This window comes from Thermopolyspora flexuosa (genome assembly GCF_006716785.1).
Classification (GTDB): domain Bacteria; phylum Actinomycetota; class Actinomycetes; order Streptosporangiales; family Streptosporangiaceae; genus Thermopolyspora; species Thermopolyspora flexuosa.
In genome coordinates, this window is record NZ_VFPQ01000001.1 from 1202313 (window position 1) to 1317655 (window position 115343).

Annotated in this window: 96 protein-coding genes, 2 tRNA genes and 3 rRNA genes (2 of these 101 cut by a window edge); 71 read left to right on the forward strand and 30 right to left on the reverse strand. The window is 72.0% G+C overall.

Going from position 1 to position 115343, the window contains the following annotated elements:
* Positions 1-595, forward strand: the 3' portion of a protein-coding gene (locus tag FHX40_RS05320) for a LutC/YkgG family protein (RefSeq protein WP_142258578.1). 44 nt of this gene lie to the left of the window's left edge; 595 of the gene's 639 nt are visible here — the last part of the coding sequence; its start codon lies beyond the left edge, outside the window; its stop codon occupies positions 593-595.
* 409 nt (positions 596-1004) lie between these two features.
* Here the strand turns inward: FHX40_RS05320 and FHX40_RS05325 are convergent, their stop codons facing one another.
* Positions 1005-1394: a DUF2795 domain-containing protein gene (locus tag FHX40_RS05325; RefSeq protein WP_142258579.1), complete on the reverse strand. Its 390-nt coding sequence runs from the start codon at positions 1392-1394 to the stop codon at positions 1005-1007.
* Between the two features lie 175 nt (positions 1395-1569).
* On the opposite strand from FHX40_RS05325, the gene FHX40_RS25705 reads away from it, so the two are divergent.
* The 13 genes from FHX40_RS25705 to ettA all read left to right on the forward strand — a co-directional run bounded on the left by FHX40_RS25705 (position 1570) and on the right by ettA (position 17382).
* Positions 1570-2034: a hypothetical protein gene (locus FHX40_RS25705; protein WP_170198721.1), complete on the forward strand. Its 465-nt coding sequence runs from the start codon at positions 1570-1572 to the stop codon at positions 2032-2034.
* A complete protein-coding gene (locus tag FHX40_RS25710; RefSeq protein WP_170198722.1) occupies positions 2031-2375 on the forward strand; it encodes a winged helix-turn-helix domain-containing protein in 345 nt (114 codons plus the stop codon). The genes FHX40_RS25705 and FHX40_RS25710 overlap by 4 nt, the downstream gene beginning before the upstream one ends.
* Complete coding sequence (locus FHX40_RS05335; RefSeq protein ID WP_142258581.1) at positions 2362-3237, forward strand: ABC transporter ATP-binding protein; 876 nt, start codon at positions 2362-2364, stop codon at positions 3235-3237. Before FHX40_RS25710 ends, FHX40_RS05335 begins: the two co-directional genes overlap by 14 nt.
* Positions 3238-3328: 91 nt before the next feature.
* Positions 3329-4513, forward strand: coding sequence for an ABC transporter permease (locus tag FHX40_RS05340; protein WP_142258582.1), 1185 nt, complete (start codon positions 3329-3331; stop codon positions 4511-4513).
* A 95-nt stretch (positions 4514-4608) separates the two neighbouring features.
* Positions 4609-5700: a GNAT family N-acetyltransferase gene (locus FHX40_RS25425; protein ID WP_229789092.1), complete on the forward strand. Its 1092-nt coding sequence runs from the start codon at positions 4609-4611 to the stop codon at positions 5698-5700.
* 96 nt (positions 5701-5796) lie between these two features.
* Positions 5797-6639 (forward strand): sirohydrochlorin chelatase, encoded by an 843-nt coding sequence (locus tag FHX40_RS05355; protein WP_142258583.1) that lies wholly within the window; start codon positions 5797-5799, stop codon positions 6637-6639.
* Positions 6636-7709, forward strand: a complete 1074-nt coding sequence (cobT, locus tag FHX40_RS05360) for a nicotinate-nucleotide--dimethylbenzimidazole phosphoribosyltransferase (RefSeq protein ID WP_142258584.1) — start codon at positions 6636-6638, stop codon at positions 7707-7709. The genes FHX40_RS05355 and cobT overlap by 4 nt, the downstream gene beginning before the upstream one ends.
* Before the next feature lie 259 nt (positions 7710-7968).
* On the forward strand, positions 7969-9201 hold the full coding sequence (gene cobA, locus FHX40_RS05365; RefSeq protein ID WP_142258585.1) for a uroporphyrinogen-III C-methyltransferase: 1233 nt from the start codon (positions 7969-7971) through the stop codon (positions 9199-9201).
* On the forward strand, positions 9198-11564 hold the full coding sequence (locus tag FHX40_RS05370) for a dynamin family protein (RefSeq protein ID WP_244941582.1): 2367 nt from the start codon (positions 9198-9200) through the stop codon (positions 11562-11564). The genes cobA and FHX40_RS05370 overlap by 4 nt, the downstream gene beginning before the upstream one ends.
* Positions 11561-13201 (forward strand): GTPase, encoded by a 1641-nt coding sequence (locus FHX40_RS05375; protein WP_142258586.1) that lies wholly within the window; start codon positions 11561-11563, stop codon positions 13199-13201. The genes FHX40_RS05370 and FHX40_RS05375 overlap by 4 nt, the downstream gene beginning before the upstream one ends.
* A 147-nt stretch (positions 13202-13348) precedes the next feature.
* Positions 13349-13966: a single-stranded DNA-binding protein gene (locus FHX40_RS05380; RefSeq protein WP_170198723.1), complete on the forward strand. Its 618-nt coding sequence runs from the start codon at positions 13349-13351 to the stop codon at positions 13964-13966.
* 459 nt (positions 13967-14425) lie between these two features.
* Positions 14426-15643: a GGDEF domain-containing protein gene (locus FHX40_RS05385; RefSeq protein WP_244941583.1), complete on the forward strand. Its 1218-nt coding sequence runs from the start codon at positions 14426-14428 to the stop codon at positions 15641-15643.
* A gap of 74 nt (positions 15644-15717) precedes the next feature.
* Positions 15718-17382 (forward strand): energy-dependent translational throttle protein EttA, encoded by a 1665-nt coding sequence (gene ettA / locus FHX40_RS05390; RefSeq protein ID WP_142258589.1) that lies wholly within the window; start codon positions 15718-15720, stop codon positions 17380-17382.
* A 66-nt stretch (positions 17383-17448) separates the two neighbouring features.
* Here ettA and FHX40_RS05395 read toward each other — a convergent pair whose 3' ends face one another.
* The 4 genes from FHX40_RS05395 to FHX40_RS05410 form a co-directional block, all read right to left on the reverse strand.
* Positions 17449-19002 carry a glycoside hydrolase family 13 protein gene (locus FHX40_RS05395; protein ID WP_142258590.1) on the reverse strand — a complete coding sequence of 518 codons (1554 nt, stop codon included), beginning with the start codon at positions 19000-19002 and terminating at the stop codon, positions 17449-17451.
* A 143-nt stretch (positions 19003-19145) separates the two neighbouring features.
* Positions 19146-19553 carry a globin gene (locus FHX40_RS05400; RefSeq protein ID WP_142258591.1) on the reverse strand — a complete coding sequence of 136 codons (408 nt, stop codon included), beginning with the start codon at positions 19551-19553 and terminating at the stop codon, positions 19146-19148.
* A 302-nt stretch (positions 19554-19855) separates the two neighbouring features.
* The gene (locus tag FHX40_RS05405) at positions 19856-20992 is read right to left on the reverse strand and encodes a mechanosensitive ion channel family protein (RefSeq protein ID WP_229789095.1); all 1137 of its coding nucleotides are present in this window, start codon (positions 20990-20992) and stop codon (positions 19856-19858) included.
* Positions 20993-21507: 515 nt separating this feature from the next.
* On the reverse strand, positions 21508-21780 hold the full coding sequence (locus FHX40_RS05410; protein WP_142258592.1) for a hypothetical protein: 273 nt from the start codon (positions 21778-21780) through the stop codon (positions 21508-21510).
* A gap of 392 nt (positions 21781-22172) precedes the next feature.
* Here FHX40_RS05410 and FHX40_RS05415 point away from each other — a divergent pair, with 392 nt between their 5' ends.
* Both FHX40_RS05415 and FHX40_RS05420 read left to right on the forward strand, forming a co-directional pair.
* Positions 22173-23747: a helix-turn-helix transcriptional regulator gene (locus FHX40_RS05415; protein ID WP_189136273.1), complete on the forward strand. Its 1575-nt coding sequence runs from the start codon at positions 22173-22175 to the stop codon at positions 23745-23747.
* Positions 23744-24256 (forward strand): GNAT family N-acetyltransferase, encoded by a 513-nt coding sequence (locus FHX40_RS05420; RefSeq protein WP_142258593.1) that lies wholly within the window; start codon positions 23744-23746, stop codon positions 24254-24256. The genes FHX40_RS05415 and FHX40_RS05420 overlap by 4 nt, the downstream gene beginning before the upstream one ends.
* A 65-nt stretch (positions 24257-24321) precedes the next feature.
* Here FHX40_RS05420 and FHX40_RS05425 read toward each other — a convergent pair whose 3' ends face one another.
* Entirely contained in the window at positions 24322-26406 is a 2085-nt protein-coding gene (locus FHX40_RS05425) for a prolyl oligopeptidase family serine peptidase (protein ID WP_142258594.1), read from the reverse strand.
* Between the two features lie 380 nt (positions 26407-26786).
* Here FHX40_RS05425 and FHX40_RS05430 point away from each other — a divergent pair, with 380 nt between their 5' ends.
* Positions 26787-27293 (forward strand): HNH endonuclease, encoded by a 507-nt coding sequence (locus FHX40_RS05430; protein ID WP_142258595.1) that lies wholly within the window; start codon positions 26787-26789, stop codon positions 27291-27293.
* A 36-nt stretch (positions 27294-27329) separates the two neighbouring features.
* Complete coding sequence (locus FHX40_RS05435) at positions 27330-27530, forward strand: FmdB family zinc ribbon protein (RefSeq protein WP_142258596.1); 201 nt, start codon at positions 27330-27332, stop codon at positions 27528-27530.
* Between the two features lie 210 nt (positions 27531-27740).
* Here FHX40_RS05435 and FHX40_RS05440 read toward each other — a convergent pair whose 3' ends face one another.
* The 4 genes from FHX40_RS05440 to FHX40_RS05455 form a co-directional block, all read right to left on the reverse strand.
* Positions 27741-28721: a serine hydrolase gene (locus FHX40_RS05440; RefSeq protein WP_142258597.1), complete on the reverse strand. Its 981-nt coding sequence runs from the start codon at positions 28719-28721 to the stop codon at positions 27741-27743.
* Positions 28722-28777: 56 nt separating this feature from the next.
* Complete coding sequence (locus FHX40_RS05445) at positions 28778-29263, reverse strand: helix-turn-helix transcriptional regulator (RefSeq protein ID WP_142258598.1); 486 nt, start codon at positions 29261-29263, stop codon at positions 28778-28780.
* Positions 29264-29392: 129 nt separating this feature from the next.
* Complete coding sequence (gene ilvD, locus FHX40_RS05450) at positions 29393-31243, reverse strand: dihydroxy-acid dehydratase (protein ID WP_142258599.1); 1851 nt, start codon at positions 31241-31243, stop codon at positions 29393-29395.
* A gap of 168 nt (positions 31244-31411) precedes the next feature.
* Complete coding sequence (locus tag FHX40_RS05455) at positions 31412-32185, reverse strand: nuclease-related domain-containing protein (protein WP_229789096.1); 774 nt, start codon at positions 32183-32185, stop codon at positions 31412-31414.
* Positions 32186-32426: 241 nt separating this feature from the next.
* On the opposite strand from FHX40_RS05455, the gene FHX40_RS05460 reads away from it, so the two are divergent.
* Positions 32427-33863, forward strand: a complete 1437-nt coding sequence (locus FHX40_RS05460) for an amidase (RefSeq protein WP_142258601.1) — start codon at positions 32427-32429, stop codon at positions 33861-33863.
* Positions 33864-33878: 15 nt separating this feature from the next.
* On the opposite strand, the gene FHX40_RS05465 is transcribed toward FHX40_RS05460, so the two are convergent.
* Both FHX40_RS05465 and pepN read right to left on the reverse strand, forming a co-directional pair.
* Positions 33879-34889 carry a hypothetical protein gene (locus FHX40_RS05465; RefSeq protein WP_142258602.1) on the reverse strand — a complete coding sequence of 337 codons (1011 nt, stop codon included), beginning with the start codon at positions 34887-34889 and terminating at the stop codon, positions 33879-33881.
* A 140-nt stretch (positions 34890-35029) separates the two neighbouring features.
* Positions 35030-37597: an aminopeptidase N gene (gene pepN, locus FHX40_RS05470; RefSeq protein WP_142258603.1), complete on the reverse strand. Its 2568-nt coding sequence runs from the start codon at positions 37595-37597 to the stop codon at positions 35030-35032.
* Between the two features lie 153 nt (positions 37598-37750).
* Here pepN and FHX40_RS05475 point away from each other — a divergent pair, with 153 nt between their 5' ends.
* Positions 37751-38401, forward strand: a complete 651-nt coding sequence (locus tag FHX40_RS05475; RefSeq protein ID WP_142261555.1) for a mycothiol-dependent nitroreductase Rv2466c family protein — start codon at positions 37751-37753, stop codon at positions 38399-38401.
* A 473-nt stretch (positions 38402-38874) separates the two neighbouring features.
* On the opposite strand, the gene FHX40_RS05480 is transcribed toward FHX40_RS05475, so the two are convergent.
* Entirely contained in the window at positions 38875-39306 is a 432-nt protein-coding gene (locus FHX40_RS05480) for a MarR family winged helix-turn-helix transcriptional regulator (RefSeq protein ID WP_142258604.1), read from the reverse strand.
* A gap of 75 nt (positions 39307-39381) precedes the next feature.
* Between FHX40_RS05480 and FHX40_RS05485 the strand changes: the two genes are divergently transcribed.
* Together FHX40_RS05485 and FHX40_RS05490 are read left to right on the forward strand one after the other, a co-directional pair.
* Positions 39382-40839, forward strand: a complete 1458-nt coding sequence (locus tag FHX40_RS05485) for an MFS transporter (RefSeq protein WP_142258605.1) — start codon at positions 39382-39384, stop codon at positions 40837-40839.
* A 279-nt stretch (positions 40840-41118) separates the two neighbouring features.
* A complete protein-coding gene (locus FHX40_RS05490) occupies positions 41119-42525 on the forward strand; it encodes an aldehyde dehydrogenase family protein (protein ID WP_142258606.1) in 1407 nt (468 codons plus the stop codon).
* A gap of 24 nt (positions 42526-42549) precedes the next feature.
* Here the strand turns inward: FHX40_RS05490 and def are convergent, their stop codons facing one another.
* Positions 42550-43068, reverse strand: a complete 519-nt coding sequence (gene def / locus FHX40_RS05495) for a peptide deformylase (RefSeq protein ID WP_142258607.1) — start codon at positions 43066-43068, stop codon at positions 42550-42552.
* Between the two features lie 152 nt (positions 43069-43220).
* Here def and FHX40_RS05500 point away from each other — a divergent pair, with 152 nt between their 5' ends.
* Entirely contained in the window at positions 43221-43688 is a 468-nt protein-coding gene (locus tag FHX40_RS05500; RefSeq protein ID WP_142258608.1) for a ribose-5-phosphate isomerase, read from the forward strand.
* Positions 43689-44043: 355 nt separating this feature from the next.
* Here FHX40_RS05500 and FHX40_RS24970 read toward each other — a convergent pair whose 3' ends face one another.
* Positions 44044-44205, reverse strand: a complete 162-nt coding sequence (locus FHX40_RS24970) for a hypothetical protein (protein ID WP_170198724.1) — start codon at positions 44203-44205, stop codon at positions 44044-44046.
* Positions 44206-44464: 259 nt separating this feature from the next.
* Entirely contained in the window at positions 44465-45721 is a 1257-nt protein-coding gene (locus FHX40_RS05505) for a GNAT family N-acetyltransferase (RefSeq protein WP_142258609.1), read from the reverse strand.
* A 151-nt stretch (positions 45722-45872) separates the two neighbouring features.
* Here FHX40_RS05505 and FHX40_RS05510 point away from each other — a divergent pair, with 151 nt between their 5' ends.
* The 3 genes from FHX40_RS05510 to FHX40_RS05520 all read left to right on the forward strand — a co-directional run bounded on the left by FHX40_RS05510 (position 45873) and on the right by FHX40_RS05520 (position 49004).
* Entirely contained in the window at positions 45873-46985 is a 1113-nt protein-coding gene (locus FHX40_RS05510) for a PP2C family protein-serine/threonine phosphatase (RefSeq protein ID WP_142258610.1), read from the forward strand.
* Between the two features lie 90 nt (positions 46986-47075).
* Positions 47076-48386, forward strand: a complete 1311-nt coding sequence (locus tag FHX40_RS05515; protein ID WP_142258611.1) for a M50 family metallopeptidase — start codon at positions 47076-47078, stop codon at positions 48384-48386.
* A 3-nt stretch (positions 48387-48389) separates the two neighbouring features.
* On the forward strand, positions 48390-49004 hold the full coding sequence (locus FHX40_RS05520; RefSeq protein ID WP_229789097.1) for a MarR family winged helix-turn-helix transcriptional regulator: 615 nt from the start codon (positions 48390-48392) through the stop codon (positions 49002-49004).
* On the opposite strand, the gene FHX40_RS05525 is transcribed toward FHX40_RS05520, so the two are convergent.
* From FHX40_RS05525 to FHX40_RS05540, 4 genes are all read right to left on the reverse strand, one after another.
* Positions 48991-49974, reverse strand: a complete 984-nt coding sequence (locus FHX40_RS05525; RefSeq protein ID WP_211350173.1) for an acetylxylan esterase — start codon at positions 49972-49974, stop codon at positions 48991-48993. The two genes, FHX40_RS05520 and FHX40_RS05525, sit on opposite strands and share 14 nt — an antisense overlap.
* A 28-nt stretch (positions 49975-50002) precedes the next feature.
* Positions 50003-50992 carry a VldE C-terminal domain-containing protein gene (locus FHX40_RS05530; protein ID WP_142258613.1) on the reverse strand — a complete coding sequence of 330 codons (990 nt, stop codon included), beginning with the start codon at positions 50990-50992 and terminating at the stop codon, positions 50003-50005.
* A 150-nt stretch (positions 50993-51142) separates the two neighbouring features.
* Positions 51143-52330: a galactose-1-phosphate uridylyltransferase gene (gene galT, locus FHX40_RS05535; protein ID WP_229789098.1), complete on the reverse strand. Its 1188-nt coding sequence runs from the start codon at positions 52328-52330 to the stop codon at positions 51143-51145.
* Positions 52327-53127, reverse strand: a complete 801-nt coding sequence (locus FHX40_RS05540) for a DeoR/GlpR family DNA-binding transcription regulator (protein WP_142258614.1) — start codon at positions 53125-53127, stop codon at positions 52327-52329. Before FHX40_RS05540 ends, galT begins: the two co-directional genes overlap by 4 nt.
* Before the next feature lie 210 nt (positions 53128-53337).
* Here FHX40_RS05540 and FHX40_RS26220 point away from each other — a divergent pair, with 210 nt between their 5' ends.
* Positions 53338-53415, forward strand: coding sequence for a 50S ribosomal protein bL37 (locus FHX40_RS26220; protein ID WP_142261558.1), 78 nt, complete (start codon positions 53338-53340; stop codon positions 53413-53415).
* Here the strand turns inward: FHX40_RS26220 and FHX40_RS05550 are convergent.
* The 3 genes from FHX40_RS05550 to FHX40_RS05560 form a co-directional block, all read right to left on the reverse strand.
* Positions 53412-53981 carry a TIGR03086 family metal-binding protein gene (locus FHX40_RS05550; protein ID WP_142258615.1) on the reverse strand — a complete coding sequence of 190 codons (570 nt, stop codon included), beginning with the start codon at positions 53979-53981 and terminating at the stop codon, positions 53412-53414. The genes FHX40_RS26220 and FHX40_RS05550 overlap by 4 nt on opposite strands.
* 112 nt (positions 53982-54093) lie before the next feature.
* Complete coding sequence (locus FHX40_RS05555; RefSeq protein WP_142258616.1) at positions 54094-55860, reverse strand: ATP-binding SpoIIE family protein phosphatase; 1767 nt, start codon at positions 55858-55860, stop codon at positions 54094-54096.
* A 207-nt stretch (positions 55861-56067) separates the two neighbouring features.
* Positions 56068-57426, reverse strand: coding sequence for a TrpB-like pyridoxal phosphate-dependent enzyme (locus tag FHX40_RS05560; protein ID WP_142258617.1), 1359 nt, complete (start codon positions 57424-57426; stop codon positions 56068-56070).
* A gap of 468 nt (positions 57427-57894) precedes the next feature.
* Here FHX40_RS05560 and FHX40_RS24975 point away from each other — a divergent pair, with 468 nt between their 5' ends.
* Positions 57895-58053, forward strand: a complete 159-nt coding sequence (locus tag FHX40_RS24975; protein ID WP_170198725.1) for a hypothetical protein — start codon at positions 57895-57897, stop codon at positions 58051-58053.
* Positions 58054-58099: 46 nt separating this feature from the next.
* Here FHX40_RS24975 and FHX40_RS05565 read toward each other — a convergent pair whose 3' ends face one another.
* Together FHX40_RS05565 and FHX40_RS05570 are read right to left on the reverse strand one after the other, a co-directional pair.
* Entirely contained in the window at positions 58100-58387 is a 288-nt protein-coding gene (locus FHX40_RS05565; protein ID WP_142258618.1) for a hypothetical protein, read from the reverse strand.
* A gap of 239 nt (positions 58388-58626) precedes the next feature.
* Positions 58627-58697, reverse strand: a tRNA-Gly gene (locus FHX40_RS05570).
* 87 nt (positions 58698-58784) lie between these two features.
* On the opposite strand from FHX40_RS05570, the gene FHX40_RS05575 reads away from it, so the two are divergent.
* A tRNA-Pro gene (locus FHX40_RS05575) sits at positions 58785-58861 on the forward strand.
* Positions 58862-58879: 18 nt separating this feature from the next.
* On the opposite strand, the gene FHX40_RS05580 is transcribed toward FHX40_RS05575, so the two are convergent.
* The gene (locus tag FHX40_RS05580; protein ID WP_142258619.1) at positions 58880-59362 is read right to left on the reverse strand and encodes an ATP-binding protein; all 483 of its coding nucleotides are present in this window, start codon (positions 59360-59362) and stop codon (positions 58880-58882) included.
* Between the two features lie 472 nt (positions 59363-59834).
* Here FHX40_RS05580 and FHX40_RS05585 point away from each other — a divergent pair, with 472 nt between their 5' ends.
* The 31 genes from FHX40_RS05585 to FHX40_RS05735 all read left to right on the forward strand — a co-directional run bounded on the left by FHX40_RS05585 (position 59835) and on the right by FHX40_RS05735 (position 101141).
* Entirely contained in the window at positions 59835-60701 is an 867-nt protein-coding gene (locus FHX40_RS05585) for a helix-turn-helix domain-containing protein (RefSeq protein ID WP_142258620.1), read from the forward strand.
* A 309-nt stretch (positions 60702-61010) separates the two neighbouring features.
* Positions 61011-62399: a trigger factor gene (tig, locus tag FHX40_RS05590; RefSeq protein WP_142258621.1), complete on the forward strand. Its 1389-nt coding sequence runs from the start codon at positions 61011-61013 to the stop codon at positions 62397-62399.
* Between the two features lie 385 nt (positions 62400-62784).
* Complete coding sequence (locus FHX40_RS05595) at positions 62785-63429, forward strand: ClpP family protease (RefSeq protein WP_142258622.1); 645 nt, start codon at positions 62785-62787, stop codon at positions 63427-63429.
* A gap of 11 nt (positions 63430-63440) precedes the next feature.
* Entirely contained in the window at positions 63441-64085 is a 645-nt protein-coding gene (locus FHX40_RS05600) for an ATP-dependent Clp protease proteolytic subunit (RefSeq protein WP_142258623.1), read from the forward strand.
* Between the two features lie 183 nt (positions 64086-64268).
* The gene (gene clpX, locus FHX40_RS05605; protein ID WP_142258624.1) at positions 64269-65552 is read left to right on the forward strand and encodes an ATP-dependent Clp protease ATP-binding subunit ClpX; all 1284 of its coding nucleotides are present in this window, start codon (positions 64269-64271) and stop codon (positions 65550-65552) included.
* Positions 65553-65742: 190 nt separating this feature from the next.
* On the forward strand, positions 65743-68343 hold the full coding sequence (locus FHX40_RS05610) for a valine--tRNA ligase (protein WP_142258625.1): 2601 nt from the start codon (positions 65743-65745) through the stop codon (positions 68341-68343).
* A gap of 650 nt (positions 68344-68993) precedes the next feature.
* Positions 68994-70530: ribosomal RNA gene (locus FHX40_RS05615) — 16S ribosomal RNA — on the forward strand.
* Between the two features lie 673 nt (positions 70531-71203).
* Positions 71204-74328, forward strand: a 23S ribosomal RNA gene (locus tag FHX40_RS05620).
* Positions 74329-74437: 109 nt separating this feature from the next.
* Positions 74438-74554 (forward strand): 5S ribosomal RNA (rrf, locus tag FHX40_RS05625).
* The 16S, 23S and 5S rRNA genes sit together here, the layout of an rRNA operon.
* A 250-nt stretch (positions 74555-74804) precedes the next feature.
* A complete protein-coding gene (locus FHX40_RS05630; protein WP_142258626.1) occupies positions 74805-76124 on the forward strand; it encodes a bifunctional folylpolyglutamate synthase/dihydrofolate synthase in 1320 nt (439 codons plus the stop codon).
* Between the two features lie 93 nt (positions 76125-76217).
* On the forward strand, positions 76218-76604 hold the full coding sequence (locus tag FHX40_RS05635) for a DUF4233 domain-containing protein (protein WP_142258627.1): 387 nt from the start codon (positions 76218-76220) through the stop codon (positions 76602-76604).
* Positions 76605-76615: 11 nt separating this feature from the next.
* Positions 76616-78316, forward strand: coding sequence for a hypothetical protein (locus tag FHX40_RS05640; RefSeq protein ID WP_142258628.1), 1701 nt, complete (start codon positions 76616-76618; stop codon positions 78314-78316).
* Between the two features lie 175 nt (positions 78317-78491).
* Positions 78492-78902 carry a nucleoside-diphosphate kinase gene (ndk, locus tag FHX40_RS05645; RefSeq protein WP_142258629.1) on the forward strand — a complete coding sequence of 137 codons (411 nt, stop codon included), beginning with the start codon at positions 78492-78494 and terminating at the stop codon, positions 78900-78902.
* Positions 78903-79157: 255 nt separating this feature from the next.
* Positions 79158-80189, forward strand: a complete 1032-nt coding sequence (locus FHX40_RS05650) for a rod shape-determining protein (protein ID WP_142258630.1) — start codon at positions 79158-79160, stop codon at positions 80187-80189.
* Positions 80189-81202 (forward strand): rod shape-determining protein MreC, encoded by a 1014-nt coding sequence (gene mreC / locus FHX40_RS05655; RefSeq protein ID WP_142258631.1) that lies wholly within the window; start codon positions 80189-80191, stop codon positions 81200-81202. Before FHX40_RS05650 ends, mreC begins: the two co-directional genes overlap by 1 nt.
* Positions 81195-81719, forward strand: a complete 525-nt coding sequence (gene mreD / locus FHX40_RS05660; protein ID WP_229788598.1) for a rod shape-determining protein MreD — start codon at positions 81195-81197, stop codon at positions 81717-81719. Before mreC ends, mreD begins: the two co-directional genes overlap by 8 nt.
* Complete coding sequence (mrdA, locus tag FHX40_RS05665) at positions 81716-83767, forward strand: penicillin-binding protein 2 (protein ID WP_268241034.1); 2052 nt, start codon at positions 81716-81718, stop codon at positions 83765-83767. Before mreD ends, mrdA begins: the two co-directional genes overlap by 4 nt.
* Positions 83764-84930, forward strand: coding sequence for a rod shape-determining protein RodA (gene rodA / locus FHX40_RS05670; protein WP_142258632.1), 1167 nt, complete (start codon positions 83764-83766; stop codon positions 84928-84930). The genes mrdA and rodA overlap by 4 nt, the downstream gene beginning before the upstream one ends.
* A gap of 158 nt (positions 84931-85088) precedes the next feature.
* On the forward strand, positions 85089-85346 hold the full coding sequence (locus FHX40_RS05675; RefSeq protein WP_142258633.1) for a hypothetical protein: 258 nt from the start codon (positions 85089-85091) through the stop codon (positions 85344-85346).
* Between the two features lie 390 nt (positions 85347-85736).
* Positions 85737-87119 (forward strand): NsdA family TPR-like regulatory protein, encoded by a 1383-nt coding sequence (locus FHX40_RS05680; protein WP_170198726.1) that lies wholly within the window; start codon positions 85737-85739, stop codon positions 87117-87119.
* Entirely contained in the window at positions 87119-88015 is an 897-nt protein-coding gene (locus FHX40_RS05685; protein WP_170198727.1) for an aminoglycoside phosphotransferase family protein, read from the forward strand. Before FHX40_RS05680 ends, FHX40_RS05685 begins: the two co-directional genes overlap by 1 nt.
* An 85-nt stretch (positions 88016-88100) precedes the next feature.
* A complete protein-coding gene (locus FHX40_RS05690; RefSeq protein ID WP_142258636.1) occupies positions 88101-88280 on the forward strand; it encodes a hypothetical protein in 180 nt (59 codons plus the stop codon).
* Between the two features lie 101 nt (positions 88281-88381).
* The gene (locus FHX40_RS05695) at positions 88382-90304 is read left to right on the forward strand and encodes a TIGR03960 family B12-binding radical SAM protein (protein ID WP_142258637.1); all 1923 of its coding nucleotides are present in this window, start codon (positions 88382-88384) and stop codon (positions 90302-90304) included.
* 179 nt (positions 90305-90483) lie between these two features.
* A complete protein-coding gene (locus FHX40_RS05700) occupies positions 90484-91254 on the forward strand; it encodes a TIGR03936 family radical SAM-associated protein (protein ID WP_142261561.1) in 771 nt (256 codons plus the stop codon).
* Between the two features lie 104 nt (positions 91255-91358).
* On the forward strand, positions 91359-94250 hold the full coding sequence (locus FHX40_RS05705) for an Rne/Rng family ribonuclease (protein ID WP_142258638.1): 2892 nt from the start codon (positions 91359-91361) through the stop codon (positions 94248-94250).
* 269 nt (positions 94251-94519) lie between these two features.
* Positions 94520-94834: a 50S ribosomal protein L21 gene (gene rplU / locus FHX40_RS05710; RefSeq protein ID WP_142258639.1), complete on the forward strand. Its 315-nt coding sequence runs from the start codon at positions 94520-94522 to the stop codon at positions 94832-94834.
* A gap of 177 nt (positions 94835-95011) precedes the next feature.
* Positions 95012-95275, forward strand: coding sequence for a 50S ribosomal protein L27 (gene rpmA, locus FHX40_RS05715; RefSeq protein ID WP_142258640.1), 264 nt, complete (start codon positions 95012-95014; stop codon positions 95273-95275).
* Positions 95276-95410: 135 nt separating this feature from the next.
* Positions 95411-96766 carry a GTPase ObgE gene (gene obgE / locus FHX40_RS05720; protein WP_142258641.1) on the forward strand — a complete coding sequence of 452 codons (1356 nt, stop codon included), beginning with the start codon at positions 95411-95413 and terminating at the stop codon, positions 96764-96766.
* A gap of 148 nt (positions 96767-96914) precedes the next feature.
* Positions 96915-98054 (forward strand): glutamate 5-kinase, encoded by a 1140-nt coding sequence (gene proB, locus FHX40_RS05725; RefSeq protein WP_229788604.1) that lies wholly within the window; start codon positions 96915-96917, stop codon positions 98052-98054.
* 10 nt (positions 98055-98064) lie between these two features.
* Entirely contained in the window at positions 98065-99390 is a 1326-nt protein-coding gene (locus tag FHX40_RS05730) for a glutamate-5-semialdehyde dehydrogenase (RefSeq protein WP_142258642.1), read from the forward strand.
* 98 nt (positions 99391-99488) lie between these two features.
* Entirely contained in the window at positions 99489-101141 is a 1653-nt protein-coding gene (locus FHX40_RS05735; protein ID WP_142258643.1) for a serine/threonine-protein kinase, read from the forward strand.
* A gap of 75 nt (positions 101142-101216) precedes the next feature.
* On the opposite strand, the gene FHX40_RS05740 is transcribed toward FHX40_RS05735, so the two are convergent.
* Positions 101217-102230, reverse strand: a complete 1014-nt coding sequence (locus FHX40_RS05740) for a M48 family metallopeptidase (RefSeq protein WP_142258644.1) — start codon at positions 102228-102230, stop codon at positions 101217-101219.
* A gap of 229 nt (positions 102231-102459) precedes the next feature.
* Here FHX40_RS05740 and nadD point away from each other — a divergent pair, with 229 nt between their 5' ends.
* The 5 genes from nadD (at position 102460) to selD (ending at position 106972) form a co-directional block, all read left to right on the forward strand.
* On the forward strand, positions 102460-103071 hold the full coding sequence (gene nadD / locus FHX40_RS05745) for a nicotinate-nucleotide adenylyltransferase (protein ID WP_142258645.1): 612 nt from the start codon (positions 102460-102462) through the stop codon (positions 103069-103071).
* Between the two features lie 117 nt (positions 103072-103188).
* Entirely contained in the window at positions 103189-103596 is a 408-nt protein-coding gene (gene rsfS / locus FHX40_RS05750; RefSeq protein WP_142258646.1) for a ribosome silencing factor, read from the forward strand.
* A complete protein-coding gene (locus FHX40_RS05755; RefSeq protein ID WP_142258647.1) occupies positions 103593-104228 on the forward strand; it encodes a histidine phosphatase family protein in 636 nt (211 codons plus the stop codon). The genes rsfS and FHX40_RS05755 overlap by 4 nt, the downstream gene beginning before the upstream one ends.
* 596 nt (positions 104229-104824) lie before the next feature.
* Positions 104825-105928, forward strand: coding sequence for a carboxylate-amine ligase (locus FHX40_RS05760; RefSeq protein ID WP_142258648.1), 1104 nt, complete (start codon positions 104825-104827; stop codon positions 105926-105928).
* A 42-nt stretch (positions 105929-105970) separates the two neighbouring features.
* Positions 105971-106972 (forward strand): selenide, water dikinase SelD, encoded by a 1002-nt coding sequence (gene selD / locus FHX40_RS05765; protein WP_211350176.1) that lies wholly within the window; start codon positions 105971-105973, stop codon positions 106970-106972.
* 170 nt (positions 106973-107142) lie between these two features.
* Here the strand turns inward: selD and recQ are convergent, their stop codons facing one another.
* Positions 107143-109275: a DNA helicase RecQ gene (gene recQ / locus FHX40_RS05770; protein WP_211350178.1), complete on the reverse strand. Its 2133-nt coding sequence runs from the start codon at positions 109273-109275 to the stop codon at positions 107143-107145.
* 196 nt (positions 109276-109471) lie between these two features.
* Between recQ and FHX40_RS05775 the strand changes: the two genes are divergently transcribed.
* From FHX40_RS05775 to FHX40_RS05800, 6 genes are all read left to right on the forward strand, one after another.
* Positions 109472-110731, forward strand: a complete 1260-nt coding sequence (locus FHX40_RS05775; protein WP_142258649.1) for an SGNH/GDSL hydrolase family protein — start codon at positions 109472-109474, stop codon at positions 110729-110731.
* A 62-nt stretch (positions 110732-110793) separates the two neighbouring features.
* Positions 110794-111510, forward strand: a complete 717-nt coding sequence (locus FHX40_RS05780; protein ID WP_142258650.1) for a methyltransferase domain-containing protein — start codon at positions 110794-110796, stop codon at positions 111508-111510.
* 77 nt (positions 111511-111587) lie between these two features.
* Positions 111588-111950, forward strand: a complete 363-nt coding sequence (locus FHX40_RS05785) for a hypothetical protein (protein ID WP_142258651.1) — start codon at positions 111588-111590, stop codon at positions 111948-111950.
* Positions 111951-111952: 2 nt separating this feature from the next.
* Positions 111953-112408: a hypothetical protein gene (locus tag FHX40_RS05790; protein WP_229788729.1), complete on the forward strand. Its 456-nt coding sequence runs from the start codon at positions 111953-111955 to the stop codon at positions 112406-112408.
* A gap of 142 nt (positions 112409-112550) precedes the next feature.
* On the forward strand, positions 112551-113459 hold the full coding sequence (locus tag FHX40_RS05795; RefSeq protein ID WP_142258652.1) for an ABC transporter ATP-binding protein: 909 nt from the start codon (positions 112551-112553) through the stop codon (positions 113457-113459).
* A complete protein-coding gene (locus FHX40_RS05800) occupies positions 113449-114225 on the forward strand; it encodes an ABC transporter permease (protein WP_142258653.1) in 777 nt (258 codons plus the stop codon). Before FHX40_RS05795 ends, FHX40_RS05800 begins: the two co-directional genes overlap by 11 nt.
* A 446-nt stretch (positions 114226-114671) precedes the next feature.
* Here the strand turns inward: FHX40_RS05800 and FHX40_RS05805 are convergent, their stop codons facing one another.
* Positions 114672-115211, reverse strand: a complete 540-nt coding sequence (locus FHX40_RS05805) for a GNAT family N-acetyltransferase (protein ID WP_142258654.1) — start codon at positions 115209-115211, stop codon at positions 114672-114674.
* 13 nt (positions 115212-115224) lie between these two features.
* Positions 115225-115343, reverse strand: the 3' end of a protein-coding gene (locus tag FHX40_RS05810) for a zinc-dependent alcohol dehydrogenase (protein WP_142258655.1). The gene runs 877 nt beyond the window's last position; 119 of the gene's 996 nt are visible here — the last part of the coding sequence; its start codon lies beyond the right edge, outside the window — the gene reads right to left on this strand; it ends in the stop codon at positions 115225-115227.

The following is a 115343-nucleotide window of genomic DNA, read 5'->3' on the forward strand; positions in this document are numbered from 1 at the left end:
CCGCGCCGCGGTGGCGGTCGCGCCCGAGCAGCGGATCCGCCGCGCCTACCGCACCGGCGCGCGCATGCCGCGCGAGACCCTGATCGAGCTGTTCGCCGAGCGGGTCCGGGACTACCGGGCGATCGTGCACACGGTCGCCGCGGACGACGTGCCCGGCACGGTCGCCGACGCGCTCGCCAGGCGCGGGGTGCGGCGGCTCGTCGTGCCCGCCGGGCTGCCCGGCACCTGGCTGGCGCGGGCCGACGCCGAGGTCGAACGGCTCGCCGACGACCCGCCGCTGTCCGCGGCCGAGCTCGACCGGACCGACGGGGTGATCAGCGCGTGCGCGGTCGCGATCGCCGAGACCGGCACGATCGTGCTCGACGCCGGGCCGGGCCAGGGGCGCCGGGCGCTCACCCTCGTGCCCGACTACCACCTGTGCCTGGTGCGCGCCGAGCAGATCGTCCCCCGGGTGCCCGAGGCCGTCGCCCGGCTCGACCCGCGCCGCCCGCTCACCTGGATCAGCGGCCCCTCGGCGACCAGCGACATCGAGCTCAACCGGGTCGAGGGCGTGCACGGGCCGCGCACCCTCGAAGTCGTGATCATCACGGACTGATCCGCTCGGGGACGTCCGCCCCGGTCGGCGTCCCCGCAACCGGCACTGCGGCAGGGCGGGCGTGTGTCACCGGCCTCGCCGCCGTTGGCCGGGTACGGCCCGGCCTCGCCCACGCCGATCTCGTACGGCTTTCGCGCGATTCCTGCCGAGCCGTCGGCCGCCTGCGCCGATCAGAGGCATTCCGTGGCCGGGTTGTCGCCGAGGTGCCGGGCGGCACGTCGGCCGTTCGCGGCATGCCCGGGCCGCTCGACGCGAGCCGCCCGCGTCACGGGTGCGCCCGATCCGGGGCGATGGATTTCTTGTCGCCGTGACCACATCCTCGCCCGGGCGCGCGTCCGGTCGCCGGGCCGGGCGCCGGCCGTACCTCTCCTTATGGAAGGAGCGCGGCGGACGAGCCCTTTCGGTTGCGCTAGCGCTTCTGCTCGGCCGCGCTCAGCGCGAGCGCGGTGGCGACCTCGCCGAGGTTGTGGAACTTCTCGTCGGGCAACGTGCGCACCGCCTGCAGCACCGGCTCCGGCGCGGCCTTGGTCACGGCGTGGGTGAGCAGGGCGCGGCGGTCGGCGGGGAACCGGGCGTCGCTCAGCCACTTGGCGAGGTTGGCGCGCCGTTCCACGTCCGCCGGGGTGATGCGGGGGCGCTGCGGCGCGGCGGGACGCCGGCCGGGAAGGGTGCCGTCGTCGACCGCGTCGGCGGGAGGCGCGGTCATCGGCTCGTCCCGCCGGACATCCTCGGCGGCCTCGGCGGCGTGCCGTGCGGACCGGGTCGTGCGCTCGCCCTGCTTCGGGCTCCCTCGCTCCATGACCTTCTCCTCCCGTTCACCCAAGGTGCGAATCAGGCCATTTGCCTCTCCGTACCCCTGGCGCCATCGGCAAACGTGGGGCCGTCCCGCGGGCGAGCCCGAGGTGGAGCACTTGGAAAGCACTTGAACGTCGGTTGAGTAGTTGATTACCATCAAACCCGACGAAGGGGGACGTATGTGGTCCGGTAACGACCTCAGCGCGGAACAGGCCTTCGGCGAGATCAGGCGCGTCGACCGGCAGGTGCGGCGGTCGTCGCGGCCCACCGCGGTGTGGTGGCTGGCGTGCGGGATCGCCACGGCCGTCTACTGGTCGGTCATGCACTTCGGCCGCGAGCCGTACGACACGCTCGCGGTCGTGGGATGGGTGGTGTTCTCCACCGCGTCCGCCTTCTACGTCTGCCGGCGGGGCGCATACGAACGCAGGCTGTACCGGCTGGCGCGCGTCGTGATGGCCGTGTTCCTGGCGGCCACCCTCTTCAACGTGCTGGTGACCCCGTACGTGCGGGAGAACGACGGGATCTGGCCGGTCGTCGTCGGCGTCGTCGGCATCCTCGTCGCGGCCATCCCGCCGCTGTACGGCGGCTGGCGCGGGCTGAAGGCGCTGCGCGACCTGGACCGGGAGGAGCCGGCGATCCAGTGACCGCGACCACCGGAAGCGGCCATCATCCCCGGCACAAGCTCGACGAGATCATCCACGCCCCGGTACGCCTCTCCATCGTCGCGGCCCTGGCGGCGGCCGAGAAGGCCGAGTTCCGCTTCCTGCGCGACACGATCGAGGTGAGCGACTCGCTGCTGTCGAAGCACATCGCCACTCTCGAGGAGGCCGGCTACGTGCGGGTGCAGAAGGGGTTCGTCGGCAAGCGCGCCCGTACCTGGCTCTCCCTCACCGAGCGAGGGCGCAAGGCGTTCGCCGAGTACGTGTCCGTGTTGCAGGAGATCGTGACAAAACCAACGAAAGGTGCGGTGGATGCTCCGCATTGACGAGCTGAGAAAACGGTACGGCGAGAAGGTCGCGCTCGACGGCGTCTCGCTCACCGTGCGCCCCGGCGAGATGTTCGGCTTCGTCGGCGCGAACGGGGCGGGCAAGACCACGACGATGCGGATCGTCATGGGCGTGCTCCAGGCGGACGGGGGCGAGGTGCGCTGGCAGGACCGCCCGATCGACTTCGCCGTCCGCCGCCGGTTCGGCTACATGCCCGAGGAACGCGGCCTCTACGCCAAGATGCGGGTCCGCGAGCAGCTCGAGTACTTCGGCCGGCTGCACGGCATGGCCCCGGCCCGGGCCCGCCGGTCAGCCGACGACCTGCTGGAACGGCTCGGCCTCACCGAGCGCCGGGACACCGAGGTGGAACGGCTCTCGCTCGGCAACCAGCAGCGGGTGCAGCTCGCCGTCGCCCTCGTGCACGAGCCCGAGATGCTCATCCTCGACGAGCCGTTCTCCGGCCTCGACCCGATCGCGGTCGACGCGCTCGCCGAGGTGCTGCTCGAGCGCACCGCCGCGGGCGTACCGGTGGTGTTCTCCAGCCACCAGCTCGAGCTCGTCGAGCGGCTGTGCGACTCGGTCGGCATCATCGCGAGCGGCCGCATGGTCGCCGTCGGCTCCGTCGCCGAGCTGCGCGGCCGGGAACGGCACAAGCGGCTGCGCGTCGTGCTCTCCGACGCCGAGCCGGGCTGGGCCGACCGGCTGCCCGGCACGATCGTGGCGAAGGACGGCGACGAGGTCATCCTCGAGCCCGCCGACGACCAGGAGGTGCTCCGGGAGGCGATGCGGCTCGGCCGGGTCGAGCAGTTCGGCTGGGTGGAGCCGAAGCTGAGCGAGATCTTCCGCGAGGTGGTCGCGTGAGCGTGACCGGCGGACCGTCCGGCGCCGGAGGAGGCCGCGCCGGAGCACGAGGCATCGCGAGAGGGACGACGCAGCGAGGGAGAGGGGCACCGTGAAGGACCTGGGCCCGGTCTGGCTCACCGCCCGCCGGGAGATCACCGTACGCGGCCGCAGCAAGGCGTTCATCATCGGCCTGGCGGTCACCATCCTGCTCGTGGTCGTGGCCGTGGGCCTGCCGCGGCTGCTCGCCGGCGTACCGGACCGGTACACGGTCGGCCTCGTCGGCGCGCAGAGCGACCGGCTCGCCGCCGTGCTCGGCGCGCAGGCCGAGGCCGCCGAGGACACGCAGCTGACCGTGGTGAACTACGAGGACGAGGCCGCCGCCCGGGCGGGGGTCGAGGCCGGTGACGTCGACCTGGCCGTGGTGGACAACGCCAGGGTGATCCTCGCGGAGACCCCCGACGCCAACCTGCGGACCATGCTCGCCACCGCGCACCAGGTGGTGGCCACCGAGGAGCGGCTGCGCGCCGCCGGGCTCGACCCGAACGCGGTCCAGCAGGCGATGCAGGTCGAGCCGCTCACCGAGGTCTCGCTCACCGGCACGAGCGGGAAGGAGGCGGGCCTGCGCCGCATGCTCGCCATGGCCATCGTCATCCTGCTGTTCGTGCTGATCATTCAGGCCTGCACCATGGTCGCGATGGGCGTGGTCGAGGAGAAGGGCAGCCGGATCGTGGAGATCCTGCTCGCCACGATCCGCCCGGCCCAGCTCCTCGCCGGGAAGGTGGTCGGGCTGGGCGTGCTCGGGCTGCTGCAGGTCGCCGTGATCGCGATCGCCGGCTACACCGCCGCGCAGTTCAGCGGGCTGCTGCCGGAGCTGCCCGAGGACACCGGCGGCGTGCTCGCCCTCACCCTCGCCTGGTTCCTGCTCGGCTACGCCTTCTACGCGGTGCTGTACGCCGCGATCGCCTCCCTCGTCTCCCGCCAGGAGGAGCTGCAGTCCGCGCTCACCCCGGCCACGCTGCTGCTCATGGGCGGCTACTTCGTGGCGATCTACTCGGTGATGGAGCCCGCCGGCCCGGTCACCCGCGTGCTGTCGGTCGTGCCCCCGTTCTCCGCGATGATCATGCCGGTGCGGGCGGCCGGGGACGAGGTGCCCGTCTGGGAGATCGGCCTGGCGTTCGGGCTCATGCTGCTCGCCGTACTGCTCGTGCTCTGGCTCGGCGGCCGGGTGTACGAGCGGGCGGTGCTGCGCACCGGCGCCCGGGTGCGCATCGCCGAGGTGCTGCGCGCCCGGTGACCGGTGGGGCGCCGGGGGCCGTGCCGTACCGGCGGGGGTGGTTGCGATAGTGGTGGGATGAGATCCGTACCGCCCGGCCTCGTCGAGGGGTGACCATGCCAGGTTTCGACGCCCACCTCACGCTCTCGTCGGAACGGCTGGTGCTGCGCCCCTTCGGGCCGAAGGACGCGCCCCAGGTGCGGGCGATCGTCGCCGCCGGGACCGCCTCCTTCCTGCCGCCCGGCGCGCCCGGTCACCTCGCCTACGTCGACCAGTGGCTGAGTCACGGCGTCCACGAGCCGCTCCGCTCCGGCGAGGGCATCCACCTCGCGATGGAGGCCGCGGGCGAGATCGTGGGCGCCATCAGCCTGTTCAAGACCCACTGGGGCGCCGGCACCACCGAGATCGGGTACGGCGTGCTCCCCGGCCACCGGGGGCGCGGGTACGCCACCGAGGCGGTGCGCCTGCTCACCTCGTGGGCGCTCGGCCCGGGCGGCCTGCGCCGGGTCGAGCTGCGGGTCAACCTCGACAACGCCGCCTCGATCCGGGTGGCGGAGAAGGCCGGGTTCACCCGGGAGGGCCTGCTGCGCGGCGGCGGCTTCGAGGACGACGGCCCGCACGACCTGCTGGTGTTCGGCCGGATCGCCGGGGATCCGCCCATGCCGTACACCGGGTTCCACACCGGGCTGCGGCTGGAGAGCGAGCGGCTGCTGCTGCGCCCGTTCACCGCGGCGGACGCCCCCGACGTGCTCGCCGCGGTCGCCGGCGACCCGGAGATCCGGCGCTGGATGCCGTGGGCCGCCGGGTACACGATGGAGAGCGCGCTCCAGTGGTGCACCCGGCTCGCCCACATCGACGTGGCCACCGCCGTGCACTTCGCGCTCGAGCCGCGGGACGGCGGGCGGCTCGCCGGGTCGGCCGGGGTGCACCGGGCCGACTGGGAGCGCGGCGACGCCGAGATCGGCTACTGGATCGCGCCGTGGGCGCGCCGCCGCGGCTACGCCACCGAGGCGACCCGGGCGATCAGCGAGCACCTGTTCGAGCGCGGCTTCCAGCGGGTCCACCTCGTGGTCGCGGACGGGAACGTGGCGAGCCAGGCGGTGGCGAAGAAGGCCGGGTTCACCCGGGAGGGGGTGATGCGCCGGGCGGTGCCGGTGCCCGGCGGCTACGTGGACGGCATATTGTTCAGCCTGCTCAGGGGCGAATGAGCGGTTTCGTGCTGAAAATTCCAAGCTCGGGACGCCGTGGTGCGCTTTGGAGTATCCTCGCGGTCTGCCGCTGCAGGCCGACCAGGGGAGACCGAGATGAAGCCGCCGCTGCTGCTGATCGGGACCGGCACCGACGACAATAGCGGCACCGCCGAATTCGGCAGGTTCGTGCACCGGTTGCGCTGTCGCCTCGAGCACATCGCCGCCGACGTGTGCGGCGGATTCCTCGACCGGTCCGAGCCGCGCCTGCGCGACTCGGTCGCCTCGCTGGTGGCCCGCGGGCACCACCGCATCGTGGTGCTGCCCCTCGTGCTCACCGAGCACGACCAGGTCCTCACCGCGCTGCGCGCGGCCCTCGCCCGGGAGCAGGAGCGCCACCCGACGCTGCGGTACGACCTCGCCCGGCCGCTCGGCCCCGACCTGGGCGTGCTCGGCCTGCTCGCCGAGCGGCTCGCCGACGCCGAGGCGGAGATCCCCCGCCTCGCCGCCGTGCCCGCCGCCACGGCCCAGTCCACCCCGGGCGTGAGCCGGTCGGAGACCGCGATCGTGCTCGTCGGCGGCGGCTCCACCGACCCGGCCGGGAACGCGGACGTGCACCGGACCTCCCGCCTGCTGTGGGAGACCTACGCCTCCGGCTACCTCACCGTGGAGACCGCCTACATGTCGCCGCTCACCCGGCCGGGCGTGGCCGGCGGGTTGGAGCGATGCCGACGACTCGGTGCAAAGCGTGCGATCGTGCTGCCCTACCATGTTTTCGCCGATTCCGACCTGGAACGGGTCTGGGCGCAGGCGATGGCGTACGCGGCGGGCCACGACGGGCTCGACATCCGCTGCGCCGAGGCCATCGGGGACTGCGAGGGCCTCGCCGACGTCGTGATCGAACGCTACGAGGAGGCGCTGACCGTGGAGCTCGCCGACCGGCGGCAGGTGCTGCGATGACGCCCGCGGAGGCCGTGGCCCGGATCGTCGCGGCGATCGATCCGCTCGACGAGGCCGCCGCGCGGGCCGCCCGCGAGCACCAGGACCGGCTCACCAAGCCGCGCGGCGCGCTCGGCTCGCTCGAGGACGTCGCGGTCCGCCTCGCCGGGATCGCCGGGACCTGCCCGGCGCCGATCCCGCACCCCGCGGCCGTCGCCGTGTTCGCCGCCGACCACGGCGTGCACGCCCAGGGCGTCACCCCCTGGCCGCAGGAGGTCACCGCCCAGATGGTGGCGAACTTCCTCGCCGGCGGCGCGGTGGTCAACGCGTTCGCCAACCAGGCCGGGGCCACGGTGACCGTGGTCGACGTCGGCGTCGCCGCCGACCTGCCGCCCACGCCGCGACTGGTCAACCGCAAGATCGCGTACGGCACCGCCGACCTGTCCCAGGGCCCGGCGATGACCCGCGAGCAGGCCGAGCGCGCGATCGCCACCGGCGCCGAGATCGCCGCCGACCTCGTCCGCTACGGCGCCCGCTGCCTGATCGCGGGCGACATGGGCATCGCGAACACCACCGCCTCGGCCGCCCTGGTCTCCGCGTTCACCGGCCGGGACCCCGAGCTCGTCACCGGCCGCGGCGCCGGGATCGACGACGCCACGCTGCGGCACAAGATCGAGGTGGTACGCCGCGGCCTCGAGGCCAACGGCCTGCCGTCCGAGGAGGTGCCCGCGATCGAGGTGGTCGCCCGGGTCGGCGGCCTCGAGCACGCCGCGATCGCCGGGTTCATCCTCGGCGCCGCGGCCGCGCGGGTGCCGGTCATCCTCGACGGCGTGATCGCCGGGGCGGGCGCCCTGGTGGCCGCGGGCATCGCGCCCCGCGCGATCGACTACTGCCTCGCCGGTCACCGCTCGGCCGAGCCCGGGCACGCCGCCACCCTGGAGCACCTCGGGCTGCGGCCGCTCGTCGACCTGGAGCTGCGGCTCGGCGAGGGCACCGGCGCCGTGCTCGCCCACCCGCTCGTGTGCGCCGCGGCCCGCGTCATGCACGAGGTCGCCACCTTCGACTCGGCGGGCGTCTCCGAGAAGGAGTGACGGCCGCGCGGCCCGCGCCGGGTTCGCGGTGGCCGGTTCCGGGCATGCGCGCAGTCCGCCGTGCCGTACCGGTGTCCTCCGGACGTGCCGTTCGGTGTGCCCTCCGCAGGGTCGACAATGGTTCCTGACCGCACCGACCGGCACAATGTGGGAGATCGCGGTCAGGGGCGATAACCTGCCCTTCCTGAAACAATGGCGCTGTAGGTTAACTCACGTACCGCGCCCCGCCGATCTTGCCGCCATGGAGGGAAACCGCGTCATGTCGCCCTACATGCTCGGCCTGCGCCTGGAAGGGCGGCGCGTGCTCGTCGTGGGGGGCGGTCGGGTGGCCCAGCGACGGGTACCGGCGCTGCTCGCCGCCGGAGCCCGCGTCACGATCGTCTCGCCGAGCGTCACCCCCGCGCTCGACGACCTCATCGCGGACGGCCGGGTGCACTGGGAGCGCCGGCGCTACCAGGTCGGCGACTGCGACGGCGCGTGGCTCGTGCAGGCGTGCACCGACGACCGCGCGGTGAACACCGCGGTCGCCGCCGAGGCCGAGGCGAAGCGCATCTGGTGCGTGCGCGCCGACGACCGGGACGCCTCGGCCGCGTGGACCCCGGCGAGCGGGCAGGTGGGCGAGATCGGCGTGGCGGTGACCGCGGGCGGCGACCCGCGCCGGGCCGCCAGCATCCGCGACGCGATCGTCAACGGGCTGCGCGACGGCACCGTCGACGCCCGCCGCAACCGCACCAAGCCGGTCGGCGTCGCGCTCGTCGGCGGGGGACCGGGCGATCCCGGGCTGATCACGGTACGCGGGCGGCAGCTGCTCGCCCAGGCAGACGTCGTGATCGCCGACCGCCTCGCCCCGCGCGCGCTCCTCGACGAGCTGCCGCCGGACGTCGAGCTGATCGACGCGGCGAAGATCCCGTACGGCCGCTACCTGGCGCAGGAGAAGATCAACGAGCTGATCATCGAGCACGCCCGGCAGGGGAAGTTCGTGGTGCGGCTGAAGGGCGGCGACCCCTTCGTGTTCGGCCGGGGCGGCGAGGAGATGATCGCCTGCGCCCGGGCCGGCATACCCGTCACCGTGGTGCCGGGCATCACCAGCGCCATCGCCGCCCCCGCGGCGGCCGGGGTGCCGGTCACCCATCGCGGCGTCACCCAGGAGTTCCACGTGATCTCGGTGCACGTGCCGCCGGGGCACCCGCAGTCCACCGTGGACTGGCCGGCGCTCGCCCGGTCGAACGGCACCCTGGTCCTGCTCATGGCCGTCGAGCGCATCGCGGCGATCGCTGACACACTCCTCGAAAACGGACGTTCTCCAGAAACTCCCGTGATGGTGGTGCAGGACGGTACTCTTCCCACCCAGCGAGCCGTTTCCGCCACGCTCGGCACGGTGGCGGAACGCGTGGCCGCGGCTGGAATCCGCCCGCCGGCGACGGTGGTCGTCGGCGAGGTGGTCAGGGTCGGCCAGGAGATCGAGATGGTGCGAGCGGAGCGGATTCCGTGAACCCGGCTGCGAACGAACCCACCGGGCGGACGCCGATGGGCGACGACACCGAGTCGCCCGGCGAGCAGACGCTGTCGTTCGAGCCCATCCGCGACGAGGAGGGCGCCGACCCCTCGGACGCCGACCCCGCGGACGCGGCCGACGGGCCGACCCGGCCCACGATGCATCCGGCGGCGCGCGCCCGCGCCGCCGCCCCCGCGCGGGACGAGCCGGTGACCGGTCCCGGCGGGACCGCGGTGGCACCGGTCGCCGGCGGCGCGCCGTCCCCGGAGCGGGCCGGGCCGGCGGCGGCCGTACGGCAGGCCGGGCCCGCCGGCCTCGAGTGGCGTCCGTCGCGCGTCGCCGAGGACCCCGAGCGGCCCGATCCGCCGAAGCCGGAACCGGACCGGGAGGCGAACGAGGCGGCCAAGGTCGCCGAGGCGGCGCCTGAGACAGCCGGCGAGACCGCCGGCGAGCCCGCGTCCGCGGCCGGGCGGCCGGAACCGGAGACGGAACCCGCGGCGGAACCGGCGGCCGAGCCGGCCAAGGCGGCCGAGGCGGGCGACGAGGCCACCGGCGAGACCGGGTCCGAACCCGAGCGCGCGGAACCGGCGGCGGAGCAGGAGACCGCGCCGGAGCCCGAGCCCGAGACCGGCCGGGCCGACGAGGACACGCCGCCGCGCACCCGCGAGGTGCCGGTGCCCGAGCCGGTGTCCCGCGCCTTCAGCGCGGCCCTCGCCGAGCTGCGCGAGAGCCTGATCGGGCTGAACTTCGGGCTCGACCTGCCGGGCGCGGTGGAGGCCCGCAAGGTGCAGGCGGAGATCCTCTCCCAGCTCGGCAACTACGTGATCCCGCGGGTGCACATGAGCACCGCCCCGGCGCTCGTCGTGGTGGCGGGCTCGACCGGCGCGGGCAAGTCCACGATCGTCAACTCGCTCGCCGGGACGAAGGTCAGCGCCACCGGGGTGCGGCGGCCGACCACCGGCACGCCCGTGCTCGTCTGCCACCCGAACGACCGCGAGTGGTTCGCCCGGGGCAACGTGCTCAGCGGGCTGACCCGGGTGACCCGGCCCGGCCTCGGGCCGAGCATGTCGAGCTTCGTGCTCACCACCTCGCCCGGGCTGCCGGAGAACATCGCGCTGCTCGACACCCCGGACATCGACTCGGCGGTCGAGGAGCACCACGAGATCGCGCACCGCATGCTCGACGTCGCCGACCTGTGGGTGTTCGTCACCACGGCGGCCCGGTACGCCGACGCGCCCGCCTGGCACCTGCTCAAGCTGGCCAAGGAGCGGGGCGCCCGGTTCGTCATCGTGGTCGCCCGGGTGACGCCCAAGGCCCGCGACGTGGTGCTCAAGCACTTCGGCCGCATGCTCGACGACTACGGCCTCGGCGACGTGGAGCGCTTCGTCATCCACGAGACCACGGTGACCGACGGGCGGCTCCCGGACGAGGAGATCGCCGAGCTGCGCACCTGGCTGGAGGAGCTGTCGGTCGACGACGACCGCCGCGCCCGGGCGATCCGCACCACGCTCGACGGCGCGCTCAACAGCTTCCGGGTCCGCATCCCGGCGCTCGCCCGCCAGCTCGAGGCGCAGGTGGCGTTCCGGGCCGAGCTGCGCACCGACGTGGACGCCGCGTACATGGCCGCGCTCGCCGAGATCGACGAGGCCACCCGCAACGGCTCGCTGCTGCGCGGCGAGGTGCTCGCCCGCTGGCAGGACTTCGTCGGCTCCGGCGACATCCGGCACGCGCTGCAGCACCTGCGCCGCCCCGGCCGCTTCGCGAGCAAGGCGCGGCAGGAGGCCCCGATGCGGCTGCGCGCGCTCAAGCAGGCGGTCGCCTCCGGGCTGGAGTCGATCATCGTCGCCGCCGCGCAGCGGGCGGCCGAGGACGTGGTCACCCGCTGGCGCAACCGGTCGCCGGTCGGCGAGCGGCTCGCCGCCACCCCCGGCCTCGGCAAACCGTCGGACGAGCTGGTACGGCGGGCCGGCGAGGCGGTGAGCGCCTGGCAGGACCACATCGTCGAGCTGGTCCGCACCGAGGGCGTGACCAAGCGGTCGATCGCCCGGGTGCTCTCGGTCGACGTCGACTCGCTCGCGGTCATCTTCACCGTGGGACTGCTCGGCTACGAGTTCGCCGACACCGCCACCACGAGCACCAAGGGCTCGCTGCCGGAACGCCTGCTCCGCGGGCTGCTCGGCGCGGAGTCCCTGCGCAACATCGCCGCCAAGGCGCGCAGCGACCTGCGCGCCCGGATCAGCATGCTCTTCGACGAGGAGACGGTGCGCCACGTCCACGTGCTCGACAGCGCGGGCATCCCGGACGAGTCCGCCGCGGCACGGCTCTACCAGGCCACCTACAACCTTGAGGTCGCCCGATGACTCCAGGCACGACGACCGCCTCAGCACAGTTCGGTCTTGGTGCCCGGCTCGCCGCGCTCGCCCGTATCGTCGAGCTCGGTGCCGGCCGGGTCGATCCCGAGATTCTCGACGAGGCCGGCCGCCTCCTCATGCGGGCCGGTGACCGGCTCCGGCTGTCCAGCGAGCACACCGTGGTGGCGCTCGCGGGCGGCACCGGCAGCGGGAAATCGTCGCTGTTCAACCGGATCTCCGGGCTCGAGCTGTCGCCCACGGGAGTGCGGCGGCCCACCACGGCGCGCACGCACGCCTGCGTGTGGGGGCTGGAGGGGGCCGCGCCCCTGCTCGACTGGCTGCAGATCCAGTGGCGGCACCGCTTCGCCCGGGCGAGCGCGCTCGACCGCGGGGAGAGCCGGCTGCACGGGCTCATCCTGCTCGACCTGCCCGACCACGACTCGATCCGCGCGCTCAACGACTCCGAGGCCGAGCGGCTCATCAAGGCCGCCGACCTGGTCATCTGGGTGCTCGACCCGCAGAAGTACGCCGACGCCTCGATCCACCGGCGGTACCTGTCCCAGCTCGTCGGGCACGAGGCCACCACGGTGTTCGTGCTCAACCAGGTGGACAAACTCTCCCCCGAGGAGCTCGTCGAGTGCGTCGGCGACCTCGCCGACCTGCTCAAGCGCGAGGGGGTGGAACACCCGCGGCTGGTGTCCACCTCGGCGCTCACCGGGCGGGGCATCGACGGGCTCAAGGGCGTGATCGCCGAGGCGGTCTCCCAGCGCCGCGCCGCCGTGCAGCGCATCGAGGCCGACCTCGACCACGTGGTCGCCGAGCTGGTCAGGTCGCTGCCCGCGCACGAGAACCCGGCCACGCCCACGACCGTGGACCCGGCGCGGCGGGAGGCGCTCACCCGGGCGCTGTGCGACGCGGTCGGGCTCACCGCGGTCGGCGAGGCGATGGAGAACGTGCAGATCGCCCGCGCCGAGGAGTGGGTCGGCTGGCCGTACGCGCGGTGGGCGGAGCGGCTGCGCCCCGACCCGCTGCACAACCTGCGGCTGGGCGACCTGCGCGGGGAGATCGGCGACCTGGTGCGCAGCGGGGTGACCGCGCAGCCCGCCGAGGTGGCCACCGCGGTGCAGGGCCTGGTCGACGGGGTCACCGCCGGCCTGCCCGACCCCTGGGCCGACGGCGTGCGGGACGCGGTACGGCAGGCGTCGGCGGCGCTGCCGCAGCGGCTGTCGGAGGAGCTGTCCCGGATGGCGCCGCGACCGGACGAGGTGCCCGGCTGGTGGAAGGCGGTCAAGCTCGGCCAGTACGCCCTGGTCGGGCTGCTCCTCGCCGGGATCCTGTGGACCATGGCGATCCTGGTGTACGGCGTGCTCGACGTGGCCGACGCGCCGGGCGCCCTCCTCGACGATCCCGGCGTGCTGCCGTGGCTCGCGCTGGTCATGGCCTCGGTGCTCGGGCTGGGCGCGTTCGCCGCGTCGGCCTGCCGCAACTTCATCCGGCGCAGCGCGGCCGCCGAGCGCGAGCGGCTCGAGCGGGAGATGCGCAAGCGCGTCGAGGCGATCGCCGAGGAGATGGTGATCGGGCCCGCCGAGCGCGAGCTGCAGCGTTGCAACGAGTTCTTCGGCGCGCTGTCCGTGGTCCGCCGCTGACGCTACCGGCGGGTATCCACAGAACCGGATTCGGGCGCCGTGTGGCGGGCCCGGATGCGGAATCGTTGCCTCCGCCGGAGGGCGCGAGCGCCGCCCTCCGGCCCGGAAGGCGGTCCGCGGGACCGGCTCGAGCGACAGGAGGCAACGATGAACGACGTCTACATCACGCTGACCGGCAACGTCACCCATGATCCCCGGCAGTACCCCCTCGCGGACGGCTCCCGCGTCACCGCGATCCGGGTGGCCACCTCCCGCCGCTACCTCGACCGGCGGACCCAGGAGTGGATGAGCTCCCCGCCCTCCTTCTACGCGGTGCGCTGCTATCGCGGCCTCGCCGACAACGTCGCCCAGTCGATCCGGCGCGGCCATCCGGTCGTGGTGCACGGGCGGCTGCGCATCCGGGAGTTCGAGCGCGACGGCGAGCGCCGGGTGATCGCCGAGGTCGAGGCGAGCTCCGTCGGCCATGACCTGAAGTGGGGCATCGCCACGTTCGAGAAGCCGCCGCGGGCGATGCGCGCCGTGCCCGGCGGCGGGCACGGGTCGGGCGACGCCGGCGACGGCGCGGAGTGGGCCGGCGACGTGCCGGGAGATCCCGAAGGCGCCGGTCATGGCGGTGGTCCCGTCGATTCCGCCGATCCCGCCGACCCCGCGGCCGGCCTTCTCGGCGACGATCCCGCCCCCATGGTCACGGCCGACATGGTCACGGCCGACGCCGCCTGGGGCGACGACGAGCGGCGGCCGGCCGCGGGCGGCATCGCGGCCTAGCCCTGGCGACCCCGTCCGGGGCGGTCATGGCGCCGGGCCGGCGTGGGCACGGCCGTGGCCGCCTCGGCGCCGGGGGACGGGGGAGGGGCGCTCGGCGATGGGGGAGGGGGCATCGGCGGTACCGGGTCGGTCCTCACCGGAGGGCGAAGGCCTACCGGAGCCGGCCGATGGCGCAACACAGGGTGAGAACGCGGATTCAAGTCCAGATGACGCCTTGCGTCATGGCCTGCTCCTTTCCACTCGATCCGCTGCCGGATACGCGGATCCACCCAAGGCAGCCTATCGGTTTCCGTCGCACATCGCACAGTCCGCAACTATTGTGTTACACATCGGAGTCGTCCCTGCGGCGGCTCGTGACGAGGCGATCGATGTGTTTTGGGGGATGCGATGGTGGCCGCCGATCCGGTCTCAGCCAAGCCGCGTGGCGTCATCGCCGCACGAGCCGCCCGATGGCCGCTGTTGGGCGAGCGGCGCGCCCTCGTCGGCTACGTCTGCTGCATCGTGGCGCTCTATCTCGTCACGCTCTCCGGGGCCCTGCTCGCGACCCGGCTGGAGGGACGCGACCTGGCGACGTTCGCCGCCCTGCTCGCCTGCGGCGCCGTGTGCATCGAGGCGCGCCGCCGGCTCGGGGTCCCGGCCGGCGTCTCCCGCGACCTGCTGTCGGCCTGGTGGCTCCCGGCCGCGCTGCTGCTGCCCCCGGCCTACGCGCTGCTGCTCCCGCTTCCCCTGCAGTTCCTCCTCCACCTCCGGGTGCGGGAGACGGTGGTCTACCGCCGGGTGTTCAGCGCGGCCGCGATCGGGCTCGCGGCGGGCGCCGCCTCGATGGCCTTCCACTGGCTCGCCCCGGCGGGCGACGGCCTCGCGCTCGGGGTGAACGCGACGGTGCCCCTCGCGATCGGCTGCGGGGTGGTGTTCACGGTGCTCAACACCGCGCTGATCGCGATCGCCGCGCACACCGCCGAACCGCGCACCCCGTGGCGGCAGCTGCTGTGGGACCGGGAGAGCGCCACCCTCGACCTCGTCGAGCTGTGCCTGGGGGTGCTCGTCACCATCGCGTTCGCGCTGAGCCCGTGGCTGCTGCTGGTCACGCTGCCGCCGATCGTGCTGCTGCAGCGCAGCCTGCTGCACGCCCAGCTCCAGGCGGCGGCGCGCACCGACGGCAAGACCGGCCTGCTCAACGCCGCCGCGTGGCAGCGCGAGGCGGAGACCGAGATCGTCCGGGCCCGGCGCACCGGGCAGACGCTCGCCCTCATCATCCTCGACATCGACCACTTCAAGCAGGTCAACGACAAGCACGGCCATCTCGTCGGGGACCGGGTGCTCGCCGGCGTGGCCGCCACGCTGCGCTCCCAGGTGCGGGAGTATGACGTGGTGGGCCGGTTCGGCGGTGAGGAGTTCGTGGTCCTGCTGCCGAACACCGAGGTCGTCGAGGCGCGCAACGTCGCCGAGCGGCTGCGCATGCACGTCGCCCACATGGCGGTCCCGGTCAACGACGCCGCCATCACCGTCACCGTGTCGGCCGGGGTCGCGGTGATGAACCTCCACGGCGAGGACCTGCTCGACCTGCTCGCCGCAGCCGACCTCGCCCTCTACCGCGCCAAGGAGCTCGGCCGGGACCGGGTCTGCCTGCCCGCCCCCGGCCACACCCCGCCCGAGCACCGCCGCCCGCGGTCGTGAAACGCCCGCGATGCCCGGCATCGGCGGCGACGCACGCCCGTTAGCAGTGCTACACGCCCACTAAGCTGGAGGGCATGCCGGAGTACATCTACACCATGCAGCGCGTGCGCAAGGCGTACGGCGACAAAGTTGTCCTTGACGACGTCACGTTGCACTTCCTGCCCGGGGCGAAGATCGGCGTGCTGGGGCCGAACGGCACCGGGAAGTCGTCGCTGCTGAAGATGATGGCCGGCTTGGAGCAGCCGTCGAACGGCGAGGCGAGGCTCATGCCGGGCTTCACCGTCGGCATTCTCATGCAGGAGCCGCAGCTCGACGAGACCAAGACCGTGCTCGGCAACGTCCAGGAGGGCGTGGCCGAGACGCTCCGGCTGCGGGCCCGGTACGAGGAGATCGCCGAGAAGATGGCGACCGACTACAGCGACGAGCTGCTCGCGGAGATGGGCAAGCTGCAGGACGAGCTCGACGCCCGTAACGGGTGGGAGATCGAGAGCCTGCTGGAGCAGGCGATGGACGCGCTGCGCTGCCCGCCGCCCGACGCCGACGTGACGAAGCTCTCCGGTGGTGAGCGTCGCCGTGTCGCCCTGTGCAAGCTGCTGCTGGAGCAGCCCGACCTGCTGCTGCTCGACGAGCCCACCAACCACCTCGACGCCGAGAGCGTGCAGTGGCTCGAGCAGCACCTGGAGAAGTACCCCGGCACCGTGCTCGCCGTCACCCACGACCGGTACTTCCTCGACAACGTCGCGAACTGGATCCTCGAGCTCGACCGCGGCCGCTGCTACCCGTACGAGGGCAACTACTCCACCTACCTGGAGACCAAGGCCGCCCGGCTCAAGATCGAGGGCCAGAAGGACGCCAAGCGCAAGAAGCGCCTCGAGGCGGAGCTGGAGTGGGTGCGCTCCAACCCCAAGGCGCGGCAGGCCAAGAGCAAGGCGCGTCTGCAGCGCTACGAGGAGATGGCCGCCGAGGCCGCCAAGTACCGCAAGCTCGACTTCGAGGAGATCCAGATCCCGCCCGGCCCGCGCCTCGGCACCACGGTGATCGAGGTGAAGGACCTCACCAAGGGCTACGGCGACCGCGTCCTCATCGAGAACCTGTCCTTCTCCCTGCCGCGCAACGGCATCGTCGGCATCATCGGCCCGAACGGCGTCGGCAAGACCACGCTGTTCCGGCTGATCGTCGGCGACGAGACGCCGGACAGCGGCACGATCACCATCGGCGAGACCGTCAAGCTCTCCTACGTCGACCAGAACCGGGCCGGCATCGACCCGAAGAAGACGGTCTGGGAGGTCGTCTCCGACGGGCTCGACCACATCAAGGTCGGCCAGGTCGAGATGCCGTCGCGCGCCTACATCGCCGCGTTCGGCTTCAAGGGCCCGGACCAGCAGAAGCCCGCGGGCGTGCTGTCCGGCGGCGAGCGCAACCGGCTCAACCTCGCGCTCACCCTCAAGCAGGGCGGCAACGTGCTGCTGCTCGACGAGCCGACGAACGACCTCGACACCGAGACCCTGTCGTCGCTGGAGAACGCGCTGCTCGAGTTCCCCGGCTGCGCCGTGGTCACCTCGCACGACCGCTGGTTCCTCGACCGGATCGCCACCCACATCCTCGCCTGGGAGGGCGGCTCGAACTGGTTCTGGTTCGAGGGCAACTTCGCGGACTACGAGAAGAACAAGATCGAGCGTCTCGGCCCGGAGGCGGCGCGGCCGCACCGCGTCACCTACCGCAAGCTCACCCGCGACTGATCCGCAGAAGCCGCCGCGCACCGGCGCGGCGGCACCGGCGGCACGGGAGGGGCGCCGCGGCCCGGTTCAGCGGGCGGCGAGCCATGCGGCGGTGTCCGGCGGCAGCCCGTCCGCGGTCAGCGGGCCGCTGGCGGCGAGCATCGTGCGGTGCGGCGGCAGGGCCACGTGCCCGCGGCCGCAGTTGAGCACGCAGATCAGGTCGCCGCGGGCGAAGGCGAGCACCTTGTCGGGCGAGTCGAGCCAGCCGATCCGGTCCGGCAGCGCGCCGACGAGGCTCCGCCGGAGCGCGAGCACCTTCCGGTAGAAGGAGAGCATCGACTCCGGGTCGGCGAGCTGGCGCTCCACGGTGAGCTCGGCCCAGTCCGCCGGCTGGGGCAGCCACGGCGCCGCCGACCCGGTGAGCGAGAAGCCGAACGGCGGGCGGGAGCCCGACCAGGGGAGCGGGACGCGGCAGCCGTCGCGTCCCGGCACCTCGCCCCCGGTGCGGAAGAAGGTGGGATCCTGGCGCACCTCGGGCGGAAGGTCCGTCACCTCGGGTAGGCCGAGTTCCTCTCCCTGGTAGAGGTAGACCGAGCCCGGCAGGGCGAGCATCGCGAGCACGGCTGCCCGGGCCCGCGCCGCGCCCACGCCCGGCTCCGGCGCGCCCTCGGCGTACCGGGTGACGTGCCGTACCACGTCGTGGTTGGAGAGCACCCAGGTGGGCGCCGCGCCGAGCGCGGCGAGGGTGTCGTCGATGACCGAGCGGAACGCGGCGGCGTCCCAGGGCGCCTCCAGCCAGGCGAAGTTGAAGCACTGGTGCAGCTCGTCGCCGCGCACGTACCGGGCGAGGTCCTCCACCGAGTCGGTCCACACCTCGCCGACGAGCATGCGGTGACCGTCGAACCGGTCGAGCAGCTTGCGCCACTCCCGGTAGACGTCGTGCACCTCCGGCCGGCCCCAGATCGGGGTGCCGGAGCGCAGGTCCTGCGCCTCCTCCGGGATCGACGGCAGCGCCTCGTCCTTGTACAGGCCCATCGCCACGTCGATACGGAAGCCGTCCACCCCGCGGCCGAGCCAGAACCGCAGGATGTCGAGGAACTCGGCGTGGATCTCGGGGTTGCGCCAGTTGAGGTCCGGCTGCTCGGGCGCGAACAGGTGGAGGTACCACTGCCCGTCCGGCACCTGCGTCCACGCCGGGCCCCCGAACACCGACCGCCAGTTGTTCGGCGGCCCGCCGTCGACGCCGTCCCGGAAGATGTACCGGTCGCGCTCGGGCGAGCCCTTGGGCGCCGCCAGCGCCTCGCGGAACCACGGGTGCGCCGAGGAGGTGTGGTTCGGCACCAGGTCGACGATGACCTTCAGGTCGTGGGCGTGCGCGTCGGCGACCAGCCGGTCGAACGTGGCGAGGTCCCCGAAGAGCGGGTCCACGTCGCGGTGGTCCGCCACGTCGTAGCCCCCGTCGACCATGGGCGACCGGTAGAACGGGGTGAGCCACACGGCGTCCACGCCGAGCGCGGACAGGTACGGCAGGCGCCGCCGTACCCCCTCGAGGTCCCCCACCCCGTCACCGTCGGCGTCGGCGAAGCTGCGCACGTAGATCTGATAGACGACGGCGTCGTGCCACCAGGGGAGTGTCTCCATGGTGACAGGGCTGCCCGCGATGGCCGGGCGCTACGCCTGACGCCCGGCCGGACGGCCGGGGCGGGACACCGCCGGCCCGCTCGCCGCGAGCGGGGACCCTCGGCCCCGGGAGCCGGGCGTCGCCGTCGCCCGCGTGGCCACCGTCAGGTTGGGGTGTTGACGAGGCTGTGCGCGGCGTACACGAGGTAGTCCCACAGCTGCGCCTCCAGCTCCGGCGCCAGCTCCAGCTCCTGCACCGCGTCGTACATGTGCTTGAGCCAGGCGTCGCGCTCGGCCTCGCCGATGGCGAACGGCGCGTGCCGCATGCGCAGCCGCGGGTGGCCGCGCCGCTCGCTGTAGGTCCGCGGGCCGCCCCAGTACTGCATGAGGAACAGCCGCAGCCGCTCCTCGGCGCCGGACAGGTCCTCCTCGGGATAGAGCGGCCGCAGCAGCGGATCCTGGGCGACACCCTCGTAGAAGCGGCGCACGAGCCTGCGGAAGGTCTCCTCGCCGCCTACGGCCTCGTAGAAGGTCTGCTTCGCCTGGTCGGGGGTTGCTGGCTGTTGGGACATTCCTCGGCTCATCTCCGTGAGGACGTGGTACTCGCTGTGCGCGAACCGGGGGGCGTCCGCCGGCGGACGGCGACCGTGCCGGGAGCGCGTCGCCACCGCCGTCTCGGCACGCGGAACGGCACGCTCCCAGGGTACGGCCTCACCCCCGGTGGGCCGGCGGACGGGCCACCGGCCCTCCCGGCGTCCACGCGGCCTGCCGTACGGCGTGCCGGGCGCGGTGCCGAGACCGGCGACACGCGCGGGACCGGGCCGCCGCCGGGACGGACGGGCCGCCCGGACGCCGGGTGGGGCCTGCGCGGCCGTCAGGACGCCGCGGCGAACGGCACGCCCTTCTCGTCGAGCGCGTGCTTGATGCGCACCCGCAGCTCGCGCGCGACCTCGTTCTGCTTGCCGGGCATGGTCTTGGCGGTCACCCGGAAGAGCATCGCCGAGTCGGAGATCTGCTCCAGGGCGTACACCTTGGGCTCCTCGACGATCACCAGGTCGCGCATGCCGGGCTCCTCCCACAGCCCGTTCGCGATGGACTTGAGCAGCTCGCGGACCTCCTCGATGTCGGCGTCGTACGGCACCGGCACGTCGACCAGCGCCCGCGACCAGCCCTGCGACTCGTTGCCCACCCGGCTGATCGTGCCGTTGCGGATGTACCACACGCGGCCGTCGGCGTCCCGCAGCCGGGTGATGCGCAGCGTCACGGCCTCGACGGTGCCGGTGGCCGGACCGGCGTCGATGATGTCGCCGACGCCGTACTGGTCCTCCAGCAGCATGAACATGCCGGAGATGAAGTCCTTCACCAGCTCCTGCGCGCCGAAGCCGATCGCGATGCCGAGGATGCCCACGCTGGTGAGCAGCGGCGCGAGGTTCATGCCGAAGCGGGCGAGCACCATCAGGAACGCGGTGCCCATGATCACGACGGTGGCGACGTGCCGCAGCACCGACCCCATCGTCTCGGCCCGCTGCCGGCGCCGCTCGGTGAGCAGCACCTGGGCGGCGTCCGTCTGCTGGCCGGACCGGGCGCGCAGCTTCTCCGGGAGCACACCCTGCGCGGCCTTGCGGGTGATGCGCTCGATCAGGCGGAGCACCAGCTTCCGCAGGACGAACGCGCCCGCCAGGATGAGGACGATCGTGATCAGCCAGGCGGCGAACGGTGCCCAGCCCTTCGGCAGGATGCCCTCCACCAGCGGGCAGATCACGTCGTTCGATGAGGTGCAGGTGGAGAGCACCGCCTCGGTGAGCGCCTCCGGGTCCGGAAGCACCAGGTCGGTCGGATCCGGCGTGGAGGTGGCCTCCGGGGTCGGCTCCGGCGTGGGCGCCGGGGTGGCCTCCGCCGTCGGCGCGGGAGTGCCTTCCGATGTGGGGGCCGGGGTCGCCGGGGCGTCGGACGGGTCCGCGGACGGGTTCGCCTCCGGCGTCGGGGCAGGTGCGAGCGATCGCAGGAACACTTACGGGATCCTCGGGGATTGGTTCGGTCGGCGGTTGGTCATACCTCGGTCAACCATAGTGATACCGCCGAGCTGCCACCGCCGACCGAACCGGCCGCCGCGACCTCCGCGCCGTCAAGAGGGGGCGCCGGGCCCGACCGCCGGATCAGGCCCGTATCGCCCCACGCGGCGGCCCGGCCGGTAGGCGCACCCGGAAACACCTGCCGGCCGTCCCCTCGCCGGGGTGGGGTCCCGGCGCCGCCCGGCACCGCCGTACCGGCGGCCCGGGCGGAGCTTTACGCCGCGGGTGGAATTTCGAATCCGAATCTGACTCGGGTGAATCCGAGTATGACTCGGATGTCTGACTCGGTACCGTGTTCGATTCCGGCGAATCAGGAATTGACGTATTGTTCCGACTTGACGAGAATTCGCGAAAATGATCCCGGAGCCGGCGCGGCAGGCAACGCCCGGACCCTCCGGCGCGTTCCGCACCGCCGCCGCGCCGACCCCGGGGACGCCGCGGTGGGCGCGTGCCTCTAGTCGCCCACCGCGGCGAGCACTCGGGCCACCTTCGTCGCGGCGCCGGCCGGATCGTCCGCCCGGTGCATGCGCTCGCCCCACGACCACCAGTAGTAATCGGTCGCCGCCTGCGGACGGCAGGTGACGTTCTCGGTGAGACTGGTCGCCTTCGGATTGATCACACGCACGAAGGCGCGGCCCGACGACGTGCGCACCACGCGGGCGAGCAGGCCGCGTGCGTCCAGTTCCGACACCAAGCGCTCCAGGTGACCGAGGTGGTCCTCGCGCACCGTATGTCCTCCTCGTACGGCGGGCCTCTTCGGTCCCGCGCCTGCTTTTCCGGTCGGCTCAAGATGACCGACATCGTCAAATGGCGCAACGGACCTTTGAGGCGGCCGTGGATGGGGGATACCCCAATCAGGGTTATAGAAGCGCTCCGAAGGAGGACGATCCTTAGCCGAATTCCGCAAGACTCGTTCCCCAGCAGACCTCGTCTGGTCCATTATTCTCTGTAGGCGTAGCGCAACCCGCCGGTAACAGTGAGTCAGGGGGCGGTCGACCGGGCGGGGACTCGGCAGGGCGGTCACGTGCCGCCCCAAGGAGAAGGGCTGTCATGGTCGTGCCAGGCATGGTCGGAGATGACGGCCGAACCTCGAACGGCAGGGCGACGGAGAACCGGATCGTGACCGGGAGACACAGGGAGACCGAACTCGCCCGGCGGAGCCGGGCTCGAGGGTTGGCCGCGGGGCGGAGCCTTCCCCAGATCGCGGACGAGATCTTCGAATTATGCGGCCCGCAGTTCGGCACGACGCGGATCAAGGCCCACCGCCTGGCCCACGGCATCGCGCTCGCCGACGTGATCGAGCAGGTACGTGCGCTGTTCGAGCGCGACGGCAAGCCCGTCCCCGGGATCGGCGAGACATTGCTGTCGGCGTACGAGAGCGGCCTCAAGCGGCCGGGCCCGGAGTACCTCCACTACCTGTGCACGGTCTACCGGGTCGAGCCGGCCGCCCTCGGTTACGAGGGGCCGTGCATCTGCGGAAACGGACACCGTGCCCCCGGTGCGGGCCGGAGCGACGCGGCGCAGGAGCCCACCCCCGAGCTGGTGCCCAGGCAGCGTGAGCCGCGGACGTGGCCAACCGGCAGTGATGCCCCCGGCGACGGGGGCGAGGAGGACGAGAACGTGCTACGCAGGACGTTGTTGCAGCTCCTCGCGGTGACGGGAGCCGGCGCGGTGATCGAGCCGGAGACCCACAGCCGGGTCTTCGGCGCCGTCGAGAACATCCGCAGGCGGCTGGACGAGACCCTGGTGTCGGGCACCGTGTCTGCGGCCATGCTCGACCAGTGGGAGGAGGCCACCAAGGGGTTCGGCCGCCAGTACATGAAGACCCCTCCGCTGCAGTTGCTCTGCGACGTTCTGCTGGAGCTCAGCTCGGTGCGCAGGGCGATGGCGCACCGCCAGCCGGTGGACCTGCAGCGGCGGCTGTGCCAGATGACGGCCCAGCTATCCGGCCTGAGCGGGATGATCATGCTCAACCTCGGCGACCACCGGCTCGCGCGCTCGTTCTTCCGCACCGCGCGCACCGCCGCCGACGAGACCGAGGACCGCGCGCTGCGCGCCTGGGTGATCGCCCGCGAGTCCCTGGTCCCGCTCTACTACGGCGACCCGAAGGAGGCGCTCAACCTCGCCAGGCAGAGCCGTGCCCTCGCCGGCCAGACCCCCTGCCCGGCGCAGGCGATGGCGCCGATCGTGGAGGCGCGGGCGATCGCGATGCAGAGCGGCTCGACCGGCCGCAAGGAGGCGGTCGACCAGGCCAAGCGCGCGCTGTCCCGGGCCCGCGCGGCCTTCACCCAGATGAGCAGCGACGACCAGCAGGACCTCGCGTTCGGCTACACCGAGCGCCAGCTCTACTTCCACGAGGGCGACGCGCTGGTACGGCTGGGCGAGACGATCGAGGCCGACTACATCCTCCAGAAGGCCCTCTCCCAGTACGGGCCGTCGGATTGGCTCGACCCCACCCTCATCCGGTTCGACCGGGCCCGCTGCAAGCTGATCGAGGGTGAGATCGAGGAGGCCGCGCGGATGGCCCTGGAGACCTGGAAGGAACTCGAGGACGCCTACCGCACCGACATCGTGGTGCGCCGGGCGAACGACCTCATCCGGCAGGCCGAGAAGGCGGCGAGCGGGAGCCGTATCCCCGTGCTGGAGGAGCTCAAGGACGCCGTCAAGGCCCGGGCGACGAGGGCGGAGGCATGAGCCTGCGCATCCGCCGCTACCGCTGGTCCGATCTGGAGGCCGTCTGCGCGCTCAACCGGATCGGCCTCGCGCAGGTGGGCCTCGCCCCGGGGGACGGCGTCTACTACGACCACGACCTGCCGCGCATCCACGAGATCTACCTCAACGGCCAAGGCGAGTTCCTGGTCGGCCTCGTCGACGGCCGCATCGTCGCGATGGGCGGGCTGCGGCGGGTCACCGAGCACGAGGCCGAGCTGTGCCGCATGCGGGTCCACCCCGAGTACCAGCGGCGCGGGTACGGCACGCGCATCCTGCTCCGGCTCGAGGAGCGTGCGGTCAGGCTCGGCTACCGCCGCCTCATCTGCGACACCACGAGCAACCAGCTCGCCGCGATGGCGCTGTACCGGCGGCACGGCTGGCTGGAGACCGGACGCCGCCGCATCGGCGCGCTCACCGTCGTCTACTTCGAGAAGGAACTCCACCCCGAGGCCGACGAGCACGATTTACCCGCGGTGAGCGAGAACGCCTAGCCGAGACGAACGCCGCCGGGTCCCGTCGCGGCCGCCGGCCACGACGGGACCATGACCACAGGCCGCTACGCCTCCGGCCCGGCGGCCTCCTCGGCGGCGAGGCCGGTGTGCACGGCGAGGAACGCGAGCTGGTCGGCCGCGAGCTCGACGCTGCGGCTCACCGCCCGCGCCCCGTGCCCCACCTCGGTCTCGTTGCGCAGCAGGATCGGCCGGTCGGACGAGGTGGCGTGCTGCAGCGCCGCGCACATCTTGCGCGCGTGCAGCGGATCGACCCGGGTGTCGGAGTCGAACACGGTGAACAGCGTCGCCGGGTACGGCACGCCCTCCCGCACGTGGTGGTAGGGCGAGTAGGCGAGCAGCCAGCGGAACTGCTCGGGATCGTCGGCCGAGCCGTACTCCACGTTCCAGGTCGCGCCGAGGCCGAACCGCTCGTAGCGGATCATGTCGAGCAGCGGGGCCGAGCAGACCACCGCCGCGTACAGCTCCGGGCGCTGGGTGAGCGCGGCGCCGACGAGCAGCCCGCCGTTCGAGCCGCCGGAGATGCCGAGCCGGTCGGGCGTGGTCACCCCGGTGGCGATCAGGTGCTCGGCGGCGGCGTGCAGGTCGTCGAAGACGTTCTGCTTGTTGCCGAGCATGCCCGCCCGGTGCCACTCTTCGCCCTCCTCGCCGCCGCCCCGCAGCTGGGCGATGGCGTAGACGCCGCCCGCCTCGGCCCAGGCGAGGATCGACGCCGAGTACCCGGGCGCCATGGAGATGCCGAAGCCGCCGTAGCCGTACAGGATCGTCGGCCGCGGCCCCTCCCCGGGCCGGGAGATCACCAGCATGCGCACCTGCGTGCCGTCCTTCGACCGGTAGACGACCTGCTCGGTGCGCACGTCCGGCACCTCGACCGTGCCGGGGGCGGCCGCCCACAGCGTGGTCTCGCCGGTGCGGGCGTCGTACCGGTGCACCGCGGGCGGCGTGGTGTTGTCGGTGTAGACGAACCACGCCTCGTGGCCGCCCTCCGGGCGGGAGGCCAGGCCGCCGATCGTGCCGATGCCGGGCACCGTCACCTCGCCGGTGCGGGCGCCGGTGGCCAGGTCGTGCACGGTGATCTCGCCGATCGCGTGCCGGGTCCAGCCGACGAGCAGGGTGCCGGCCTCGTCGAGGATCGCGTACGAGGCGAGCACCGCCTCCGGGTCCTCGGGCACCAGATCCCGCCAGTGCTCGTAGGTGGGCGTGGCCGGGTCGGTCACGCAGATCCGGCCGCGCGGGGCGTCCCGGTCGGTGAACACGTACAGCCGCCCGTCGCGGCCGAAGTGCAGCCCGGTCTGCGCGTCGACCCCCTCCTGCACGGTGACCGGCTCCGGCGCCTCGGCCGGGGAGGCGGTCAGGTCGGCGATCCACAGGTCGTTGCGCGGCGCGGTGCCCTTGGACGCGGAGATCGTGAGCCAGCGGCCGTCCCGGGAGACCGACACCCCGTAGTACTCGGTCTTGTCCCGGCCCTCGCCGAAGACGAGCACGTCCTCGTCGGCCGGGGTGCCGACCCGGTGCAGGTAGACGCGGCGGTGGTACTGCCGCTCGTCCTCGGGCACGCGCTCCGGCGGCAGCCGCCGCACGTAGTAGAACGCCTCGCCGCCGGGCAGCCAGGCGATGGGGGAGTAGCGGCACCGGTCGATGGGGCCGTCCACCCGCTCGCCGGTCGCCACGTCCATGACGTACAGCCGGGACTCCTCGTCGCCGCCGACCGAGAGCTGGTAGGCGAGCAGCCGCCCCTCCTTGTCGGGCTGCCAGGCGTCGAGCGTGGTGAGGCCGCTCGGGTCGATCGCGACCGGGTCGATCAGCGGCCGCTCGGCGCCGTCCTCGACCACGTACAGCACCGCGTGCTCCTGGTCGGGGGTGCGGCGCATGAAGAAGTACCGGTCCCCGCGCCACACCGGCGGCCCGACCGTCCCCGACCGCATGAGCTCGGCCACGCGCTCGCGGAACCTCCGCCGGATCGGCAGGCCGGGTACGGCGGCGGCGAAGAGCTCCTCCTGCGCCTTGAGCCACTCCTTGGTGGCGGGGGAGTCGCGATCCTCCAGCCAGCGGTAGGGATCGGGCACCGGGGTGCCGTGCAGGACGTCCACCACGTCGTCGCGGTGGGCGGTCGGGTACTGCGGTCGTGTCATGCCCGTAACCCTAAGCGCACTCCGCCGATGCGGGGCCGCCCGCGCCGCCCACCGGGGGTACGGCGGTGCCGCCTGCGGGGCCCGGCGGCGGCCGGTCACGCATCGTGTCCACGTCGACGCGCGGGGCAGGCGTAAAGAATCCTCAGAGCGGGGATTATGCGTATCAGACGTCTCTCCCGCCATCCGCGGCCACGAGTTATGGGGTGGCGAGAGGGGACCGGAAAAGGCCACACTGGTTGAGGGCGGTGCCGTGGTGATCCGCTGGACCGTCCGGCGGAGGTCCGTGTGACGGAAGCGTCAGGGCCCGATGTCGGGCCGCAACAGGGGTCGTGCCGGGGCACGACCTCCGACGTGACGCGCTTAACTGGAAAGGCCCAGTGATGCGCCAGGTACTGCTGCTGAACGCTACGTACGAACCGTTAACCACCCTCTCGCTGCACCGGGCGGTCGTCCTGGTGCTGCGGGAGAAGGCGGAGGTCGTCCACCGGGACCGCCGGGGCGCCGTCCTGCGGTCGGCGAGCCGCACGCTGGAGGTCCCCTCGGTGATCCGGCTGCGGCGGTACGTCCGCATCCCGTACCGGTCCCGCATCCCGCTCACCCGGGCGGCCCTGATGCGCCGGGACGACTTCCGCTGCGCCTACTGCGGCCAGCGGGCCGAGACCATCGACCACGTCATCCCCCGATCCCGTGGCGGCACCCACACATGGGAGAACTGCGTCGCCTCCTGCATGTCGTGCAACCACCGTAAGGCCGACAAGCTCGTGGAGGAGCTGGGGTGGACGCTCCGCGTCTCCCCGGTGGTGCCACGCGGCGCTCACTGGCGGCTCATCGGCGCGCAGTACGACGGAGACCCGCAGTGGGCGCCCTACCTGGAATCGGCGGCTTGACCTTACCACAGGCGACGGCGGTCGTACTCTGGTGCCATGCCGCGTTACGACTACCGGTGCCGCGCCTGCGGCGTGACCTTCGAGCTGTCCCGTCCCATGGCCCAGTCGGACGACCCGGCGGTCTGCCCGGAGGGTCACGACGACACGGTGAAGCTCCTCCCCACCGTCGCCGTGACCGGAACGGCGGCCGCCCCCCGTCCGAGCGGGGGTTGCTGCGGCGGCGGCTGCTGCGGCTGAGGCGTGCGGCCGTCCGCCCGAGGTACGGCCGGCCTCCCGCCCGCGCCCGGCCCCGGGACGGCCCGGCAGCCCCGGCCCCGACCGGCGCCGCGCCGAACCGCACCGCCCTTTCCTCGGCGTCCGGTGTCCGGCGGAGCGGGACCTTCGTGATCCGATGACCGGGCCCGACCGGCGTGCCCCGGGCGCGTGGCCGCCGCGCCCGCGCGCGGGTCAGTCCCGGCGTACCTCGTCCATCACCAGTGTGGCGACGCGTTCCACCGTGGCCCGGCCCGTCGCGTGCCGCGGGTGGCGGTCGCTCAGCACCGCGATGAGGGTGTCGCGGCTGGGCGAGACGATCCTGCCCGCGCTCGTGACGGTCCACCGGTCGCGGTGGCGCAGCCTGCCGTTGCGCAGTGCCACCCGGTCCCGGGCCATCGTGGCCGCACCGATGCCGCCGTGCCGCCCCGGGGCGTCGACGGCGAGCAGGGCGGCGGCGAAGGCGCGGTTGCGGTCGTTCAGCGGGCCGCCCGGGGCGGTGAGCAGGTCGAGCACCCGCAGCTGGTCGGCGACGACGCTGCGCGTCTCCTTCCAGCGCAGGCCCGGCCCGGGCAGGGTGCGGTCGAGGCCGAACCGGCGGAGCGTGCGGGCCACGCCCACGCGGCCGCCGAGGGCGGCGTAGAGCCGCTCGGCCGCACGGTCGTCGCCGAGCCTGATCATCTTCGTGGCGAGGTCGCGCTCGGCGGGGGTCAGGCCGCGCGGCCGCCCCTGCGCGCGCAGCAACAGCACGAGCAGGATGTCGAGTTCCGCCACGTCGCCGAGCCGGTACGGCGTACGCTCCCGGTACTGGTAGCGCATGCCGGTGACCCGGTCGTACACCGCGACCGAGGTCCGGCCCGGGCGCCCGCGCAGGTAGCGGTCGAGCCGCGCGGTGAGGCGACGCCGCTGCTCGGCCGCGACGGGGGCGGCCGCGACCGAGAACGGGCCGTCCGCGGCGCCTGCCGGGGCCGAGCCGGTGGGCCGCGGCGCGCCGGACGGAGGACCGCTCGCCGTGCCGTCCGCGCCGCCGCCCGGCGCGGCCGGCGCCGGTGCCGTGGCGTCCGGCAGCGCGGCCGCGCCCCGGGCGTCGCCCCGCGGCTCGGCCGGGTCGCCCGGCGCGCAGGCCGACCCGGCGAGCGCCACGATCAACGCGAGAACTCCCCCCGAAATCCTCATGACCGGATTCTGCCTGGTCATGGGTGGTTTCCCCGGTATTCGGGGGTCGCGGCGTGTCAGGCGGCTTTGCGGCGCTGGAACGGCAGGAAGCGGCGGGCGAGGTGCGGGCGGGCCGGGATGTCGGTCGGCTCGACGGTGAGGATGCGGTCGAACCGGAAGGCGCGGATGGCGCGGCGCAGCCGGCACCAGCCCACCAGGTACCAGTGCTCGCGGTGGACCAGGCAGGTGACCGGCTCCACGTCGCGCACGGTCGGCCGTCCGGCGGCGTCGACGTAGCCGAGGCGGACCACCCGCCGGGTGGTGATCGCGTTGGCGATCACCCGGGCGCGGCCGGCCACGTCGGCGTCGAGCGGGGTGGTGAGGGTGGCGAGCGTGGTGGCGACCACCTCGTCGTCGATGTCGAGGTGCTCGAACACGTGCCGCAGCCCGCGGCGGGCGGTGACGGACTGCGGGCCGGCGCCCAGGTGGGCGAGGGAGAGGGCGAGGGCGGCGATCTCGGCGGCCGTCAGGGGTGCGGAGCCCTGGTTCGCGACGGTTCCCATGATCCGACGTTACCTCCCGCCACCGACATTTTCCCTCCCCTTTTCGATAGAGTGTTCGATCTGATCGGGCCGCGAGAAGGCCCGGGGCCCGGGCGAAGCGGTCGCCCGGGCCCCGGCAGGTCGTGATCGTCAGGCCTCGTGGGTACGGCCGAGCTGGGACAGGTCGCGCGAGGCGCCGGTGGACGCCGAGGTGGTGAGCGCGGCGTACGCCTGCAGCGCGGCGCTCACCGGGCGCTGCCGGTCACGCGGCCGGTACCCGTGCAGCGTGTCGAGCAGCTCCTTGCGCCGCCGGGCGAGCTCCTCCTCGGACACCCGCAGCTCGATCGACCGGTTCGGGATGTCGATGTCGATGACGTCCCCGTCGCGGACGAGCGCGATGATGCCGCCCTCGGCCGCCTCCGGGGAGATGTGGCCGATCGACAGGCCGCTCGTGCCGCCGGAGAACCGGCCGTCGGTGATGAGCGCGCAGACCTTGCCGAGCCCCTTCCCCTTGAGGAAGCTCGTCGGGTAGAGCATCTCCTGCATGCCGGGGCCGCCCTTGGGGCCCTCGTACCGGATCACCACGACGTCGCCGGGCTTCACCCGGTCGCCGAGGATGCCCTCGACCGCCTCCTCCTGGGACTCGAACACCACGGCCGGGCCGGAGAAGCGCCAGATCGACTCGTCGACGCCGGCGGTCTTCACCACCGCGCCGTCGCGGGCGAGATTGCCCCACAGCACCGCCAGGCCGCCGTCCCGGGTGTAGGCGTGCTCGATGTCGCGGATGCAGCCGTTTTCGCGGTCGAGGTCGAGGCTCTCCCAGCGGTTGCTCTGCGCGTACGCCTGCGTGGTGCGCGCCCCGCCGGGGGCGGCGTGCCACAGCTCGATCGCCTCGGGACGCACCTTCGGCGAGCGCGGGTCCCACTCGTCGATGTAGTCGCCGAGCGTGGGCGAGTGGACGGTGCGGGTGTGCCGGTGGATCAGCCCGGCGCGGTCGAGCTCGCCGAGGATCGCCGGGATGCCGCCGGCCCGGTGCACGTCCTCCACGTGGTACTTGGCGGTGGCGGGCGCGACCTTGCACAGGCACGGCACGCGCAGCGACAGCTCGTTGATCTCCTTGAGCCCGAAGTCGACGCGGGCCTCGCGGGCCGCGGCGAGCAGGTGGAGGATCGTGTTGGTCGAGCCGCCCATCGCCACGTCGAGGGCCATCGCGTTCTCGAACGCGTCCCGGGTGGCGATGGACAGCGGCAGCACCGACTCGTCGTCCTCCTCGTAGTACCGCCGGGCGAGCTCCATCACGGTACGGCCGGCCTTGCGGTACAGCTCCTTGCGCGCGGTGTGCGTGGCGAGCGTGGTGCCGTTGCCGGGCAGCGCGAGGCCGATCGCCTCGGTGAGGCAGTTCATCGAGTTGGCGGTGAACATGCCCGAGCACGAGCCGCACGTGGGGCAGGCGCTCTCCTCCATCCGGGCGAGCTCGTCGTCGGAGACCGCGTCGTCGGCGGAGGCGATCATCGGGTCGATGAGGTCGAGCTTGCGGCCCGGCACCTTGCCGGCCTCCATCGGGCCGCCGGAGACGAACACGGTCGGGATGTTGAGCCGCAGGGCGGCGAGCAGCATGCCCGGGGTGATCTTGTCGCAGTTCGAGATGCAGACCAGGGCGTCGGCGCGGTGGGCGTTCACCATGTACTCCACCGCGTCCGCGATGAGCTCGCGGCTGGGCAGGGAGTAGAGCATGCCGCCGTGGCCCATCGCGATGCCGTCGTCGACCGCGATCGTGTTGAACTCCCGGGGCACGCCGCCCGCCTCACGCACCGACTCGGCCACCACCGCCGCGACCTCGCGCAGGTGCACATGGCCGGGTACGAACTGGGTGAAGCTGTTGGCCACCGCGACGATCGGCTTGCCGAAGTCGCTGGCGGCCACACCGGTCGCCCGGAGCAGGGCCCGGGCGCCGGCCATGTTCCTGCCGTGGGTGACCGTACGGGACCTGAGGGCGGGCATGGCGGTTCTCCCATCCGAAGACGTGCGGGTCTTCAAATGGTAGGGCCATCCCGCGCCCGGCGCGGCACGCACCGCCGGGCCGTACGGCCGCGCGCGGTCCCGCGCCGGCAGGCGCGCAGGCCGTACCCGGGCGGCACCAGGGCCGCGGGCGGCGCGGCCCAGGGCGGCTCAGTCCTCCGGGTAGCGCGCGGGCAGCACGCTCGCGCCGATCTCGTAGATCTCCTCGATCTCGGCGTCGGTGAGCGCCCGCTCCCGCCGGGTGATCCACTTGCGCACGCGGCTGCCGTCGAACACGTCCACGCCGCGCACGTTCAGGATCTTCCACGGGATCCGCGGGCCGTAGATCGCGAGCGACGGCACCACGTGAATCTCGCGGCCCAGGGCCTCGCTGATCAGCCTGCTCGCCTCGCTCGCCTCCATCCGGGCCTCGTCGAGACGTTCCTTCATGTTGAACGGCCCGTGGAAGAGCTTGCGATGCGACTGCACCCGGACCGGGAGCCGCTTGTCCCACTTCTCCGAGTCCACCGCGTAGACACCGGTCGGCCCGATCACGAGATGGTCGATCTGGGCGTCGGTGCCGGGGATCGCGCGGGCGTGCAGCGAGCGGTAGCCGTTGCGCTCGAGCTTGCGGAGCTGCGCCTCGGTGTGGCGCTCGGCCACGGACGGGCGGCGCCAGGCGGGCACCGAGGAGACGAGCTGGGCCTGGTAGACGGTGTCGGCGATCGCGGCGATGATCGCGGCGGTGACCCCAAGCCTCCAGTCGATGAGCAGCACGCCCACGCCCACGCCGACGAGCACGGAGATGATCACGCGTCGTCGCAGGTGCCGGTACCGCGGGTCCTGGATGAGATCACGCAGCGAGACCCGCGTGACCGGGGCATACGTCGACTCCGCCTCCCGGGGATGTTCCCGGACACGCTCCCCGGAAGGGCGATCACTCACCCAAATCGGTGACGTACCGTTACCGTTGTCTGGTTCGAGCCCGGAATCCACGTCACTCACGGTAGCCGAGACTCCAGGTCATGGATAGTGTTACCTAGTTCATACTTTTGTTGCCGCGTGCCGCCGCGTGCCCCGCGCGCGGGACGGGTACGTACACATTTCCCCTCGCCCGGTCCACGGTCGTCCCCAGCGCGAGCGCCGCACTGGGCAAAGTCCCGTCATCCGCCTACCGTTCGGAGACGTGACGGAGATACATGATCTTACCGCCCTGCAGCAGGCGGCGGCGGTACGCGACAGGGAACTGTCCCCGGTGGAGATCGTCGACCACTACCTCGCGCGCATCGAACGGCTCGACGCGCAGGTCGGCGCCTACGCCACGGTCACCGCCGAGCTCGCCCGCGAGCAGGCGCGGCAGGCCGAGCAGGCGATCATGTCGGGCACGGCGGCCGGTCCCGACGGCGAGCTGCCCCCGCTGTACGGCGTGCCCATCCCGATCAAGGACCTCAACCTCGTCAAGGGCGTGCCCACGCTCTTCGGCTCGGCCGTCTACGAGGGCTTCGTCGCCCCGGTCGACGACGGCGTGGTGGAGCGGCTGCGCGCGGCCGGCACGATCATGCTCGGCAAGACGAACGCCCCCGAGTTCGGCCTGCCCTGCTACACCGAGACCGACGTCGCCCCGCCCGCCCGCACCCCGTGGGACCCGTCCCGCTCGGCCGGCGGCTCCAGCGGCGGGGCCGCGGCCGCGGTCGCCGCCGGGCTCGCCCCGGCCGCGCACGCCAGCGACGGCGCGGGCTCGATCCGCATCCCCTCCTCGGTGTGCGGCCTGTTCGGCATCAAGCCGTCCCGGGGCCGGATCAGCACCGGCCCGATCGTCCCGGACCTGGCGGGCCTGTCCACCAGCGGGCCGATCGCCCGCGACGTCGCGGACGCCGCGGCCCTGCTCGACGCGATGGCGCACAACGCGCCCGGCGACCTCTCCTACGCGCCGCCGCCCGAGATGCCGTTCGCCGAGTACGCCCGGCGCGACCCGGGCCGGCTGCGGATCGGCCGCACCGCCGAGCCGGTGGTGCCCGGCGTGGAGATCCACCCCGAGGTGATGGCGGCCTACGAGGCGGCCGCCAGACTGCTGGAGTCGCTCGGGCACGAGGTGGTCGACGTGCCCCGGGTCTACGACGGGGGGATCCTCGCCGACTTCGAGACCCTCTACTACGCGTACGCCACCGTGCACCCGGTCGACCCGGCGATGGAGGGCAAGCTGCGCCCGCTCACCGCCTGGCTGCGCGAGCGCGGCCGCGCCGTGTCCGCGCCCGAGCTGCTGCGCGCGATGTCCTCGCTGCAGTTCGCGGCCCGCGCCGGGCTCGCCGCCACGGCGGAGTACGACGCGCTGCTCATGCCGACGCTCAGCATGCCGCCGGTGCCGGTGGGCTGGTTCGAGGAGTGCGACGACCCGGCCGAGACGTTCCGGCGCATGGAGCGCTTCACCCCGTTCGCCGCGCTGTGCAACGTCAGCGGGCAGCCCGCGGTGAACCTCCCGCTGCACTGGACGCCCGGCAACCTGCCGATCGGCGTGATGCTCGCCGGCCGGTACGGCGAGGAGGGCCTGCTGATCTCGCTCTCCGCGCAGATCGAGCGGGCCGTCGGCGGCTTCTGGGGGGAGCGCCGCCCCGCCGTCTGGTGACGGCCCGCGCGGTGGTCACGCGCCGCCCCGGTACGCCGCGCGGCCGTCCCCGTCCCGGGTGGCGGCGAGCAGGCCGACCAGGTGCGCGGCGGTGTCGGCGAGCAGCGTCGACGGCGTGATCGGCGCACCGGCGACCGCCGAGAACAGGCTCGGCAGGCCGGGCAGCGGGTAGCCGTCGTCGTCGAGCGCGCCGCGGGCGATGTCGTGCCGGGCGAGGCGGGCCCGGCTGCGCTCCCACGCCTCGAGCACCTCCGCGCGGGACGGCACCCCGAAGCCGTGCCCGACGGGCGCGGCGTGGCGCAGCCGTACCAGCGGGCTCTCGGCGAAGCCGCGGGCCACCCGGCAGCGGGCGGCGAGGTCCTCGCGCGCCTTCGGGTCGATCCAGTCCATCGCGGTGCACGGGGTACGGCACCGGGCCACGCAGACCGCGAGCGCCCCGGCCACCTGGCTGTGCTGCCGGTCGAGGTACGCCTGCCAGCCGGAGGGCGGCTCCACCGCGACCCGGAGCGTGCGCTCGGCCGCGGACCTGGCCGCCTTGGTGTGCGCGCAGTCGGCGGCGTCGAGCACCCCGAACCGGCTGCCCGGCGCGCGCAGCCCGGCCGGCCAGCGTACCGGGTCGCCGGCGTGGCCGAGCACGGTCTCGAACGCGAGCAGCGGCAGGTACTCGGCGGCGATGTGCAGCGCCGCGGTGACCGGGCTCAGCTCGTGCCGGTCCCAGCGCACCCGGATCACCTCGAGCAGCAGCCCGAACGCCGGGCGCAGCGAGTCGAGCGCCCCGCGCGGCCGCTCCCGCGCGGTCTGCGGCATGTGGCAGGCGTGCGCCCGGCGGCGCAGCTCCGCGGGCACGTACCGTTCGTCGTCGCCGTTGGCGAAGTCCTCGGCGTCGAGGGTGAGCAGCCGCTGGCCGAACTCGCACACCGCCACCACCCGCCGCGCGTCGGCCAGCGCGCGCGGCGCGAGCGCGCCCACGTCGCCGAACGCGTACCGCCGGGCGAGTTCGATGAGCAGGTCGAGGGGGGATCGCACGAGGCTCTCCAGTTGTGCGTGCCGTGCCGGTGCCGTCGTGGATCACCCGGGCGGGCTCCGGCGGATACCGGGCGGGGAGCCGGGGCGGCGGATCCGGCGGGATCCGGGCCGGCCGCCCCGCTCACGTGGTCACCGGGCCGTCAGGCCGCGGCGGCGTCCTTCGCCCGGGCGCGCAGGGCGCGGCGGATGCCGTCGGCGCCCTCCAGCAGCAGCCGGCGCAGCGCGTGCGGCGGCTCGGCCTCGGCGAGGTACCGCTGGGTCTCCTCGATCGTCTCCGCCCGGATCTGGAACACCGGGTAGCAGCCCACCGCGAAGTTCTGCGCCATGTCGGTGGTCCACTCCCGCCAGACGCGGCCGACCTCGGCGAAGAACCGCTCGCCGTACGGCGCGAGCAGCTCGGGGTGGTGCGGGTCGTTGAAGCCGAGGATCGTCGACCGCAGCACCGCGCCGCTCAGCCCGCCGTCGACGATCGTCGCCCAGGCCGCCTCCTTCGCCTCCGGCGTGGGGATCGCCGCCCGGCACATCGCGGCCGACCGCTCGCCGGTCGCGGTCCGGTCCCGCTCCAGCTCGGCGGCGATGTCGGCCTCGCCGAGCACCCCGCCGCTCACCAGCGCGTGGGTGAGCGTCCACCGCAGGTCGGCGTCGACCGCCAGCCCCTCCGGTACGGCGGTGCCGTCGAGGATGCCGCGCAGGAACGCCAGGTCCTGCGCGCGCACCGCGACCCCGGCGAACGCGTTCACATAGGCGAGCTGGAAGTCCGAGCCCGGCTCGGCCTCGGCGATGAGCTCGCGCAGCCGGTCGGCGAGGATCGCCAGCCCCTCGGCCCGCCACGCCGGGTCGGCGTACTGCTGCACCGCCTGCCGCGCCTGCCGCAGCACGGTCTGCAGCACGGTGAGGTCGGTCACCGAGTGGATGCCGCGCACCACGAGCCGCACGTAGTCGCGGGTGGCCATCTCCGCGTCCCGGGTCATGTCCCAGGCCGCCGACCAGCACAGCGCGCGCGGCAGCGACTCGTCGAACCTCGCGATGCCGCCGTCCACGATCGTGCGCAGCGAGCGCTCGTCGAGCCGGATCTTCGCGTAGGTGAGGTCGTCGTCGTTGATCAGCACCAGGTCGGGCCGAGCCTCGCCGACGAGCTCGGGCACGGCGGTGCGGGAGCCGGAGACGTCGAGCTCGACCCGCTTGGTCCGGGTGAGCACGCCGTCCCGCTCGGTGTAGAGGCCGATCGCGATCCGGTGGGTGCGCAGCGTCGGGTAGTCGGCCGGCGCCTCCTGCAGCACCTCGAAGCTCGCGAAGCGGCCGGACTCGTCGAGGGTGAACGACGGCCGCAGCGTGTTCACCCAGGAGGTCTCCAGCCACTCCTTCGACCAGGACGACAGGTCCCGGCCGGAGGTGCGCTCCAGCGCCGACAGCAGGTCCTTCAGCTCGGTGTTGCCCCAGGCGTGCTGGGTGAAGTAGTCGCGCACGCCCGCCAGGAAGTTGTCGAGGCCGACGTAGGCCACGAGCTGCTTGAGCACCGAGGCGCCCTTGGCGTACGTGATGCCGTCGAAGTTGACCTCGACCGCCTGGATGTCCGGGATGTCCGCGGCGATCGGGTGGGTGGAGGGCAGCTGGTCCTGCCGGTACGCCCACGCCTTCTCCACGTTGGCGAACGTGGTCCAGGCGCCCTTGCCCCACCGGGTCGCCTCGGCCTGGCAGAGCACCGACATGTAGGTGGCGAACGACTCGTTCAGCCACAGGTCGTCCCACCAGCGCATGGTGACGAGGTTGCCGAACCACATGTGCGCCATCTCGTGGAGGATGGTCTCGGCCCGGCGCTCCACCATCGCGTCGGTGACCCGGGAGCGGAAGATGTAGTCCTCCAGGAAGGTGACCGCCCCGGCGTTCTCCATCGCGCCCGACTTGAACTCGGGCACGAACAGCTGGTCGTACTTGCCGAACGGGTACCGCAGCCCGAAGACCCGGTGGAAGAAGTCGAAGCCCTGCCGGGTCACCTCGAAGATGTTCTCGGCGTCGAGGTACTCGGCGAGCGAGGCCCGGCAGTAGATGCCGAGCGGGATGCCGTCGTGCTCGGACCGCACCACGTGGTACGGCCCGGCGATCAGCGCCGTGATGTAGGTGGACATCACCGGGGTGGGCGCGAACTTCCACCGCCTGGCCCGCTGCAGCACGCCGTGCCGGTGGCGCTCCTCCGGCAGCTCCTCCACCGACTCGGGCACGGTGTTCGACACCACCTCCCAGTCGGCGGGGGCGATCACGATGAACTCGAACGTCGACTTCAGGTCGGGCTGGTCGAAACAGGCGTACATGCGGTGCGCGTCCGCCGTCTCGAACTGGCTGTGCAGGTAGACCCGCTGGTCCACGGGGTCCATGAAGCGGTGCAGCCCTTCACCGGTGCGCATGTAGGTGCAGTCGGCGTCGACGCGCAACTCGTTCGTCGCCGCAAGGTCCGGCAGGGGGATGCGCCCGGCGACCGGGTCGTACGTGGCCGGGTCGAGTTCGCGCCCGTTCAACGTGATGCTGCGCACGCGGGCGCCGGCGAGGTCGATGAAGGTCTCGGCCCCGGGCTCGGCACAGTCGAACCGGACCGTGGTGACGCTCTCGAAACGGTCCTCGCCCTCGGTGAGATCGAGTTCCACCGTGTAGGACCGGACCGTCAGCAGCCGGGCTCGTTCCCGGGCCTCGTCACGGGTCAGATTGCCTGCCACATCGGCTCCTCATCGCTGTGCCCCGCTGCCGCCTCGCAGGGGGTCTTCCGAATCCTGCCATGCCCGGGAGGGACGTTCCCTTCGGGAATACCCTCGTTCCAACCGTGGGTTGCGCCACAGTGTAAGCATGTGATCGCGACCTGGGAGCTGACGATGACCGATCGGATTCCTGTGGATTTCTGGTTCGACCCGCTGTGCCCGTGGGCCTGGCTCACCTCCCGCTGGGTGCTCGAGGTCGAACGGGTCCGTCCGGTCGAGCCGCGGTGGCACATCATGAGCCTCTACGTCCTCAACGAGGACAAGGACATCCCCCAGCAGTACCGTGAGCTGCTCGCGAACGCGATGGGGCCGGTACGCGTGCTCGCCGCCGCGGCGAACAAGTACGGCGGGGAGACCGAGGGCGGGGAGAGCGCCGTGCTCGGCCGCCTCTACACCGAGATCGGCGTGCGGTTCCACAACCGGGCCGAGCTCGGCGAGGACCGCAGCAAGGAGCGGTTCGCCGAGGTGCTCCGCCGCGCGCTGGCGGCCGCCGGGTACGACGAGCAGCTGGTCGACGCGATGGACTCCACCGAGTACGACGAGGAGATCCGCAGCTCGCACGCCACCGCGATGGAGCTGGTCGGCGAGGAGGTCGGCACCCCGGTGATCAAGGTGGGCGAGACCGCGTTCTTCGGCCCGGTGGTGAGCCCCACGCCGAAGGGCGAGGCGGCCGGCAGGCTGTGGGACGGCGTGCTCCTGGTCGCGGGCACCGACGGCTTCTTCGAGCTCAAGCGCTCCCGCACCCGCGGCCCGATCTTCGACTGACGGGAGCGCGCGTACTTCCACGCGCTGGAAAACCACTCCCTCGCGAAGGAAGGCGGCAGGCCCTCCCGTTCGCGTTCCGCCCCCCGGCCGGGTCACGGACGCGGCACCGACGCCGTGAACCGGCCGCGGTGGCGATCCCCGGCGGCCCGCCCCTGCGTTCCGCCCATCGCCCCGAGCGCTGACGCCGCGGCCGCCGTGCGCGGGCGCCGGGCACCCCGCGGCGCTCCGGCGCGCCGGGCGGGGCCGGTACGGCTCGGCCTCTCGCGCGGCCTCCCCGGTCACGTGAGCGGCCCGCGGGGCCGGTCGCGCCCGGCGGGACGTCCGGCCCGCGTGATCCGCAACGTCGGCGGCCCTGCCGTGGGGAACGGCAGGGCCGTGCTCGGCCCTCGTCCTGGCGGGCGGGTTCGATGGCCGCGGGCGCGGGGCCCGTCCGGCCGCATCCGGTCCGTGGCCGCGCGCCTCAACCGGTCACGTCACCCGCCGGCCCGCGCGGCGTCGCCGCCGGCCCGCAGCGCGGTGGTGGGCGGCGGGAAGCGCACCGCGGGGAAGGCGGCGTCGCGGAGGATGCGGCCGATCGTCGCGGTGGCCGCGGCGTACAGGTCCCGTCCCGCCTCGGTGAGGCGCACCTGGGTTCCCCGCCCGTCGTCCGGCGACGCCGTGCGCTGCAGGACCCCGGCCGCCTCCATCTGCGCCACCAGCCGGGACACCTGGGGCTGGCTGCGCGAGACCCGCTCGGTCAGCTCGACCAGCCTCGTCCAGCCCGTGGCCGGGACCAGCGCGGACATCAGCTCGTAGGCGCTGACGCAGAGCCGGTGCTCGCGCGCGAGCTCGCGTTCGATGCTCTGGGTCAGCCGGTTGCAGGCGCGCATCATCTCGAGCCAGCCGGTCACCAGGTCGTCGCTCACCCTTCACAACCTACCCGAAGGAACTTTCATTCGCATGCATGGACAACTTGCATGCGCATGCATAGAGTTGCCGCCATGGACGACAGCACACGGACCCGCTCCGCCGCCCCGGGCCCGCCGGCGCAGGCGCCGGACCCCTCCGCCTCCTGGAGCGCCATGGCCGTGCTCGGCGCCGCCCAGCTCATGGTCATGCTCGACTCGACGGTCGTGAACGTCGCGCTGCCCTCCATCGGCCGCTCGCTGCCGGCCGGCACCGCGGCCCTGCAGTGGACCGTCGGCTCCTACGTGCTGACGTACGGCAGCCTGCTGCTCCTCGGCGGCCGCATCGCCGACGTGTTCGGGCGCCGCCGCTCGTTCCTCGCCGGGCTGGCGCTCTTCGGCGCGGCCTCCGCGCTGTGCGGCCTGGCTCCGGCCACACCGGCGCTACTGGCCGGACGCTTCGCCCAGGGCGCGGGCGCCGCGGTGCTGTCCGCCGCCGCGCTGTCCGCGGTGCTCGCGGTCTACCGCTCGCCCGGCCGGCGCAGGATCGCCCTGGCCGCGTGGAGCGGCCTCGGCGTGGTGGGCGCGACGATCGGCGTCATCCTCGGCGGCCTGCTCACCACGGCGCTCGGCTGGCGGTGGGCGTTCCTGATCAACGTCCCGGTCGCCGTCCTGACCGGCCTCGCCGCGCTGCGCGCGGTTCCGCCGCTCGCCGCCGTACGGCGCCGCCCGCTGCGGCTGCCGATCGCGCTGCTCACCACCGGTGGGCCGGCCGCGCTGTCGTACGGGCTGATCCGGCTGCAGGACGGCGTCGGCACCCCCGCCGCGTGGGCGGGTATCGCCGTCGCGGTGCTCCTGCTGGCCCTGGTGACCGTACGCCAGGCCGGCGCCGAGGACCCGTTGCTGCCTCTGCACCTGCTGCGGTCGCCCACGTACGCGCTGAGCTGCGCCGGGCTGTCGCTCGCCGCCGCGGTGATGATCGGCGGGACGTACCTGGCCGCCGGGTACTTCCAGCGCGCCCACGGCATGCCGGCGTTCGCCGCCGGTCTCGCCCTGCTGCCCATGGGGCTGTCCTCGCTGCTGGTCGCCGTCGTCGTGCCCAGGCTCGCCGGACGCTTGGGGCCCGCGCGGCTCTACCTCTGCGCCGCGGCCGCGCAGCTCGCCGGCGCCGTGATCCTCGTCGCCGGCGCGGGCGACGCCCTGACCGCCGGAGTGGCGCTGGTGATCATCGGGGCGGGGCTGCCGAGCGGATTCGTCCCGCTCTACGCCATCGGCTCCTCCCGCGTCCGGCCGGCCGAGTCCGGTGTCGCCTCCGGCCTGCTCAACACCTTCAACCAGACCGGCGGCGCGTTCGGCGTGGCGGTCGCGGGCACCGTGGCCGCCGCGGCCGCGGCCTCGTCGCTGCGGACCGGCGCCACCGCCGCCGAGGCCGCCGTCGACGCCACGAGCGCCGGGTTCGCCGCGCTCGCCGGTTGCGCGGTGGCGGCGCTGCTCGTCGCGGCCGCGCTGATCCGCCTCACCCGGCCCACGACCGCGTACCCGGACCGGCCGTGACCAGGCGGACCGCGTCGGCGTGTCCGGACCCCGCTCCGCATCCCTGACCGAGCCGTCCGGCCGGTCCCGAGGGCGAAACCCCTCCGCCGGGTGGAGGAACCTCTCCCCGTGGAAGAACCGGCCGGAACGCGGCGGAACGCGGGGCCGAAAAGCGGAGCGCCGCGGTACGGCGGACCCCTTAGATTCTTAGGGTGACGGTGCGCGTACGGACAGCGACGCCGTGCCGGGGTACCGTCGGTTCGCCGGGCGGCGCGTGCCGGCCGTGCGGAGGGTGAGGGGATGCGTCGGCTCTACATCAACGGGTCCTGGATTCCGTCGAGCGGTGGAGACGGCATCGACGTCGTCAACCCCGCCACCGAGCAGGTGATCGACCGGGTGCCGGTGGGCACCAGGGCGGACGCGGCCGCCGCCGTCGCCGCGGCGCGCGAGGCGTTCCCGCGCTGGGCGGCCACCGCCCCCGCGGCCCGGGCCAAGTTCCTCACGGTCGCGGGCGAGGTGCTCGCCGCCCGGGCCGAGCGGATCGCTAGGGTGATCGCCGCCGACCTGGGCGCGCCGTACGGCCTGGCGCTGCGGCTGCACGTCGGGCTGCCGCTGCGGGTGCTGCGCTCGTACGCCAGGCTCGCCGCCGAGTACCGGTTCGACGCCGGGCGGGCGGGCGACGCGCTGGTGGTGCGCGAGCCCGCGGGGGTGGCCGCCGCGATCACCTCGTGGACGCTGCCGCTGCACCTGCCGGTGTGCAAGGTCGCCGCCGCGCTCGCCGCGGGCTGCACGGTGGTGCTCAAGCCGAGCGAGGTCGCCCCGCTCGCCGCCTACGAGCTCGCCGAGGTGCTGCACGAGGCCGGGCTGCCGCCGGGGGTGTTCAACCTGGTGAGCGGGTCCGGCCCGGTGGTGGGCGAGGCGCTCGCCGGGCACCCGGACGTGGACGTGGTCTCGTTCACCGGCACCACCGCCACCGGCCGCCGGGTCGCGGCGCTCGCCGCGGACTCGGTGAAGCGGGTCGTGCTCGAGCTCGGCGGCAAGTCGGCGAGCGTCATCCTCCCCGACGCCGACCTGGCCGCCGCGGTGCGGGCCACCGTGGAGTCGGCGTTCCTCAACTCCGGCCAGACCTGCGCGGCCTGGAGCCGCATGCTCGTGCACCGGGACCACTACGACGAGGCGGTACGGCTCGCCGTGGCGGCGGCCCGCGAGCACCGGGTCGGCGACCCGTTCGCCGCGGGCACCCGGATCGGGCCGCTGGTGTCGGCGGCGCACCGGGAACGGGTGAGGCGGGCGATCATCCGCGGTGAGGAGGAGGGCGCCCGGCTGGTGTGCGGCGGCGCCGAGCCGCCGCCGGGGCCGGGCTACCACGTGGCGCCCACCGTGTTCGCCGGGGTCGAGCCCGGCATGACGATCGAGCGGGAGGAGATCCTCGGGCCCGTGCTCGCGATGATCCCCTACACCACCGTGGACGACGCCGTCGAGATCGCGAACGGCACGCCGTACGGCCTGTCCGGGGCGGTCTGGGCGGGCGACCGGGAGCGCGCGCTCGCGGTGGCGCGGCGGCTGCGCACCGGGCAGGTGCACGTGAACGGCGGCGCGTTCGGGCACCTCGCGCCGTTCGGCGGCTACCGGTGGTCGGGCGTGGGCCGCGAGCTCGGCGTGGCCGGGCTGGAGGAGTACCTGGAGGTCAAGGCGCTCCACCTGTGACGGCGGCGCCCGCCCCGGGCGCGCTCAGGAGAGCAGGCCGGGCGCCCGGTCCGGGCCGGGGGTCTGCAGCAGGATCCGGCGGCGCTCCTGCTTGGGCAGGCGGTCGACGTAGAGCACGCCGTCGAGGTGGTCGGTCTCGTGCTGGAAGCAGCGCGCCAGGTAGCCGCGCGCCTTGATGCGCAGCGGGCGGCCCAGCCGGTCGACGCCGGTCACGGTCACCCCGGCGGCGCGCGGGGTCGGGGCGTACAGCGGGGTGCCGGTCTCCCGCGAGGGCACCGAGAGGCAGCCCTCGTCCTCCACGACCTCGGTGGGGTCGTCCACGGTGAGCTCGGGGTTGATCACGTGGCCCTTGCGGCCGTTGACGTCGTAGACGAACAGGCGCAGCGACACCCCGATCTGCGGCCCGGCGAGGCCGACTCCGTCCGCCGCGTACATCACCCGCATCATCTCGTCGACGAGCCGGCGCAGCTCGCGGTCGAACTCGGTGACCGGCTCGGCGGGGGAACGCAGGACCGGGTCGCCGATACGGCGGATCTCTCGCATGCGGCCTCCAGGACGCGGGGGACCTCGTCCCCGGGCGGGAACCTCGGTGGCGGTGCCGGGTAAGAGGCGGCGAGGGGTCGTGCCGCTTACCCGGCTCTCACTCTAGTGGAGCCCTGCGACATCTGGGACGGACGGGCTGTCAGAATTGACGGGTGCGCGTCCATATTGCTGCCGACCATGCCGGCTACGAACTGAAGAACCACCTGGTGTCCTGGCTCAAGGACCACGGGCACGAGCCCGTGGACCACGGGCCGGCCGTCTACGACGCCGAGGACGACTACCCGGTGTTCGTGCTGCGCGCCGCCGAGGCGGTCGCCGCCGAGCCGGGCAGCCTCGGCGTGGTGCTCGGCGGGTCCGGCAACGGCGAGCAGATCGCCGCCAACAAGGTCCGCGGCATCCGTGCCGCGCTGGCCTGGAGCGAGGAGACCGCCCGCCTCGCGCGCGAGCACAACGACGCCAACGTCGTCGCCATCGGCGCGCGTATGCACTCCGCGGAGGAGGCCACGCGGCTGGTGGAGGTCTTCCTTGCCACGCCGTACTCGGGGGCGGAACGGCACAGCCGCCGCATCGGCCAGCTCGCCGCCTACGAGAACGGCGAAGGGCTGCCGCCGCTGCCCTGATCCCGGGTGCCCCGGCCGTGCGCCGGGGCCTCGCCGATCGATCCGGCCGAACCGCCGGGGCGGCCCTGCTTCCCGCTCGACCCGGAAGCCGGGGACGCGCTCCTCGCCCCGGCCCGGAGGCCGGAACCGTACTGGTTTGCCCCGGCGCGAGGCTGAGACGGTGTGACCTGCCCCGGCATGGCCGGGGCTGTGTAATTTGCCCCGGTCATGCCGGGACTGTGTGGTTTGCCTCGGCCATGCCGGGACTGTGTGGTTTGCCTCGGCCATGCCGGGACTGTGTGGTTTGCCCCGGCCATGCCGGGGCTTCTTCGCGATCGCTCCCGGCGAGCCGTCACGCCGGCCCGCCGGCCGACCGTCAGGAGTCGTTCCTGCGCCTGGTGTGCGCGGGTGGCCTGCGCGGCATCTCGTCCCGCAGCGGCCGCCGGTCGGCCGCCTCCTGGTGTTCCCGGGTGGGCCGGGAGACGTCCCGCGCCCGCATCGCGATCACCGCGTCGATCTGCAAGCTCTGCAGTGCCATGTCCGCAGACTAACCCGGCGCGTGCCGCCGCGACACCGGGTGGGGCACGCGGGTACGCGGCGGCGTATACCGACCCGCGCACCGCGTCCGGGCACGGACCGGGCGCGGATCGGCACGGAGGTGGCCGGGCCCGGCCGCCGTGCGCGGACTCGCGGACCCGGCCCCGGCCTCTCGTCGGCGCCGTGTCGCCGGCCCATCGGCCTTCCCAGCGAGACCGCCGACCGGCACGCTCGTCGGCGCACAGCGTCAGAGGGTGACGTCAGAAGATGAGGCCGCCCCACGGCCGGGGCTCCCAGGACATCGCCGCCGACAGCGCCGCGAGCGCGCCCGGCCGGAGCTCCCGGGCCGCACCGACGGCCGCGTACGGGGTGAGCGGCTGCCCGCCGAGGTACCCGGAGCCGAGCACGTTCACCGAAAGCTCCACGTCGGCCGGGGCGGTGGTGCGCTCGCAGGTGGCGCCGGCGGTGTCGGCGGCGAGCCGCCACCGGCCCTCGTTCCACGGGCAGACCGGGTCGCGCACCTCGAGCACCACGTCCACCGGCGCCGCGTACCGGCGGGCGGTGAGCGCCGGGCCGACGTCGACGACGCGCACCCACAGGTCGTCCCGCATCCCGGCGTTGAGGTGGCGCGGATCGGCGAGCAGGTGGACGAGCGGGTCGTCCACCGGCCGGTGCGGCGCCACCACCCGGGCGCACAGGTCGCGGTCGAGCACCGCGCGCCACACCGCGGCGTACGCGGCCGGGTCCACCGCGAACAGCTCCTTCAGCCGCACCTCGCCGTCCGGCACGTCCCACTCGGTGAAGCCCGGCTTCACCCGGAACAGCGCGTAACCGCGCGGGCCGCCGTCGTCCTCGGCGAGCACGCAGCGCAGCGGCCCCAGGCCGCCGCGGGCGTGCTCGTCGTCGCGCAGCACCCCGGTCCACCGGCCCGCGCACCGCGCGTACAGGCCGGGCCGCGTGGTGACGACCTCGCCGAACACCTTCTCCAGGGCGGGCCGTACCTCGGCGGGCCGGGCGATGCGCAGCCGCAGGTTCGGGTCGGCCGGGGCGTCGGGCCGGAACGCCGAGCCGTGCGTGGGGATGCGGAAGAACATCGTGTCGGCCGCCCTGCCGTACCCGAACCGGCCGTAGATCGCGGCCTCCGAGGCGTACAGCGCGGCCACCGGCTCGCCGCGCTCGTGCAGGTCGTCGAGCTGGCGCAGCATGAGGGAGCGCAGCACGCCCCGGCGCCGGTGGGAGCCGAGCACGGCCACCCAGGTCACCCCGGCGACCGGGATCGGCCCGCCCGGCACGGTCATGGTGAGGCTGTAGGCGGCGGCCGCCCCCACCAGCAGGTCGCCGTCGAACGCCCCGAGCGTGCGGTCGAACTCGAGCATCTGCTTGACGTGCTCGAGCGCCTCCGGCGGATGGGGCGAGCTGAACGCCTCCTCGTCGAGCTCCACGAGCCGCCGCCACTCGTCCTCGGTGAGCGGGCGGATCGGGTACGGCGGGGCCGGGCGGTGACGTTCCTCGCTCATCGTATGGTCACGTCCTTCTCCGTGTGCTGACTCCCGGTCAACGTTAAAAGCGGCAAACTGTCCAGGCTACTCAATATCGGCGGCGACGTGATCAAGGTATTGGTCAAGTGGGGTGCCGGGGCGGTGGTGAAACGAATACAGTCGGTTCATCATGAGTTCCCGTCCGGCGCCGCTTATCCCTCCACGGCTCCGCGCGATCCTGGTGCGCGTCCCGCTGCTCGTGCCCGCCGTCCGTCTGGTGCGCCGGGTGCTCTCGCACGAGCGCAACCTGATGATCGCGCTGATCGTGGCGACCCTCGGGATCGGCGCCGCGGCGGCGCAGGTGTCGGCGGAGTGGTTCTCGCCGTCCCTGCTCGTCCTCGTCACCCTCACCGGCGGCCTGCAGCTTCGGCCGCGCAGCCTCGCCGTGCTGCTCGGCGCGGTCGCGGTCGCCCTCGTCTACCTCGCCGCGGTGCAGGACGGGCACGTCGGGCCGGGGCTGCTCGCCACGATCGTGGTCACCGGCACGCTCGCCGCGCTCATGGCGCGCATCCGCGGCAAGATCGGCGTGCAGGGGCTGCGCGGCGACGCGATGCTGCTCGAGCTGCGCGACCGGCTCCGGGCGCAGAGCGACCTGCCGCCGCTGCCCAAGGACTGGGGCGGCCGCGTGGTGCTCAAGCAGGCCGGCGGGTCGTCGTTCGGCGGCGACTTCGTGGTGTCGATGCGGGACGGCGACCGGCTCGAGCTCGCCGTGGTCGACGTCTCCGGCAAGGGCGTGGACGCCGGGACCCGGGCGCTGCTGCTGTCCGGCACCTTCGGCGGGCTGCTCGGCTCGGTGCAGGACTTCCTGCCCGCGTGCAACTCCTTCCTGCACCGGCAGCGGCAGGGCGAGGGCTTCGTCACCGCCGTGCACCTCAGCCTCAACCTCGCCACGGGGGAGTACGCCATCACCTCGGCCGGCCACCCGCCGGTGGTGAAGTTCGACGCGGGCACCGGGACCTGGCGCATCTCCTCGGCGAAGGGCGTGGTGCTCGGCGTCGTGCCGGACCTGCACTGCGAGCCCGACAGCGGCGTGCTGCGCAAGGGCGACGCGCTCATGCTGTTCACCGACGGGCTGATCGAGCAGCCCGGCCGGGACATCGACGCCGGGCTCGACCGGCTGCTCGGCGAGGCCGAGCGGGTGTTCCACTCCGGCACCTGGTGGGAGGGCGCCAAGCGGCTCGTCTCCGCGTTGTCCGCGGGCCACAACGACGACTGCGCGCTCGTACTGATCTGGCGGCCGTGAGATCTTACGGATTCCACATATCGGGATTCGGTACCCTCGTCAGGTGCGACTCGACAGCGGCGGGCACGCCCAGGGCAGGGGTGGGCAGAGATGACGACGACGTGGGTCGTGGTGGGTTTCGCCCTATTCATCGTCGGCCTGTTGATCTCGGTGGCGCTCCACGAGATCGGGCACCTCGTCCCCGCGAAGCTCTTCGGCGTGCGCGTGACCCAGTACATGGTGGGCTTCGGCCCCACGCTGTGGTCGAAGCGCCGCGGTGAGACCGAGTACGGCATCAAGTGGATCCCGCTCGGCGGCTACATCCGCATGATCGGCATGCTGCCGCCGCGGCCGAGCGACGACCCGAACAAGCTGCGCGCCACGAACACCGGGCTGTTCCAGGGCCTGATCGACAGCGCCCGGGAGGCCGCGCTGGAGGAGATCCGGCCCGGCGACGAGAACCGGGTCTTCTACCGCAAGCCGTGGTGGCAGAAGGTCATCATCATGACCGGCGGCCCGGCGATGAACTTCGTGCTCGCGTTCGGCCTGTTCGCGGTCGTCATGATGGGCATCGGCGTGCCGGTCCAGACGCTCACCGTCGCCTCGGTGTCCGAGTGCGTCAAGACCCAGCAGGAGGCGAGCCGGAACCCCGAATGCGGGCCGTCCGACCCCAAGAGCCCGGCCGCGCTCGCCGGGCTGCAGGCCGGCGACCGGATCACCTCGATCGCCGGGAAGCAGGTCACCAGCTGGGAGCAGGCGACCCGGGCGATCCGCGCCCACGGCGCCGGTCCGGTCACCATCGGCATCGAGCGCGACGGCCGCCCGATGACGGTGAACGCGAACCTCATCGCCCAGGACCGGCCGTCCCTCGACGACCCGGACAAGATCGAGCGGAACGTGGGCTTCCTCGGGGTGGCGCCGCTCATCGTCCGCGAGCAGCAGGGCCCGGGCTACGTGGTCTCCCAGATGTGGGAGATGACCTCGCGCACCGCGGTGGCGCTCGTCCACTTCCCGGAGAAGCTCGTCGGCGTGTGGAACGCCGCGTTCGGGGGTGCCGAGCGCGACCTCGACAGTCCGGTGAGCATCGTCGGCGCGGGCCGCATCGGCGGTGAGATCGCCGCCTCCAAGGCGCCGGTGGACGACAAGATCACCGGGTTCATCATGCTGCTCGGCGGGTTCAACCTGGCGATCGGCATGTTCAACCTGATCCCGCTGCTGCCGCTCGACGGCGGGCACATCGCGGGCGCCCTGTGGGAGGCGGTCAAGCGCGGCTGGGCCCGCCTGCTGCGCAGGCCGAACCCCGGGTACGTGGACATCGCCAAGGCGCTGCCGCTCACCTACGCGATGGCGGCGGTGCTCCTCGCCGTGGGCGGCCTGCTCATCTTCGCCGACATCGTCAACCCGATCCGCCTCACCGGCTGAGCCATGCGCGCGACCGGGGCCGGGACGGCCGGGGACACCATGGAGAACGCCACGCAGAACACCATCGGGAACGCCGCGGGGGACCCCGCCGTGGACCCGTCCCCGGATGTGAGGTCGAGCCTCATGGAGACGCACGGCGCCGCCATCGACGTCGCGTTGTTCCGGCTGCGCCGCATCTGGGCGCGGCCGTTCCGCACCCGCCGTACCGGGGACCGCCCGATCCAGATCTCGAACGTGATGGTGGTGCACGCGCTCGCCAAGCTGAGCCGCACCGAGTCCGAGGTCACCATCGGCGCGGTCGCCGAGCACATGGACATCGACCCGTCGACCGCGAGCCGGTTCGTCACCGACGCGATCGGCGCGGGCCTGGTGGCCCGCCTCCCGTCCGAGGTGGACGCGAGGCGGGCCCGGCTCATGCTCACCGACAAGGGCCGGCGCGTGCTCGAGGCGGTGACCCGCTACCGGCGCGACTACCTCGAGGGGCTCATCGCGGACTGGAGCGAGCAGGACCGCGCCGCGCTCAGCCGGCTGCTCACCCGGCTCGCCGAGGCGGCCGCCCGGCGGCCGATCGACCTGTCCGGCCTCGACCCGATCGTCGACGAGATCATCCGGCGCTGACCTCGCCACCGAACAGCTTGGCGAGGAAGCGGATCTGGACGGCCCGCTGGAAGCCCGCGCCGCCCTCGTGCCCGTTGTACCGCCACACCTCGATGCTCTTCTCCCCGGCGTAGTGGTTGTACGCGGCGAACACCGTGGACGGCGGGCAGATCGCGTCCATCAGCGCCACCGAGAACAGCGCGGGGGCGGTCGCCCGGGCGGCGAAGTTCACCCCGTCGAAGTACCGCAGCGTGTCGAAGACCCGGTCCACGTGGTCGCGGTGAATCTTGCAGTACTGGGAGATCTCCCCGTACGGCATCTCGTCGGTGATCTCGGTGGCCCGCCGGTAGTGGCACAGGAACGGCACGTCGCACAGCGCGGCCGCGACCTTGCGGTCGAGCGCCGCCGCGGCGAGCGTGATGCCGCCGCCCTGGCTGATGCCCGCGACCACGACCCGGTCCGGGTCGACGCGCGGGTGCTCGCGGGCGGTCTCCACCGCGCGCACCGCGTCGGTGAACACCCGGCGGTAGTAGTAGCGCCGCGGGTCGAGGATGCCCCGGGTCATGAACCCCGGCGTCTGCGGCGAGCCGTCGGAGTCCGGGTCCGGGGTGTCCCCGGACAGCCAGCCGCTGCCCTGGCCGCGGGTGTCCATCACCAGGTGCGCGTACCCGGCGGCGCTCCAGGTGAGCCACTCGTGCGGCAGCCCGCGGCCCCCGTTGTACCCGATGTACTCCACCACGCACGGCAGCCGCCCCTCGATGTGGCGGGGCAGCAGCAGCCATGCCTTGATCGGGTGCCCGCCGAAGCCGGAGAAGGTCACGTCGAAGACCTCCACCGTGGCGAGCCCGGCGTCGTACGGCTCGAAGGAGGGCGGTGTCCGCAGCGCGCGGGCCTCCTCGAGCGTGGCGGTCCAGAACTCGTCGAAGTCGGCGGGCTCGTCCCGCTCGGGGCGGTACTCGCGCAGCCGGTCCAGCGGCAGGTCGAACAGCATCAGGTACTCCTTCGGTCCGCGGGCGGGCTCACAACATCGACACGTGCACGTGGTCGAAGTGGTTGGCGGTGATGCTTCCGCGGTCCGCCATCGGTCGCCAGCCCGGATTGGACATGTGGTAGATACGCTGACGATAGATCACATACTTCACTCCGAGCCTGTTGGCGTTCTCGATCAGGAACTCGGCGATCCGGTGGCCGAGCGCGATCTTGTCCGGCGTGGGCATGGCGCCGCCGGAGCTGAGCATGAAGTCGCAGGCGCGGCCGAGCGGATGCTCGCCGCCGTCGTTCACCGCGCGGAAGCAGCCGGGGGCGAACCCGGTCGGGAACCGCTCGGTGACCAGGTCGCGCATGAGCCGGGTGCGCGGGGTGATGTTGTCCGGGCCGTTCGGCAGCTCGGGGGCGAACCCGCCGCCGGGCAGCCGCCCCGGCGCGAGCGGCACGAGCCGGTCGAGCCGCTGCTTGATCCGGGCGATGAGCCGCTCGGCCCGCTTGCGCTCGGCGTTCACCTCGTCGGCCTGGTCGCGGATGCGCTCGGCGAGCCGGGTGGCCTGCTCGGCGGCCGTGCGTCGCTCCTGCTGCGCCGCCGCGTACCGGCCGAGCGCGGCGGTGCGCTGCGCGGCGAGGTGCTCGAGCACGGCGGCGTTCCCCAGGCCCGGGCCGAACAGCGCGTTCGGCAGGTCGAGCCCGCTGGTCTGATAGCGCAGGTTCGCCAGCTCGGCCACCTGCCGCGCGGCGGCCCGGTAGGCCTCCTCGGCGTCGCGCAGCCGCTCCCGCGCCGCCCGCTCCTCGGTGCGCGCCCGCTGCAGCTCGGCCCGCTTGCCGTTGTAGGTGCGGATCAGCCGGTCGAGCCGCCGCTCCAGGTCGGCGAGCTCCCGGCGCAGCTCGGCGACGCTCGCCGTGGAGCCGGCCTTGGACGTGGACTCGGGCTTGGGCTCGGCCGTCGCGGCCGCGGGAGCGGGGCCGATCGCGACGGCGACGAGCACGGCCGCGCACCAGAACAGAACACAGCGGAACACGGCACGCAGGACGGTTCACCCCTCCATCGAACGGTCAGACGAGGTCAACGCCGATGGATGGTACTGGTAAAGAAGCGTGCTCGTGTGGCGAAGTCGAGATCCTGTGGATATCCGGTTGTTATGATCACCGCTTCCGCCAGGCGGAGATGATCAGCGACCGGCCGGATCCGGCGCCCGGTCCACGCGTTCCGCCGCCTCCCGGAGCATGCGCGCCGCCCGCTCGGGCGCGATGTCGTTGACGAACGCGCCCATCGCCGACTCCGAGCCCGCGAGGTACTTCAGCTTCTCCGGCGCCCGCCGGATGCTGAACAGCTGAAGGTGCAGGTAGGCGAGGTCCCGCCCGGTGCGCACCGGTGCCTGGTGCCAGGCCGCCACGTACGGCATGCGCACCCCGAACAGCGCGTCGAACCGGCGCAGCACGTCGGTGTAGAGGGGACCGAACGCGGCCCGCTCCGCGGGCTCCAGCTCGGTCAGGTCCGCCACCCGCCGGTGCGGATAGAGGTGGACCTCGAACGGCCAGCGGGCCGCCGCCGGCACGAACGCGGTCCAGTGCCGGTTCTCCGCCACCACCCGGATCCCGGCCTCCCGCTCGGCGGCGAGCACGTCCGCGAAGAGGTTGCCGCCGGTGCGCTCCCGGTGCCGCTCGGCCGCGGCGAGCATGCGCCGCGTGCGCGGGGTGACGTACGGGTAGGCGTAGATCTGCCCGTGCGGGTGGGTGAGCGTGATGCCGATCTCCGCGCCCCGGTTCTCGAAGCAGAACACCTGCTCCACGCCCGGCAGCGCGCCGAGCGCCGCGGTGCGGTCCGCCCACGCCTCGAGCACGAGCTCCACCCGCTCGGGGGACAGCGAGGAGAACGACGCGTCGTGGTCGGAGGTGAAGCACACCACCTCGCACCGCCCCACGCCGGGCCGTACCCGGCTCAGCCCGCCGACCTGCTCATACTCGACCGGGGTGAAGCTGAACGAGGGGAAGCGGTTCTCGAACACGACCACGTCGTAGTCGGGCGCCGGGATCTCCGTGGCCCGGCCCGGCCGCGACGGGCACAGCGGGCACTCGTCGGCGGGCGGCAGGAAGGTGCGGTTCTGCCGGTGCCCGGCGATCGCCACCCACTCCTCGGTGAGCGGGTCGTAGCGCAGCTCGGACGCGGGCGGCCGGGGCGGCAGCGTGCGGGTGTCCGGCACGTCGCGCACCCCGTCCGGGGTGGCGTCGAAGTAGATCAGCTCGCGGCCGTCGGCGAGCCGGGTCGAGGTACGGCGGGCCGTCCGCACCACCGGGCCCGGCGTGCCGGCCCGCGTGCCCGGCTGCGTGCTCAGCGGCGTGTCCATCGGTGCGGTCACCGCGCCACCGCCTCGCGCCGCGGCACCGGGTCGACGAGGATCAGCTCGCCCACCCGGGCCTCCAGCTCGGACCGCGCGTCCTCGGCGAGGCCGGTGTCGCAGACCACCGCGTTCGCCTCCTCCAGCGCGGCGATCGAGCTGATCCCGATCGTGCCCCACTTGGTGTGGTCGGCGAGCACGACCAGCTGCTGGGCGGAGGCGACCAGCTCGCGGTCGGTCTCGGCCTCCAGCAGGTTCGGCGTGGTGAAGCCCGCGCGCACGCTCATCCCGTGCACGCCGAGGAAGAGCGTGTGCACGCTGAGCCGCCGGATGGCGGCGACCGCCACCGGGCCCACGAGCGCGTCCGACGGTGTGCGCACCCCGCCGGTGAGCACCACGGTCCGGTCGGGTCGGTCGGCGCGGTGGAACACGTCGGCCACCCGCACCGAGTTCGTGATCACGGTGAGGTCCGGCACGTCGAGCAGGTGGTGGGCGAGCGCCCAGGTGGTGGTCCCGGCCGACAGCGCGATCGCGCTGCCGGGCCGTACCATGCGGGCGGCCCGCCGGGCGATCGCCTCCTTCTCGGCCCGCTGGCGCACCGACTTGGCCGCGAACCCCGGCTCCCGGGTGGCGGCCGACCCGGCGATCGTGGCGCCGCCGTGCACCTTCTCCACCAGCCCGCGCTCGGCGAGCACCTCCAGGTCGCGCCGGATCGTCATGTCCGAGACGCCGAGCTCGCGGACGAGGTCGGCGACGCGCACCCCGCCGTCCCGGCGCACCCGCTCCAGGATCGCCTCCTGCCGTTGCTGTGCCAGCATCACCCCTCCTGCCGCCGCCCGCGCGAGCCGGCCGGTGACGAGTTCCCACAAGTTCCCACAAATTATGACACGTTGGCACGTGCGTTGCGTTTGATCATGGTGAAATGCCGCGGCGGCCGCTTCGGCGCGGCCGTACCGGGGTACCTACCGCCACGCCGCCGACCGCGGCGCCACGGACGACACCACGGACCGACGGAAGGGGAGAGACGTATGGCGAAGCGAGCGCGCAAGGCGCGGGCCCGCAAGAAGAAGAAGGCGAACCACGGCAAGCGGCCGAACGCCCGCTAGCGGCCGCGGCCCCAGGCGGCGAGCAGGCGGCTCTGCGGATCCGCGTCCGGCGGCAGCTCGCGCCGCTCCCCGATCACCCCGGTCTCCCGGTAGGAGTCCTCCACCGCGGCGAACCACGCCGCGCAGGCGTCCACCAGCTCCGGGTCGAGCCGGTCGGGGAGCCCGATCGCCCGCGCCATGTCCCAGGTGTGGATGAGCGCGTCCGCGAACAGCTCGCACAGGTACTCCTCGCCGGCGACGTCGCCGAACGCGAGATGCACCACACGCCCGAGCGCGCCCTCGTCGTAGGCCGCCAGCACCGCCGCCGCGGCCGCCCGGTCGAACGCCTTCACCGGATCGTCACCGAGCAGGTCGCCGTCGAGGGCGTCCCCCATCTCCGCCACGGTACGGCCGGCCAGCAGGTGGGGCGCCCACAGGCACTCGCGCACCAGGTGGTTGACGAGGGTGTGGACGTCCCAGTCCGAGCAGGGTGTGGGCAGGTGCCACTGATCCGGACGGACGAGATGGACCTTCTGCCCGAAGTCGTCGAGAGCTCGCCGATACGCGTCGCGGACGTCGAGGTTCATCTCTTGCTCACCGTTTCGCGCTTGGCGTTCACCGTGCTCCGCACGGCCGTCCCCCCCAGAGAGAAGGTGCGACGGCCGTACCTTCCCTCCTCCTTTTGACGGTAACCCGTCGTCAGAGAATGCGCTGCTCGGCCCAGACCACCTTGCCGCCGGGCGTGGGCCGGTGCCCCCACCGGTAGGCGAGCCGGTCCACCAGGCGCAGGCCGCGCCCGGCGTCGGCGCCGGTGTCCGGGTCGCGCAGGGTGGGCATCGCGAAGGACGAGTCGCCCACCTCGCACACGAGCGAACGCCCGCGCAGCAGCCGCACCTCGATCGGCCCGCGGGCGTGGTTCACCGCGTTCGTCACGAGCTCGCTCACGATCAGCTCGCTGGTGTCGGCGAGCCCGGCGAGGCCCCACCGGTCCAGGGTGGCGCGCACCCCGTGGCGCACCTCGCGCACCGCGGACGGCTCGGCCGGGAGCGTCCAGGCGGCCATCTCGTCGGGGGTGAGCTCGCGCACCCGGGCGAGCATGAGCGCGATGTCGTCGCGCTCGTCACCGGGCCGCTGCGCGCCGATCGTCGCGTCGCAGATGTCCTCCAGGTCGCGCAGCCGTACCGACAGCAGGCGGCGCAGCTTGTCGATGCCGGTGTCGATGTCCCGGTCCCGGCTCTCCACCAGGCCGTCGGTGTAGAGCGCGAGCACGCTGTCGTGCGGCAGCACGATCTCCCGCATCTCGAACGGCTCGCCGCCGATGCCGAGCGGCAGCCCCGGCGGCAGGTCCACCACCTCCGTGCCGCCGTCCGGGAGCAGCAGGATCGGCGGCACGTGGCCGGCGCGGGCGATCGTGCAGGCCCGCGTCACCGGGTCGTAGGTGGCGTAGATGCAGGTGGCGATCTGGGTGGCGTCGAGGTCCTGGCTCATCCGGCTGAGCCGGAACAGCACCTCCGCCGGGGTGAGGTCGAGCGAGGCCAGGGTGCGCACCGCGGTACGGAGCTGGCCCATGGTGGCGGCGGCGCGGATGCCGTGACCCATCACGTCCCCGACCACGAGCGCGACCCGGTGGCCCGGCAGCGGGATCACGTCGTACCAGTCGCCGCCCACCCCGGTGAGGTCGCTCGCCGGCAGGTAGCGGGAGGCGATCTGCAGGCCGAGCGGATCGTGCAGGTCGGCCGGGAGCAGGCTGCTCTGCAGCGCGAGCGCGGTGCCGCGCTCCCGGCTGTACAGCCGCGCGTTGTCGATGCACAGCGCGGCGCGGGCGGCGAGCTCCTCGCCGAGGGTGACGTCCTCCTCGTCGAACGGCGTGCTGCCGGGGAACCGGTGGAACGACACGATGCCGAGCACCCGGCCGCGCGCCTGCAGCGGCACCATGAGCAGCGAGACGCCATGGAGCAGCCGGCGCACGTCGTCGCGGCCGCGTGCCCGGGACAGCTCCTCGGCGAGGTCGGCGTCGACCTCGGTGAACATGATCGGCTTCCCGCTCGCCATGCACCGGGCGAACGGCGACCACGCCGGGTACGTCGTCACCTCGTCGAGCGGCCAGGCCACCACGTAGTCGTCGGAGCGTGGCCCGGCCACGGCCCCCGCCAGGCGCCGCACCACGGCCGACCCGTCGGCGGGCGGGTACGGCAGCTCGCCGTCGATCAGCACCCGGTCCCGGATGGTCACCGCCGCCCAGTCGGCGAACCGGGGCACGGCGAGGTCGACGAGCTCACGGGCGGTCTCGGCGATGTCGAGGGTGGTGCCGATGCGTCGGCTCGCCTCGTTGAGGAAGGCGAGCTGTTCGTGCACCGGTACCGGGCTGCTCAGCCGCGAGCAGCCCGGGTCGGCCTTCTTGACGACGTACCGCCGGTCCGGTGAGGACGTGACCGACGCCGTCCCGCTCGGCTGGCTGCTGGGCACCGTGCTCTTCTCTCTTCCCGCGGTTCGCCAACCACTATAAAAGTTCAAGATCTCCGATTGGGAGGCCCAGGAACCGGCCGCGCCCGGCGGCCGGCCCGCGGGCGCAGACGGGCCGGCGCCCCCGGATCGGCCGATCCGGGGGCGCCGGCGGCGACGCCACGGTTCCCGCGCGACCGCGAAGGGTCCGGGTACCGCTCAGACCTTGGGTCAGACCTTGGGCAGGTGGGCGAGGGCGGCCTCGATGCGCTCCTGCGGCAGCTCGAAGTCCTCCATCGCGCCGGACAGGTAGCGGTCGTAGGCGGCGAGGTCGAAGTGCCCGTGCCCGCACAGCGCGGTCACGATCACCTTCTCCTCCCCGGTCTCCTTGCACCGCAGCGCCTCGGCGATGGTCTCGGCGAGGGCGTGCGTGGGCTCCGGCGCGGGCACGATGCCCTCGGCGCGGGCGAACCGGACACCGGCCTCGAAGCACTCGGTCTGCGTCCGGGCCACCGCGGTGAACAGGCCGAGCTCGTACATGTGCGACAGCAGCGGAGACATGCCGTGGTAGCGCAGGCCGCCCGCGTGGATCGGGTCGGGCACGAAGTCGTGGCCGAGCGTGTGCATCTTCATCAGCGGGGTGAGCCCGGCGGTGTCCCCGTAGTCGTAGGCGTAGACGCCCTTGGTGAACGACGGGCAGGCGGCCGGCTCCACCGCCCGGATCTCGGGGTTCATCCGGCCGACGAGCTTCTCCCGCAGGAACGGGAAGGCGAGGCCGCCGAAGTTCGACCCGCCGCCGGTGCAGCCCACGATCAGGTCCGGGGTCTCGCCGACCGCGGCGAGCTGCTCCAGCGCCTCCTCGCCGATCACGGTCTGGTGGAGCAGCACGTGGTTGAGCACCGAGCCGAGGGCGTACCGGGTGTCCTCGTGCTGCGCGGCCACCTCCACGGCCTCGCTGATCGCGATGCCGAGCGAGCCGGGGGAGTCGGGGTCGTCGGCGAGCACCTTGCGGCCCGCCTCGGTCACCGGGGACGGGCTGGCGTGCACGGTCGCGCCCCACACCTGCATGAGCAGCTTGCGGTAGGGCTTCTGGTCGTACGAGGCGCGCACCATCCAGACCTCGCAGTCGAGGCCGTACTGGGCACAGGCGAACGAGAGCGCCGAGCCCCACTGCCCCGCGCCGGTCTCGGTGGTGAGCCGCCGGATGCCCTGCTGCGCGTTGTAGAAGGCCTGCGGCACCGCGGTGTTCGGCTTGTGCGATCCCGCGGGCGAGGTGCCCTCGTACTTGTAGTAGATGCGCGCGGGCGTGCCGAGCGCGCGCTCCAGCCTGCGGGCGCGGATCAGCGGGGTCGGCCGCCACAGGCGGTAGACGTCGAGGACCTCCTCGGGGATGGGGATGAACCGCTCGGTGCTGACCTCCTGCTCGATCAGCGGCATGGGGAACAGCGGCGCGAGGTCGTCCGGGCCCACCGGCTGCAGGGTGCCGGGGTGCAGCGGCGGCGGGGGCGGGCTCGGCAGGTCGGCGAGCACGTTGTACCAGTTGCGCGGGATGCGCGACTCGTCGAGCACGATCTTGGTGGGCTTGCTCACAGGCGTTCTCCGGCTTGCTTCCGGGCCGGGCGTACGGCGCCGGCCCGCTGTCGACGCAGAACAACTTAGCCTGAGCGTTCGCCCAGCGTGACGAGAGGTTTGCGATCCGGGGTGCTGGGTGGGGCGGGTGTGGGGGAGTGTGTCCCGGATGGAAGCCGAATGAGTCTGGAGCGGTGGATGTCCCACTATGGGGGCAATGCCGGGAAAAGGGGGAGATGTCCGCGAGGCCGCGGGCGCGCGCCCGTACCGCGGGCGGCCTCGGCCCGTGGCGGCGGACGGGCCGGAGGCCTCCGTGCGGGGAGGCCCCCGGCCCTGCGGTCAGTGGAGCCCGGCCCTCCGCGAGGTCGGTTCCGGCCGCGACCGGCGGGCGGTCGCTCCGCTGCGGCAGTTACAAAGCGGTAACCAGCTCACAATACGGACGAAGCGCCCAAAAGGTATGTTTCAATGACGAAACACGCAGGAGGAGAGATGAGCACCCTACTGGCTCTCGTCGAATCGGTCGATGGCCGGCCAACCCTCGAGGAGGTCGACGCGATGCTCGCCGAGCTGCGGCGTCTGCCACGCGACGCGTCGGTCAGCAGCCTCATCGACGATCTGCTGGACTACCGGTCCATGCTGTCGCACTGACCGCCGACGGTGCGCGAGGCCGGTCGGTGTCCGGTGCCTCGCGGGCTCACTGGCCGCTGGCGAAGGTACGGCCCTGCTGGGCGCCGAACGGCGTGCCCTGCGACTGGCCCTGCGGCATCCCGCCGACGCCGACCAGCTCCATCAGGCGGGTCTCGACGTACCGCTCGCTGTGGCGGGACTTGTCGGCGATCCGCTCCACCAGGTCGTTGACGTTGCGGGCGAAGTCGAGGTCGGCGGGGCTGACCTCGGCGAACATGTCGAGGATCCGGTAGCGGATCTGCTGCCAGTTCTGCCGGAGCTGCTGTTCGATCTGCTGGGCCTGCTGCTGCTCCACTTGCGCGTCCTTTCTTGGCGTGTTCGACTGAAATGCCGCCGGTGAACCTACCCTGCGTGATTGATCGCTTACGCCGGGCTCTGTCCAAAGATCCCTAGATCGTTCCCCGGGGGTGCGCGGCCGGGAGGGAAGGGTGCGGGGACGCCGGCCGGACGCGCCTGGCGTGATCACCGGAACGACCCCGGACATGCGGAAGGGCCGGGTCGCCCGTTGGGCTGACCCGGCCCTTCGCGTCTGTGAGCGGACGACGGGAATCGAACCCGCGCTGCCAGTTTGGAAGACTGGGGCTCTACCATTGAGCTACGTCCGCACGAACCGGTCGTCGTCTGGTCTAGACTTCTTCCGGTCGTCAGGGCGTTAGCGTACCCGACATTGAGATTGTATACGTCCTGAACGACGGGGCGTGGCGCAGTTTGGTAGCGCACCTGCTTTGGGAGCAGGGGGTCGTGGGTTCAAATCCCGCCGCCCCGACCAGTCGTCCGGATCCGCCGCCTACGGGGCGCAGTGGAACAGGGCCCAAACGGCCTTTCCGCCCCGGGCGAGCGGGCTCCATCCCCATCGGTCGCTGTAGGCCTCCACGATGTGCAGGCCGCGGCCGTGCTCGGCGACGAAGTCGGGCTCCTTCGGCGTGGGCACGCCGTCGCTCGGGTCCGCCACCGCGATGACCAGGTGCGGCACCCGGCGCACGAGCAGCAGCGTGATCGGGCGCTCGCCGTACGCCCGGGGATGGGGCAGGTGGCGCACCGCGTTGGTGACCAGCTCGGAGACGACGAGCGCGGCGTCGTCACAGAGCGCGCCGAGCCCCCATCGGGTGAGCGTGGTGCGGGTGACGTCCCGCGCGATCGCGACCGACTCGGCGCGTGGGCGCAGCGCGCAGGTGGTGGTGCCGGGGTGCGGCTCGGCGAGCAGGCGGTCGAAGCCGATCTCGAGGGTCACGTCCAGGCATTGCGCGGTGGACCCCGGATCTTCCGCCATCCTTCCGATACCTCCCGCCGTTGTCGTGGACCGAGGTCCCTCGCCGCCCGGATAGGCCGTACACCAATGGGTCAAATTGCGCGCTAGCCCATCATCGGTCACGATCCTTGCGCCTGCAAGACCCAAATGCACGTGCAACTGACATGTGCATGCGCAAGTTACGGATGACACCCTGCACCGCGCCCGTATCGCCCGTTTCGTCGGGTTTCCGTGGTGGGTCCGGTCGTTCGCGCGGGGTGCGGATGAACGATGGCGGAGATGGGCGACATAGATGGAAGAACGGTGCGAATCGGGCGTAAGGCCATTCCTCCGTTACGGCTTCCGGGCTCCATTGGGACGGCGGAGGGCATGCGCTAGAAAAAGTTGGAAAACCGACATCCACATGAGACCTTGTCAGCGAAGCGAGAAGTGGTGAGACTGTGTTGGCTGGACCGAGTAGTGGTTGGCTGGACCGAGCGGAGAGGGAGGCACCGTGACACAGATCCAGCCGGGATCCGGCCCCACGGCGCTTCGCATCCTGCTGGGTTCCCAGTTGCGTCGGCTCCGTGAGGAGAAAGGGCTCACCCGAGAGGAGGCGGGCCGCCGGATCCGCGGCTCCGAGTCCAAGATCAGCCGGATGGAGCTCGGCCGGGTCAGCTTCAAGCCGCGCGACGTCGCCGACCTGCTCACCCTCTACGGCGTCGAGGACGAGGAACAGAGGGCGGCGGTGATGGAACTCGCGGAGAAGGCCAACGAGCCGGGCTGGTGGCACCGCTTCAACGACCTGCTGCCCTCGTGGTTCCAGGCCTACGTCGGGCTCGAGGAGGCGGCCTCCCGCATCCGCACCTACGAGGTCCAGTTCATTCCCGGTCTGCTCCAGACGAAGGAGTACGCCCGTGCCGTGATCACGGCGGGGGCGGCCGGCATCACCCCCGAGGAGATCGAGCGCCGGGTGGAGCTGCGGCTGCAGCGCCAGCAGGTGCTCGACCGCCCGAACGGGCCGTTCTTCTGGGCGGTGATCGACGAGGCGGCGCTGCGGCGCCCGATCGGCGGCACCGACGTGATGCGCGCCCAGCTCGGGCACCTCATCGACCTGATGCGCCAGCCGAACATCACGATCCAGGTGATGCCGTTCAGCTTCGGCGGGCACAGCGCGGAGGGCGGTGCCTTCAGCATCCTGCGCTTCGCCGACCCGGACCTGCCCGACATCGTGTACGTCGAGCAGCTCGCCAGCGCCCTTTATCTGGACAAACGGGAAGACGTCGACCGGTACAGCGAGGTGATGGAGCGGCTCTGCGCCGTGAGCACCACCCCGGATGAAACGGTCGCGTTACTCGAAAAGATTATGCGAGAGATCTAACTCGCTTAAGGCCGTGCGGCCGCCGCCGCGAACCGGGCAAAGAGCGGCTTGGCAACGGGGTGACGTGTGCGATGCGAACGTCGCGCTGCGAAACGGTCGGGTCACACTCGGCACCCGCGACCGGTGCCGGGAAGGGCGATGACGGGAGGGATCACGTGGTCGATGACGCCGCGGGTGCCCGTCTGCCCTAGACTTGCGAGCGGCGCTGGACACCCGCCACAGTCGATCATGCCCGGGATGGCGGATTCGATCGAGATGCACGGCACCGACGCGCCCACGATCATTCAAGGCTTGATCTAGGAGACATCCGTGAAGACCGCTGTCGAGGAGCTCAGCCCGACTCGGGTGAAGCTCACCGTCGAGGTGCCGTTCGAGGAGCTCGAGCCGAGCCTGAAGGCGGCGTACAAGAAGGTCGCGCAGCAGGTGCGCGTGCCCGGCTTCCGGCCGGGCAAGGTTCCCGCTCGAATCATCGAGCAGCGGTTCGGCCGCGCGGTGGTGCTTGAGGAGACCCTCAACGACGCTCTTCCCAAGTTGTACGGCAAGGCCGTCGACGAGACCGACGTCTTCCCGGTGAGCCGGCCGGAGATCGAGGTCACCAAGCTCGAGGACGGCAAGCAGGTGGAGTTCACCGCCGAGGTGGACGTCCGCCCGGCCTTCGACCTGCCCGACTACGAGGGGATCGAGGTGACCGTCCCCTCGGCCGAGGTCACCGACGAGGACATCGACGCCCAGCTCAACGCGCTGCGGGAGCGGTTCGCCACCCTCACCGGCGTGGACCGGCCGGCCCAGAACCGCGACTTCGTGGTGATGGACCTGTCGGCCTCGATCGACGGCGTGGAGCTTGAGGAGCAGGCGGCGAGCGACGTCTCCTACGAGGTCGGCGCCGGGTCGATCCTGCAGGGCCTCGACGACAACCTGCTCGGCATGGCGGCCGGGGACGAGAAGGTCTTCACCACCCGGCTGGTCGGCGGCGAGCACGCCGACCAGGAGGCGCAGGTGAAGATCAAGGTCAAGAGCGTCAAGGAGAAGGTCCTCCCCGAGCTGAACGACGAGTTCGCCCAGCTCACCAGCGAGTTCGACACGCTCGAGGAGCTCCGCGAGAGCATCCGGGGCCAGGTGCGGCGCAACAAGCTGATCGACCAGATCAACCAGGCCCGGGAGAAGGCCCTCGAAGCGGTGATGGACAAGATCGACATCCCGCTGCCGGAGAGCGCGGTCCAGGCCGAGATCGAGATGCGCAAGCACAACCTCGACCACCAGATCGCGCAGAGCGGCCTGAGCCGTGACGCGTTCTTCCGCCTCTACCAGACCACCGAGGAGGAGCGCCTCAAGGAGATCGAGGAGAGCGCGAAGAAGGCGATCAAGGCCAGCTTCATCCTCGACAAGATCGTCAAGCAGGAGGAGCTCGGCGTCTCGGAGCAGGAGCTCACCAACTTCGTGGTGCGCCGCGCCATGGAGCTCGGGGTCGCGCCGAACACGCTCGCCAAGCACCTCGCCGAGAACGACCAGATCAACATGGCGATGGTGGAGATCGTCCGGGACAAGGCCAAGACGATCCTGGGCGACGCGGCGAAGGTCGTCGACGAGAACGGCAACGAGGTCGACCTGAAGGCGATCTACGCCGAGCTCGCCCCCGAGGCCGCGCAGGCCGAGGATGAGGCCGAGGGCGGCGAGGAGTCGGAGCAGTCCGACAAGTAGCCCCGCCGCGCCGCGGCGCCGCCGTGACCTCCCGTACCGGCTCGGGATCCCGCTCCCCGCAGCCGGTACGGCCGTTTCCGGGCCCGGGTACGCCGGGGCCGTGAAGGAAGCGGCACAGGGGTACGGCACGGCCCGCGAGCACGAGCCGGCCGGCCGGGCGACGGCCGCCGGTGGGCGGATGCGGGCCCGGCGCCAGGCGCCCGAACCGCCGGAAACGTCGCGGATGCGTCGGGAACCCCGCCGTGCCTCCGGTGCGGCGGGGTTCCGCGCCGGGAGGGCACCTGCGCCTTCAGCGAACACCGCGTGATGGAGGCCTGACCGGTCGGCCGGGCGCGTTAAGGTCCAATGAAAGCCAATCGATAACGACGCATCGGAAGGTGACGCTGTGACCAGCCCGCCGACCTTCTATTCGCCCTTCGGATCGGGGCCGGAGTCGAGATTCCGTGAGAACGGCGTATTCCGGCTGGAAGACCAGCTGTACCGGCGACTGCTCGAGGAGCGCATCATCGTCCTGGGCAGCCAGGTCGACGACGCCACCGCGAACCGCATCTGCGCCGAGCTGCTGCTCCTCGCCGCCGACGACCCGGAGCGGGACATCTGGCTCTACATCAACTCCCCGGGTGGTTCGGTCACGGCCGGCATGGCCATCTACGACATGATGGAGTACGTGCCGAACGACGTGTGCACGGTCGCCATGGGGCTGGCCGCCTCGATGGGCCAGTTCCTGCTGTGCGCGGGCGCGAAGGGCAAGCGCTACGCCCTCCCGCACGCCCGGATCATGATGCACCAGCCCTCCGGTGGCATCGGCGGTACCGCGGCCGACGTCGCGATTCAGGCCGAGCAGATGCTGTACGTGAAGAAGACGCTGGCGGAGCGCATCGCCGCCCACACGGGCCAGACGGTCGAGCAGATCGAGCGCGACTCGGACCGCGACCGCTGGTTCACGGCCGAGGAGGCCAAGGCTTACGGCTTCATCGACCACGTCGTGCGGAGTGCTCGGCAGGTGCCCTCGCAGGGCGCCGTCTCCTGAGGGGGTAAGAGGTGAGTGACCTGATCAGGCCTGGGGACATCAACGGCCGCTACATCATCCCTTCATTCGTCGAACGCACGACGTACGGCGTGAAGGAGATGAACCCCTACAACAAGCTGTTCGAGGACCGCATCATCTTCCTAGGGGTTCAGATCGACGACGCGTCGGCGAACGACGTCATGGCGCAGTTGCTCACGCTGGAGTCGCTCGACCCCGACCGCGACATCAGCATGTACATCAACTCGCCGGGCGGTTCGTTCACCGCGATGACCGCGATCTACGACACCATGCAGTACGTCCGGCCCGACATCCAGACGATCTGCCTGGGGCAGGCGGCCTCGGCGGCCGCGATCCTTCTCGCCGGCGGTACCCCCGGCAAGCGCTTCGCGCTGCCGAACGCCCGGATGCTCATCCACCAGCCGTCGACCGAGGGTGGTGGTCAGGGAAGTGACATCGAGATCCAGGCGCGTGAGATCCTCCGGATGCGGACCCTGATGGAGGAGATCATCGCCAAGCACACCGGGCGCCCGATCGCCCAGGTGCGCAAGGACGTCGAGCGTGACAAGATCCTCACCGCCGAAGAGGCCAAGGAATACGGCCTGATCGACGACATCATTCCGAGCAGGAAGAAGCGTCCGGCCGCGATCGCTTCCTAAGATGGTCGAGAGCACCGGAACGATGCCCAAAACGGCACGTTCTGGTGCGACTCGCCGATAGAGGGCTCACTCAGGGCCCCGGAGACGGTAACGTCGAGACTTGAGCGGGATGACCTTTCCGGACCGGGTCCGCAGAGTACGGATCGCGGACGCGACGCGGTTCCACGCAAAGGAGTATCTGGGGTGGCACGCATCGGCGACGGGGGAGACCTGCTGAAATGCTCGTTCTGCGGTAAGAGCCAGAAGCAGGTCAAGAAGCTCATCGCCGGACCCGGCGTCTACATCTGCGATGAGTGCATCGATCTCTGCAACGAGATCATCGAGGAGGAGCTCTCCGAGTCCTCCGAGCTGAAGTGGGACAACCTGCCGAAGCCACGGGAGATCTACGAGTTCCTCGACTCCTACGTCATCGGGCAGGAGAAGGCCAAGAAGGCCCTGTCCGTGGCGGTCTACAACCACTACAAGCGGGTGCAGTCGGGTGACCGCGCCAGGGACGACGGCGTGGAACTGGCCAAGTCCAACATCCTGCTCCTGGGACCCACCGGCTCGGGGAAGACCCTGCTCGCCCAGACGCTGGCCAAGATGCTCAACGTCCCGTTCGCGATCGCCGACGCGACCGCGCTCACCGAGGCGGGGTACGTCGGCGAGGACGTTGAGAACATCCTGCTGAAGCTGATCCAGGCCGCCGACTACGACGTGAAGAAGGCCGAGACCGGCATCATCTACATCGACGAGGTCGACAAGATCGCCCGCAAGAGCGAGAACCCGTCGATCACCCGCGACGTGTCGGGCGAAGGCGTTCAGCAGGCGCTGCTGAAGATCCTCGAGGGGACGACCGCGTCCGTCCCGCCGCAGGGCGGCCGCAAGCACCCCCACCAGGAGTTCATCCAGATCGACACGACCAACGTGTTGTTCATCTGCGGTGGCGCCTTCGCCGGCCTGGAGAAGATCATCGAGGCCCGGATCGGCAAGAAGGGCATCGGCTTCAACGCGGTCATCCCGTCCAAGAAGGAGCTGGACAGCTCCGACATCTTCGCCGAGGTCATGCCGGAGGACCTGCTCAAGTACGGCATGATCCCCGAGTTCATCGGCCGCCTGCCGGTGATCACCAGCGTCCACAACCTGGACCGCGACGCGCTCATCGCGATCCTCACCGAGCCGAAGAACGCGCTGGTCAAGCAGTACCGGCGGCTGTTCGAGCTGGACAACGTGGAGCTGGAGTTCACCCCGGACGCGCTGGAGGCGATCGCCGACCAGGCGATCCTGCGCGGCACGGGCGCCCGAGGGCTGCGGGCGATCATGGAGGAGGTCCTGCTCTCGGTGATGTACGAGGTACCCAGCCGGGATGACGTCGCGCGCGTCGTCATCACCCGAGAGGCCGTGCTGGAACACGTCAACCCGACCCTGGTGCCTCGTGATCAGATCAACGTCAAGCAACCGCGCACCCCACGGGAGAAGAGCGCCTGAGCGCTCGCTCCCGCGGTACTCCATCGACGTATCCACGGTCCCCTCCCTGGACGACCGCGCCGGCGGACAGGGAGGGGACCGTGCTTTGCAACGGGAGGAGACGGCCACGGATAAGAGCGATGCGCGATACCCGTGGCGTTGCGTCCCGATTTCGCATCGTGTACAGGAGCCGACCCCGACATCCCTAGAATTGAGGACCGTGACCAAGCCTGACCTGCCCACCCAGTACGCGCCCGCTGAAGTGGAGACCCGGAGCTACGAGCGCTGGGTAGCCGAGGGCTACTTCCGCGCCGACCCGGCGAGCGGGCGGGAGCCGTACTGCATCGTCCTGCCGCCGCCCAACGTCACGGGCTCGCTGCACGTCGGGCATGCCCTCGATCACTCGATCCAGGACGCGTTGATCAGGCGTGCCCGCATGCGCGGCTTCGAGACGCTGTGGCTTCCGGGCACCGACCACGCCGGCATCGCCACCCAGAACGTCGTCGAGCGCGAGCTCGCCAAGGAGGGCCTGACCCGCCACGACCTGGGGCGCGAGGAGTTCGTACGGCGGGTGTGGCAGTGGAAGGAGGAGTACGGCGGGCGCATCCTCAGCCAGATGCGCAAGCTCGGCGACTCCGTCGACTGGAGCCGTGAGCGGTTCACCATGGACCCCGGCCTCTCCCGGGCGGTCCAGACGATCTTCAAGCGGCTCTTCGACGACGGGCTGATCTACCGCGCCGAGCGCATCATCAACTGGTGCCCGCGCTGTCTCACCGCGCTCTCCGACATCGAGGTCGAGCACAGCGACGACGAGGGCGAGCTCGTCTCGATCCGGTACGGGGACGGCGACGCCTCCATCGTGGTCGCCACCACCCGGGCCGAGACGATGCTCGGCGACACCGCCGTGGCGGTGCACCCGGAGGACGAGCGGTACCGCCACCTGGTCGGCACCGAGGTGGAGCTGCCGCTCACCGGCCGGCGTATCCCGATCGTCGCCGACGAGCACGTCGACCCCGAGTTCGGCACCGGCGCGGTGAAGGTCACCCCGGCCCACGACCCGAACGACTTCGAGATCGGCCGCCGGCACTCGCTGCCGTCCATCACGATGATGGACGAGCGCGGCGTGGTCACGGCGCCGGGGCCGTTCGAGGGCCTGGACCGCTTCGCGGCCCGGGCCGCGGTCGTCGCCGCGCTGCGTGAGCAGGGGCGCATCGTCGCCGAGAAGCGTCCGTACATCCACGCGGTCGGCCACTGCTCGCGGTGCAAGACCGTGGTGGAGCCGCGGCTGTCGCTGCAGTGGTTCGTCAAGGTCGAGCCGCTGGCGAAGGCCGCCGGTGACGCGGTCCGCGACGGCCGTACCCGCATCCACCCGCCGGAGATGGCCAAGCGCTACTTCGACTGGGTGGACAACATGCACGACTGGTGCATCTCCCGCCAGCTCTGGTGGGGCCACCGCATCCCGGTCTGGTACGGCCCGAACGGCGAGGTGGTCTGCGTCGGCCCGGACGAGGAGCCGCCGCCCGGCTACGAGCAGGACCCGGACGTCCTCGACACCTGGTTCTCCTCGGGCCTGTGGCCGTTCTCCACGCTCGGCTGGCCGGACACCACGACGGACCTGGAGCGCTTCTACCCGACGACCGTCCTGGTCACCGGGTACGACATCCTGTTCTTCTGGGTCGCCCGGATGATGATGTTCGGGCTGTACGCGATGGACGGCAAGCCGCCGTTCCGCGAGGTGGCGCTGCACGGCATGGTGCGCGACCAGTTCGGCAAGAAGATGTCCAAGTCGTTCGGCAACGTCGTGGACCCGCTGGACTGGATCGAGCGCTACGGCGCGGACGCGACCCGGTTCACGCTGCTGCGCGGCGCGAACCCGGGCGCCGACGTCGCGATCAGCGAGGACTGGGCCGCCGGCTCCCGCAACTTCTGCAACAAGATCTGGAACGCGACGCGCTTCGCGCTGATCAACGGCGCCACGGTCCCGGACGAGCCGCCCGCGTTCGCGGACCTCACCGCGGCCGACCGCTGGATCCTCGGCCGGCTCCGCTCGGTGATCACCGCGGTCGACGAGGCGTACGAGGACTACGAGTTCGCCAAGCTCTGCGACGCGCTCTACCACTTCGCGTGGGACGAGGTCTGCGACTGGTACGTCGAGATCGCCAAGATCCAGATCGCGGAGGGCGGGGAGCGCGCCGAGCGCACGCGCCTCGTGCTGGGCTACGTGTTCGACAACCTGCTGCGGCTGCTGCACCCGCTCGTGCCGTTCGTGACCGAGGAGCTGTGGCGGGCGCTCACCGGTAAGCCGTCGATCACGATCGCCCCGTGGCCGACGACCAAGGGGCTGCAGGAGGACCCGGAGGCCGACGCCGAGCTCGCCGAGTTCCGCCACCTCGTCACCGAGGTGCGCCGGTTCCGCTCCGACCAGGGGCTCAAGCCCGGTCAGCGGGTCGCGTCGCGGCTCGACCTGACGGGTACGCGCCTGGCCGTGCACGAGAAGGCGATCCGTACCCTGCTGCGGCTGGACGAGCCGACGGACTCGTTCTCCGCCACGGCCCGTCTCGTGGTCGGCTCGGCGACGGTCGAGATCGACACCGCGGGGGCGATCGACGTCGCCGCGGAGCGCCGCCGGCTGGAGAAGGACCTCGCCGCCGCACGTAAGGAGGCCCAGCAGGCCGCGGCGAAGCTCGGCAACGAGCAGTTCCTGGCGAAGGCCCCGGAGAACGTGATCGCCAAGGTCCGCGCCCGGGCCGCCCAGGCCGAGGCGGACATCGCCCGCCTCGAGGCCCAGCTGGCCGCGCTTCCGGCCGGCTGACGCGGGTACGGGTCGCGACCCCGGCGAGCATCCGCGAGAGTTCCTACGGCGGGGCCGGTACATCCGGCCCCGCCGTGATGTTTGAAGCTTTCCAGGAGCGGGAATGAAGGAACGGTTGCCGGAACCGTGCATCGCCCCGCTCCAGGGCTGCTAAAGTATGTGTTCGCAGCGCGGCGGAAGCCCCGACGCCACAAGGGTTTCAGGGCTTCGCGGTCCCCTCGGAGACCGTGGGCCGGTTGCAGACTCCCCGTGACTCCAGCGCAGGACTTGGCATCGGGTTCGCCCGATTCGCCAGATGCTCGCGGTGGCGGTAACGTGGGGGAGCCCTCGCAGGAGGGCGAGACCTACCGGATCGGTACGGTCTGGGGGGTTTACCCCGATTCAGGGGGGGTTCGCCTGGGCTGGACAGGTCTGGTAAGATTGAACCGACGAGGTACGCGCCGGGTGCCGGGACGTGGGTTCCGGTGGCCTGGTGTACGCGTCCGTTCCTTGAGAACTCAACAGTGTGTCAAAAGCCAGTGCATGAGCTTTACCCCGTCATGCCAGGCGCTGCTCGGCAAGGCCTCGGGCTTTGCTGAGAGGTGTGTCTGGGTGATGGTTTTGCTGGGATGTCCCTCTTCGTGGGGGGTGTCTCAAGGGTTTTGAGGCATCTCATGGAGAGTTTGATCCTGGCTCAGGACGAACGCTGGCGGCGTGCTTAACACATGCAAGTCGAGCGGAAAGGCCCCTTCGGGGGTACTCGAGCGGCGAACGGGTGAGTAACACGTGAGCAACCTGCCCTCGACTCTGGGATAAGCCTGGGAAACCGGGTCTAATACCGGATACGACCTGCTCCCGCATGGGGGTGGGTGGAAAGGTGCCTCGTTTGGGGTTTCCGGTCGGGGATGGGCTCGCGGCCTATCAGCTTGTTGGTGGGGTAACGGCCTACCAAGGCGACGACGGGTAGCCGGCCTGAGAGGGCGACCGGCCACACTGGGACTGAGACACGGCCCAGACTCCTACGGGAGGCAGCAGTGGGGAATATTGCGCAATGGGCGGAAGCCTGACGCAGCGACGCCGCGTGGGGGATGAAGGCCTTCGGGTTGTAAACCTCTTTCGGCAGGGACGAAGGTGACGTGTACCTGCGGAAGAAGCGCCGGCTAACTACGTGCCAGCAGCCGCGGTAATACGTAGGGCGCGAGCGTTGTCCGGAATTATTGGGCGTAAAGAGCTCGTAGGCGGCTGGTCGCGTCTGCCGTGAAAGCCCGCGGCTTAACCGTGGGTCTGCGGTGGATACGGGCCGGCTAGAGGCAGGCAGGGGCAAGTGGAATTCCTGGTGTAGCGGTGAAATGCGCAGATATCAGGAGGAACACCGGTGGCGAAGGCGGCTTGCTGGGCCTGTCCTGACGCTGAGGAGCGAAAGCGTGGGGAGCGAACAGGATTAGATACCCTGGTAGTCCACGCCGTAAACGTTGGGCGCTAGGTGTGGGGTTCTTCCACGGGCTCCGTGCCGTAGCTAACGCATTAAGCGCCCCGCCTGGGGAGTACGGCCGCAAGGCTAAAACTCAAAGGAATTGACGGGGGCCCGCACAAGCGGCGGAGCATGTTGCTTAATTCGACGCAACGCGAAGAACCTTACCAAGGCTTGACATCACCCGGAAACGTCCAGAGATGGGCGCTCCCTTCGGGGCTGGGTGACAGGTGGTGCATGGCTGTCGTCAGCTCGTGTCGTGAGATGTTGGGTTAAGTCCCGCAACGAGCGCAACCCTCGTCCCATGTTGCCAGCACGCCCTTTTGGGTGGTGGGGACTCATGGGAGACTGCCGGGGTCAACTCGGAGGAAGGTGGGGATGACGTCAAGTCATCATGCCCCTTATGCCTTGGGCTGCAAACATGCTACAATGGCCGGTACAGTGGGTTGCGAGCCTGTGAGGGGGAGCGAATCCCTAAAAGCCGGTCTCAGTTCGGATTGGGGTCTGCAACTCGACCCCATGAAGTCGGAGTCGCTAGTAATCGCAGATCAGCAATGCTGCGGTGAATACGTTCCCGGGCCTTGTACACACCGCCCGTCACGTCATGAAAGTCGGCAACACCCGAAGCCCGTGGCCTAACCGGTTTCCGGGGGGAGCGGTCGAAGGTGGGGCCGGCGATTGGGACGAAGTCGTAACAAGGTAGCCGTACCGGAAGGTGCGGCTGGATCACCTCCTTTCTAAGGAGCACTCGGCCTGGCTGCTGTTCTGCATGGGGCAGGATGGTGGTTGTGGTCCATGGGCCGCGTTCGCAGGCGTGTGGTCTGCGCGTGGTGTGCTCGTGATCGTGGAGCGCTGGTTATTCAGGCTGCCGGGCCGGCTGCCGGCCGCTAGTACCGCCCATCTGTTGTGGTGGGAGTGGGAACGTGGTTGTGGTGGGGTCTGGTGGTTTGGGCACACTGTTGGGTCCTGAGGGAACGGGCCTGTTGGCTTGTCCCTTGTGGACGGTGCCGGTCTCCGTCATACCGGCTGTCACCTGATCCCAGGTTTGTGTGGGTGATGGTGGGGGTGTCTGGTGGCGGGTTGGGCTGGTGGCTGTTTGTTGCTTGTGAACTGCATAGTGGACGCGAGCGTCTTGTGTGGCCGCGCCGTGTGTCTGCGGCCGGTGACCTGAGCGAGGGCTCGCTGGTCACATTGGTTGGATCTGACGCCTGTGCTCGAGTTTGGTCTCGAGAGGGTTATCGGGTCGCCGCTTGGATTCTCTGGTCTTGGCCGGGGGTCTCGGGTCGGGATCGGATGCCTGGTGTGGGTGTCGGGTCTGGTGCCGGATCGTGATGGATCTGGCGGGTGTGATCGGTGAGTTGAGCTGCTGGGTTGCTGGTTTGCGGGTGCGGTGGCGTGTGCTCCGTGTGTGGTCAAGTTGTTAAGGGCACACGGTGGATGCCTTGGCACCAGGAGCCGATGAAGGACGTGGGAGGCTGCGATAAGCCTCGGGGAGCCGCCTACCGGGCTGTGATCCGGGGATTTCCGAATGGGGGAACCTGGCCCGAGTCATGTCGGGTCGCCGCCGCCTGAATGTATAGGGCGGTTGGTGGTAACGCGGGGAAGTGAAACATCTCAGTACCCGTAGGAAGAGAAAACAATAGTGATTCCGTTAGTAGTGGTGAGCGAACGCGGAAGAGGCTAAACCGTGCGCGTGTGATAGCCGGCGGGCGTTGCGTGTGCGGGGTTGTGGGAGCTTCCTGGGCTGGTCCGCCGACTGGCCGGGCAGTGAGAAATCGTCGCGGTAGCCGAACGTTCTGGAATGGGCGGCCGTAGACCGTGAGAGCCGGGTAGGTGAAACCGTGGCGACTGTCTGGGGGAGTTTCCCGAGTAGCACGGGGCCCGAGGAATCCCGTGTGAATCTGCCAGGACCATCTGGTAAGCCTAAATACTCCCTGGTGACCGATAGTGGACGAGTACCGTGAGGGAAAGGTGAAAAGTGCCCCGGTGAGGGGTTGTGAAAGAGTACCTGAAACCGTGTGCCTACAAGCCGTGGGAGCCGTGTCGCCCATGTTCGTAAGAGCGTGGGTGTGGTGACTGCGTGCCTTTTGAAGAATGAGCCTGCGAGTTGCGGTGTGTGGCGAGGTTAACCCGTGTGGGGGAGCCGTAGCGAAAGCGAGTCTGAATAGGGCGATGGAGTCGCATGCCGCAGGCCCGAAGCGGGGTGATCTACGCATGGGCAGGGTGAAGCTCAGGTAAGACTGGGTGGAGGCCCGAACCCACCAGGGTTGAAAACCTGGGGGATGACCTGTGTGTAGGGGTGAAAGGCCAATCAAACTCCGTGATAGCTGGTTCTCCCCGAAATGCATTTAGGTGCAGCGTCGCGTGGTGCTTGCCGGAGGTAGGGCGCTGGTTGGCTGATGGGCCTTACCGGGTTACTGAGGTCAGCCAAACTTCGAATGCCGGTAAGTTGAGCGCGGCAGTGAGACTGCGGGGGATAAGCTTCGTGGTCGAGAGGGAAACAGCCCAGATCGTCGATTAAGGCCCCTAAGCGTGTGCTGAGTGGGAAAGGATGTGGAGTCGCTGTGACAGCCAGGAGGTTGGCTTAGAAGCAGCCATCCTTGAAAGAGTGCGTAATAGCTCACTGGTCTAGTGATTCCGCGCCGACAATGTAGCGGGGCTTAAGCACACCGCCGAAATCGCGGCACCGTGCACTCCTTGTGGGTGTGTGGTGGGTAGGGGAGCGTCGTGTCGCCGGTGAAGCCTGGGAGTGATCCTTGGTGGAGGTGGCGCGAGTGAGAATGCAGGCATGAGTAGCGTTTCAGAAGTGGGAAACTTCTGCGCCGGATGACCAAGGGTTCCTGGGGCAGGCTGATCCGCCCAGGGTAAGTCGGGGCCTAAGGCGAGGCCGACAGGCGTAGTCGATGGATAACGGGTTGATATTCCCGTACCCGCTGTGGTGCGTCCATGTCGAGGCCGGTGATACTAAGGGTCCTAGCCCGGCCGGCGTTCTTTGAGCGTCGGTGTCTGGGTGAACGCCTGGCCTGATCCGGTAGTAGGCAAGCGATGGGGTGACGCAGGAGGGTAGCCCATCCCAGGCGGTGGTTGTCCTGGGGTAAGCATGTAGGGCGGGAGGTAGGCAAATCCGCCTCCCATACAAGCCTGAGGTGTGATGCCGAGCCGATTGTGGCGAAGTGGGTGATCCCATGCTGCCGAGAAAAGCCTCTAGCGAGTGCCGCGGCGGCCCGTACCCTAAACCGACTCAGGTGGTCAGGTAGAGAATACCGAGGCGTTCGGGTGAACTGTGGTTAAGGAACTCGGCAAATTGCCCCCGTAACTTCGGGAGAAGGGGGGCCCCTGCTGGTGAACGGCTGTGCGCTGGGAGCTGGTGGGGGTCGCAGTGGCCAGGGGGAAGCGACTGTTTACTAAAAACACAGGTCCGTGCGAAGTCGTAAGACGATGTATACGGACTGACGCCTGCCCGGTGCCGGAACGTTAAGGGGACCGCTTAGCGAGCTCTTCGGGGCTTGCGAAGGCGAGAACTTAAGCGCCGGTAAACGGCGGTGGTAACTATAACCATCCTAAGGTAGCGAAATTCCTTGTCGGGTAAGTTCCGACCTGCACGAATGGCGTAACGACTTCCCCGCTGTCTCAACCACAGGCCCGGTGAAATTGCAGTACGAGTAAAGATGCTCGTTTCGCGCAGCAGGACGGAAAGACCCCGGGACCTTCACTGCAGCTTGATATTGGCGTCTGGAATGGCTTGTGTAGGATAGGTGGGAGACTGTGAAGCCTCGACGCTAGTTGGGGTGGAGTCGTTGGTGAAATACCACTCTGGCTGTTTTGGGCGTCTAACCCGCGCCCCTGGATCGGGGTGGGGGACAGTGTCTGGCGGGTAGTTTAACTGGGGCGGTTGCCTCCTAAAGGGTAACGGAGGCGCCCAAAGGTCCCCTCAGCCTGGTTGGCAATCAGGTGGTGAGTGTAAGTGCACAAGGGGGCTTGACTGTGAGACCGACGGGTCGAGCAGGAGCGAAAGCTGGGACTAGTGATCCGGCACTTCCGTGTGGTTGGGGTGTCGCTCAACGGCTAAAAGGTACCCCGGGGATAACAGGCTGATCTTCCCCAAGAGTCCATATCGACGGGATGGTTTGGCACCTCGATGTCGGCTCGTCGCATCCTGGGGCTGGAGTCGGTCCCAAGGGTTGGGCTGTTCGCCCATTAAAGCGGTACGCGAGCTGGGTTTAGAACGTCGCGAGACAGTTCGGTCCCTATCCGCTGCGCGCGTAGGAGACTTGTGGGGGGCTGTCCCTAGTACGAGAGGACCGGGATGGACGAACCTCTGGTGTGCCAGTTGTGCCGCCAGGTGCATGGCTGGTTGGCTACGTTCGGTGTGGATAACCGCTGAAGGCATCTAAGCGGGAAGCCGTCCCCGAGATGAGGTCTCCCTCCCCTTTGGGGGGTAAGGTCCCCACGAGATGAGTGGGTTGATAGGCCGGTGGTGGAAGCTCTGTGAGGGGTGGAGCTGACCGGTACTAATAGACCGAGGACTTGACCGCATACGGAGCATGCGGCATCGCTCCGTGCGGTTTTGGTCAGGACGTTTGTGTTCGCTGTGTGGTTCTCGAGCAACAGGCGGCTTTGCCGTTGTTGTTCTTTGGGTGTCGTTTCGGTGGTTATGGCGGAAGGGAAACACCCGGTTACATTCCGAACCCGGTAGTTAAGCCTTCCTGCGCCGATGGTACTGCACCTTGGGGGGTGTGGGAGAGTAGGTCGCTGCCGGACGACTTTATGTGGACGCCCTCAGTCTTTGTGACTGGGGGCGTTCGCATTTTGTGAGGCATTTTCGTGTGGCCCTGGTGTGTGGTTTGTCAGGGGTGTGTGAGTGTTTGGCTCTGGGATTTCCAGGGCCTTTTTTGTTTGCGTCGGGAGGTGGTGGCGGCCCGGTCCGGCGGTGGCCGGCCGGAGCGGCGTCTCGCCTGGTCACCGGCGGCCCTGGAACAAGAGTGGTGACGAGCGTCGGTAGGCTTCAACCGTGGAATATCGTGCGGTTGAGCAGGCCATCCTGGAACGAGGCGTGGAGTGGAAGTTCGAACCCACGCTTGAGCGGATCAGTGCGCTGATGGATCTGCTTGGGTCGCCACAGCGCTCCTGCCCGGTCATCCATATCGCCGGCACCAACGGAAAGACGAGCACGGCGCGGATGATCGAGGCCTTGCTCCGGGAGCGGAACCTCCGGGTGGGCCGGTACACCAGCCCGCACCTTCGCTCCATGCGGGAGCGCATCTGCGTGGACGGCGCCCCGCTGTCGGAGGAGCGCTTCGCCGAGGTCTACGCCGACATCCTGCCGTACGTCGAGATGATCGACGCCAAGGGCGTGCGGATCTCGTTCTTCGAGATCCTCACGGCGATGGCGTTCGCCGCCTTCGCCGACGCGCCGGTGGACGTCGTGGTGCTCGAGACCGGCATGGGCGGCACGTTCGACGCGACGAACGTCGCGGACGGGGCGGTCTCGGTGGTGACGCCCATCTCGCTCGACCACGTGGACTACCTCGGCCCGGACATCCGTTCCATCGCGGGTGAGAAGGCCGGCATCATCAAGCCCGGCGGCGTCGCCGTACTCGCCCAGCAGGAGCTCCCTGCGGCCGAGGTGCTCATGCGCCGTGTCGCCGAGACCGGGGTCACGGTCGCCCGGGAGGGCCTGGAGTTCGGCGTGCTGCACCGCGAGCTCGCCGTCGGCGGCCAGCTGCTGCGCCTCCAGGGCCTCAAGGGCGTCTACGAGGACGTGTTCCTCCCCCTGTACGGCGAGCACCAGGCGAGCAACGCGGCGTGCGCCCTAGCGGCCGTCGAGACGCTGGCGGGAACCGGCGAGCCCCTCGACGCGGACCTGGTCCGGCAGGCCTTCGCGGGGGTGCGGTCCCCCGGCCGGCTCGAGGTGGTCAAGCGGGGGCCGACCGTCATGGTCGACGCCGCGCACAACATCGCCGGCATGGAGGCGACCGTCCGCGCGCTCACCGAGTCGTTCGCGTTCGACCGGCTCATCGGCGTGGTGGCGATGATGGCCGACAAGGACGTCCCGGCCATGCTCGGCGCGCTGGAGCCCGTGCTCACCGAGGTCGTCGTGACCCGCAACTCGTCACCGCGCTCCATGGACGTCGACCGGCTCGCCGAGCTGGCCCGCGAGGTGTTCGGCCCCGAGCGGGTGCACGAGGTGCCGCGGCTCGACGACGCCATCGACAAGGCCATCGCCCTGGCCGACCAGGGCGACGACCTGGGCGGCGGCGGGGTCCTCATCACGGGCTCCGTGGTCACCTCGGGCGACGCCCGAACCCTGCTGCGCGCCGCCGACGTGTGACGGCCCGCGCCCCGCGGTGCCGGGCCGCGCGCCCGGCACGGCATTCACCCAACCGCCATCCTCGTGCGATGGTCCACCTCGGAGCGGATCGCGATGACGAAAAGTGACAGAAGAGGGTTGCTCGGGGCCGTCCTCACCGGCCGGGTCACGGTGACGCCGGGGATGCGGCGCCTGGGTTCCGGGGTGCTCGGCATGGAGTCGATCGTGCTCGGGCTGGTCACCCCGGTGGCGATCGTCCTCGAGGGCGTACCGCCCGCCGTGGCCGCGCCCGTCTGCCTGGGGCTCGCGCTCTTCGCCCTGGTGCTCATCGGCTTCCTGCGCAAGCCGCTCGCGTACACGCTGGGGACCGTGCTGCAGGTGCTCGCCGTCGCCACCGGGTTCCTGGTTTCGGCGATGTTCTTCCTCGGTGTCCTGTTCATGGCCCTGTGGTTCACAGCAATATTCATCGCTCACCGTGTCGAGGGCGTGACTTCGCGCTAAAGTCGGCCGACATGGCCGTCCCCCAGATTCGGCGGGCGTGGGCGTTCGGATCCGCCCGCGCCGTCCGTCTGTCACTCGTGCTCGACCTCGTGGTCGGGCTCCTCATCGTGCTCGCGCTCCCGCTCGCGAGCGTCACGATCCCCAACACCGTCTCGGTGGTCGCGGAGCTGCTGCCGCCCGACGTCTCGAAGGTCGACATGACCCGGGCGCACGGCATGGCGCTCCCGGCGCTCGTGCTCACCGTGCCGCTCGCCCTCCTCGCGGCCCGGCGGCTGCGCGCGGCCCCGATGCTGCTCGCCGGGCTCGCGCTGCTCGCGGCGGCGACGGCGGCGGGCGGGTACGCGGGTTCGGCGGTGGCCGTCGGGGCGCTGCGGGCGCTGCAGGGCGTCGGCGGCGGGCTCGTGCTGTGCGGCACGCTGCTCGCGGCACGGGAACGGCACGGCCGCGCCGGGCGGGTGCTGGTGTCGCTGTGGGCGGGCGTGCTCGCGGCGAGCCTGCTCACCGCCCAGGCGCTGGCGCTCTGGCCGCTCGACCAGGCCACCTCCTGGCGGGTCACCCTCCAGCCCTATCCCGTGGTGACCGGCCTCGCCCTCGCCGTCGGCGGCGTCCACCTCGTGCTGTGGCGCAAGGCGGGTGAGGCCGTGACGCGGCCGGTGGCGGCGGGCGGCCGGCCGCTGGCGGCGACGGCGCCGGCCGTGGGGATCGCCGCCCTCGCGCTCGGCATCACCTTCGACTGGCCGTCGGTCCTCACCATCGCCGCCGCGGCCGTCGCCGCGCTCGTGGTGTTCGCGCTGGCGCTGTTCGGCGCCCCCGACGGGGCGGCGGGCCGGATGCTCGCGCTCACCATGGCCGTGACCGGGCTGGTCGTGCTGCCCACCGCGGCCCAGACCACCTACGTGGAGCTGCGCGGGGTGGGCGGCCCCGGCCTGATCGGGCTCTGGCCGCCGTTCGCGATCGCGGTCGCGGTCGCGCTCGCCGCGCCGGTGCTCGCCGACCGCCTCATCCGGCGCGCGGCGTCGTCCGCAGGATCGGAGACCGGCACGGGCGGCCCCGGCGCGCAACCCGTCCGGATCGGGCTCGCCGTACTGGTCGCCGGGCTCGCCGCGACGCGGCTGCTCGTGCCCGACCCCGACGGCCTGGTGCTGGTGGTGCCGTTCACGCTGATCGCGGCCGGTGCGGCGGTGGCGCTCGCCGCCGCGCTCCGGACGGCCGCCACGGAGGCGGCCCTGTTCGGCCTCACCCTGTGCGCGTCGGGGGTGCTCGCCGGGTTCCTGCTCGGCACCGGCATGCAGATCGCGCGGGTGCGGGCCGTGGAGAGCATCCCCGGCTTCGACGCCCAGGACCTCGTCGACGGGTTCGTCGCCACGCTGCACACCTGGGCGCTCGTGGCCGGCTTCGCGGTCGTGGCGGCCCTGGTGCTCACCGCGATCCCGCTGCGCCGCCGCGCGGGCGGGCACGCCGCGGACGCCGCCGCGGATCCGTACGATCCCGCGCAGCCCACGGCCGTGATGGACGTCGTGGTGGCCCGGGGCGACGGTCTGCACGGCGCCCGGCCGGTGGTGCCACCGCCGAGCCCGTCGCCCGAGGCGGGCCCCGGGCCGGTCGGCGGCGGGGAGCGCCCGGAACCGCCGCGGGGCGGATTCCCCGGCGAGCCGGGTGGCCGGCGCGGCCGCGAGGGCGACGAGTGGCGTCCGGACGAGCGCGGCGGGTGACGGGCACCCCACGCTCTCGCACCGAGGCGCCTTTGTGCCGAGACGTGCGCGCCCCCGCCCGGGCCCGCGGGCGGGGGTGTTCCGGCACAGCGCCGGGTGCCGGGGCCGGTAAGCTTCGGGGCTGTCAAGCAAAACCGTGTTCCGCGGTCCCGCCAATCCATTCGAAGGAGAACCCGTGTCCGAGCGCACGCTTGTCCTCATCAAGCCGGACGGTGTCCGTCGCGGTCTGATCGGCGATGTCATCAGCCGCATCGAGCGCAAGGGGCTCAAGATCGTGGCGATGGATCTGCGTACGCTGGACGCCGAGACAGCCAAGGCGCACTACGCCGAGCACGCCGAGAAGCCGTTCTTCGGCGAGCTGGTGGAGTTCATCACCTCCGGACCGCTGGTGGCGATGGTGGTCGAGGGGCCGCGGGCGATCCAGGCGTTCCGCGCGCTCGCGGGCGCGACCGACCCGGTCAAGGCCGCCCCCGGCACGATCCGCGGTGACCACGCCCTGGAGATCGGCGAGAACGTCGTGCACGGCTCCGACTCGCCGGAGTCCGCCGCCCGCGAGATCAAGATCTTCTTCCCGGACCGCTTCTGAGCCCTCCGCGACCGACGGCCCCGGGGTGATCACGACGCCGGGGCCGCGTTCGTGTGTCCGCACGCCCGGCCGCCGGAGGGGCCCGCCGTCCCGCCTTCGGTGGCCGGTGATCCGCCAGATTTTCCGAGAACGAGACGGCTTGCTTGCGCCCAGCATCCGATACGCTCAGTTACGATTCAGATGCGTTCCGCAATAACATGTCCTCTCCCGGGCACCATCACCTTCCTGTAACCACCGTGGAAGGCTCCTCTCCTCATGGGCAGCAAGCTGGCTTTTCTCGGCCGTGACATGGCCGTCGACCTGGGTACCGCCAACACCCTGGTCTACGTGCGAGGGCGCGGCATCGTGCTCAACGAGCCCTCCGTCGTCGCGATCAACACGACCACGGGGAAGATCGTCGCGGTGGGGATCGAGGCCAAGCGCATGATCGGCCGTACCCCCGGCAACGTGGTCGCGGTGCGTCCCCTCAAGGACGGGGTCATCGCCGATTTCGACGTGACCGAGCGCATGCTGCGCTATTTCATCCAGCGAATTCACCGACGCTGCCTGTTCGCCAAACCGCGCATCATCATCGCGGTGCCGAGTGGCATAACCGGGGTGGAGCAGCGGGCGGTCAAGGAGGCCGGCTACCAGGCCGGGGCGCGGCGCGTCTACATCATCGAGGAGCCGATGGCGGCGGCGATCGGCGCCGGCCTGCCCGTCCACCAGCCCACCGGGAACATGGTCGTCGACATCGGCGGCGGCACCACCGAGGTGGCGATCATCTCGATGGGCGGCATCGTGGTGAGCCAGTCGATCCGGGTCGCCGGGGACGAGCTCGACCAGGCGATCATCAGCTTCGCCAAGAAGGAGTACTCCCTCATGCTGGGGGAGCGCACCGCCGAGGAGATCAAGATCGCGATCGGCTCGGCGTGCCCGACGGACGACAACCCCCAGGCCGAGATCCGCGGCCGCGACCTCGTCACCGGCCTGCCCAAGACGGTGGTGGTGACCGCGGAGGAGATCCGCCGGGCCACGGAGGAGCCGATCAACGCGATCGTCGACGCGGTGAAGACCACCCTCGACAAGTGCCCGCCGGAGCTGTCGGGCGACCTGATGGATCGCGGCATCGCGCTCACCGGTGGCGGGGCGTTGCTGCGCGGCATGGACGACCGGCTCCGCGAGGAGACCGGCATGCCCATCCACCTGGTGGACAACCCGCTCGACTCGGTCGCGCTCGGCACCGGCAGGTGCGTGGAGGACTTCGACACGTTGCAGCACGTGCTCGTACCGGAGCCCCGGAACTGATGCGTGACACGCGGGGAAGTCGGCTCCTGCTCGGGGTGCTGCTCGCCACCGCGCTGGTGCTCATCACGGTGGATCACCGGGGCGGCGCCAAATCCCCGCTGGAGTTCCTGCACGGGATCGGCGCCACCGTGTTCACCGGGGCGGAGCGCGTGGGCACGAGCCTGGTACGGCCGGTGCGCGACCTCGCGGCGACGCTCGCCGAGGCCCCCTCGGCCCGGCAGCGCATCCGGGCGCTCGAGGAGGAGAACGGGCGGCTGCGGGCCGAGCTCACCGCGCGCACGCTCGACCGGGAGCGCGCCGAGCAGCTCGGGCGCCTGCTCGGGCTCGCCGGCCTCGGCGGCTACCGGATCGTGCCCGCGCAGGTGATCGCCCGCAGGGGGGTGCCCGGCCTGGAGGAGGCGGCGCAGATCGACGTCGGCACCGCCGACGGGGTGCGGCGCAACATGACCGTGCTCAACGCGCAGGGTCTGGTCGGCCGGGTGGTCCGGGCGGCGGAGCACTCGGCGACGGTGGCGCTGCTCACCGACCCGGCGACGGCGGCCGGGGCGCGGCTGGAGGGCGGCAACGAGATCGGCGTGGTGAAGGGACTGGGTCACGGCATGGGCGACACGCTGGTGCGGTTCCGGCTGTTTGACTCGACCGTCTCGGTCACCCCCGGCCAGCGCATCGTCAGCTTCGGCTCGCAGCACGGCGCGCCGTACGTCGCGGGGGTGCCGATCGGCGTGGTCGAGCGGGTGGAGCCGACGCCGGGCGAGCTGACCAAGGTGGCGCTCGCCCGCCCGTACGTGGACTTCTCGTCGCTCGACGTGGTCGGCGTGGTGGTGCAGGGGCCGCGGCGGGACCCGCGGGACGCCCTGCTGCCGCCCGCCCCCGGCCAGGCCGCCGCCCCCGGCCGGGACACCGAACGGGACAACGATCGGCCCACCGAGCGGGCCGCCGACACCCGGCGGGCCCGCACCGGTACGGCCGGCGCCGGTCGGCGCGCGGACGAGGCCGCGGACGGGGGTGCCTGAGGTGCTGCGCGGCATGCTCCTCGTGCTCGGCGTGGCGGCCGTGCTCGTCGTGCAGGTGTCGGTCGCCGGGATGCTCGCGCTGCCCGGCGGCGGGCCGGACCTCGTGGTGCCCCTCGTGGTGACGCTGTCGTTCCTGCGCGGGGCGCGGGCCGGCGCGCTCATCGGGTTCGCGGTGGGGCTAGCCGTGGACGTCCTGCCGCCGGCCGACCACGTCATCGGCGCGCACGCGCTCGTGCTGTGCCTGATCGGCTACTTCGCCGGGCGGGCGAGCGAGCGCGCCCCGGGCGCGGTGCTGTCGGCCGCGGTGGTGTGCGCGGTGGCCGCGCCGCTGCTGTCGGCCGCGCTCGCCGCGCTGCTCGGCGACCCGCGCGCCGAGCAGGCCGTGGCGGCGCGGTCGTGGATCCCGCTGGTCGCCTACAACCTGCTCACCGTCCCGGTCGTGGTCTGGGCGGTCGGGCGCGCCCTCGGCAAGGCCCGGCCGCGGCCGGCCGCCGTGCGGATGTGGAGGCGCGCGTGAGAAGCCCGAGGCGGACCCGGCTGTTCGTGCTGCAGGTGCTGCTGGTCTCCATGCTCGCCGTGCTCGGCGTGCGGCTGTGGCAGGTCCAGGTGGTGCGCGGCGCCGAGTTCGTCGCCGCCGCCAACGAGACCCGCACGCGGAACGTGGTGATCCCGGCCGTGCGCGGGCAGATCCTCGACTCGTCCGGCCGGCCGCTGGTGCGCAACCGGGCCGCGCTCGTCGTCTCCATCGACCCCGCGCGGTTCGGCAAGATGAAGGACGGCGGCCACGCGGTGCTGGAACGGCTCGCGGACGTGCTCGGCGAGCCCGTGGAGGAGCTGAAGAAGCGCATCCGGCCGTGCGGGCCCAAGGTGTCGCGGCCGTGCTGGCCGGGCTCGCCGTACCATCCGATCCCGATCGCGCAGCGGGTCACCAAGCGGCAGGCGCTGCAGATCCTGGAACGGCAGGAGGACTTCCCGGGCGTCACCGCCGAGGTGCAGGCGGTGCGGGACTACCCGGGGCGGTGGCACGCCGCGCAGGTGCTCGGCTACCTGCAGCCGATCACCCAGGAGGAGCTCGACCGCAAGGCCGAGCTGAAGAAGGACTTCTCCGGCATGGACCTGGTCGGCCGCGACGGGCTGGAGTCGGTGTACGACGACTACCTGCGCGGCAAGCCGGGCGAGCGGCGGATCGGCGTGGACCGCATGGGCAAGGTGACCGGCCTGGAGAGCCAGGTGCCGCCGCAGCCCGGGGCCACGCTCATCACCAGCATCGACGCCAAGGTGCAGGCGGTGGTGGAGGAGGCGCTCGCCGAGGCGATGCGGAAGAAGCCCAAGGCGGACGGCGCCGCCGGGGTGGTGCTCGACGTGCGCACCGGCCGGGTGATCGCGCTGGCGAGCCGGCCGAGCTACGACCCCACGGTGTGGACCGGCGGCATCTCCGGCGCCGAGTACGAGCGGCTGATGTCGCCGAAGTCCGGCTACCCGCTGGTGTCCCGGGCGATCAAGGGCGAGTACGCGCCGGGGTCGACGTTCAAGGTGTCGTCGGTCGCGGCGATGGTGAAGGACGGCTACCCGCTGAAGGGCAAGTACAACTGCCCCGGCTCGGTGATGATCGGCGGCCGGTCGTTCAGCAACTTCCGCGGCATCGGCATGGGCGTGATCGACCTGCACACCGCGCTGCTGAAGTCCTGCGACACGATCTTCTACCAGGCGGCGTTCGAGCAGTGGCGGCGGGACGGCGGCATCGAGGGCAAGCCGAACCCGTCCGAGCCGATGTCGAAGATGGCCCGCGCCCTCGGGTTCGGCCGCAGGACCGGCATCGACCTGCCGGGCGAGTCGCCGGGCCGCATCCCGGACCGCGCGTGGAAGAAGGAGCTGTGGCGGCAGACGAGCAAGACGAGCTGCGCGCGCGCCAAGACCGGGTACCCCGAGGTGGCGAAGACCGACCCGCCACGGGCGTCGTTCCTCAAGCGGCTCGCCTACGAGCACTGCGTGGACGGGTACAAGTTCTGGCCGGGTGAGGCCGCGAACCTGTCCATCGGCCAGGGTGACGTGCTGGTGACGCCGCTGCAGCTCGCGGTCGCGTACGCGGCGATCGTGGGCGACGGCAAGGTGCGCAGCCCGCGCGTGGGCTGGGCGATCGTCGCCCCGGACGGCAAGGTCATCAAGGAGATCACGCCGCCGGTGATCGGCGAGGTGCCGGTGCCCGCGCACGTGCGGCACTACATCCGCCGGGCGCTCAGCCAGGTGCCGTCGGACGGCACCGCCGCCGGGGCGTTCCAGGGCTTCCCGTTCCACAAGGTCAACGTCGGGGGCAAGACGGGCACAGCCGAGGTGTACGGCAAGGAGGACACCTCCTGGTTCGCCTCGTTCGCGCCCGCGGAGAACCCCAGGTTCGTCGTGGTGGTCATGGTCTCGCAGGGCGGCATGGGCGCGGAGACCGCGGCGCCCGCGGTACGCCGGATCTATGAGGGCATCTACGGCATCGGCCGCAAGCCCGCGCTGCCCGGCGGCAGGCCGCCGGACCGTCCGCCGGTCATCGCGCCCGACGGCACGGTGACGCCATGACCCGCGCCGTCGCCGCGCAGCGGGGCTCCCTCGCGGGCAGGGCGCTGAAGGTGCGGTCGGCGGTGCGGCAGATGGACGGCGCGTTGCTGGTCTCGGTGGCGCTGCTGTCGGTGATCGGCGCCCTGCTCGTCTGGTCGTCCACCCGCACCTGGGCCGCGGGCGCGCCGACCGGGCTGATCAACAAGCACCTGCTCAACCTCGGCATCGGCTGGGTGCTGTTCGCCGTGATCGCCACCGCCGACGCGCGCAAGCTGCAGGCCTACGCGCCCCTGGCGTACCTGGCGGCGCTGGTCACCCTGGGGCTGGTGCTCACCCCGCTCGGCGCGACGATCAACGGGTCGCACTCGTGGATCCTGCTCGGCGGCGGGTTCGCCTTCCAGCCGTCGGAGACCGCCAAGCCGGCGCTGATCCTCATGCTCGCCATGCTGCTCCACCGGCCGGTGGAGGGCACCGACCGGCCGCGCGGCCTGGACGTGGTGCTCGCGCTCGTCGCCACGGCGATCCCGATCACGCTCGTGCTGCTCCAGCCCGACCTCGGCACCACGATGGTGTTCTGCGTGATCCTCGTCGGGGTGCTCGTCTTCTCCGGGCTGCGCAAACGCTGGCTCGCCCTGCTCGGCCTCGCCGCGGCGGGCGGCGCGGTGGCCGTCTGGGCGTTGGACGTGCTCAAGCCGTACCAGGTGGCGCGCTTCACCGCGTTCGTCAACCCGGACGTCGACCCGCGCGGGGTCGGCTACAACAGCACCCAGGCGCTGATCGCGATCGGCTCGGGGGAGCTGTTCGGCAAGGGGTTGTTCCGCGGCGGGCAGACCATGGGCCGGTTCGTGCCCGAGCAGCACACCGACTTCATCTTCACCGTGGCCGGTGAGGAGTTCGGCTTCGTCGGGTCGATCGCCGTGGTGATCCTGCTCGGCGTGGTGCTGCTGCGCGGGCTGCGCATCGCCCGGATGTGCGAGGACCGGTTCGGCATGATGGTCGCGGTCGGCGTGGTCACCTGGCTCGCGTTCCAGACCTTCATCAACATCGGCATGACGATCGGGATCATGCCGATCACCGGGCTGCCGCTGCCGTTCGTCTCGTACGGCGGGACCGCGACCTTCGCCAACATGATCGCGATCGGCATGCTCCAGGCGATTCACATCCGGGCGCGATCATTCAGATAAGTCGCGAACGGCGACGAAATCGGCCGTCCGGATGCCCGACATGAGAGCGGTCCGCATGTTCGGCGACCCGAACTCTCACTGGCGCGTTCCCCGTCAGGCGAACACTCTGGAAACGACAGGAGTTGCGGGGTTGAACAATCGCTGACGGAGGACCTGCGATGCGGGACAGAGCGCTCCACGACGTCGAGGGGCGGGAGGCCGAGCTGCGGCGGCGCGCCCTGCGGCTGCTCCGCGACGCGTTCCCCGACTATCGGATCGTGTACGCCGCGGGACGCTGGGCCGCCGTCGACGAGGGCGACCCGCCCGAGGTGTGGTTCGCCGAGACCCCGAGCAGCCTGTGCGGGCAGCTCTTCCTCGCCCAGCTCCACAAGGGCGGCACCATCCCGCCGATCAGGGCGAATTCCGCCCCTGCGTGATTTTACGTGACCTGTTGGCGTTTGCCCGGATACTGCGGTGAATCCTCCCGTCACGGAGAGCGGCTCGCATGTTGCCACCGGCCCGCGTCACCGACGACGGTAACGGGCGGACGCGCCCATCGCGCGCGGGCGACGGCGCCCGGGTGGCGGCGGTCGTGTCTCGATCCGCGCGCACTTTCCGGATCCACCTTTTCGGGCACCCGGAAAGGAGATATATGTCCGGATAGCGCGGGCCCCGCGAAAGCCGTACCAGCCCTCGGCAACCCCACGTGACCTTGGAAAACCTGGCACACAGGTATCTGGAGACAGGTATCTGGAGATCGGATGAGCGACTCCCCCCGCGGCGCCGGTCGCGGCGCCGCACGCGGCCGTGACCGTGCGGTCCACACCGTGGCCGCCGCCGTCCGCGAGCGCACGCTCGCCGGGCTCGACCGGCCGCCGTCCCCGGCGATCATCAGCCAGATGGCCGAGGAGATCCACGCCACCTGCCCGGACGTCACCCGGCTGAAGTGCTTCCGGCTGGCGCGCGGCTGGACGGTCGAGGAGGCGATCGCGCAGTTCCACCGGATGTGCGACCGGGAGGGGCTGCGCCGCCGCGGCCTCACCGAGCGGTCCTGGCGCGAGTGGGAGGCGGGCGCCCGCCCCGACCGGGACTACACCGACCTGCTGTGCCGGCTGTTCGAGACCGGCCCGGTGCAGCTCGGCTTCGCCCGCGACTACACGCCCGTGGACGGCAGGCCGCTGCTGTCCGTCGACCCGGTCGCCGCGGTGGCCCAGGAGACGAGCGAGCACGCCGAGCGCGCCGAGGCGAGCGAGATCGGCCCGGCCACGCTGGAGCGGCTGCGCACCGAGATGGTGTGGGTCTGCCGCCGGTACGTCGTCGACGCCCCGCTGCCGCTGTTCGTGGAGATGCGCCGGCTGCAGGAGCGGGCCCGCCAGGCGCTGGAGCGGCGCATCCACCCGCCGCAGGCGATCGAGCTGTACTTCCTGATCGGCGCGCTGAGCGGGCTCATGGCGAACGCGAGCATGGACATGGGCCGCCGCGCGCCCGCCGACCAGCTCGCCCGGGCCGCCTACACCTACGCCCGGATCGCCGGGCACACCTCGCTGATGGGCTGGGCGCGCGGCATGCAGGCCTCGGTCGCGCTGTGGGACCGCCGGTACGCCGACGCGGTGGGGTACGCCGAGGACGGGGTGAACCACCTGCCCTACGGGTCGGGCGCCGCCCGGCTGCACCTGCTGCGCGCCCGCGCGCTGGCGATGCTCGCCCGCGAGCAGGAGGCGGTCGAGGCGCTGCACGCGGCGGACGAGGCGCGGCGCCGTACCGGGCCCGCCGTACGGGACGAGCTGCACGACGAGGTCGGCGGGGAGTTCGCCTTCCGCCCGGCCAAGCACCACTACTACGCCTCGGCGGCCCGGCTGCACCTCGGGCACATCGCCGAGGCGATCGAGGAGGGCCACCGCGCCCTGCGGCTGTACGCCGAGGACGAGCCGCACCACCGCTCCTACGGCTGCGAGGCGATGACCCGCGCCCACCTCGTCGTCGCGTACCTGGTGAAGGGCGACGAGGAGAGCGCCCGCGAGATGCTCGAGCCGCTGCTCGCGCTGCCGCCGGACCGGCGCATCGGGCACCTGGTCACCACCCTCGAGGTGGGCCGTGAGCTGCTCGCGGCCCGGCCCGGGGGTGAGCGTCTCGCCCAACGGATCGGGGGTTTCTGCTCGGTGGGCCTCGCCCACACCGCCGCACGGGCCCTGCCCGGGAGGAGCCGATGATGTCGATCACAACCGAGAACCCCGTCGAGGCGCGGGCACGCGCCGCGATCGAGTACGCCTGCGGCCAGGCCGGGCTGGACCCGGCGGGGGCGCGGCTCATCCGCGACTACGCCAACCTCGTCTACGAGCTGCCCGGGGAACGGGTGGTGCTGCGCCTCGCGGACGCGAGCACTCCGGGCAGGTTCGAGCGGCTGCGCACCTCGGTGCGGGTCACCCGGTGGCTCGCCGAACAGGACTTCCCGGCGGTGCGGCCGCTCGACGTGCGCCAGCCGGTCGCGGCCGAGGGCTTCTTCGTCACCTTCTGGCACCACGAGCGGCACGTCGGGCCACCCCCGGACCCGGTGGCGCTCGGCGCGGTGCTGCGCCGGCTGCACGCGCTGCCGCCGGTCCCGTTCGACCTGCCCACCTACGACCCGTTCGGCTCGGTACGGCGGGCCATCGACGCCTGCCGGGTGCTGTCCGACGCGGACCGCGACTGGCTGCTGGAGCGCTGCGCGGCGCTGTCCGAGGCGTACTACGAGCGGCTCGAGTTCGCCCTGCCGTACGGGCTCATCCACGGTGACGCGCACCGCGGCAACCTGCTGCGCTCGCGGGGCCGGCTGCTGCTGTGCGACTGGGACTCGGTGAGCGCCGGGCCGCGGGAGATCGACCTGGTGCCCACCCTGCAGGGGGTGCGCTTCGGGCTCACCGAGCGGCAGCGCAGCGGGTTCAGCGAGGCGTACGGCTACGACATGACCACCTGGCCCGGGTACCCGGTGCTGCGGGACATGCGGGAGCTGCAGACGCTCACCGCGGTGCTGCGCAACGCGCACCGCGACCAGCGGGCGCACGACGAGCTGCGGCTCCGGCTCGAGTCGCTGCGCGCGGGCGACGATCGGCCCTGGAACCCCTTCTGATCTTTGCCTGAGTCAAGCAATTCCCTCCGGAATCCGGCAGAATGGAGGTGGGCGCCGTTCTTTCGTGCGGCGGGAGGGTGTTCCTGTGTTCCTGGCCTACTGCGACGAGTGCGACCGTCAGATGCTGCTGCCCGCGAGCCACATCCGGGCCCTGCACAACCTCGCACGCGGGGTGATCGCGGTCGAGATGACCTGCTACGAGGGCCACGTCATCCTCGTGCTGAGCGGCAGCGACATCGACATCCCCGGCCCGGCGCCGGTATGACGCGCGTGCCCCGGACGACCGCCCTGGTGAAGCAGGGGATCGGTCCGGGGACCGCCCGCGCGTTGGCCAAGGCGGGTCGGCATCGCGGTTAGGCTGAGAGTATGCCTGTCGAGTCACTGTTTCCCCGGCTGGAGCCGCTGCTGCCACGGGTGCAGAAGCCGATCCAGTACGTCGGGGGTGAGCTCAACTCGACCGTCAAGGACTGGGACGAGGCGTCGGTTCGCTGGGCGCTGATGTACCCGGACGCGTACGAGGTCGGGCTGCCCAACCAGGGTGTGCAGATCTTGTACGAGATCCTCAACGAGCTGCCGGGTACGCTCGCCGAGCGCACCTACGCGGTGTGGCCCGACCTTGAGGCGCTCATGCGCGAGCACGGCGTGCCGCAGTTCACCGTCGACGCGCACCGCCCGGTGCGCGCCTTCGACGTGCTCGGCGTGTCGTTCGCCACCGAGCTGGGCTACACCAACCTGCTCACCGCGCTCGACCTGGCGGGCATTCCGCTCGAATCGGCGGACCGGGGCGAGGACGATCCGTTCGTCATCGCCGGCGGGCATGCGATGTTCAACCCCGAGCCGATCGCCGACTTCATCGACGCGGCGGTGCTCGGCGACGGGGAGCAGATCGCCATCGCGATCACCGAGGTGATCCGCGAGTGGAAACAGGAGGGCAGGCCCGGCGGCCGCGACGAGCTGCTGCTGCGGCTTGCCGAGTCCGGCGGCGTATACGTGCCGCGGTTCTACGACGTGGAGTACCACCCCGACGGCCGGATCGCGCGGGTCGTGCCGAATAGGCCGCGGGTGCCGTGGCGGGTGCACAAGCACACCGTGATGAACCTCGACGAGTGGCCGTACCCGAAGAAGCCGCTCGTCCCGCTCGCCGAGACCGTGCACGAGCGGTACAGCGTGGAGATCTTCCGCGGCTGCACCCGCGGCTGCCGGTTCTGCCAGGCCGGCATGATCACCCGGCCGGTGCGCGAGCGGTCGATCGACACGATCGGCAAGATGGTCGAGGTCGGGCTGAAGGAGTCCGGCTTCAACGAGGTCGGCCTGCTGTCGCTGTCCAGCGCCGACCACTCGGAGATCGCCGACATCGCCAAGGGCCTCGCCGACCGGTACGAGGGCACCAACACCAGCCTCTCGCTGCCCTCGACCCGCGTCGACGCCTTCAACATCACCCTGGCGAACGAGTTCTCCCGCAACGGCCGCCGCTCCGGGCTCACCTTCGCGCCCGAGGGCGGGTCCGAGCGCATGCGCAAGGTGATCAACAAGATGGTCACCGAGGAGGACCTCATCCGCACCGTCACCACCGCCTACAGCCAGGGGTGGCGGCAGGTGAAGCTGTACTTCATGTGCGGCCTGCCCACGGAGACCGACGAGGACGTGCTGTGCATCGCCGACCTCGCCAAGAAGGTCATCAAGGCGGGCCGGGACGCCACCGGCTCCCGGGACATCCGGTGCACGGTGTCGATCGGCGCGTTCGTCCCCAAGCCGCACACCCCGTTCCAGTGGGCCGCCCAGGCCGATCACGAGACGGTCGACCGGCGGCTGCGCATGCTGCGGGACGCGCTGCGCTCGGACAAGGAGTACGGCAGGGCGATCGGCTACCGCTACCACGACGGCAAGCCGTCGATCATCGAGGGCCTGCTGTCGCGCGGTGACCGCCGGGTCGGCAAGGTGATCCGGGCCGTGTGGGAGGCCGGCGGCCGGTTCGACGGCTGGAGCGAGCACTTCTCCTTCGACCGCTGGGCCGAGTGCGCCGCCAAGGCGCTCGCCGGCGAGCCCGTCGACCTCGACTGGTACACCACGCGGGAGCGCGACCGGCACGAGGTCCTCCCGTGGGACCACCTCGACTCCGGTCTCGACCGCGAGTGGCTGTGGCAGGACTGGCAGGACGCCCTGTCCGGGGGCGAGGTCGAGGACTGCCGCTGGACGCCCTGTTACGACTGCGGCGTATGCCCGACGATGGGTACCGAGATCCAGATCGGGCCGACCGGGCGCAAGCTGCTGCCGCTCATCGTGAAGTGACGTCGCGGTGACGGCGGGCGCCCGAACCGGCCGGACGGCACTACCGGACTTTGGCCTTATCCTGGGAGGATGACCGGTACGTGAGGGCGTGCCCTCACCACCACGACACTTGACATCGAGACAGGAAGGAACTCCTTACCCTGAAGCCTGTTCCCGATGGGCCTCCGCCCGCGCCCGTGGTGCAGCGCCTGCGCGTGCGATACGCCAAGCGCGGCCGTATGCGCTTCACCAGCCACCGCGACATCTCCCGCGCCGTCGAACGGGCGGTGCGGCGAGCCGGTATTCCGGTGGCGTACAGCGCGGGATTCACCCCCCATCCGAAGATCTCCTATGCCGGCGCCGCCCCGACGGGTGTGGCGAGTGAGGCCGAGTACCTCGAGATCAATGTGACCCGGCGTTGCGATCCGCAGCGGGTGCGCGAGGACCTCGACGCGTCGCTGCCCGCCGGGATCGACGTGCTCGACGTGGTCGAGGCGCGCGAGGGAAACCTGGCCGACCGGCTGGAGGCATCGGAGTGGGAGATCCGGTTGCCGGGGGCCGATCCGGCCGCCGCCCGGGAGGCGGCGGAGCGCTTCCTCGCCGCCGACCGTGTCGAGGTCGAGCGCCTGACCAAGAAGGGCCCGCGCCGTTTCGACGCCCGCGGGGCCGTCCGGACGCTCACCGTGGCCGAGGGAACGGGCGAAATCGCAGGCCAGGGGGATGCACGGCCATGTGCGATACTGCGCATGGTCGTCCGGCACCTGGTACCTGCCGTGCGACCCGACGACGTGCTCACGGGTCTGCGTCTCGTCGCAGGTTTCGCGCCGCCGTCACCCCCCGAGGTGACCAGGCTGGCGCAGGGGCCGCTCGACGCGGTGACCGGTGGGCCGGCCGATCCGCTCGACCCTGACCGCGACCCTCGCGGCGGCGAGCCGGAGACGGCTGGGCAGCGCGTCGGCGGCGACTTATAGGACTTTGGCGCCGGAGCCCCGGCCGGGCCCGGCGGACCGCGAGAGTGACGATGGCTCCCGCGCGGCGCGGAGACGTGCCCGGGAGCTGACGGGAGAGCGCCCGCATGCTCGAGAACGAGCCGACCAACGCGGGGGCCGAAGGCCCCGGCGAGAACACGACAACAGAACAGACACCAAAGGTCACCCGGCGTCGCCGTGCCGCGAGCAGACCGGCCGGCCCGCCGCCGGAGGAGGCCGAGCGCGAGGCCGGACTGCTGGTGGACGAGCCACCGCAGGCGACGCCGGTGAAGGAGCCGGAGCCCGCCGCGCCCACCGCCTCCGAACCGGCCACGGCACAAGCCGTTGCCGACCAGGCCGGATCGGACCAGACCGAGACCGCACAGCAGCCGAAGGACGAGGAGCGACCGGAACAACCGGCGAAGACCACGCGCCGCACCCGGACCAGGAAGACCCAGACCACCGACGAGGCCGCGCCGGCCGAGGAGACCACGACGACCCGGCGCACCCGCACGCGCAGGCGGCGCACCGCCACCGCCGACGACGCGGCCGAGCAGGCCGCCGAGGCCGTACCCGCGGACGCCGGGAGCGCCCCGGAGGAGGCGGCGTCGTCGCAGGTCACCGCGAGCGCGAACGGCACGGCGCCGCGGGCCGCCGGATCCGAGGACGGGCGGACCGGGCCGCGTGACGACGAGCCCGCCGACGCCAGGGCGAACGGCAGGGCCGCCGAGCCGGCCGAGGAGGACCGGGACGAGGACGCCGGCGAGGAGGCCGAGGAGACCGCGCCGCGCGCCGGGAACCTGCTCGCCGACCCGTTCGGCCTCGCCACCCAGGCGCTGCGCCGCGCCAAGGCGCCCGGCGTGGTGTTCCAGGCCCCGTCCACCGTGCTCCAGCCGATCTTCCAGGCGCCCGAGCCGATCGAGCCGCGCGACCGGTGGGACGCCGACGACATCGAGCCCGACTTCGACGACCTCGACACGGACCCCGGTGAGGCGGAGGCCGCCGACCGCGCCGCGGGGGAGACCACGGAGGGGACCGGCGGCCGGCGCCGGCGCCGCCGCCGCGGCGGCCGCAACCGGAACCGCAACCGCGAGGCCGAGGAGGCGCAGGAGCAGGCCGCGGAGGCCGCCACCGCCGAGCAGCCGGCGGCGGAGGCCGAGGCCGGGCAGGACGCGGCGCAGGCCGAGGCCGAGGAGCGGCAGCCGGAGGAGCAGCAGCCCGAGACCACCGCGGAGCAGGAGGCCGCGGCCACGACCGCCACGACCGGGTCGCGCCGCAGGCGGCGCCGCCGCCGGCGGGCGCACGAGGTGGACAGCGACGAGCCGGCGCCCGACGACCCGCCGAACACCGTGGTGCGCATCCGCCAGCCGCGGACCACGGTCAAGCCGGTCTCCCTCGACGAGGTCCAGGGCGTGCGCGGCTCGACCCGGCTGGAGGCGAAGAAGCAGCGCCGCCGCGAGGGCCGCGAGCTGGGCCGCCGCCGCCCGCCGATCATCACCGAGTCGGAGTTCCTCGCCCGGCGCGAGTCGGTCGAGCGGGTCATGGTGGTGCGCCGCCGCGGCGGCCGTACCCAGATCGCGGTGCTCGAGGACGGCATCCTCGTCGAGCACTACGTCGACCGCCACTCGAGCCAGTCCTACGTCGGCAACGTCTACCTCGGCAAGGTCCAGAACGTGCTGCCGTCGATGGAGGCCGCCTTCATCGACATCGGCAAGGGCCGGAACGCGGTGCTGTACGCCGGCGAGGTGAACTTCGACTCCGCCGGGCTCGAGGGCCAGCCCAAGCGCATCGAGTCGGCGCTGAAGTCGGGGCAGTCGGTGCTCGTGCAGGTCACCAAGGACCCGATCGGCCACAAGGGCGCCCGGCTCACCAGCCAGATCAGCCTGCCCGGCCGGTACCTGGTGTACGTCCCGGACGGGTCGATGACCGGCATCAGCCGCAAGCTGCCCGACAAGGAGCGCGCCCGGCTCAAGAGCATCCTGAAGAAGGTCATGCCGGAGAACGCCGGCGTGATCGTGCGGACCGCGGCCGAGGGCGCCACCGAGGAGGAGCTCAGCCGCGACGTCGCCCGGCTGTCCGCGCAGTGGGAGAACATCCAGCGCAAGGCGAAGTCGTCCAGCCCGCCCGAGCTGCTGTACTCCGAGCCGGACCTCACCATCCGCGTCGTGCGCGACGTGTTCAACGAGGACTTCAAGCAGCTCGTCGTCGCCGGTGACGGCGGCCCGGACGACGACATCTGGGACACCGTGCACGAGTACGTCAAGTACGTCGCCCCCCACCTGCTCGACCGGGTGTCGAAGTGGGAGGGCGAGGAGGACGTGTTCGCGCACTACCGGATCGACGAGCAGATCGCCAAGGCGCTGGAGCGCAAGGTGTGGCTGCCCAGCGGCGGCTCGCTGGTGATCGACCGCACCGAGGCGATGACGGTCATCGACGTCAACACCGGAAAGTTCACCGGCCAGGGCGGCAACCTCGAGGAGACCGTCACCCGCAACAACCTGGAGGCGGCCGAGGAGATCGTCCGCCAGCTCCGGCTGCGCGACATCGGCGGCATCATCGTCATCGACTTCATCGACATGGTGCTGGAGAGCAACCGGGACCTGGTGCTGCGGCGCATGCTCGAGTGCCTCGCCCGGGACCGCACCAAGCACCAGGTCGCCGAGGTGACGTCGCTGGGCCTGGTGCAGATGACCCGCAAGCGGGTCGGCCAGGGCCTGCTGGAGGCGTTCTCCACGCCGTGCGAGTGCTGCGGTGGCCGCGGGCTCATCACCTCGCTCGAGCCGGTCGACGGCAAGCCGGAGCCGCGCGGCACCCAGGGCAAGATGGCGATCGAGAAGGCGGTGGCGGAGAAGGTCGCCGCCGCGGTGGCCGCCCGCGACACCGGCGGGGAGGCGGCGCGCGAGTCCGTGACGCTGACCGCGACCGCCGAGGACGCGGCGGAGGAGCCCGCCACGCGGAGCCGGCGGCGGTCCCGCGCCAAGGTGAAGCAGGCGGAGTAGCCGCGCCACGGCGTGACCGGCGGGAACGGCGCGTGGGGAGGGCGCCGGACCCGGCGGGCGACGGCGGTACCGGCCGCGCACCCGGTGCGCGGCCGGGCCGGCCGATCGTGATCGACAACTGCGTCGGTTCGACCCAAGGCCCGGGCATCCGGTAGTCTTGTCAATCGGTGCATCCGGTGGTGCCGTCTTCCGCGCCACCCGCTACGTCGCCGATCTCGATGCGACGGTGAAAGCATCTCAGCGAGAGCAGTCAGAAGAAGGGTTCCGCGGTGTACGCGATCGTCCGTTGCGGCGGCAGGCAGGAGAAGGTGTCCGTCGGCGACGTCCTCGAGGTGGACAGGATCGCCGGTGAGGTCGGCTCCACGGTGTCTCTGCCGGCGGTGCTCGTCGTCGACGACGGCGAAGTCACCACCGATGCCGCGGCTCTGAAGAAGTTCAAGGTCACCGCCGAGATCCTCGGCGAGACCAAGGGCCCCAAGATCCACATCCTCAAGTACCGGCCGAAGACCGGCTACAAGAAGCGTCAGGGTCACCGCCAGCGCTACACGCGGATCAAGGTGACCGGGATCTCCGCCGGGCAGTAGTCCTCCGCGGGAGGGCGACGGTGGTCCCCGGCCCTCTCGCCGCGACGCGGGTCCTTCCGCGGGAGGGGGCGTCGGTGATCCGCCGCAGCGCCCCGAGGTGACCTGGGGAGGACACCCGATACCGCTCTCCCGCCGCGACGCCGCGGCGTCGCCATAGACACGAAGGAGTAAGCCGAGATGGCACACAAGAAGGGTGCGTCGTCCACCCGGAACGGCCGCGACTCCAACTCCAAGCGGCTCGGCGTGAAGCGCTTCGGCGGCCAGTTCGTCAAGGCCGGCGAGATCATCGTCCGGCAGCGCGGCACGCACTTCCACCCGGGTAACAACGTCGGCCGGGGCGGCGACGACACGCTGTTCGCGCTCGTCGCGGGGCACGTGCAGTTCGGCCGGGTGCGGGGCCGCAGGGCCGTGAGCATCGTCCCCGTCCCCGTCGCGGAGTAGATCCGCGACGTCGGTAACGTCACACGAGACAAGGCGGATCGAACGTTCGATCCGCCTTATCGTTTTTGACCGGGATCGCGGGATCGGCCGATCCGGAACGCGATCCGCGAGAGCAGGGAAACGTGAGGGCAGGCCGTGGCTGAGTTCGTGGACCGCGTGGTCCTCCACGTCAAGGCGGGCGATGGGGGACACGGCTGCGCATCCATCCGCCGGGAGAAGTTCAAGCCGCTCGGCGGCCCCGACGGCGGGAACGGCGGCCGCGGCGGCGACGTGATCCTGGAGGTGGACCCCAACACCTCCACGCTGATCGACTACCACCACCGCCCGCACCGCCGGGCCGAGTCCGGCAAGCAGGGCATGGGCTCCAACCGGGACGGCGCGAACGGCGCCGACCTCGTGCTGCCGGTGCCGAACGGGACGGTGGTGAAGGACGCCAGGACCGGGGAGGTCCTCGTCGACCTGGTCGGGGTCGGCACCCGGTACGTCGCGGCGCAGGGCGGGCGCGGCGGCCTCGGCAACGCGGCCCTCGCCTCCCCGCGGCGCAAGGCGCCCGGGTTCGCGCTGCTCGGCGAGCCGGGCGAGGAACGCGACCTCGTCCTCGAGCTGAAGACGGTCGCGGACGTGGCGCTCGTCGGCTTCCCCAACGCGGGCAAGTCCTCGCTGATCGCCGCGATCTCCGCGGCCCGGCCGAAGATCGCCGACTACCCGTTCACCACGCTCGTGCCCAACCTCGGCGTGGTCACCGCCGGGGACGTCGTCTACACGGTGGCCGACGTGCCCGGCCTCATCCCCGGCGCCTCCCAGGGCAAGGGGCTGGGGCACGAGTTCCTGCGGCACGTGGAGCGCTGCTCGACGCTGGTGCACGTGCTCGACTGCGCCACGCTGGAGCCGGGCCGCGACCCGGTCAGCGACTACGAGGTGATCGAGGCCGAGCTCGCCGCGTACGGCGCGCTGGAGGACCGGCCGCGCATGGCCGTGCTCAACAAGGTGGACGTGCCCGAGGCGCGGGAGCTCGCCGAGCTGGTCCGGCCCATGCTCGAGGAGCGCGGGCTGCGGGTGTTCGAGGTGTCGGCCGCCACCCACGAGGGGCTGCGGGAGCTGTCGTTCGCGATGGCGGAGATGGTCGCCGCCGCGCGCGCGGCCCGCCCGGTCGAGGAGCCCACCCGGCTCGTGATCCGCCCGCCGCGGCTGGGCGACGCGGGCTTCGAGGTGCGGCGCATCGACGAGAACACCTTCCAGATCGTGGGGGAGAAGCCGGAGCGCTGGATCCGGCAGACCGACTTCGGCAACGACGAGGCCGTCGGCTACCTCGCCGAGCGCCTCGCCAAGCTCGGCGTGGAGGAGGCCCTCGCCAAGGCGGGCGCCACCGAGGGCGTCGATGTGATCATCGGCCCGCTCGACGGCGGCTACGTGTTCGACTGGCGCCCGGACGTGACCGCCGGGCCCAGCCGGGGGCCGCGCGGCACCGACGACCGCGTGTCGCAAAGCTGATGACGACCGGCCTGCGCGGCCGGGCGGCCGGCGCGGGCCGGGGCGGCGTGCGGCCCCGCCGCGGCCGCATGATCGGATGTGGGTGAACGCCGGTGCGGCCCGCCGTACGGCGCGCACGGCGTGCCGCGGGCGTGGCAGGAGACCGGAAGTGAACGGAGGGGTAGTGGATCGCGAGCGGGTGCGGACGGCGAACCGGCTGGTCGTGAAGGTGGGGTCGTCGTCGCTCACCACCCCGCAGGGCATGATCGACGGTGACCGGGTGGACGCGCTGGTCGACGTGCTCGCCGCGCAGCGCAACGCCGGCCGGCAGATCGTCCTCGTCTCGTCCGGGGCGATCGCCGCCGGGCTCGGCCCGCTGGGGCTGACCGCCCGGCCCCGGGACCTCGCCACCCAGCAGGCCGCCGCGTCGGTGGGGCAGGGCGTGCTGGTCGCCCGGTACACCTCCTCGTTCGCCCGGTACGGCCTGCGGGTCGGGCAGGTGCTGCTCACCGCCGACGACATGATGCGCCGCTCCCACCATCGCAACGCGCAGCGCGCGCTCGCCAAGCTGCTCGACCTCGGCATCGTGCCGGTGGTGAACGAGAACGACACCGTCGCCACCGACGAGATCCGGTTCGGCGACAACGACCGGCTCGCCGCCCTGGTCGCGCACCTGATCCACGCCGACGCGCTGATCCTGCTGTCGGACGTGGACGCGCTGTACGACGGCGACCCGCGGCGGCCCGGGGCGCGGCGCATCCCCGAGGTGCGCGGCCCGGAGGACCTCGTCGGCGTCGAGCTCGGCAAGTCCGGCCGGGTCGGCACCGGCGGCATGATCACCAAGGTGCAGGCGGCGCGGATCGCCACCGGGGCCGGGGTCCCGGTCGTGCTCACCGCGGCCGCGTACGCGGCCCAGGCGCTGAGCGGCGCCGACGTCGGCACCTACTTCCACCCCCAGGGCAGGCACCCGGGCACGCGGCTGCTGTGGCTCGCGCACGCCACCACCGGGCGGGGCCGGCTGTGGCTCGACGCCGGTGCGGTGGAGGCGATCGTCACCCACCGCAAGTCGCTGCTGCCCGCCGGGGTCACCGCCGTGGAGGGCGACTTCTCCGCCGGCGACCCGGTGGACCTGTGCGGCCCGCACGGCGAGACGGTGGCGCGCGGGCTGGTCAACTACGACGCGGCCGAGATCCCCGAGCTGCTCGGCCGGTCCACCCGCGAGCTCGCGGCCACCCTCGGCCCCGAGTACGAGAGGGAACTCGTCCACCGCGACGACATCGTCATACTGGAACCCCTGACCGGAGCGTAGGGAGAGCGATATGGCCGACTCAGTGAGGGCCGACGACCGCGCGGCCGAAGAGTTTCTGCAGGTCGCCAAGGCGGCCAGGAAGGCCGCCACCGTGCTCGCGCCGCTGCCGCGCGCCCCCAAGGACGCCGCGCTGCGCGCGATCGCCGACGCCCTGCTGGGCCGTACCGAGGAGATCGTCGCGGCGAACGAGAAGGACGTGGCCCGCGCCCGCGAGTCCGGCACCTCCGAGGCGATGATCGACCGGCTGCGGCTCGACGCCGGGCGGGTGGCGGCGATCGCCGAGGCGGTGCGCCAGGTGGCGGACCTGCCCGACCCGGTCGGTGAGGTGGTGCGCGGGAGCACGCTGCCGAACGGGCTGGAGCTGCGGCAGATCCGGGTGCCGCTCGGCGTGGTCGGCATGATCTACGAGGGGCGGCCGAACGTCACCGTGGACGCCGCCGCGCTCTGCCTGAAGAGCGGGAACGCGGCGCTGCTGCGCGGCTCGTCGAGCGCGTACGAGTCGAACACCGCGCTGGTGCGGGTGATGCGGGACGCCCTCGCCGGCACCGAGGTGCCGCAGGACGCGGTGCAGCTCGTGCCGGGCACCGACCGCGAGTCGGCCAGGCGGCTCATGCGGGCGCGCGGGCTGGTGGACGTGCTGATCCCGCGCGGCGGCGCGTCGCTGATCAACTCGGTGGTGGAGGAGTCGACGGTCCCGGTGATCGAGACCGGGGTGGGCAACTGCCACGTGTACGTCGACGCCGAGGCCGACCTCGACATCGCCGTGGAGATCCTCGTCAACGCCAAGACGCAGCGGCCGTCGGTGTGCAACGCGGCCGAGACGTTCCTGGTGCACGAGGCGGTCGCCGAGGAGTTCCTGCCGCGGGCGCTGCGCGCGCTCGGCGCGGCCGGGGTCACCGTGCACGGCGACAAGCGCGTGCTGGAGATCGCGGCCGGGGTGCCGGACGGGGCGAAGGTGGTCGAGGCGACCGAGGACGACTTCTACGCCGAGTACCTCTCGCTCGACATCGCCGCGGCGGTGGTCGGCTCGCTCGACGAGGCCGTGGAGCACATCCGCACGTACGGCTCGGCGCACACGGACGCGATCGTGACCCGGTCGATGGCGAACGCCCGCCGGTTCGTCGCGATGGTGGACTCCGCGGCGGTGGCGGTGAACGCCTCGACGCGGTTCACCGACGGCGGCGAGTTCGGGTTCGGCGCGGAGATCGGCATCTCCACCCAGAAGCTGCACGCCCGCGGCCCGATGGGCCTGCCGGAGCTCACCTCCACCAAGTGGGTGTACACCGGCGAGGGGCACCTGCGGACCTCCTCGGGTACGGTGATCGCCGGGCGGTGAACCCCTGGGCGCCGCGCGGCGAATCGGTAACCGTTCGCTGCGAGTTCGGCGTGCCGCGTGGGCCTTTTGGGTTCTGGAACGCTAACGTTTTACCTCCTATGGGTGGACGGCGGGCGGGCAACCTGGGTCGGGTCGGCCCGTACACGCTCTATGAGCGGCTCGGGCGCGGCGGCATGGGCGAGGTCTACCTCGCCCGCGACCGCCGCGGTCGGCGCGTCGCCATCAAGCTGCTGCGCAGCATGATCGAGGACGACCCGGCGGCGCGCATGCGCCTCGACCGCGAGGTGCGGGCGCTGCGCCGGGTGGAGAGCCCGTACGTGGCGACCGTGCTCGACGCCGACCTCTCCGGCGACCGGCCGTACCTGGTGATGGAGTACATCGAGGGCGACACGCTGCTCGAGACGGTACGGCGGGACGGCCCGCTCGGCGACGCCGAACTGCTCGCCCTCGCGCACGGGCTCGCCAGCGCGCTCGCGGTGATCCACGCGGCCGGGGTGGTGCACCGCGACCTGAAACCGGCGAACGTGATCCTCTCGTCGCGCGGGCCGGTGCTCATCGACTTCGGCATCGCGCACGTGGTGGACGCCACCCGGGTGACCGACACCGGGGTCTTCCTCGGCACCCCCGGGTACGCGGCGCCGGAGCTGTTCGCCGGGGAGCCGGTGGGTGAGGCAGCGGACCTGCACGCCTGGGGCGCGACCGTGGCGTTCGCGGCGACCGGGCGGCCCACCTTCGGCCGCGGGTCGGCCGAGGCGCAGATGTACGCGATCCTGCACGGCCAGGCCGACCTTGCGGGCGTGCCCGCGGCGCTGCTGCCGCACATCCGGGCGGCGCTGCACCGGGAGCCGGACAAGCGCCCGGCGGCCGCGCTGCTCGCGTCCCGGCTCGACCGGCTCATGCGGGCCTCCACGCCGCAGTCCCGCGCGGTGGTGCGGGGCCGCCGCAGGCCGCCGCAGATCGCCCGGGCCCGCGGCGCGGGCGCGCGGGCGGACGCGGACGTGGCCTCCCCGCCGGACGGTCCGCGCGCGGCCGAGGGGGCGCTGGAGGGCGTGCGCGCGGCGGGGCCGCGCGAGGCCGGGGCGCGTGACGCGGACGTGGCGCGGGAGCCGGGGGTCCGGGACGCCGGTCCGCGGGAGCCCGGTGGGCCGCGGGGCGCGGGGCGCATGCGGCTGCGGCGCCGTACCGGCCACGGGCCGCCGGGGGAGGCGGTGGACGAGCCCCGGTCGCCGGAGCGCTCCTCGGGCGGCGTCGCGGCGCTGTTGCTGCTGGCGCTGCTCGCGGTGCCCGGCGTGGCCGCGTCGGTGGTGTGGGCGCCGGCCACCTTCCTCGTCACCGCCGGCTTCGGCGTGCTCGCCCGCGCGCTGTGGAGCGGTCACGCGCTGGTGCGCGGGCGCAGGCCGGGCTGGGGCCGGGCGCTGCTGCGGCTGGCCACCTTCCCGCTGATGCTGGCGGTCTCCGTGGTCACCGCGGTGGTCTGGCCGGGCCTGGTGGCGGGCGCGAGCGCGGCGCTGAGCCTGTGGCTCGCCTCGGGCCTGCGCGAGCCGCAGGACTGGTGGAGCCTGCCCGGGCCGATCACGCTCGCCGGGGTGGTGTTCGGCATCGTGTGCGGCGGCATCATCGACCGCGAGGTGGATCGCGCCGGGATGCGCATGCCCGAGCTGCGCAGGGACGTGCTGCGCGCCCTCGCGCTGCTCGGCGGCTTCGTCGCGATCTGCGCCGCCGCGGTACGGGCGGTGGTGGTGTTCCTCTGACCCGCCGCATGCGGGGATGCGTCCGGGCGGACCCGCCGTGCGTCCGCCCGGGGACGGGGTTCCGGCTTCCGGCGGTCAGCCGGTCCGCCGGGCGAAGCGGTTGAAGATGCGCTCGCCCGCGCTCACCGCGCTCTCCGCGACGTCGCGGAGCACGCCGATGAACGGGTCCTGGGACTGCGACCAGGACTCGCGGTAGGCGCGCGCGGCCTCCTTGATCTCCTCGCTGATCCGCACGTTCCGGTCGTCCTCGCGGCGCGGGTAGTCGCCGCTCAGGATCGCCTCGTACGCGCCGCTGCGGCGCCACCGGTCGAGCTCGGCGACGCGGACCACGGCGAACGGGTGGGTGGTGCCGAGCAGGTTGAGCACCTTCAGCAGGCCGTCGCGCACGTCCCCGGCGGTGTCGTACTCGCGGGCCTGGTCGAGGAACGCCTCGATGTTCATCTCGTGCAGGCGGGTGCCGCCGGCGAGCTTCATCAGCGCGCGCATCGCGGCGTCCGGGTCCTGGCCGCACAGCAGGCCGCCGCGGTCGCACGACAGCTCGGACTTGCGGAACCACTCCTCGAGCCCGGCGACGATGGCGCGCAGGCCGATGTAACCGAGCGGGATCCACGCCACCCGGGTGGCGAGCCGGGTGAGGATGAGCAGCATGGTGCGGTAGACCGCGTGCCCGGAGAGGATGTGCGCGGTCTCGTGCCCGATGACGAAGCGCAGCTCCTCCTCGTCGAGGAGGTCGAGCGTGCCCGTGGTGACCACGATGAACGGGTCGTCGAACCCGATCGCCATCGCGTTCACCGACGGATCCTGCTGGACGTAGATCTCCGGGATCCGCGGCAGGTCGAGGATATAGGCGGCGTCCCGCCCCATCTCGTGCAGCGACCGGAACTGGGTGTCGCTCGTGCGCACCGCCGAGGCGAGCCGCATCAGGCGCAGCCGCCGCTCGCTCACCAGGCCGGAGAGCTGCTTGAGCACCGAGTCGAAGCCGCTGAGCGAACGCATCGCGACCAGCGCCGACCGATCGGCGGGATGTTCATAGGCCCGGGAGCTGATGCCGGGGAGAGGGACGCGTCTGCGATCCGGAATGGTCGTCATGGTCGGCATGCTACGTCCGCATTCGGGGCTCCGCGCGGTTCGCGGAAACCTCGCCGAAACCGGACGCCGACCCTGGCGAGGGCATGCCGGCCCGGCGCACGGTCACGCAGCGTGGCCGGGAGGCGGGATCGGCGGGGCCGCCGCGGGCGGGCCGTACCGTGCCGGAGGGCGGGCGGCGAGGCCGGGGGTGGCTGCGGATCACGGTTCGCCGGGGGTTATCGTCAAAGTCATGAGAAATGGGGCGGAGATCAGGCGTCTCGGCATCATGGGTGGGACGTTCGACCCGATCCACCACGGGCACCTGGTCGCGGCGAGCGAGGTCCAGCACCACTTCCAGCTCGACGAGGTGGTGTTCGTGCCGACCGGGAGACCCTGGCAGAAGGCGGACCGGGAGGTGTCGGACCCGGAGGACCGCTACCTCATGACGGTGATCGCCACGGCGTCCAACCCGCGCTTCTCGGTGAGCCGGGTGGACATCGACCGCCCGGGCCCGACCTACACGCTGGACACGCTGCGTGACATCGCGGCGCTGTACGGGCCGGACGTGGAGCTTTACTTCATCACGGGTGCCGACGCGCTCGCCCAGATCCTTAGCTGGCGGAACGCGGAGGAGATGTTTAAGATCGCGCACTTCGTCGGCTGCACCCGCCCGGGGCACGTGCTCAAGGATCCGGGGCTGCCGGAGGGCAAGGTGAGCCTCATCGAGATCCCCGCCCTCGCCATCTCCTCGTCCGAATGCCGCCAGCGCGTCGCCGCAGGTGAGCCGATCTGGTACCTGGTGCCGGACGGGATCGTGCAGTACATCAACAAGCGTCACCTCTACCGGCGGAAGCAGGGGTAGCTGTTCATCCCGATTACGCTGGTGACAAACGGGGTTGTACCAACGGGGGGACAGTGGGCACCCTGAAGGGGTAGACACCCGCAGGGGTTCGCTCACCCAGGAGGACGAAACCGCATCGTGGCCGCATCCCAGAGATCACTCGAGCTGGTGAGGGTCGCCGCCGAGGCCGCGGCGGACAAGCTGGCCGACGACATCATCGCCTACGACGTCAGCGAACAGCTCGTCATCACCGACGCGTTCCTGCTCTGCTCGGCGCCGAACGACCGGCAGGTACGCGCCATCGTCGACGAGATCGAGGAGCGGATGCGGGTCAGGGCGGACGCCAAGCCCGTACGCCGGGAGGGTGAGCGCGAGGGCCGCTGGGTGCTGCTCGACTTCGTCGACGTCGTCGTGCACGTGCAGCACGAGGAGGACCGCGCCTACTACGCCCTCGAGCGGCTGTGGAAGGACTGCCCGGTCATCCCGCTCCCCGAGACGGTGGCGCAGCTCGCGGCACAGCGGGCGCGCGGGGGAGCGGCCTCGTGAGCCGGCGGGTGGTCTGCTGGCGGCACGGTCAGACCAGGTGGAACGTCGAACACCGTTTCCAGGGGCACACCGACATCGAGCTCGACGAGACCGGGGTGGCGCAGGCCGCCCGGGCGGCCTCGCTGCTCGCCTCGCTGAAGCCGTCCCTCATCGTCTCCTCCGACCTGCGGCGCGCGTACGACACCGCGGCGCACCTCGCCCGGCTCACCGGGCTTGACATCAACGTCGACAAGGACCTGCGGGAGCGGTCCGGAGGCGACTGGGAAGGGCTCACCAGCCAGGAGATCAAGGAGCGCTGGCCGCACGAGTACGCGATCTGGTCGATCCCGAACGGCGAGCCCGCATCGGCGGTCGCGACGCGGGTGGCCGACGCGATCCGGCGCTGGGCCGAGCGGATCGAGGAGGACCAGGTGCTCGTCGTGGTCTCGCACGGCGCGGCGATCCGGTTCGGCCTCGCCCACCTGCTCGGGCTGCCCGAGGAGCTGTGGCACGCGCTCGGCGGGTTGAGCAACTGCTCCTGGTCGGTGGTCGAGCAGGGCCGGTCCGGCTGGCGGCTCATGGAGCACAACGCCGGCACCCTGCCCGAGCCGGTGCGCAGCGACGACATCGCGGTCCAGACCGAGGAAACCTGACCGGGGACCCGGTCCTCCGGGGCACCCAGGGCCTTCTCGGCCCGTGGTTCCGCAGGGGTCCGGCCGCCGCATGTCCTCGAAGCTCCTAGGGGGAACCACGTCGTTGGGCGGCGGCACGTCCCTTCGCGCCGGTGCCGCGGGAACCGCGAAACGCGCCGCACGGTCGAGGGTCCCTGCGTGCCGGGCACCGCTTGCCGTGCCTGGGCGGCGTGCCGTGGCCCACGAGGTCCGGCTTGTTCATTTCTCGTCGGTTGTGCCCGTCGCTGGGCCGAGGGTGGTTCGCTCGGCTTGAGACCGGCCTGCCCGCACACGGATGGTGTCGTGCGGCCTCCGGCGGCCCCGGAGCCGGATAGCCGCGCGGAGGATCGCATGAGCCGGTCGGGCCAGGACGCGAAGGTGCCCTTGGTGGCCCGCCGGGCCGCGTGGCAGCGGCGTGTGCGACGGTAGCGCCTGCGGAAGCCCGTCGGCGCTCCTTCGTCACGCGACGGGCCGGGGTGAACACGGGACGTCGCCGGGTGGATTGTCCGGTCGAATACCTTTTTGCGATAACTTCGCGAACTCCGAAGTGTGCGGGTGGATGCGGGTATTTCTCCCGCATGGATTACAACGTCGCAGTAGGGATCGAGGAAGAATTCCACATCGTCGATCTCGCCACACGCGCTCTGGTGCCACGCGCCGGTGAGGTACTCGAGCGTCTGTCGGGCGGGCGCTACGCCGCCGAGATGCAGCGTTCGGTGGTGGAGACGAACACCCTGCCGTGGCTCTACCTCGCGGACCTGCGCAAGGACCTCACCGAGCTGCGGGCGAGGCTGATCGAGGCCGCCCGGCCGCTCGGCCTCGCGCCCGTGGCGGCGGGCACCGCCCCGCTCACCGATCCGGACGCCTACGCCTTCACCGAGGGGGAGCGGTACGGGTTCCTGCGCGACCGCTACCAGCTGCTCGCCTGGCAGCAGATGGTGTGCAGCATGCAGGTGCACGCCGACGTCGCGGACCGCGACCTCGCCGTCGCCGTGGCCCAGCGGGTCCAGCCCTACTTACCCGTGTTCCTCGCACTCAGCGTCAGCTCGCCGTACTGGATGGGCCGGGACAGCGGATATCTGAGCAGCCGGACGATGGCCTGGCAGCGCTGGCCCACCGCCGGACCGGCCGGTCCGTTCGCCAACGCCGCCGAGTACGACCAGGCGGTGGCGGATCTGGTGCGGGCGGGCGCGATGCTCGACGCCGGGATGATCTACTTCGACGTGCGGCCGTCGGCGCACGTGCCGACCGTGGAGCTGCGCGTCTGCGACGCCACGCCGCTGATCGAGGACGTGATCCTGATCGCGGCCCTGTTCCGCGCCCTCGTCATCAAGGAGTGCGCGGCCGCCGCCGCGGGCGAGCCCCTTCCCCCGGTACGGCCGGCCCTGGCCCGGGCGGCCGCGTGGCGGGCGGCCCGGTACGGCCTCGAGGGCGACATCGTGACCGTGCTCGACCCGGTGCCGGTGCCCGCGCGGGAGCGGGTGGAGAGCCTGCTGGAGGAGCTTCGCCCGATCCTCGTCGCGCTGGGCGACTGGCCGACGGTGCGGGAGCTCGCCGACGCCGCGTTCGCGCGGGGCAGCTCGGCCGCGCGGCAGCGCGCCGCCTACGCCGAGCGCGGGGAGCTCGCCGACGTGGTCGACCAGCTGGTGGCCGAGACCGCGAGCTGCCTCGGCATGCCGTGAGCCTTCCCCGATCCGGCCGGTCCACGTACCTAGCATGGGTGCGTGGCGGCGCTGACCAAACGACTGACGCACTACGCGACGGGCGGCGGATGTGCGTGCAAGATCCCTCCAGGGGAGCTGGAGGACGTGCTGGCGGGCCTCGGGGTGGCCGCGCCGGCGAACGCGCCCGGTGAGATCGTCGTCGGCCTTGAGAACGGGGACGACGCGGCGGTGGTCAGGGTTGCTGGCGACAACGCCGTCGTCAGCACCGTCGACTTCTTCACCCCCGTGGTGGATGATCCGTTCGACTGGGGCAGGATCGCCGCCGCCAACGCGCTGTCGGACGTCTACGCGATGGGCGGCAGGCCCGTCGTCGCGGTGAACCTGCTGTGCTGGCCGCGTGACGTGCTCCCGTACGACGTGGCCGTGGAGGTGCTGCGCGGTGGCGCGCAGATGGCCGCGCAGGCCGGATGCCACGTCGCGGGCGGCCACAGCGTGGACGACCCCCAGCCGAAGTACGGCCTCGCGGTGACCGGCCTCGCCGACCCCGACCGCCTGCTCCGCAGCGACGCGGGAGAGCCCGGCATGCCGCTGTCGCTCACCAAGCCGCTCGGCCTGGGCGTGCTGAACAACCGCCACAAGGCGACCGGCGAGGTGTTCCCCGAGGCGATCGCCACGATGACCCGCCTCAACGACGAGGCGTCCGCCGCCGCGCTCGCCGCGGGCATCCGCTGCGCCACCGACGTCACCGGCTTCGGCCTGCTCGGCCACGTCTACAAGCTCGCCCGCGCCTCCGGCGTCACCGCGGTCATCGACGCCGCGGCCGTGCCCTTCCTCGAGGGCGCCCGCGAGGCGGTACGCGACGGCTACGTCCCGGGCGGCACCCGCCGCAACCTCGCCTGGGTGACCCCGGTGACCGACTTCGGCACCACCGACGAGGAAACCCGCCTCCTCCTCGCCGATGCCCAGACCTCCGGCGGCCTCCTCCTCGCCGGCGAGATCCCCGGCGCCCCCGTCATCGGCGAACTCCGCCCACCTGGCCCGCACGCCGTGGTGGTGCGCTGATCGCTGCGAATCTCGCGGGTCGGCCCGCCAGGGGGCAATCAAGGAGTTCCGCTGGCCGGTTAACTGGAAGTTGTCTTGTTTCAGAGGGATTCTCTTGACGATCTCGACCCAGGCGGCGACGACCGTGAAATCAACGGCCAACAGGAGGAACAGGAGCTGACCACTCCGGCCTACCACCGAGGCCGGCTCCAATTTCGAACAGCGTCGCGAACCCCCACAGCATCGGCGGCAGCACCCACCCTTGCCTGCTCAAGGGCCGCGATCGCAGTGCTCGCCTGATCATCAGGCCCAGTTTGCTGCGTTTCCGTTGGTCCGTCTGGCCCGTCGCCGAACAGGGTGGCTCCAACCTCTGCAGTGGGTGGGGTACAGCTGGAATCATGGCGGCCGGAGGAGCCGGGGCAAGGTGAGTCCGGCGCGGTGCCGGTGGTGATGGCGAGGATCTGCTCGCCGTACTTGTTGAGCTTGTTCTCGCCGACGCCGCTGATCTCGGAGAGCGCGGCCAGGGTGGTGGGGACGTGCAGGGCGATCTCGCGGAGGGTGGCGTCGTGGAAGACGACGTAGGCCGGGACGCCCTGGGCCTTGGCGGTGGCGGCGCGCCAGGCGCGCAGGCGCTCGAACAGGTCCCGGGCCTCCTCGGGGAGGTCGGTGGTCGCGGCGCGGCGGGCGTCGGAGCGGGTGGCGCGAGCGGTGGTCTCGGCGGGAGCGGAAGCCGCCTGGCGAGCCGGGCGGCGAGGGTCGCGGCGTAGCCGGACCTCGCGGCGGCCGCGCAGCACCTCGGCGCTCGCCTCGGTGAGGGTGAGCACGCTGTAGTCGCCGTGGACGGCGAGCAACCCCTGGGCGAGCAGCTGGCGGACCACGGCGCGCCACTCGGCCTCCGTCAGCTCGGTGCCGACGCCGAAGACGGTGAGGGTGTCGTGGCCGTACTGGGCGACCCTCGGCGTGCGGCGGCCGAGCAGGATGTCGATGACGTGGCCCGCGCCGAACTGCTGGCCGCGTTCCCGGCGCAGCCGGTACACGGCGGACAGCAGCTTCTGCGCGGCGATCGTGCCGTCCCAGGACTCGGGCGGATCGAGGCAGGTGTCGCAGTTGCCGCACGGGCCGTCGAACCGCTCGCCGAAGTAGCCGAGCAGCCCTTTGCGGCGGCACTCGACGGTCTCGCACAGCGCGAGCATCGCGTCGAGCTGCGCGGACAGCCGCCGCCGGTGCGCCTCGTCGCCCTCGGAGGCGTCGATGAGCTTGCGCAGCTGCACCACGTCCTGCAGGCCGTAGGCGAGCCAGGCGGTGGACGGCAGGCCGTCCCGGCCCGCCCGGCCGGTCTCCTGGTAGTAGCCCTCGATCGACTTGGGCAGGTCGAGGTGGGCGACGAAGCGCACGTCCGGCTTGTCGATGCCCATGCCGAACGCGATCGTGGCGACCATGACGAGCCCGTCCTCGCGCAGGAACCGGGCCTGGTGCTCGGCCCGGGTGCGCGCGTCCAGCCCGGCGTGGTACGGCAGCGCGGTGATGCCGTTGGCGACGAGGAACGCGGCGGTCTTCTCCACCGAGGCCCGGGACAGGCAGTAGACGATGCCCGCGTCGCCCGGGTGCTCGGTGCGGATCAGCCGCAGCAGCCGGCGTTTGGGGTCGGACTTGGGCTCGATGCGGTACCGGATGTTGGGCCGGTCGAACCCGGCGACGAAGTGCCGGGCCCGCTCCAGGTCGAGCCGGGCGGCGATCTCGGCGCGCGTGGCGGGCGTGGCCGTGGCGGTGAGCGCGACGCGCGGCACGTGCGGCCACCGCTCGTGCAGCGCGGACAGCTCGAGGTAGTCGGGCCGGAAGTCGTGCCCCCACTGGGCCACGCAGTGCGCCTCGTCGATGGCGAACAGCGCGATCTCGCCCCGGTCGAGCAGCCGCAGCGTCGCCTCCGAGCGCAGCCGCTCCGGGGCGAGGTAGAGCAGGTCGAGCTCGCCGCCGAGGAACTGCGCCTCGACGAAGTGCCGCTCGTCGAGGTCCTGGGCCGAGTTGAGGAACCCGGCGCGCAGCCCCAGGTCGGTGAGCGCGTCCACCTGGTCCTGCATGAGCGCGATCAGCGGCGAGATCACCACCCCGGTGCCCTTCCGGACCAGCGCGGGGATCTGGTAGCAGAGCGACTTGCCGCCGCCCGTCGGCATGATCACGAGCGCGTCGCCGCCCGCGATCACGTGCTCGATGATCTCCTGCTGGCCCGGCCGGAAGGAGTCGTAGCCGAAGACGCGGCGCAGCACGCGGGCGGCCTCGCCGGGCGGGGCCCCGGCGCCGGTGGTGGCGGTCTCTGGGGAGGTCACCCGGCCACTCTATGGGGCGGCCGCGCGCCGCCGGGCCGTACCGCGCCCGCCTGTGGATAACTCGCGCCGCCCGTCCACAAACCGGCCGCCCGTGGCCCCGCCCCGCCGCCGTCGGCCCGACGATGACCACAATGACCTACAGGAGGAGACTCGTGGTGCTCGGCAGGGAGCCGGCGACGGGTAGGAGGCAACGAGCGTGTGTCCTGACCAAGGGCAACGGATCGGGGATCGGGAGCCTTCGACCGGAACGCCGCACGGCGGCGGCGATCGGGAGGCCCCGCCCAGGGCGCTGCGGGACGGCGGCGACGACCGGCCGCCGGGGGCGCGGACCGAGGAGGCCGCGCAGGGCCCGCCGGAGGCACCGCCGGACGCCGCCGGGCGGCCGGGCCGGGGCCGATGGGTACGGCGCCTGGCCGCGCCGGTGGCCGCGGCGGCGGTCGGCGCGGCGCTCGCCGTCGGCGGCGTCCCGGCCGGCCTGTACGACCCGCTCGCCTGCGCGGTCGCCGAGATCGCCTGCCCGCCGAGCCAGGACAACGGCGAGATCCCGGTGCTCCGCCCGATGAGCGCGGCCGAGGTGGCCACGGCCGGCGCGTACGTCGGGCTCGGCGACTCCTACTCCTCCGGCGAGGGCGCGTTCGGCGAGCAGGACGAGCAGGCGCCGGTCAACCCGGGCGCCACCGCGTGCCGCCGGTCCCGGGAGTCCTACGTGCCCCAGGTCGGCGAGGCGTACCGGTTCCCGGAGGGCGTGGAGTTCTGGGCGTGCGGCGGGGCCACCACCCGCGGGGTGCTGCGCGGCCAGCACGGGCACACCCCGCAGATCGAGCGGATCGGCCCGGCCACCAGCCTCGTCACGCTCACCCTGGGCGGGAACGACGCCGGGTTCTCCCCGGTGCTCACCGAGTGCTTCACCCGGGTGACCTGGTCCGACGCCTGCGTGCGGCAGGAGCCCGAGGTACGGCGGCGCATCGAGCGGCTCGGCCACGACCTGTACGAGGTGATCGCCGAGATCCGCCGTCGCGCGCCGCGCGCCCGGATCATCGTCGTCGGCTACCCCCGCCCGTTCCCGAAGAGCCCCGCCGAGGAGGTGCGGGGCCTCGGCCCGCTGCCCGCGGTGAGCCTCACCCCCGATGACCAGCTCTGGCTCAACCGCATGACCAAGGAGCTCGACGACCAGATCGCGCGGGTGGCGAACGGCATCGACCGGCTGATCGCCGCGTTCCGCGGCCAGGGCAGCGTGGAGTACCTCGACGCCTACGACGCGTTCGACGGCCACGAGGTCGGCACCGCGCAGCCGTACCTGAACGGCCTCGTGCTCGAGCTGGGCGTGCCGCCGGTCAATCCGCACAGCTTCCACCCCAACCGGGACGGCTACCGCCGCCTCGGCGAGCTGGTCAAGCAGCGCGTCGCGCAGGGCCCGGACCGGCCGCTGTACAACTACCGCGTCGAGACCCGCTGACCTGCGCCGGCGCACCGGTACGACATGGCATGCGGCGGCGGCCGCCCGGGTACACGCGGCATATGCCGAGCCGACCGCCGTCCGCCGACCGCCTCGCCCTGCGCGACCGGTTCCTCACCGAGGCCGCCCGGGACCTGCTCGCGCACGACCGCCGCCTCGCCGGGCTGGCGGTCGAGGTGACCTTCGACGGCGGGGTTGCGCACGTGCGCGGCGAGGTCGCCGACGAGCGGCCGCTCATGCTGCTGCGCGAGCTGATCGGGCGGCTCGACGGGGTCTACGCGGTGTGGGACTGGGTGCGCGTCGCGGGCCGGGAGCCGGTCGTGCTCGACCTCGGCTGCGGCGAGGTGAAGCAGGATCCCGCGCACATCGGCGTTGACGTGCGGCCGACCAAGGCGGTGGACGTGGTCGCCGACGTGTCGGCCGGGCTGCCGTTCCGCACCGGGTCGGCCGACCGGGTGTTCGCCGTGCACGTGCTCGAGCACCTGCCCGACTACCTGCCGCTGCTCGCCGAGATCCGGCGGGTGCTGCGGCCGGGCGGCCTGCTGCACGTGCTCGCCCCGTGGTGGCGGCACGTCAACGCGGTCGCCGACCCGACCCACGTGCGGCTCATCGACGTGCAGACGATCAAGAACATCTGCCGCATGGCCTCGTTCCGCGCACTGCACGCCGGGTGCGACGGCGCGACCGTCTTCGCCGACCTGCAGCCGGTCGGCGACCGGCACGGCCCCGCGTGGGACGCCGAATGGGAGGCCGTGCACCTCAGCCGGTTCTTCGACTGATCCGGGCCCGGGACGGGACCGGGCCGCCGAGCGGATACGCTACATCGCGTGTGGTACGCCCTCGACCGGATAGCGCCATGATCGGCTCGCTGGCGACCGGAATCATCATCGCCTCGCTGGTGGTCGCGCTCATCGCGCTGATCACCACGATCCGCAACCGGCCCGTCGGCCTGGTGCAGCTCGTGGGCCTCGGACTGCTCGAGGTGGCCCTGCTCGTGCAGGCGGTCATCGCGATCGCCAAGCTGATCTCCGGCGTGGAGATCGGCCAGACCGTGGTGTTCCTCGGCTACCTCGCCAGCACGGTCGTGATCCCGATCTTCGGCGCGTACTGGGGCATGATCGAGCGCACCCGCTGGGGCAGCGGCGTCGTCGCGGTCGCCTGCCTCGCGCTCCCGGCGCTCGTCGGGCGGCTCCTCCAGCTGTGGCAGGTGGTGGGGTGAGCATGGACGGGACGCCGAAGCCCTCGGGCGCGAAGGCCCCCGAGCGCAACCCCGCGCCCACGAAGGGCCCCGAGGCGACCGGCGTGGGCACCGGCCCCGGCCGGGTGCTCGTGGCCGTGTACGCGTTCTTCTCCCTGGCCGCCGGGGCACGGGCCGGGGTGCAGCTCGCCACCCGGTTCGCCGAGGCGCCGGTCGCCTACTCGCTGTCCGCGTTCGCCGCGCTCGTCTACGTCATCCTCACCGTGGCGCTGATCCGCGGGGCCCGCCGTACCGCGCTCGTGGCGTGCCTGATCGAGCTCACCGGCGTGCTCGTGGTGGGCACGCTCAGCCTGTTCGTGCCGGAGGCGTTCCCGCGGGCCACCGTCTGGTCCGCCTACGGCGGCGGGTACCTGTTCATCCCGCTCGTGTTGCCGGTCCTCGGCCTCTACTGGCTGTTCCGCAACCGCTCGGCCGGGTGACGCGCGCCGCCCGATCGCCGGTACGGCCGTGCCGTACCGGCGGCCGGACGCCCGTGATCTTTCCGTGATCCCGGGACGGCGGGCGCACGCCCGGGGCAGACTGGCGGGCGAAGTCCGGCAAACGAGCGGAAAGAGCGATTGCATGGCGCATGTCGCCTACAACGTCTCCGGCCTGTCCAAAACCTTTCCGAAGCAGCGGCGGCCCGCCAACGACGACCTCACCTTCGAGATCCACGAGGGCGAGATTTTCGGGTTGCTCGGCGACAACGGCGCCGGGAAGACCACCCTCGTCCGGCAGCTGGTCAACCTGCTGCGGCCGGACCGGGGGACGATCGAGCTGTTCGGCAGGGACGTGGCCAAGGACCCCGGCTTCGTCACGATGACCGTGGGCTACATGCCGCAGCGCGGCTCCGCGCTCAACCGGCTCACCGTCGCCGAGGCGCTCTACCTCACCGCGCACCTGCGCGGCCTGAGCCGCAGGCAGGCCGCGGCCGAGCGCGACCACCTGCTCGAGCTGCTGCGGCTCACCGGTATCCGCAACCGGTCGAGCGACCGGCTCTCCGGCGGACAGCGCAGGCTCGTCCAGCTCGCGGTCGCGCTGGCGGGACGGCCGCCGGTGCTCATCCTCGACGAGCCCACCAACGAGCTCGACCCGGCCAACCGGCGGTACGTCTGGGACGTGCTGCGCGACTGGAACGAGCGGCACCGCACCACGATCGTGCTCATCACCCACGACGCGATCGAGGCCGAGAGGGTGATCGAGCGGGTCGGCATCATGCGCGAGGGCCGGTTCGTCGCGCTCGGCCGGCCGTCCGACCTGAAGCGGGCGATCTCCCCGCGGCGGCACGTGGCGCTGTCGTTCCTCCCGGGCAAGGAGCCCGCGCTGCCGGACGGCATCGTCCCGTGGCGGCGCACCGAGGACACCTGGTGGCTCACCGTCGACCACGGCCGGGTGCCGGAGCTGCTCGCCGCGCTCGACTTCACCACCGTCACCGACATCCGGCTGCACTCGGCCACCCTCGAGGACCTCTACCTGCACTATGTCTCCTGACGCACCGATCGCGGGCCGGCGTCCCCCGACCCGGCGCGCCCAGTTCGTCGACCTGCTGCTCATCCAGCTGTCGAACCACCGCTGGTCGTGGCGCGGGATGATCGTCACCGGCATGGCGGTGCCGCTGGTGAACATGCTCGCGCTCGGCCTCGTCGGCAGGCCGTACGGGCAGGAGTACCTCGTCCACGTGCTGGCGGGCTCCATCGTGGTGGCGCTGCTGTTCCAGAACCAGAACAACGTCGCGGCGAACTTCGCGTATATGCGGGCGATGGGCACCCTCGACTTCTTCGCCACCCTGCCCGTCCACCGCTACCTGCTCGTCCTCGCCACGGTGATCGCGTTCTTCCTGCTGTCGGTGCCCTCGATCGTGGTGACCCTGCTCGCCGGGGCGCTCGTGCTCGGCGTGCCGGTGCAGGTGCACCCGCTGGCGCTGCCGGTGCTCCCGCTGTGCGCCGTCCCGCTCGCCGGGATCGGCGCGTTCGTCGGCGTGTCCGCCCGCACCCCCGAGATGGCCGGCTCGGTCACCCTGCTCATCACGATCGCGCTGCTGCTCATCGGCCCGGTGGTGGTGCCGCCCGCGCTGCTGCCGGACTGGGTGGTCCACACCGGGTACGCGAGCCCGGCGACCTACGCCTCCTCCGCGGTCCGCCAGGTGCTGTTCGGGCCGGTGACCGGGCGGCTGTGGCTCGACGTCGGCGCGCTGGCGGCCCTGTCGTGCCTCACGCTGTGGTTCGCGGGCCGACGTGTGCAATGGCGGGAGCGCTGATCACCAAGACATGGCATGCTGGTCGTCGGCGAATACGCGGCCGACGGCCGGGATGCCGTCCTGTTTCGCCACCCCGGTCACAGGAGCCCGTGTTCGTTCTGTTATTCTCATGACAGTCATCCCATGATTCCATCATGGGACTGCAAGACGTACCGGCCTGATCGCCGTGGAGTCACGGCGAGGGGCACCGACGTCGTACGGCACCGCCTTCCGGGCCGCCATTCCGTAGTCTTGCCGCCGACGTGACCGGACCGTGTCGGCGCAATGAGCCGGAGCGGTGAGGGGGACGTGCCGACGCCGACCGGGCCATACGCACAGGCCGGATGGGCACGACTCGGGGGAAGGCGAGCGGACCGCCGTGGAAACGCTCGCCAATGGTACGGCGCAAGCCGTACCGCCCCGGGGCCGGACGCGCCACCGGGCCGGTGGGCGGAGACGGCCGGGGGTCACTTCTCGCGGCGGACGAGGTCGCCCACCTCGCGCCGGTACCGTGTCTCGGTGAGCGGGAAGCCGCGGCTGTCGTCCACCTTCACCGTGCCGTCGCAGCGCCATCCGGTGGCCTCGTAGAAGCGCCGCGCCCGCACGTTGCCGTCGAGGACCCACAGGGCCGCCCGCGGGTAGCCGGCCGCGGCGAGCCGGGCCAGCGCGGCGGCCATGAGGCGCCGTCCGATGCCCCGGCGCCAGACGCCGGGGTCGAGGTAGAAGGCCGCGATCTCGCCGTACACCGCGGGATCGAGGTCCTCGTCGCGAGCCGGGAGGATCGACGCGAAGCCGACGATCCGGTCGTCGAGCTCGGCGACGAGCGTGCCCGCGCGCGGCCGGCGGTCGTCGGCGAGCAGCGCCGACCAGCGGTCCCGGCGCTCGGCCGGGTCGAGCCCGTCGAGGTGGTGCTGCGGGACCAGCCCGCGGTAGGCCGCCCGCCACGACCGCACGTGCACCTCGGCGATCCCCGCCGCGTCGGGCACGGTGGCCTCCCTGATGCGCATGCCGCGGCCGCCGCTAGGGCCGCAGCAGGATCTTGCCGGTGGCGGGGTCGGCGAGTAGCCGCATCGCCTCGCCGTACTCCTCGAGCGGCAGCTCGTGGGTGACGAGCGCGCGCAGGTCGAGCAGGCCCGCGT

Coding starts and splice junctions, on each gene's coding strand:
- FHX40_RS05325 (WP_142258579.1), bottom strand. CDS start 1,394: ATGGAGCGAGGGAGCCCGAAGCAGGGCGAGCGCACGACCCGGTCCGCA.
- FHX40_RS25705 (WP_170198721.1), top strand. CDS start 1,570: ATGTGGTCCGGTAACGACCTCAGCGCGGAACAGGCCTTCGGCGAGATC.
- FHX40_RS05335 (WP_142258581.1), top strand. CDS start 2,362: ATGCTCCGCATTGACGAGCTGAGAAAACGGTACGGCGAGAAGGTCGCG.
- FHX40_RS25425 (WP_229789092.1), top strand. CDS start 4,609: ATGCCAGGTTTCGACGCCCACCTCACGCTCTCGTCGGAACGGCTGGTG.
- FHX40_RS05355 (WP_142258583.1), top strand. CDS start 5,797: ATGAAGCCGCCGCTGCTGCTGATCGGGACCGGCACCGACGACAATAGC.
- cobT (WP_142258584.1), top strand. CDS start 6,636: ATGACGCCCGCGGAGGCCGTGGCCCGGATCGTCGCGGCGATCGATCCG.
- cobA (WP_142258585.1), top strand. CDS start 7,969: ATGTCGCCCTACATGCTCGGCCTGCGCCTGGAAGGGCGGCGCGTGCTC.
- FHX40_RS05375 (WP_142258586.1), top strand. CDS start 11,561: ATGACTCCAGGCACGACGACCGCCTCAGCACAGTTCGGTCTTGGTGCC.
- FHX40_RS05380 (WP_170198723.1), top strand. CDS start 13,349: ATGAACGACGTCTACATCACGCTGACCGGCAACGTCACCCATGATCCC.
- ettA (WP_142258589.1), top strand. CDS start 15,718: ATGCCGGAGTACATCTACACCATGCAGCGCGTGCGCAAGGCGTACGGC.
- FHX40_RS05395 (WP_142258590.1), bottom strand. CDS start 19,002: ATGGAGACACTCCCCTGGTGGCACGACGCCGTCGTCTATCAGATCTAC.
- FHX40_RS05400 (WP_142258591.1), bottom strand. CDS start 19,553: ATGTCCCAACAGCCAGCAACCCCCGACCAGGCGAAGCAGACCTTCTAC.
- FHX40_RS05420 (WP_142258593.1), top strand. CDS start 23,744: ATGAGCCTGCGCATCCGCCGCTACCGCTGGTCCGATCTGGAGGCCGTC.
- FHX40_RS05425 (WP_142258594.1), bottom strand. CDS start 26,406: ATGACACGACCGCAGTACCCGACCGCCCACCGCGACGACGTGGTGGAC.
- FHX40_RS05430 (WP_142258595.1), top strand. CDS start 26,787: ATGCGCCAGGTACTGCTGCTGAACGCTACGTACGAACCGTTAACCACC.
- FHX40_RS05435 (WP_142258596.1), top strand. CDS start 27,330: ATGCCGCGTTACGACTACCGGTGCCGCGCCTGCGGCGTGACCTTCGAG.
- FHX40_RS05440 (WP_142258597.1), bottom strand. CDS start 28,721: ATGAGGATTTCGGGGGGAGTTCTCGCGTTGATCGTGGCGCTCGCCGGG.
- FHX40_RS05445 (WP_142258598.1), bottom strand. CDS start 29,263: ATGGGAACCGTCGCGAACCAGGGCTCCGCACCCCTGACGGCCGCCGAG.
- ilvD (WP_142258599.1), bottom strand. CDS start 31,243: ATGCCCGCCCTCAGGTCCCGTACGGTCACCCACGGCAGGAACATGGCC.
- FHX40_RS05475 (WP_142261555.1), top strand. CDS start 37,751: ATGACCGATCGGATTCCTGTGGATTTCTGGTTCGACCCGCTGTGCCCG.
- FHX40_RS05485 (WP_142258605.1), top strand. CDS start 39,382: ATGGACGACAGCACACGGACCCGCTCCGCCGCCCCGGGCCCGCCGGCG.
- FHX40_RS05490 (WP_142258606.1), top strand. CDS start 41,119: ATGCGTCGGCTCTACATCAACGGGTCCTGGATTCCGTCGAGCGGTGGA.
- def (WP_142258607.1), bottom strand. CDS start 43,068: ATGCGAGAGATCCGCCGTATCGGCGACCCGGTCCTGCGTTCCCCCGCC.
- FHX40_RS24970 (WP_170198724.1), bottom strand. CDS start 44,205: ATGGCACTGCAGAGCTTGCAGATCGACGCGGTGATCGCGATGCGGGCG.
- FHX40_RS05505 (WP_142258609.1), bottom strand. CDS start 45,721: ATGAGCGAGGAACGTCACCGCCCGGCCCCGCCGTACCCGATCCGCCCG.
- FHX40_RS05510 (WP_142258610.1), top strand. CDS start 45,873: ATGAGTTCCCGTCCGGCGCCGCTTATCCCTCCACGGCTCCGCGCGATC.
- FHX40_RS05515 (WP_142258611.1), top strand. CDS start 47,076: ATGACGACGACGTGGGTCGTGGTGGGTTTCGCCCTATTCATCGTCGGC.
- FHX40_RS05520 (WP_229789097.1), top strand. CDS start 48,390: ATGCGCGCGACCGGGGCCGGGACGGCCGGGGACACCATGGAGAACGCC.
- FHX40_RS05525 (WP_211350173.1), bottom strand. CDS start 49,974: ATGCTGTTCGACCTGCCGCTGGACCGGCTGCGCGAGTACCGCCCCGAG.
- FHX40_RS05540 (WP_142258614.1), bottom strand. CDS start 53,127: ATGCTGGCACAGCAACGGCAGGAGGCGATCCTGGAGCGGGTGCGCCGG.
- FHX40_RS26220 (WP_142261558.1), top strand. CDS start 53,338: ATGGCGAAGCGAGCGCGCAAGGCGCGGGCCCGCAAGAAGAAGAAGGCG.
- FHX40_RS05550 (WP_142258615.1), bottom strand. CDS start 53,981: ATGAACCTCGACGTCCGCGACGCGTATCGGCGAGCTCTCGACGACTTC.
- FHX40_RS24975 (WP_170198725.1), top strand. CDS start 57,895: ATGAGCACCCTACTGGCTCTCGTCGAATCGGTCGATGGCCGGCCAACC.
- FHX40_RS05580 (WP_142258619.1), bottom strand. CDS start 59,362: ATGGCGGAAGATCCGGGGTCCACCGCGCAATGCCTGGACGTGACCCTC.
- FHX40_RS05635 (WP_142258627.1), top strand. CDS start 76,218: ATGACGAAAAGTGACAGAAGAGGGTTGCTCGGGGCCGTCCTCACCGGC.
- FHX40_RS05640 (WP_142258628.1), top strand. CDS start 76,616: ATGGCCGTCCCCCAGATTCGGCGGGCGTGGGCGTTCGGATCCGCCCGC.
- FHX40_RS05650 (WP_142258630.1), top strand. CDS start 79,158: ATGGGCAGCAAGCTGGCTTTTCTCGGCCGTGACATGGCCGTCGACCTG.
- mreC (WP_142258631.1), top strand. CDS start 80,189: ATGCGTGACACGCGGGGAAGTCGGCTCCTGCTCGGGGTGCTGCTCGCC.
- rodA (WP_142258632.1), top strand. CDS start 83,764: ATGACCCGCGCCGTCGCCGCGCAGCGGGGCTCCCTCGCGGGCAGGGCG.
- FHX40_RS05675 (WP_142258633.1), top strand. CDS start 85,089: ATGCGGGACAGAGCGCTCCACGACGTCGAGGGGCGGGAGGCCGAGCTG.
- FHX40_RS05685 (WP_170198727.1), top strand. CDS start 87,119: ATGTCGATCACAACCGAGAACCCCGTCGAGGCGCGGGCACGCGCCGCG.
- FHX40_RS05695 (WP_142258637.1), top strand. CDS start 88,382: ATGCCTGTCGAGTCACTGTTTCCCCGGCTGGAGCCGCTGCTGCCACGG.
- FHX40_RS05705 (WP_142258638.1), top strand. CDS start 91,359: ATGCTCGAGAACGAGCCGACCAACGCGGGGGCCGAAGGCCCCGGCGAG.
- rpmA (WP_142258640.1), top strand. CDS start 95,012: ATGGCACACAAGAAGGGTGCGTCGTCCACCCGGAACGGCCGCGACTCC.
- FHX40_RS05730 (WP_142258642.1), top strand. CDS start 98,065: ATGGCCGACTCAGTGAGGGCCGACGACCGCGCGGCCGAAGAGTTTCTG.
- FHX40_RS05735 (WP_142258643.1), top strand. CDS start 99,489: ATGGGTGGACGGCGGGCGGGCAACCTGGGTCGGGTCGGCCCGTACACG.
- FHX40_RS05740 (WP_142258644.1), bottom strand. CDS start 102,230: ATGACGACCATTCCGGATCGCAGACGCGTCCCTCTCCCCGGCATCAGC.
- nadD (WP_142258645.1), top strand. CDS start 102,460: ATGAGAAATGGGGCGGAGATCAGGCGTCTCGGCATCATGGGTGGGACG.
- FHX40_RS05760 (WP_142258648.1), top strand. CDS start 104,825: ATGGATTACAACGTCGCAGTAGGGATCGAGGAAGAATTCCACATCGTC.
- FHX40_RS05780 (WP_142258650.1), top strand. CDS start 110,794: ATGCCGAGCCGACCGCCGTCCGCCGACCGCCTCGCCCTGCGCGACCGG.
- FHX40_RS05785 (WP_142258651.1), top strand. CDS start 111,588: ATGATCGGCTCGCTGGCGACCGGAATCATCATCGCCTCGCTGGTGGTC.
- FHX40_RS05790 (WP_229788729.1), top strand. CDS start 111,953: ATGGACGGGACGCCGAAGCCCTCGGGCGCGAAGGCCCCCGAGCGCAAC.
- FHX40_RS05795 (WP_142258652.1), top strand. CDS start 112,551: ATGGCGCATGTCGCCTACAACGTCTCCGGCCTGTCCAAAACCTTTCCG.
- FHX40_RS05800 (WP_142258653.1), top strand. CDS start 113,449: ATGTCTCCTGACGCACCGATCGCGGGCCGGCGTCCCCCGACCCGGCGC.
- FHX40_RS05805 (WP_142258654.1), bottom strand. CDS start 115,211: ATGCGCATCAGGGAGGCCACCGTGCCCGACGCGGCGGGGATCGCCGAG.